This window comes from Reyranella sp. (assembly GCF_965249915.1).
GTDB lineage: Bacteria > Pseudomonadota > Alphaproteobacteria > Reyranellales > Reyranellaceae > Reyranella.
Genome location: NZ_OZ252257.1, coordinates 4011055 through 4120985, shown reverse-complemented (window position 1 = coordinate 4120985; position 109931 = coordinate 4011055). Strand labels below are relative to the sequence as shown.

At 67.4% G+C, this 109931-nt stretch carries 114 protein-coding genes, 1 tRNA gene and 2 riboswitches (1 of these 117 running past the window's edge); of the genes, 64 read left to right on the top strand and 51 right to left on the bottom strand.

All coding sequences use genetic code 11. The features are described 5' to 3' along the window. Positions 1–87, top strand: the 3' portion of a protein-coding gene (locus tag ACP15H_RS20480) for a hypothetical protein (RefSeq protein WP_425067991.1). 1188 nt of this gene lie to the left of the window's left edge; the window shows 87 of its 1275 coding nt (coding positions 1189–1275); its start codon lies off the left edge, out of view; the stop codon is at positions 85–87. Positions 88–309: 222 nt separating this feature from the next. Continuing rightward, positions 310–540: a hypothetical protein gene (locus ACP15H_RS20475; RefSeq protein ID WP_425067990.1), complete on the top strand. Its 231-nt coding sequence runs from the start codon at positions 310–312 to the stop codon at positions 538–540. Positions 541–543: 3 nt separating this feature from the next. On the opposite strand, the gene ACP15H_RS20470 is transcribed toward ACP15H_RS20475, so the two are convergent. Further along, positions 544–1386: an alpha/beta fold hydrolase gene (locus ACP15H_RS20470; RefSeq protein ID WP_425067989.1), complete on the bottom strand. Its 843-nt coding sequence runs from the start codon at positions 1384–1386 to the stop codon at positions 544–546. Positions 1387–1620: 234 nt separating this feature from the next. Here ACP15H_RS20470 and epsC point away from each other — a divergent pair, with 234 nt between their 5' ends. Then, positions 1621–2583: a serine O-acetyltransferase EpsC gene (gene epsC, locus ACP15H_RS20465; RefSeq protein ID WP_425067988.1), complete on the top strand. Its 963-nt coding sequence runs from the start codon at positions 1621–1623 to the stop codon at positions 2581–2583. Between the two features lie 2 nt (positions 2584–2585). Here epsC and ACP15H_RS20460 read toward each other — a convergent pair whose 3' ends face one another. After that, positions 2586–3191, bottom strand: a complete 606-nt coding sequence (locus tag ACP15H_RS20460) for a TetR/AcrR family transcriptional regulator (RefSeq protein WP_425067987.1) — start codon at positions 3189–3191, stop codon at positions 2586–2588. Between the two features lie 93 nt (positions 3192–3284). On the opposite strand from ACP15H_RS20460, the gene ACP15H_RS20455 reads away from it, so the two are divergent. Beyond that, the gene (locus ACP15H_RS20455; protein WP_425067986.1) at positions 3285–4673 is read left to right on the top strand and encodes a hypothetical protein; all 1389 of its coding nucleotides are present in this window, start codon (positions 3285–3287) and stop codon (positions 4671–4673) included. A gap of 297 nt (positions 4674–4970) precedes the next feature. Here ACP15H_RS20455 and ACP15H_RS20450 read toward each other — a convergent pair. Beyond that, positions 4971–5060: transfer RNA gene (locus tag ACP15H_RS20450), tRNA-Ser, on the bottom strand. A 116-nt stretch (positions 5061–5176) separates the two neighbouring features. Between ACP15H_RS20450 and ACP15H_RS20445 the strand changes: the two genes are divergently transcribed. Beyond that, positions 5177–5530, top strand: a complete 354-nt coding sequence (locus ACP15H_RS20445; protein ID WP_425067985.1) for a hypothetical protein — start codon at positions 5177–5179, stop codon at positions 5528–5530. A 7-nt stretch (positions 5531–5537) separates the two neighbouring features. Here ACP15H_RS20445 and lepA read toward each other — a convergent pair whose 3' ends face one another. The 5 genes from lepA to rpmI all read right to left on the bottom strand — a co-directional run bounded on the left by lepA (position 5538) and on the right by rpmI (position 11617). Further along, entirely contained in the window at positions 5538–7340 is a 1803-nt protein-coding gene (gene lepA / locus ACP15H_RS20440; RefSeq protein WP_425067984.1) for a translation elongation factor 4, read from the bottom strand. A 124-nt stretch (positions 7341–7464) separates the two neighbouring features. Then, positions 7465–9861 carry a phenylalanine--tRNA ligase subunit beta gene (gene pheT / locus ACP15H_RS20435; RefSeq protein WP_425067983.1) on the bottom strand — a complete coding sequence of 799 codons (2397 nt, stop codon included), beginning with the start codon at positions 9859–9861 and terminating at the stop codon, positions 7465–7467. Continuing rightward, positions 9858–10958, bottom strand: a complete 1101-nt coding sequence (gene pheS, locus ACP15H_RS20430; RefSeq protein ID WP_425067982.1) for a phenylalanine--tRNA ligase subunit alpha — start codon at positions 10956–10958, stop codon at positions 9858–9860. The genes pheT and pheS overlap by 4 nt, the downstream gene beginning before the upstream one ends. Before the next feature lie 95 nt (positions 10959–11053). Then, the gene (gene rplT / locus ACP15H_RS20425) at positions 11054–11410 is read right to left on the bottom strand and encodes a 50S ribosomal protein L20 (RefSeq protein WP_425067981.1); all 357 of its coding nucleotides are present in this window, start codon (positions 11408–11410) and stop codon (positions 11054–11056) included. Between the two features lie 3 nt (positions 11411–11413). Continuing rightward, positions 11414–11617, bottom strand: coding sequence for a 50S ribosomal protein L35 (gene rpmI / locus ACP15H_RS20420; RefSeq protein ID WP_304856837.1), 204 nt, complete (start codon positions 11615–11617; stop codon positions 11414–11416). Positions 11618–11821: 204 nt separating this feature from the next. Here rpmI and ACP15H_RS20415 point away from each other — a divergent pair, with 204 nt between their 5' ends. Beyond that, on the top strand, positions 11822–12580 hold the full coding sequence (locus ACP15H_RS20415) for an SDR family NAD(P)-dependent oxidoreductase (protein WP_425067980.1): 759 nt from the start codon (positions 11822–11824) through the stop codon (positions 12578–12580). 147 nt (positions 12581–12727) lie between these two features. Here ACP15H_RS20415 and ACP15H_RS20410 read toward each other — a convergent pair whose 3' ends face one another. Beyond that, a complete protein-coding gene (locus tag ACP15H_RS20410) occupies positions 12728–13744 on the bottom strand; it encodes a hypothetical protein (protein WP_425067979.1) in 1017 nt (338 codons plus the stop codon). A gap of 50 nt (positions 13745–13794) precedes the next feature. Between ACP15H_RS20410 and ACP15H_RS20405 the strand changes: the two genes are divergently transcribed. Next, positions 13795–14667, top strand: coding sequence for a hypothetical protein (locus tag ACP15H_RS20405; RefSeq protein WP_425067978.1), 873 nt, complete (start codon positions 13795–13797; stop codon positions 14665–14667). A 31-nt stretch (positions 14668–14698) separates the two neighbouring features. On the opposite strand, the gene infC is transcribed toward ACP15H_RS20405, so the two are convergent. The 3 genes from infC to ACP15H_RS20390 all read right to left on the bottom strand — a co-directional run bounded on the left by infC (position 14699) and on the right by ACP15H_RS20390 (position 18570). Continuing rightward, positions 14699–15235, bottom strand: a complete 537-nt coding sequence (infC, locus tag ACP15H_RS20400) for a translation initiation factor IF-3 (RefSeq protein ID WP_425069936.1) — start codon at positions 15233–15235, stop codon at positions 14699–14701. A gap of 58 nt (positions 15236–15293) precedes the next feature. Beyond that, positions 15294–17237, bottom strand: coding sequence for a threonine--tRNA ligase (thrS, locus tag ACP15H_RS20395; RefSeq protein WP_425067977.1), 1944 nt, complete (start codon positions 17235–17237; stop codon positions 15294–15296). Positions 17238–17433: 196 nt separating this feature from the next. Beyond that, positions 17434–18570 (bottom strand): glycosyltransferase, encoded by a 1137-nt coding sequence (locus ACP15H_RS20390; protein WP_425067976.1) that lies wholly within the window; start codon positions 18568–18570, stop codon positions 17434–17436. 59 nt (positions 18571–18629) lie between these two features. On the opposite strand from ACP15H_RS20390, the gene ACP15H_RS20385 reads away from it, so the two are divergent. Further along, a complete protein-coding gene (locus tag ACP15H_RS20385; RefSeq protein ID WP_425067975.1) occupies positions 18630–19376 on the top strand; it encodes an alpha/beta fold hydrolase in 747 nt (248 codons plus the stop codon). Positions 19377–19466: 90 nt separating this feature from the next. Here the strand turns inward: ACP15H_RS20385 and ACP15H_RS20380 are convergent, their stop codons facing one another. Next, on the bottom strand, positions 19467–20342 hold the full coding sequence (locus ACP15H_RS20380) for an SDR family oxidoreductase (protein ID WP_425067974.1): 876 nt from the start codon (positions 20340–20342) through the stop codon (positions 19467–19469). 36 nt (positions 20343–20378) lie between these two features. Between ACP15H_RS20380 and ACP15H_RS20375 the strand changes: the two genes are divergently transcribed. Both ACP15H_RS20375 and ACP15H_RS20370 read left to right on the top strand, forming a co-directional pair. Then, positions 20379–21233 (top strand): tetratricopeptide repeat protein, encoded by an 855-nt coding sequence (locus tag ACP15H_RS20375; RefSeq protein ID WP_425067973.1) that lies wholly within the window; start codon positions 20379–20381, stop codon positions 21231–21233. Positions 21234–21267: 34 nt separating this feature from the next. Then, positions 21268–21915, top strand: a complete 648-nt coding sequence (locus ACP15H_RS20370; RefSeq protein ID WP_425067972.1) for a hypothetical protein — start codon at positions 21268–21270, stop codon at positions 21913–21915. A gap of 10 nt (positions 21916–21925) precedes the next feature. Here ACP15H_RS20370 and rnhA read toward each other — a convergent pair whose 3' ends face one another. The 3 genes from rnhA to ispH are packed head-to-tail and all read right to left on the bottom strand — an operon-like array spanning position 21926 to position 24271. Beyond that, the gene (gene rnhA, locus ACP15H_RS20365; protein ID WP_425067971.1) at positions 21926–22372 is read right to left on the bottom strand and encodes a ribonuclease HI; all 447 of its coding nucleotides are present in this window, start codon (positions 22370–22372) and stop codon (positions 21926–21928) included. After that, the gene (locus tag ACP15H_RS20360) at positions 22369–23319 is read right to left on the bottom strand and encodes a homoserine kinase (RefSeq protein WP_425067970.1); all 951 of its coding nucleotides are present in this window, start codon (positions 23317–23319) and stop codon (positions 22369–22371) included. The genes rnhA and ACP15H_RS20360 overlap by 4 nt, the downstream gene beginning before the upstream one ends. A gap of 1 nt (position 23320) precedes the next feature. Beyond that, positions 23321–24271, bottom strand: a complete 951-nt coding sequence (gene ispH / locus ACP15H_RS20355; RefSeq protein WP_425067969.1) for a 4-hydroxy-3-methylbut-2-enyl diphosphate reductase — start codon at positions 24269–24271, stop codon at positions 23321–23323. 121 nt (positions 24272–24392) lie between these two features. Between ispH and ACP15H_RS20350 the strand changes: the two genes are divergently transcribed. The 4 genes from ACP15H_RS20350 to ACP15H_RS20335 all read left to right on the top strand — a co-directional run bounded on the left by ACP15H_RS20350 (position 24393) and on the right by ACP15H_RS20335 (position 26972). Continuing rightward, positions 24393–24635 carry a CDGSH iron-sulfur domain-containing protein gene (locus ACP15H_RS20350; RefSeq protein WP_422010437.1) on the top strand — a complete coding sequence of 81 codons (243 nt, stop codon included), beginning with the start codon at positions 24393–24395 and terminating at the stop codon, positions 24633–24635. Next, positions 24632–25165, top strand: a complete 534-nt coding sequence (locus tag ACP15H_RS20345; protein ID WP_425067968.1) for a hypothetical protein — start codon at positions 24632–24634, stop codon at positions 25163–25165. The genes ACP15H_RS20350 and ACP15H_RS20345 overlap by 4 nt, the downstream gene beginning before the upstream one ends. After that, positions 25165–26511 (top strand): (Fe-S)-binding protein, encoded by a 1347-nt coding sequence (locus tag ACP15H_RS20340; RefSeq protein WP_425067967.1) that lies wholly within the window; start codon positions 25165–25167, stop codon positions 26509–26511. Before ACP15H_RS20345 ends, ACP15H_RS20340 begins: the two co-directional genes overlap by 1 nt. 122 nt (positions 26512–26633) lie before the next feature. Beyond that, entirely contained in the window at positions 26634–26972 is a 339-nt protein-coding gene (locus ACP15H_RS20335) for a gamma-glutamylcyclotransferase family protein (protein WP_425067966.1), read from the top strand. 73 nt (positions 26973–27045) lie between these two features. Here the strand turns inward: ACP15H_RS20335 and ACP15H_RS20330 are convergent, their stop codons facing one another. From ACP15H_RS20330 to ACP15H_RS20305, 6 genes are read right to left on the bottom strand one after another with little or no spacing between them, the layout of a single operon-like run. Then, positions 27046–27417 (bottom strand): HEPN domain-containing protein, encoded by a 372-nt coding sequence (locus ACP15H_RS20330; protein ID WP_425067965.1) that lies wholly within the window; start codon positions 27415–27417, stop codon positions 27046–27048. Continuing rightward, the gene (locus ACP15H_RS20325; RefSeq protein ID WP_425067964.1) at positions 27407–27730 is read right to left on the bottom strand and encodes a nucleotidyltransferase domain-containing protein; all 324 of its coding nucleotides are present in this window, start codon (positions 27728–27730) and stop codon (positions 27407–27409) included. Before ACP15H_RS20325 ends, ACP15H_RS20330 begins: the two co-directional genes overlap by 11 nt. Positions 27731–27761: 31 nt before the next feature. Next, positions 27762–28337 (bottom strand): TetR/AcrR family transcriptional regulator, encoded by a 576-nt coding sequence (locus ACP15H_RS20320; RefSeq protein ID WP_425067963.1) that lies wholly within the window; start codon positions 28335–28337, stop codon positions 27762–27764. A gap of 4 nt (positions 28338–28341) precedes the next feature. Further along, positions 28342–28878: a hypothetical protein gene (locus ACP15H_RS20315; protein ID WP_425067962.1), complete on the bottom strand. Its 537-nt coding sequence runs from the start codon at positions 28876–28878 to the stop codon at positions 28342–28344. A gap of 4 nt (positions 28879–28882) precedes the next feature. Next, positions 28883–29158 (bottom strand): YiaA/YiaB family inner membrane protein, encoded by a 276-nt coding sequence (locus tag ACP15H_RS20310; protein ID WP_425067961.1) that lies wholly within the window; start codon positions 29156–29158, stop codon positions 28883–28885. A 14-nt stretch (positions 29159–29172) separates the two neighbouring features. Continuing rightward, positions 29173–29868: a PspA/IM30 family protein gene (locus ACP15H_RS20305; RefSeq protein ID WP_425067960.1), complete on the bottom strand. Its 696-nt coding sequence runs from the start codon at positions 29866–29868 to the stop codon at positions 29173–29175. A 308-nt stretch (positions 29869–30176) separates the two neighbouring features. Next, positions 30177–30267: riboswitch (glycine riboswitch) on the top strand. A 3-nt stretch (positions 30268–30270) separates the two neighbouring features. Further along, positions 30271–30373: riboswitch (glycine riboswitch) on the top strand. 79 nt (positions 30374–30452) lie between these two features. Between ACP15H_RS20305 and gcvT the strand changes: the two genes are divergently transcribed. The 4 genes from gcvT (at position 30453) to gcvPB (ending at position 35015) form a co-directional block, all read left to right on the top strand. Further along, positions 30453–31574, top strand: coding sequence for a glycine cleavage system aminomethyltransferase GcvT (gene gcvT / locus ACP15H_RS20300; RefSeq protein WP_425067959.1), 1122 nt, complete (start codon positions 30453–30455; stop codon positions 31572–31574). Between the two features lie 9 nt (positions 31575–31583). Further along, positions 31584–31961, top strand: coding sequence for a glycine cleavage system protein GcvH (gene gcvH / locus ACP15H_RS20295; protein WP_425067958.1), 378 nt, complete (start codon positions 31584–31586; stop codon positions 31959–31961). A gap of 109 nt (positions 31962–32070) precedes the next feature. After that, positions 32071–33417, top strand: coding sequence for an aminomethyl-transferring glycine dehydrogenase subunit GcvPA (gcvPA, locus tag ACP15H_RS20290; protein ID WP_425067957.1), 1347 nt, complete (start codon positions 32071–32073; stop codon positions 33415–33417). Beyond that, a complete protein-coding gene (gene gcvPB, locus ACP15H_RS20285; RefSeq protein WP_425067956.1) occupies positions 33417–35015 on the top strand; it encodes an aminomethyl-transferring glycine dehydrogenase subunit GcvPB in 1599 nt (532 codons plus the stop codon). The genes gcvPA and gcvPB overlap by 1 nt, the downstream gene beginning before the upstream one ends. A gap of 273 nt (positions 35016–35288) precedes the next feature. On the opposite strand, the gene ACP15H_RS20280 is transcribed toward gcvPB, so the two are convergent. The 6 genes from ACP15H_RS20280 to ACP15H_RS20255 form a co-directional block, all read right to left on the bottom strand. After that, positions 35289–35819 (bottom strand): ATP F0F1 synthase subunit B, encoded by a 531-nt coding sequence (locus ACP15H_RS20280; protein WP_425067955.1) that lies wholly within the window; start codon positions 35817–35819, stop codon positions 35289–35291. Next, the gene (locus ACP15H_RS20275; protein ID WP_425067954.1) at positions 35816–36307 is read right to left on the bottom strand and encodes a hypothetical protein; all 492 of its coding nucleotides are present in this window, start codon (positions 36305–36307) and stop codon (positions 35816–35818) included. Before ACP15H_RS20275 ends, ACP15H_RS20280 begins: the two co-directional genes overlap by 4 nt. A gap of 86 nt (positions 36308–36393) precedes the next feature. Beyond that, entirely contained in the window at positions 36394–36618 is a 225-nt protein-coding gene (locus ACP15H_RS20270; RefSeq protein WP_020698011.1) for a F0F1 ATP synthase subunit C, read from the bottom strand. 60 nt (positions 36619–36678) lie between these two features. Then, positions 36679–37407 carry a F0F1 ATP synthase subunit A gene (locus tag ACP15H_RS20265; RefSeq protein WP_425067953.1) on the bottom strand — a complete coding sequence of 243 codons (729 nt, stop codon included), beginning with the start codon at positions 37405–37407 and terminating at the stop codon, positions 36679–36681. Between the two features lie 17 nt (positions 37408–37424). Continuing rightward, positions 37425–37769 carry an AtpZ/AtpI family protein gene (locus ACP15H_RS20260; RefSeq protein WP_425067952.1) on the bottom strand — a complete coding sequence of 115 codons (345 nt, stop codon included), beginning with the start codon at positions 37767–37769 and terminating at the stop codon, positions 37425–37427. Between the two features lie 152 nt (positions 37770–37921). Beyond that, complete coding sequence (locus ACP15H_RS20255) at positions 37922–40111, bottom strand: rhodanese-like domain-containing protein (protein WP_425067951.1); 2190 nt, start codon at positions 40109–40111, stop codon at positions 37922–37924. Positions 40112–40198: 87 nt separating this feature from the next. Between ACP15H_RS20255 and ACP15H_RS20250 the strand changes: the two genes are divergently transcribed. The 7 genes from ACP15H_RS20250 (at position 40199) to ACP15H_RS20220 (ending at position 48262) form a co-directional block, all read left to right on the top strand. Further along, the gene (locus tag ACP15H_RS20250; RefSeq protein WP_425067950.1) at positions 40199–42049 is read left to right on the top strand and encodes a transglycosylase SLT domain-containing protein; all 1851 of its coding nucleotides are present in this window, start codon (positions 40199–40201) and stop codon (positions 42047–42049) included. Positions 42050–42051: 2 nt separating this feature from the next. Next, positions 42052–43203 (top strand): CaiB/BaiF CoA transferase family protein, encoded by a 1152-nt coding sequence (locus tag ACP15H_RS20245; RefSeq protein ID WP_425067949.1) that lies wholly within the window; start codon positions 42052–42054, stop codon positions 43201–43203. Beyond that, positions 43200–43823, top strand: a complete 624-nt coding sequence (locus ACP15H_RS20240) for a cysteine dioxygenase (protein WP_425067948.1) — start codon at positions 43200–43202, stop codon at positions 43821–43823. The genes ACP15H_RS20245 and ACP15H_RS20240 overlap by 4 nt, the downstream gene beginning before the upstream one ends. Before the next feature lie 86 nt (positions 43824–43909). After that, a complete protein-coding gene (locus ACP15H_RS20235; RefSeq protein ID WP_425067947.1) occupies positions 43910–44875 on the top strand; it encodes a Bug family tripartite tricarboxylate transporter substrate binding protein in 966 nt (321 codons plus the stop codon). Continuing rightward, entirely contained in the window at positions 44872–45363 is a 492-nt protein-coding gene (locus tag ACP15H_RS20230) for a tripartite tricarboxylate transporter TctB family protein (protein ID WP_425067946.1), read from the top strand. Before ACP15H_RS20235 ends, ACP15H_RS20230 begins: the two co-directional genes overlap by 4 nt. A gap of 10 nt (positions 45364–45373) precedes the next feature. Further along, positions 45374–46858 (top strand): tripartite tricarboxylate transporter permease, encoded by a 1485-nt coding sequence (locus tag ACP15H_RS20225; RefSeq protein ID WP_425067945.1) that lies wholly within the window; start codon positions 45374–45376, stop codon positions 46856–46858. Between the two features lie 222 nt (positions 46859–47080). Continuing rightward, complete coding sequence (locus ACP15H_RS20220) at positions 47081–48262, top strand: RNA ligase (RefSeq protein WP_425067944.1); 1182 nt, start codon at positions 47081–47083, stop codon at positions 48260–48262. A 159-nt stretch (positions 48263–48421) separates the two neighbouring features. Here the strand turns inward: ACP15H_RS20220 and ACP15H_RS20215 are convergent, their stop codons facing one another. Then, on the bottom strand, positions 48422–48895 hold the full coding sequence (locus tag ACP15H_RS20215) for a cupin domain-containing protein (RefSeq protein WP_068198289.1): 474 nt from the start codon (positions 48893–48895) through the stop codon (positions 48422–48424). Positions 48896–49074: 179 nt separating this feature from the next. On the opposite strand from ACP15H_RS20215, the gene moaB reads away from it, so the two are divergent. Then, positions 49075–49623, top strand: a complete 549-nt coding sequence (gene moaB, locus ACP15H_RS20210; RefSeq protein ID WP_425067943.1) for a molybdenum cofactor biosynthesis protein B — start codon at positions 49075–49077, stop codon at positions 49621–49623. Further along, complete coding sequence (locus ACP15H_RS20205; RefSeq protein WP_425067942.1) at positions 49616–50602, top strand: aminoglycoside phosphotransferase family protein; 987 nt, start codon at positions 49616–49618, stop codon at positions 50600–50602. Before moaB ends, ACP15H_RS20205 begins: the two co-directional genes overlap by 8 nt. Here the strand turns inward: ACP15H_RS20205 and ACP15H_RS20200 are convergent. Both ACP15H_RS20200 and ACP15H_RS20195 read right to left on the bottom strand, forming a co-directional pair. Beyond that, on the bottom strand, positions 50597–51007 hold the full coding sequence (locus ACP15H_RS20200; RefSeq protein ID WP_425067941.1) for a hypothetical protein: 411 nt from the start codon (positions 51005–51007) through the stop codon (positions 50597–50599). The genes ACP15H_RS20205 and ACP15H_RS20200 overlap by 6 nt on opposite strands. 92 nt (positions 51008–51099) lie before the next feature. Next, positions 51100–51567, bottom strand: coding sequence for an N-acetyltransferase family protein (locus tag ACP15H_RS20195; RefSeq protein ID WP_425067940.1), 468 nt, complete (start codon positions 51565–51567; stop codon positions 51100–51102). 91 nt (positions 51568–51658) lie between these two features. On the opposite strand from ACP15H_RS20195, the gene ACP15H_RS20190 reads away from it, so the two are divergent. After that, positions 51659–52792 (top strand): PA0069 family radical SAM protein, encoded by a 1134-nt coding sequence (locus tag ACP15H_RS20190; RefSeq protein ID WP_425067939.1) that lies wholly within the window; start codon positions 51659–51661, stop codon positions 52790–52792. Positions 52793–52804: 12 nt separating this feature from the next. Beyond that, on the top strand, positions 52805–53434 hold the full coding sequence (locus ACP15H_RS20185) for a glutathione S-transferase family protein (RefSeq protein ID WP_425067938.1): 630 nt from the start codon (positions 52805–52807) through the stop codon (positions 53432–53434). Positions 53435–53600: 166 nt separating this feature from the next. Here ACP15H_RS20185 and ACP15H_RS20180 read toward each other — a convergent pair whose 3' ends face one another. Then, positions 53601–54515, bottom strand: a complete 915-nt coding sequence (locus tag ACP15H_RS20180; RefSeq protein ID WP_425067937.1) for an AEC family transporter — start codon at positions 54513–54515, stop codon at positions 53601–53603. Positions 54516–54527: 12 nt separating this feature from the next. Then, positions 54528–55070 (bottom strand): nucleotidyltransferase family protein, encoded by a 543-nt coding sequence (locus ACP15H_RS20175; protein ID WP_425067936.1) that lies wholly within the window; start codon positions 55068–55070, stop codon positions 54528–54530. Positions 55071–55100: 30 nt separating this feature from the next. Here ACP15H_RS20175 and ACP15H_RS20170 point away from each other — a divergent pair, with 30 nt between their 5' ends. The 5 genes from ACP15H_RS20170 (at position 55101) to ACP15H_RS20150 (ending at position 57559) form a co-directional block, all read left to right on the top strand. Beyond that, positions 55101–55709 (top strand): ribonuclease HII, encoded by a 609-nt coding sequence (locus tag ACP15H_RS20170; protein ID WP_425067935.1) that lies wholly within the window; start codon positions 55101–55103, stop codon positions 55707–55709. 3 nt (positions 55710–55712) lie between these two features. After that, entirely contained in the window at positions 55713–56108 is a 396-nt protein-coding gene (locus ACP15H_RS20165; protein WP_425067934.1) for a VOC family protein, read from the top strand. A gap of 16 nt (positions 56109–56124) precedes the next feature. Beyond that, positions 56125–56751: a glutathione S-transferase family protein gene (locus ACP15H_RS20160; protein WP_425067933.1), complete on the top strand. Its 627-nt coding sequence runs from the start codon at positions 56125–56127 to the stop codon at positions 56749–56751. 1 nt (position 56752) lies between these two features. Continuing rightward, entirely contained in the window at positions 56753–57115 is a 363-nt protein-coding gene (locus ACP15H_RS20155) for a hypothetical protein (RefSeq protein WP_425067932.1), read from the top strand. A 78-nt stretch (positions 57116–57193) separates the two neighbouring features. Continuing rightward, positions 57194–57559, top strand: coding sequence for a hypothetical protein (locus tag ACP15H_RS20150; protein ID WP_425067931.1), 366 nt, complete (start codon positions 57194–57196; stop codon positions 57557–57559). A 21-nt stretch (positions 57560–57580) separates the two neighbouring features. Here ACP15H_RS20150 and ACP15H_RS20145 read toward each other — a convergent pair whose 3' ends face one another. The 4 genes from ACP15H_RS20145 to ACP15H_RS20130 form a co-directional block, all read right to left on the bottom strand. Further along, positions 57581–59239 (bottom strand): GMC family oxidoreductase, encoded by a 1659-nt coding sequence (locus ACP15H_RS20145; protein ID WP_425067930.1) that lies wholly within the window; start codon positions 59237–59239, stop codon positions 57581–57583. After that, entirely contained in the window at positions 59236–59640 is a 405-nt protein-coding gene (locus tag ACP15H_RS20140; RefSeq protein WP_298308154.1) for a type II toxin-antitoxin system VapC family toxin, read from the bottom strand. Before ACP15H_RS20140 ends, ACP15H_RS20145 begins: the two co-directional genes overlap by 4 nt. Before the next feature lies 1 nt (position 59641). Next, positions 59642–59875 (bottom strand): AbrB/MazE/SpoVT family DNA-binding domain-containing protein, encoded by a 234-nt coding sequence (locus tag ACP15H_RS20135; RefSeq protein WP_425067929.1) that lies wholly within the window; start codon positions 59873–59875, stop codon positions 59642–59644. A 92-nt stretch (positions 59876–59967) separates the two neighbouring features. Beyond that, positions 59968–60864: a LysR family transcriptional regulator gene (locus ACP15H_RS20130; RefSeq protein ID WP_425067928.1), complete on the bottom strand. Its 897-nt coding sequence runs from the start codon at positions 60862–60864 to the stop codon at positions 59968–59970. 94 nt (positions 60865–60958) lie between these two features. On the opposite strand from ACP15H_RS20130, the gene ACP15H_RS20125 reads away from it, so the two are divergent. Together ACP15H_RS20125 and ACP15H_RS20120 are read left to right on the top strand one after the other, a co-directional pair. Beyond that, entirely contained in the window at positions 60959–61840 is an 882-nt protein-coding gene (locus ACP15H_RS20125; RefSeq protein WP_425067927.1) for an aldo/keto reductase family oxidoreductase, read from the top strand. Between the two features lie 131 nt (positions 61841–61971). Then, positions 61972–63060, top strand: coding sequence for a site-specific DNA-methyltransferase (locus ACP15H_RS20120; RefSeq protein WP_425067926.1), 1089 nt, complete (start codon positions 61972–61974; stop codon positions 63058–63060). Positions 63061–63387: 327 nt separating this feature from the next. Here the strand turns inward: ACP15H_RS20120 and mutY are convergent, their stop codons facing one another. Beyond that, on the bottom strand, positions 63388–64437 hold the full coding sequence (gene mutY / locus ACP15H_RS20115; RefSeq protein WP_425067925.1) for an A/G-specific adenine glycosylase: 1050 nt from the start codon (positions 64435–64437) through the stop codon (positions 63388–63390). A gap of 52 nt (positions 64438–64489) precedes the next feature. Here mutY and ACP15H_RS20110 point away from each other — a divergent pair, with 52 nt between their 5' ends. The 5 genes from ACP15H_RS20110 to ACP15H_RS20090 all read left to right on the top strand — a co-directional run bounded on the left by ACP15H_RS20110 (position 64490) and on the right by ACP15H_RS20090 (position 71887). Further along, positions 64490–65566 carry a DciA family protein gene (locus ACP15H_RS20110; RefSeq protein ID WP_425067924.1) on the top strand — a complete coding sequence of 359 codons (1077 nt, stop codon included), beginning with the start codon at positions 64490–64492 and terminating at the stop codon, positions 65564–65566. Positions 65567–65621: 55 nt separating this feature from the next. Then, positions 65622–66281, top strand: coding sequence for a DsbA family protein (locus tag ACP15H_RS20105; protein ID WP_425067923.1), 660 nt, complete (start codon positions 65622–65624; stop codon positions 66279–66281). A 36-nt stretch (positions 66282–66317) separates the two neighbouring features. Continuing rightward, positions 66318–69974 (top strand): chromosome segregation SMC family protein, encoded by a 3657-nt coding sequence (locus tag ACP15H_RS20100; protein WP_425067922.1) that lies wholly within the window; start codon positions 66318–66320, stop codon positions 69972–69974. A gap of 133 nt (positions 69975–70107) precedes the next feature. Then, positions 70108–71295, top strand: coding sequence for a succinyl-diaminopimelate desuccinylase (gene dapE / locus ACP15H_RS20095; protein ID WP_425067921.1), 1188 nt, complete (start codon positions 70108–70110; stop codon positions 71293–71295). Positions 71296–71302: 7 nt separating this feature from the next. Further along, positions 71303–71887 carry a hypothetical protein gene (locus ACP15H_RS20090; protein WP_425067920.1) on the top strand — a complete coding sequence of 195 codons (585 nt, stop codon included), beginning with the start codon at positions 71303–71305 and terminating at the stop codon, positions 71885–71887. Here ACP15H_RS20090 and truA read toward each other — a convergent pair. Together truA and fmt are read right to left on the bottom strand one after the other, a co-directional pair. Further along, complete coding sequence (gene truA, locus ACP15H_RS20085) at positions 71837–72625, bottom strand: tRNA pseudouridine(38-40) synthase TruA (protein WP_425067919.1); 789 nt, start codon at positions 72623–72625, stop codon at positions 71837–71839. The two genes, ACP15H_RS20090 and truA, sit on opposite strands and share 51 nt — an antisense overlap. Positions 72626–72629: 4 nt before the next feature. Beyond that, entirely contained in the window at positions 72630–73598 is a 969-nt protein-coding gene (fmt, locus tag ACP15H_RS20080; RefSeq protein ID WP_425067918.1) for a methionyl-tRNA formyltransferase, read from the bottom strand. Between the two features lie 51 nt (positions 73599–73649). On the opposite strand from fmt, the gene zapE reads away from it, so the two are divergent. The 10 genes from zapE (at position 73650) to ACP15H_RS20030 (ending at position 85945) form a co-directional block, all read left to right on the top strand. Continuing rightward, positions 73650–74810 (top strand): cell division protein ZapE, encoded by a 1161-nt coding sequence (gene zapE, locus ACP15H_RS20075; protein WP_425067917.1) that lies wholly within the window; start codon positions 73650–73652, stop codon positions 74808–74810. A gap of 73 nt (positions 74811–74883) precedes the next feature. Beyond that, positions 74884–75774 carry a dienelactone hydrolase family protein gene (locus ACP15H_RS20070; protein WP_425067916.1) on the top strand — a complete coding sequence of 297 codons (891 nt, stop codon included), beginning with the start codon at positions 74884–74886 and terminating at the stop codon, positions 75772–75774. 7 nt (positions 75775–75781) lie between these two features. Further along, on the top strand, positions 75782–76642 hold the full coding sequence (locus ACP15H_RS20065) for an alpha/beta fold hydrolase (RefSeq protein WP_425067915.1): 861 nt from the start codon (positions 75782–75784) through the stop codon (positions 76640–76642). A gap of 70 nt (positions 76643–76712) precedes the next feature. Then, positions 76713–77675, top strand: a complete 963-nt coding sequence (gene mdh / locus ACP15H_RS20060) for a malate dehydrogenase (protein ID WP_425067914.1) — start codon at positions 76713–76715, stop codon at positions 77673–77675. A gap of 160 nt (positions 77676–77835) precedes the next feature. After that, positions 77836–79032 carry an ADP-forming succinate--CoA ligase subunit beta gene (gene sucC, locus ACP15H_RS20055; protein WP_425067913.1) on the top strand — a complete coding sequence of 399 codons (1197 nt, stop codon included), beginning with the start codon at positions 77836–77838 and terminating at the stop codon, positions 79030–79032. Continuing rightward, a complete protein-coding gene (gene sucD / locus ACP15H_RS20050) occupies positions 79032–79907 on the top strand; it encodes a succinate--CoA ligase subunit alpha (protein ID WP_425067912.1) in 876 nt (291 codons plus the stop codon). The genes sucC and sucD overlap by 1 nt, the downstream gene beginning before the upstream one ends. 65 nt (positions 79908–79972) lie before the next feature. Then, complete coding sequence (locus tag ACP15H_RS20045) at positions 79973–82885, top strand: 2-oxoglutarate dehydrogenase E1 component (protein ID WP_425067911.1); 2913 nt, start codon at positions 79973–79975, stop codon at positions 82883–82885. Between the two features lie 26 nt (positions 82886–82911). After that, positions 82912–84144, top strand: a complete 1233-nt coding sequence (odhB, locus tag ACP15H_RS20040) for a 2-oxoglutarate dehydrogenase complex dihydrolipoyllysine-residue succinyltransferase (protein WP_425067910.1) — start codon at positions 82912–82914, stop codon at positions 84142–84144. A gap of 115 nt (positions 84145–84259) precedes the next feature. Then, entirely contained in the window at positions 84260–85672 is a 1413-nt protein-coding gene (lpdA, locus tag ACP15H_RS20035; RefSeq protein ID WP_425067909.1) for a dihydrolipoyl dehydrogenase, read from the top strand. Positions 85673–85678: 6 nt separating this feature from the next. Continuing rightward, positions 85679–85945: a hypothetical protein gene (locus ACP15H_RS20030; RefSeq protein WP_425067908.1), complete on the top strand. Its 267-nt coding sequence runs from the start codon at positions 85679–85681 to the stop codon at positions 85943–85945. A 60-nt stretch (positions 85946–86005) separates the two neighbouring features. On the opposite strand, the gene ACP15H_RS20025 is transcribed toward ACP15H_RS20030, so the two are convergent. From ACP15H_RS20025 to ACP15H_RS20015, 3 genes are read right to left on the bottom strand one after another with little or no spacing between them, the layout of a single operon-like run. After that, positions 86006–86791: an anti-sigma factor family protein gene (locus ACP15H_RS20025; protein ID WP_425067907.1), complete on the bottom strand. Its 786-nt coding sequence runs from the start codon at positions 86789–86791 to the stop codon at positions 86006–86008. Next, entirely contained in the window at positions 86788–87294 is a 507-nt protein-coding gene (locus ACP15H_RS20020; protein WP_425067906.1) for a sigma-70 family RNA polymerase sigma factor, read from the bottom strand. The genes ACP15H_RS20025 and ACP15H_RS20020 overlap by 4 nt, the downstream gene beginning before the upstream one ends. A 60-nt stretch (positions 87295–87354) precedes the next feature. Further along, a complete protein-coding gene (locus ACP15H_RS20015; protein WP_425067905.1) occupies positions 87355–87741 on the bottom strand; it encodes a hypothetical protein in 387 nt (128 codons plus the stop codon). Positions 87742–87933: 192 nt separating this feature from the next. Here ACP15H_RS20015 and ACP15H_RS20010 point away from each other — a divergent pair, with 192 nt between their 5' ends. Next, positions 87934–89691 carry a cation:proton antiporter gene (locus ACP15H_RS20010; protein WP_425067904.1) on the top strand — a complete coding sequence of 586 codons (1758 nt, stop codon included), beginning with the start codon at positions 87934–87936 and terminating at the stop codon, positions 89689–89691. Between the two features lie 10 nt (positions 89692–89701). Here the strand turns inward: ACP15H_RS20010 and ACP15H_RS20005 are convergent, their stop codons facing one another. After that, positions 89702–90382 carry a site-2 protease family protein gene (locus ACP15H_RS20005; protein ID WP_425067903.1) on the bottom strand — a complete coding sequence of 227 codons (681 nt, stop codon included), beginning with the start codon at positions 90380–90382 and terminating at the stop codon, positions 89702–89704. Between the two features lie 49 nt (positions 90383–90431). Between ACP15H_RS20005 and ACP15H_RS20000 the strand changes: the two genes are divergently transcribed. From ACP15H_RS20000 to ACP15H_RS19980, 5 genes are all read left to right on the top strand, one after another. Next, positions 90432–91268 carry a dienelactone hydrolase family protein gene (locus ACP15H_RS20000; RefSeq protein WP_425067902.1) on the top strand — a complete coding sequence of 279 codons (837 nt, stop codon included), beginning with the start codon at positions 90432–90434 and terminating at the stop codon, positions 91266–91268. A 21-nt stretch (positions 91269–91289) separates the two neighbouring features. Beyond that, positions 91290–92555 (top strand): carbohydrate porin, encoded by a 1266-nt coding sequence (locus ACP15H_RS19995; protein WP_425067901.1) that lies wholly within the window; start codon positions 91290–91292, stop codon positions 92553–92555. Positions 92556–92571: 16 nt separating this feature from the next. Continuing rightward, on the top strand, positions 92572–93099 hold the full coding sequence (locus ACP15H_RS19990) for a dihydrofolate reductase family protein (RefSeq protein WP_425067900.1): 528 nt from the start codon (positions 92572–92574) through the stop codon (positions 93097–93099). 193 nt (positions 93100–93292) lie between these two features. Continuing rightward, complete coding sequence (locus tag ACP15H_RS19985) at positions 93293–94876, top strand: B12-binding domain-containing radical SAM protein (RefSeq protein WP_425069935.1); 1584 nt, start codon at positions 93293–93295, stop codon at positions 94874–94876. Positions 94877–94907: 31 nt separating this feature from the next. After that, entirely contained in the window at positions 94908–95324 is a 417-nt protein-coding gene (locus ACP15H_RS19980; RefSeq protein ID WP_425067899.1) for a GNAT family N-acetyltransferase, read from the top strand. Here the strand turns inward: ACP15H_RS19980 and ACP15H_RS19975 are convergent. From ACP15H_RS19975 to fsa, 4 genes are read right to left on the bottom strand one after another with little or no spacing between them, the layout of a single operon-like run. Further along, complete coding sequence (locus tag ACP15H_RS19975; RefSeq protein WP_425067898.1) at positions 95302–96006, bottom strand: aspartate/glutamate racemase family protein; 705 nt, start codon at positions 96004–96006, stop codon at positions 95302–95304. The two genes, ACP15H_RS19980 and ACP15H_RS19975, sit on opposite strands and share 23 nt — an antisense overlap. A 2-nt stretch (positions 96007–96008) precedes the next feature. Continuing rightward, positions 96009–96941 carry a tyrosine recombinase XerC gene (locus tag ACP15H_RS19970; RefSeq protein ID WP_425067897.1) on the bottom strand — a complete coding sequence of 311 codons (933 nt, stop codon included), beginning with the start codon at positions 96939–96941 and terminating at the stop codon, positions 96009–96011. Between the two features lie 7 nt (positions 96942–96948). Further along, positions 96949–97680, bottom strand: a complete 732-nt coding sequence (locus ACP15H_RS19965) for a DUF484 family protein (RefSeq protein ID WP_425067896.1) — start codon at positions 97678–97680, stop codon at positions 96949–96951. Positions 97681–97695: 15 nt separating this feature from the next. After that, on the bottom strand, positions 97696–98352 hold the full coding sequence (gene fsa, locus ACP15H_RS19960; protein ID WP_425067895.1) for a fructose-6-phosphate aldolase: 657 nt from the start codon (positions 98350–98352) through the stop codon (positions 97696–97698). 109 nt (positions 98353–98461) lie between these two features. Here fsa and ACP15H_RS19955 point away from each other — a divergent pair, with 109 nt between their 5' ends. The 7 genes from ACP15H_RS19955 to ACP15H_RS19925 all read left to right on the top strand — a co-directional run bounded on the left by ACP15H_RS19955 (position 98462) and on the right by ACP15H_RS19925 (position 106613). Further along, complete coding sequence (locus tag ACP15H_RS19955) at positions 98462–100633, top strand: primosomal protein N' (RefSeq protein WP_425067894.1); 2172 nt, start codon at positions 98462–98464, stop codon at positions 100631–100633. Positions 100634–100820: 187 nt separating this feature from the next. Further along, positions 100821–101375, top strand: a complete 555-nt coding sequence (locus ACP15H_RS19950) for a F0F1 ATP synthase subunit delta (RefSeq protein ID WP_425067893.1) — start codon at positions 100821–100823, stop codon at positions 101373–101375. Further along, positions 101375–102901 carry a F0F1 ATP synthase subunit alpha gene (gene atpA / locus ACP15H_RS19945; protein ID WP_425067892.1) on the top strand — a complete coding sequence of 509 codons (1527 nt, stop codon included), beginning with the start codon at positions 101375–101377 and terminating at the stop codon, positions 102899–102901. Before ACP15H_RS19950 ends, atpA begins: the two co-directional genes overlap by 1 nt. Before the next feature lie 17 nt (positions 102902–102918). Then, complete coding sequence (locus ACP15H_RS19940) at positions 102919–103803, top strand: F0F1 ATP synthase subunit gamma (RefSeq protein WP_425067891.1); 885 nt, start codon at positions 102919–102921, stop codon at positions 103801–103803. Between the two features lie 36 nt (positions 103804–103839). Next, on the top strand, positions 103840–105264 hold the full coding sequence (gene atpD, locus ACP15H_RS19935; RefSeq protein WP_324504425.1) for a F0F1 ATP synthase subunit beta: 1425 nt from the start codon (positions 103840–103842) through the stop codon (positions 105262–105264). A gap of 4 nt (positions 105265–105268) precedes the next feature. Then, positions 105269–105682, top strand: a complete 414-nt coding sequence (gene atpC, locus ACP15H_RS19930) for an ATP synthase F1 subunit epsilon (protein WP_425067890.1) — start codon at positions 105269–105271, stop codon at positions 105680–105682. Between the two features lie 112 nt (positions 105683–105794). Beyond that, positions 105795–106613 carry a ferritin-like domain-containing protein gene (locus ACP15H_RS19925; RefSeq protein ID WP_425067889.1) on the top strand — a complete coding sequence of 273 codons (819 nt, stop codon included), beginning with the start codon at positions 105795–105797 and terminating at the stop codon, positions 106611–106613. Between the two features lie 148 nt (positions 106614–106761). Here ACP15H_RS19925 and ACP15H_RS19920 read toward each other — a convergent pair whose 3' ends face one another. The 3 genes from ACP15H_RS19920 to ACP15H_RS19910 are packed head-to-tail and all read right to left on the bottom strand — an operon-like array spanning position 106762 to position 109808. After that, positions 106762–107241 (bottom strand): RNA pyrophosphohydrolase, encoded by a 480-nt coding sequence (locus tag ACP15H_RS19920; protein WP_425067888.1) that lies wholly within the window; start codon positions 107239–107241, stop codon positions 106762–106764. Positions 107242–107252: 11 nt separating this feature from the next. Continuing rightward, the gene (locus ACP15H_RS19915) at positions 107253–108386 is read right to left on the bottom strand and encodes a divergent polysaccharide deacetylase family protein (protein WP_425069934.1); all 1134 of its coding nucleotides are present in this window, start codon (positions 108384–108386) and stop codon (positions 107253–107255) included. A gap of 27 nt (positions 108387–108413) precedes the next feature. Next, entirely contained in the window at positions 108414–109808 is a 1395-nt protein-coding gene (locus tag ACP15H_RS19910; protein ID WP_425067887.1) for a S41 family peptidase, read from the bottom strand. Between the last annotated feature and the right edge of the window lie 123 nt (positions 109809–109931).

Here is a 109931-nt window from a genome sequence, read left to right as displayed (position 1 = left end):
GCCTCGATGCCGACGGAGGTGGTCGCCCAGGTCCTGCACGGAACCTGGAGCGGCCAGGCTTCGCCGGCCAGCCATACGCTTCACTGATGGCCTCCAGGCAACGCCTCGCCATGGACGAGAGGGCCGCTCCATGAAATCGCAAGCGGGGAAGAAATGGCTCCAGCTGCGGCGATGTACCGGGTCGCATCATTGACCATCGACGCCACGACGGAGAGCCGCGCCGGGGGAAGGCAGAGAACGATCCCAAGCTGTGCGCCGTCGTACGAAGAGTCCGCAGAAGCGGTCGTGTGATCACCGCGGAGTCGTGCCATGAAAGGAAAATCGACCGTTGACGTCCTGGCCGTGCGTGTCTGCCATGCCGTGAAATCGGTGCGGGGAGACAGTCAGGCCTGGATCAGGCTTGATCTGCTGCAAAACGAGTTTGGCCAGGAGAGCCAGATGGCGATCGATGCCGCCGTTGCCTTCGCGGCCGCCAAGGGGTGGCTCGCCATCGGCGGCGCCCCCGCGCACAGCGTGTTGCTGACGCAGGGCGCGCCCTGAACGCTACGTCTGCTTCGGCGCCGCGCTCGCCTCGTCGAGCCGGTCGAGCCAGTCGTTCACCAGCGCGGCGAACAGAGGTTGCTGGTCGATCGGCAACCCGTGCTCGGCCCGATCGAGCACGACATGGGTGGAGCGCGTGAACCTTGCCGCGAGGCGCCAGGCGTCGCGAAAGCCAACACTCGAATCGTGCCGGCCGGTGACGACGAGGCTCGGACCGTCGAACGGTTGCGTCATGTCGTCCACGTCGAAGGAGAACGTGTACCGCGCCGCATCCTGACGAATCGGTTCAAGGAAGCGGTGGTCCGCCGCCGCCTGCGCGGGCAGGACGGTGTCGTGCATCTTCTCGCGCAGGGCTTGGACATAGGCAGGCGTCTGGATCAGCACGTCGCCCGGCGCCATGCCGTCGTCGGCCGAGACGGCGTCCACTGCCGCCGCGTCGACGATCAGCGAGGCGACGGGGTCGATATCCCGCAGGTCGTCCTGGGGAACGACCAGTGGCGCCCGCAGAAGGATGCCGTCGATCGAGCCGGGGATTTTCGCCAGAAGGCCGCGCGCCAGATAGCCGCCAGCCGACGTGCCCGCCAAGGTGAAGGGCCGGTTGCCGAAGCGGTCGGCGATGAAGCGGATGAGCGCCGCGAGCATGCCGTCCATGTCGACGATGCCTTCCTCGGCGGGACTTCGTCCCATGCCCGGCAGGTCGAGATAGTGGCGGTGCCAGGACGGCCGGCTTGCCGGCCGAGCCGCGAAGATCGGCTCATAGGTCCGCATCTCGTCGCGGTGGTCCATCGTCCAGCCATGGACGAAGACGATGTCACGGCCTTCGCCTTTGCTTGTGCTCCACATCATGCTCTCTGCAGATCGATTGTCGTGAAAGAACGGGTAAGGACCCTCGCTTCCGTCCGGGATAGCAAGTCTTGAGGGATCAGTGCGCGTGCGCCATAGGAAAAGCCCAAGTCATCTTGAGTGCAGCGATGGACCTTTGATCAGGGTTGCCAGCTCGATGCGCCTTGGAAACTTCTTCCGTTTTCGGTCCTCCAAGGAACCAGAACGTTCTCCGTTCGAAATGCGATGATCGCTCGCATGATGGACAATATCACCGCCGCCTCTGTGAACGCCGAACTGCAGGACGCCGAGATCGACACTGTCGTGCAGGGGCTTCGGCACTCGCGGGATGTGTTGCACAATGTTCGCTATCGCGGACCGGTGCGCCCGCCACCGTCGCGCGAGGAGATCGTCGCGACGGTGGGAGAGTTCGCGCAGGCTCTCTTTCCGGCCCACTATGGCCGGCCCGAGCTTCTCGATCGTGGCGAACTGACGCCCAGCGGCATCGACGAGTATGTCGGGCTCGTCCTGCAGCGCGCCCTGGCGTCGTTGAACGACCAGGTTCGGCGGACGCTGCCGTTCACCTCCGATACCGTGCTCCCCGACGAGGAGATTCATCGGCAGGCGCTCTCGATCGTGCGCGACTTTTCCGCCCGTCTGCCGGCGATCCGGGGGCTGCTGGTCAGCGATCTGCGCGCCGCCTATGCGGGCGATCCGGCGGCGACGGGCTATCCGGAGATCCTGCTGGTCTACCCGGGTATGATGGCGGTGATCCATTACCGTCTGGCGCATGCGCTCCATGGGCTCGGCGCGCGCTTCCTCGCCCGGCACATCTCGGAAATCGCCCATTCCCTGACGGGGATCGACATTCATCCGGGGGCGCAGATCGGTGGCAGCTTCTTCATCGATCATGGCACCGGCGTCGTGATCGGCGAGACCGCCGTGATCGGCGAGCGGGTTCGCCTCTACCAGGCGGTGACGCTGGGCGCGCGCAGCTTCCCGGCGGATGAGAAGGGAAGCCTGATCAAGGGCCGGCTGCGCCACCCGATCGTCGAGGACGACGTCGTCATCTATGCCGGCGCCACCATTCTCGGCCGCATCACGATCGGCCGCGGATCGACCATCGGCGGCAGCGTGTGGCTGACCCAAAGCGTGCCGCCGAACAGTCAGATCTCCCAGGCCCACATCCGCAGTGACGAGCGCTACGACCGCCAGGGCTGACGTCAGGCGGTTGAACGACCGGGTCGGAGACCCGCGACGACCTGGTCGGCGATGGTGCGCAGCTCGCGTGCGGTCGCCCCGTCCCGCGCCTGGATCGACATGCCCTGCATCACCGCTGTGAGATAGCGAGCCAGCGCCCGCGCCGAAGGGCGGTCGCGCCATCGTTCGAGGCGGCGCGCCAACTGGTCGCGGAAGCGCTTGCGCCGGTGAGCGAGTTCCGTTGCAAGCTCGGCATGCTCGCTGCCGCAGGCGATCATGCCGTCCGAGATCAGGCATCCGCGCTCGCGATCGGGGCTGGTGACGGCGGCAATGCTCGCGATGAGCATCTCGCCGACCGCCTGCTCGAGACTAGTCGCCCGATCGAAGGCGGAAACGTCGAGGGAGTGGGACGTCTCCTCATATCGCGTCAGCGCCGCGCGATAGAGATCCGCCTTGCTGCCGAAAGCGGCATAGAGGCTGGGCGCCGAGATGCCGAGACGCGCGGTGAGGTCGGCAACCGAGACACCTTCGTAACCCTGGCGCCAGAACATGCGCATGGCGATGTCGAGCGCTTGATCTCGATCGAAGCTGCGGGGGCGGCCCCCGGCGGATTTGTCGTGTGGGTTCATGCCGGACATGGATAGGCGCTTTGACGGCGCTGGCATAGTATTGTAGTGAGCGTTATAGAACATTCCCATCCCCGTCCCGCCGAGGAGGCGTCCATGCCTGACTACGTGCTGCATCTTGGGCAACGAGTTCTGCATCTCGGCCAGAGGGTCGATGCGACGGACTCTCCAGGTCGCGCGCCCGACGCGACGCCGGGGGACTGGGATCTGCCGCGGCGACCGCTGACCGCCTGGCAGATCGTCGAAGAGCTGGATACGCTCTTCGAAGCGGTGTGCCTGCGTCTCGGCGCCGGGGCCCGCGAGCGCACGGTTCTTCTGCAGTCGATGGCGGCAACGTTGAGGACGGCCGGGCGCGAGGCGTCGCTGCCCTTGCAGGCGCTGGCCTTCGCGGATCCGCTACGGCGGGAGTTCACCGGCCAGGCGGTGCGTATCGGGGAGACGCTCGCGGAGTGGGCTGTCGCCCTCAGCAAAGCCCGCACCGCCTTGAAGCGTCTCGGCCCCGACCGGACGCGGCAGATCGAGTTGCGCAGCCGCTGCGACGGTCATCTCTGGACAGAAGAGGCGACCGCCGTGTTGACGGGTGCCGCTGGCGGGCCCGCCGTCATGCAACTCTACAATGAGTGGCTGCATCAGCTTGTCCTGTTGCGCGATGCGCTGCTGCCCTTCGAGAACTGGACCGAGCTTCCGGTTCCGTTGCATCGCCGCGGCACGAGTCGCGGACTGCGGAGCCTGGAGGCGCCGCGCAGCGCCTTCCTGGGCGAATTCCTCACGCGGATACTGACGCACGGCACGATCGTTCGCTTTGCCCGCTCTCTGTTCGATGCGCCGGACGCGGACAAGGCGGGACGGAACGACGAAGGGTACGGCTTCCAGGCCGAGAACGGCCTGGTGCTGCCGTCGGTCATCGGCCGGGAGGATGTGGCAGCCGGCTCGAAGGGGCTGCTGACATGGCATGCGGCCAGGATTCCTGGCCTGCCCCCCGGGCGGACGGTGGGCTTTCGTTATGGTTTTTCTGACTATCTCGCCGCACCGCGCAGCCGGATCGGCTCGGGTGCGGACGACGCGCCGCCGACCGGCGATGCGACGATCATTGCGGAGCCGGTCGGTGAGGGGGATGCGATCCTCTGGCTCGACCTGTCGGCCGGAGCGCGCTCCTATCGGGTCGAGCTGGGACAGTGTCTGCGCGGTCAGCGCTTCGCCTACCGGCCAGAAGCGGGTAAGGCACGCACGTCTGCCGATGCGCAGATCCACCGAGTCGAGGAAATTCTCGTACAGCCCGGCCTCGTCACCGCGAGCGACGGTACGCATCTGGTGCCGACCGCCGGCAATGCGCTCGTCACGCTGGCCCTTCTAGGTAAGATTTTCCCAGAGAATACGGTACTGGCAGAGGCGGCACCTTTGAATGATGTGATGGCAGCGGGCAAGAAATATGGCGCCAAGTTTGTCCTTGGTCTTCCCGCTGGCGTGCCCAATCCTGCCGGTTAGGCAGTCGTCCCGCTCGCGCAGGAAATAGCGGCGGACCGGGGAGGAGTTTTCGGGACGACCCGGACATGCGATGCACGACGGCCATCCGGGCGCCCGATCGTGGGCGGGCGAAGCCAAGGGGCGGCACCGACGAGAAACCGATGCTGATGCAGCGAGAATCGGCAAACCCAGATTGCGAACATGGGCTGGGAGAAGATTCCGACGATTCACTTCGCGTCTGGAATGTGGAAACCGGTCGCGACTGCGAAATGGACCGTCCTCCAGACCGGGGGTCCTTGGAAAGGTTCGCAGCAGCGCTGGCGGACAGGGCGGGATTCGAACCCGCGGTGGCTGTTACACCACGCACGCTTTCCAAGCGTGTGCCTTAAACCGCTCGGCCACCTGTCCGGGAAGCGCGGTCGGCCGCTCTTATAGCGCGGTGGATGGTTTGGGCAACGGTCTTCCCCGCCTGCACCGGCTTGGCTAGGGTTTGGAGCGGTGATTGACCGATGCTTGGGGGCGTGATGGTCGTATTTCGTGGCCTGGGCTGGCTGTTCCTGGCCCTGGCTGTCGCAGTGATCGTGCACGACCTGCTCACCTGGTGGTCGGAGGGCGCCTATCCGTTTTCGACCCTGGGGAGCCTGTGGGCGCACCTCGACCCGACCTCGCTGGGCAACACCCAGACATCGGCGCGGCGCCACCTGTCGGGCGTCCTGTGGACCTGGATGATGCGGCCCCTGCTGACCGTGCCGGCGGTGCCGGCGTTCCTGGTGCTGGGCGCCGCCCTCGTCTGGATCGGCCGCCGCGAGGGCGGCCGCTCCGAACCCGGCTTTCTCGCGGGCTCGCGGCCGCGCCGGCGCCGCGGCGGCCTCTCCTGATTTCGGCCTAGCGGCTGTCCATCTTGAGGGCGGCGATGAAGGCCGACTGCGGGATCTCGACCTCGCCGATCTGCCGCATGCGTTTCTTGCCCTTCTTCTGCTTCTCCAGGAGCTTCTTCTTGCGGCTGATGTCGCCGCCGTAGCACTTGGCCAGCACGTCCTTGCGCATCGGGCTGATGGTCTCGCGCGCGACCACGCGGCCGCCGATCGCGGCCTGGATGGCGATCTTGAAGAGCTGGCGCGGGATCAGTTCCTTCAGCCGCTCGCAGAGCGCGCGGCCGCGGCTCTCGGCGGCATTCTTGTGGACGATCATCGACAGCGCATCGACCGGCTCGGCGTTCACCAGGATGGCGAGCTTCACCAGTTCGCTCTCCTCGTAGCCGTCCATCTCGTAGTCGAAGCTGGCATAGCCGCGCGTCATCGACTTCAGCCGGTCGTAGAAGTCGAACACGACCTCGTTCAGCGGCAGGCGGTAGATCGCCATGGCGCGCGTGCCGGCATAGGTGAGTTCGAGCTGCTGGCCGCGGCGATCCTGGCAGAGCGTCAGCACGGATCCGAGATGCTCGTCGGGCGTGATGATCGTGGCCTTGATCCACGGCTCCTGCATCGACTCGATCTTCATCGGGTCGGGATAGTCGGCGGGATTATGCAGCTCGATCGACGTGCCGTCGACCATCGCGACCTTGTAGACGACCGAGGGCGCCGTCGTGACGAGGTCGAGATTGAACTCGCGCTCCAGCCGCTCCTGCACGATCTCGAGATGCAGCAGGCCCAGGAACCCGCAGCGGAAACCGAAGCCAAGTGCCGCACTGGTCTCGGCCTCGAAGTGGAACGAGGAGTCGTTGAGGCGAAGCTTGGAGAGCGATTCGCGCAGGGTCTCGAACTCGGCGGCGTCGGCCGGGAAGAGGCCGCAGAACACCACCGGCACGCTGGGCTTGAAGCCCGCCAGCATCTCGGCCGCCGGCTTGCGGTCGTCGGTGATCGTATCGCCGACCTTGCAGTCGGCGATGGTCTTGATGCCGGCGATGATGAAGCCGATCTCGCCCGGGCCGAGCTCGGCCACGTCGGTGGCCTTGGGCGCGAACACGCCGACCTTGTCGAGGTCGTAGGCCGCGGCCGCCGCCATCATGCGGATCTTCATGCCCTTGCGCAGGACGCCGTCCTGCACGCGCACCAGGGTGACGACGCCGAGGTACGGATCGTACCAGCTGTCGACCAGCAGGGCCTTCAGGGGCGCGTCGCGGTCGCCCTTGGGGGGCGGCAGGCGCTTGACCATGGCTTCGAGCAGGTCGTCGATACCGAGACCGCTCTTGGCCGACACCAGGACGGCTTCGGAGGTATCGATGCCGACCACGTCCTCGATCTCGCGGCAGACCCGCTCGGGCTCGGCGGAGGGAAGATCGATCTTGTTGAGGACCGGGATGATCTCGTGATTGACCTCGATCGCGTGATACGCGTTCGCCAGCGTCTGCGCCTCGACGCCCTGGCTGGCGTCGACCACCAGCAGCGAGCCCTCGCAGGCGGCCAGCGACCGGCTGACCTCGTAGGCGAAGTCGACATGGCCGGGCGTGTCCATCAGGTTCAGGACGTAGGTCTTGCCGTCCCTGGCCTTGTAGTTGAGGCGCACGGTCTGCGCCTTGATGGTGATGCCGCGCTCGCGCTCGATGTCCATCGAATCGAGCATCTGGTCGTGGAACTCGCGCTCGCTCACGGCGCCGCAGGCCATCATCAGCCGATCGGCCAGCGTGCTCTTGCCGTGGTCGATATGGGCGATGATCGAGAAGTTTCGGATCAACGACAGGTCGGTCATTTCACTTCGAGCCCAATTCAACTTTCATTGTCATCTGAGCGCAGCGAAGGAGCTGGCGCTACTTCCAAAGGCGTTCTCTGGTGTAGGCGCGAGGTCCTTCGCTGCGCTCAGGACGACAAGAGTGTTACCCACGCAGCACGGCACCCGTCGCCTTGGCGACGGCTGCCACGATCTTTTCGGAAACCACCTCGATCTCCGCATCGGTCAAGGTACGCTCGACCGGCTGCAGCGTGACGGCGATGGCCAGCGACTTCTTGCCCTCCGGCACGCCCTTGCCGGCATAGAGGTCGAAGACGCGGGCGGCCGTGATCATCACCTTGTCGGCGTTGCGCGCGGCCCGCACCAGTTTTTCCGCCTCGACGCCGGTGTCGACCAGGAAGGCGAAATCGCGCTCGAGCGGCTGGAAGGCCGACAGGACGAGCTTCGGCCGCGCCTTGGTGGCCTTCGCCTTGGGCAACGGCGGCGCGTCGAGGAACACCTCGAAGGCGGCCACAGGCCCCTTGAGGTCGGCGGCGGCCACGATCTCGGGATGCAGCTCGCCGAAATAGGCCATCACGCGATCGCCGAGCTTGAGCGCGCCCGAGCGGCCGGGGTGATACCAGTTCGGCGCACCGGCCTGCGACGACAGCGTGTCCGGCGCGCCGACCGCGGCCAGCACCGCCAGCGCATCGGCCTTGGCGTCGAAGGCGTCGACGGTGCGCGCCGGCCCCGCCCAGTTGCGCGGCACCGCCATGTTGTGGCGGATGCCCGCGGCCACGGTGCGCTGGCCCTGGGGCGTGGCGTCCTTGTACTGCGGGCCGACCTCGAACAGCGCCGGATCGGACAGGCCGCGCGCCTCGTTGCGCGAGGCCGCGTCGATCAGGTTGGGCAGGATCGAGGGCCGCATCGTGTCGAGGGTCGCGTCGATCGAGTTGAGCAGCCGTACGTCTGCGCCGCCGCCGCCGAAACGCTCGGCCTTCTTCAGCGGCAGGAAGGACCAGGTCACGGCTTCGTTCATGCCGCGCGCGGCCAGCGCCCGGCGCGCCTGCGGCGTGCGGCGCTGCAGCGGGTCGCGCACTGGCCGCGACATGGTCGACGCCGGCGGCAGCGAGGTGGTCGGGATCTTGTCGAAGCCGAACACCCGCGTCACTTCCTCGACGAGGTCGGCCTCGCCCACGATGTCGGGACGCCACGACGGCACGGAAGCGGTCCAGGGGCCGCTGCCCTCGACGCCGAAGCCCAGCTTGCTGAGGATGCACACCGTGTCGGCAGAAGAGACCTCGATGCCGGTCAGCGTCTGCACGCGGTCGGTGCGAAGCGTGTAGCTGCGCTGCCAGGCGGGCATCACGCCGCTGCGGGTGATCTCGCTGCACTCACCGCCGCACAGGTCGAGGATCAGTCGCGTCGCGACATCGGCTCCCCATTCGACCGATTGCGGGTCGAGGCCACGCTCGAACCGGTACCGCGCGTCGGACAGGATGCCGAGCTTGCGGCCCGACGCGGCGATGCCGATCGGCTGGAAGTAGGCGACCTCGAGGAAAACCTCGGTCGTGCTCTCCTGCACGCCGGTCTCCTCGCCGCCCATGATGCCACCGATGCCGTGCACGCCCTTCGCGTCGGCGATCACCGAGACCGCCGGATCGAGCGTGTAGGTCTTGCCGTCGAGCGCCAGGATCTGTTCGCCGTCGCGCGCCTGGCGCATGACAAGGTCGCCGGAGAGCTTCGCCGCATCGAACACGTGCAGCGGCCGATTGAGATCGAAGGTCACGAGATTGGTGATGTCGACCAGCGTCGAGATCGGGCGCAGGCCGATCGCCTTCAGCCGGCGCTGCAGCCAGTCGGGCGAGGGACCGTTCTTCACGCCGCGGAAATGACGGCCGACCACGATCGGGCAGGGGCTGTCGGGCGCGGGCGCATAGTCGTGCGTCCACTTGATCGGGCTGGCATAGCTGCCGGCGATCCTGTCGGCCTTCACCGGCTTCAGCGTGCCGAGGCCGGCCGCGGCAAGGTCGCGGGCGATGCCGTGGACGCCCAGGCAATCGCCGCGGTTGGGCGTCACCTTGATCTCGATCACCGCATCGCCGAGGCCGAGCGCCTCGGCGGCGGACTGGCCGGTCACGGCTTCGGCCGGCAGGTCGATGATGCCGCTATGGTCGTCGCCGAGCTGCAGCTCGCGCGAGGAGCAGAGCATGCCGTTGCTCTCCTCGCCGCGGATCTTGCTGGCCTTCAGCGTGATGCCGGTGCCGGGGATGTAGCTGCCGGTCGGCGCGAAGATGCCCTTCATGCCGGTGCGCGCGTTGGGCGCGCCGCACACGACCTGGACGACAGTGCCGCCGGTGTCGACCTTGCAGACCCGCAACCGGTCGGCGTTGGGATGCTGCACCGCCTCGACCACGTAGCCCACGACGAAGCCCTTCAGGGCCTCGGCGGGATCGGTGAGGCCCTCGACCTCGAGGCCGAGCATGGTGAGCGTGTCGCGCACCTGGACCAGCGTGGCGTCGGTCTCGAGATGCTCCTTGAGCCAGGACAGGGTGAATTTCATCGTCCGAGCCCTCCGGTGAGCGAGGGTGTCTCCAGGGCCGAGAATCCGTAGTGGCGCAGCCAGCGCAGGTCGGCGTCGAAGAAGGCCCGCAGGTCGGGAATGCCGTATTTCAGCATGGCGATGCGATCGATGCCCATGCCGAAGGCGAAGCCCTGGTAGACGGCGGGATCGAGGCCGCAATTGGCGATGACGTTGGGATGGACCATGCCGGACCCCAGGATTTCCAGCCACGAATCGCCGGCGCCGATCCTGAGTTCGCCGTCCTTCCACGAGCAGCCGATATCGACCTCGGCCGACGGTTCGGTGAAGGGGAAGTAGGAGGGGCGGAAGCGCAGCGGCAGGTCGTCGACCTCGAAGAAGGCGCGGCAGAAATCGACCAGGCAGCCCTTGAGATGGCCCATATGCGTCGTGCGGTCGATCACCAGGCCTTCGACCTGGTGGAACATAGGCGTGTGCGTGGCGTCGCTGTCGATGCGGAAGGTGCGGCCCGGCACGATGATGCGCAGCGAGCCGCCGTCGGCCAGGCGCTTCTGCACGTCCTTGCTCAGCATGGTGCGCGCCTGGACCGGCGAGGTGTGCGTGCGCAGCACCATCGGCGTGCCGTCGGCGCGCGGCGGCAGATAGAACGTGTCCTGCATCTGGCGCGCCGGATGGTCGGGCGGGATGTTGAGGGCGGTGAAGTTGTGCCAGTCGTCCTCGATGTCGGGACCGTCGGCCCAGGTGAATCCCATCTCGCCGAAGATCGCACCGATCTCGTCCATCACCTGGCCGATCGGATGCAGCGTGCCCTGTCCCTCGGGCCGCGCCGGTAGGGTGACGTCGATCTTCTCGGCGACGAGTCTCGCTTCGAGGGCCGAGGCGCTGAGCGAGCCCTTGCGGGCCTCGAGCGCGGCTTCGATCTCGCCCTTGAGCTGGTTCACCCGCGCGCCGAATTCCTTGCGCTGCTCGGGCGCGAGCCCGCCCAGCGTCTTCATCAGGCCGGTGACGCTGCCCTTCTTGCCGAGCACCGCCACGCGGGCGGCTTCCAGCGCGCCGAGATCGGCGGCGGCCTGCACGGCGTCGAGCGCCTCGCTGCGAATCGTCGAAAGATCGTCCATCTTTCCCACTCTCGAAACCGAACACGAAAAAAGGGAGCCTGTGGTCCAGGCTCCCTCTTTGCGATTGCTATCTGCCGCGCGTGACGCGCGAAAGACTACTTGAGGGCGGCCTGGGCCTGTTCGACCAAAGCCTTGAACGCTGCCGGCTCACGGGTCGCGAGATCGGCCATGACCTTGCGGTCCATCTCGATCCCGGCCTTGATGATGCCGTTCATGAACTGCGAATAGGTCATGCCATGCTCGCGGGTCGCAGCGTTGATGCGCTGGATCCAGAGGCCACGGAACGCGCGCTTCTTGTTGCGGCGGTCGCGATAGGCATACTGAAGGCCCTTCTCGACCTTCTCGATGGCGACGCGGAACGCCGCATTGGAGCGGCCGCGATAGCCCTTGGCGAGCTTCAGGACCTTCTTGTGACGAGCGTGTGCAGCCACGCCCCGCTTTACGCGTGCCATGGTCTACCTCTCGTACGGGAAGAAGTTGCGCTTCAGGATGCGGGTGTCGGGATCGGACACGATGGCCATGCCGGTCGCCTGACGGAGGAAGCGGTTACCGCGCTTGCTCATGCCGTGGCGCTTGCCCACGACCCCATGCTTTGCTTTGCCCGAGGCCGTGAAGCGAAAACGCTTCTTGGCCGCGCTCTTGGTCTTCATCTTGGGCATTTTTGTTCCTTTTCAAAGGGTTAGCGCTTGCGCGCCGGTCCCGGCCCCCTGCGTGAACAGACGGCCGGAAAGTCCTTACAAAGCAGCCGAGGCAATGCCCTTATTGGCCAAGCCACTCGAAGGAACGCGGCTTATACAGAGGCGGCCCAATACGTGCAAGCACGCCGGGACCGGGCCAAATGGCCTTCTGACGGGGATTTTCGCATGAAACTGGCAGGCAAGGTGGCTTTGGTGACGGGGGCCCAGCAGGGCATCGGGGCGGCGATCGCGCGGGCGCTGGCGGGCGAGGGGGCCAACGTGGCCGTGAGCTGGCTCGACGACCGGCCGGGCGCCGAGGCGGTGGCGCGCGACATCGCCCAGGTCGGCCGGCAGGCCTACCTGCTGAGGACCGACGTCTCCAAGGTGTCCGAGATCGAGGCAATGGTCGCGGAAACGGTCAAGGTGCTGGGGCCGCCCGACATCCTGGTGAACAATGCCGGCGTCTATCCGCGCGTGCCCCTGCTCGAGATGCAGGAGAGCGACTGGGACTATCTCATGGACATCAACCTCAAGGCCGGCTGCTTCGCCACCATCGCGGTCGCCAAGGCCCTGATCGCCGCCGGACGGAAGGGCGGTTCGATCATCAACCTCTCCTCGCAGGCGATCCGGGGCGCCGTGCGCGGTGTCCACTACAGCGCCAGCAAGGGCGGCATTGTCTCGATGACGCGGGCGATGGCCCTCGAACTGGCGCCGCACGGCATCCGCGTCAACGCGATCGCCCCCGGCACCACCGACACCGCCCAGCCGCGCTATGGCAACACGGACGCCGAGCTGGTCGAGATGGCGCGCGCCAACATCCCGCTGGGCGGCAAGCTGCTGACCCCCGAGCAGATCGCGCGCACCGCCGTCTTCCTCGCCTCCGACGAGTCCGACGCCACGACCGGCCAGGTTCTGCACGTCAACGGTGGCGCGTACATGCCGTAAGTCAGGGATCGGTTCGGGCGAAAGCGAAGGGTCCCTCACTTCGTTCGGATGACAATTGTTGATGGGATTTGCGCGGTGCGCCCGTTCAAAAAGCACTGTCATCCCGAGCGAAGCGAGGGACCTTTGCTCATTCGGCAGCCTTCGCTCTCAGCAAGGAGGCTGCTTCTTCCCTGACTCGATGAAAGCCGCGAAGCAGGCGCCGAACTTGCGCGAGAAGGTGGAATCGGCGGCGCCATGGCCCTTGAAGCCTTCGGGCGCGTCGATGATCTCGGCCTCGACGCCGTTTCGGGCGAGGATCGATCGCGCGTCGTCCATGCGGCCGCCGACATCGTACTCATCGCCTGCGAAGTTCACCACGATCAGGCGCGGACCTCGCCGGATTCCCTCCAGCACGTGCTGCCATTCCGAGCGCGCCCGCGTCGGATCGCGCATCGTCTCGACCGTTCCGTGATGCGCGGCGGCGATCGAGATCACGCCGTCGGCCGCGGCACCGCGCTGCAGCGCCGCCAGCGACACCCAGGCGCCCGCCGACTGGCCGGCGAGAATGACGCGCCGGTAACCCATCGCCTTCGCTTTGGCGACGGCATCGGCCAGCGCCGTGGCGTCGCTCGCCCAGTCGGCGATCCACTCGCGATCGAAGCGGTAGAGATCGTACCCGAGGTGGGTGAACTGACCGACCCAGGTCTGTGGCGCACTTTCGGTCGAGTTCTTGCCGGCCATGTAGCCGTGGCTCCACACGATCAGTCCGTTGGCGAGCTGGGGCCCCCGCATCGACCAGTAGGGTTGCGGCCGCAGACGCCCGATATCGACCGCACCCGCCGAGCGCGCCGGGACGAGTTCGCGCCAGTCATGTCCGGTGACCGTGTAGTTGTTGACGATGTGGAGCTTGCAGTCCTGCTGGGTGCGCTCCCGACAGCGCTTCAGGGCCGCGCTGATGGCGGGAGCAGGATCAGGGCCGCTGACGCCCGCCCACCAGCTTGCCCGCCCGTCGGGCGACACGACGAAGGCGCGGTGCGGTCCGAAATTCTGGAAGTCGGCGAGGAGGCGGGCGGCGTCGCCTGCCGAGGGGGCCTGACCCGGAGCCTGGGAGGCCGTCTGCGCGTTTGCGGGAACGGCGAGCGCGTAGAATGCCGCAACGATGAGGGGGCTGATGCGTTGTCTCACGGGCGAAGGCTAGCATTCTCCGCCCCGACCTCCCTAGGGATCCCGGCACGATGAAAACCACAGCGTTCATTCTCCTGGGGCTGTTGGCTGCGCTGCCGGCGCAGGCCCAGTTGCCGGCGCCGCCCGTGTCCGCCCTTCGGCTGGATGCGCCGGCGGCCCCGCCCGCGAACGCGCAGGCCGCCGCGACGCCGCTGACGGCTCTCTCCAGTTCCGAAAAGGTGCGGGACACTCCGGGGGTGCAGTACCTGCTGATGAAGACGGTGGTCGCGCAATCGATCGGTGTTCTGAAGACGCGCGCGCTGCCGGTCGAGGCCGGTGGCTACAACCTGCTGAAATACTGCTGGACGCCCGCCAATGTACTGGGCGACTGGGGCGAGAGTTCGGGGCTCACGGGCGAAATGGTCGTGCGGTCGCTCGAAACACTGTCGTGGTCCCGCGATCTCGTGCGCGCCGGTTATCCGGAAGGACCGGTCGCCGAGGCCATCGGCCGGTACGAGGCGGCCCTGATTGCCGCCAGCTTTGCCGACGCCACGCGAACGCGCGCTTTCGAAGCCTTGCGGGCCGAACTCCAGAGTCTGCAGATGCGCACGCCGGGCACGTCGGACATCGTGGCAATCGCCCGCTGCAACCGACAGCCGACCTCGTTCGGCCTCAACGTCGCGACGGCGCCGGAGGGCGGTCGCGCCCGCTTCATTCCCTACGTGTTGCATCAGTTCTGCCTCGCCCAGCAGATCGACCCCGCCGACGCGGTGCGATGCAACTACTGGCAGTCGGCGAAGGCAGAAGGGCCCATGTCGTTCGCCGGCGAGACCGTCTACAGCGTGAGCTGGCCGGACGAGATCGCAACCACGGGACGGTTCGACCCCGACGAAGTGCGTGCCACCGGCACGGTGACACTGCGCCAGCGGCCCCCGAAGAAATAAGGGGCCGCCTGCCGGCGCTACCTGCCTGGCGTCACTTGGGCGCCAGGACCATGATCATCTGCCGGCCTTCCATGCGCGGCATCGACTCGATCTTGGTATGTTCGTCCATCTCGCCGCGCACGCGGTTCAGAACCTGCATGCCGAGATCGGCGTGGACCATCTCGCGTCCGCGGAAGCGCAGGGTGACCTTCACCTTGTCGCCTTCCTCGATGAAACGCTTCATGGCGCGCATCTTCACTTCGTAATCGTGATCATCGATGTTCGGGCGCATCTTGATCTCTTTGACCTCGATGACCTTCTGATGCTTGCGCGCCTCGTGGGCCTTCTTCTGGGCCTCGTACTTGTACTTGCCGTAGTCGGAAATCTTGGCGACGGGCGGTACGGCATTCGGCGAAATCTCGATCAGGTCGAGACTGGCCTCTTCGGCCATCTCGATGGCCTCGCGCGTGCTCAGCACGCCGACCATCTCGCCGTTCTCGTCGATGAGACGGACTTGCGCGGCTCGGATTTCGGCATTGACGCGCGGACCCTCGCGGGTGGGCGCAGTCTGTTGGGCAGGTCTTGCTATGGCTTCCTTCTCCTCTGTTGAAGCCCCGATTTAGGGGCGGGTCCGGGGACCGGCCGCCCTAGAAGGGCGGCCGAGCCTCGGTTGAAAGTGTAGTGACGGCGGCCCCGAGTTCAAGGACCTCCTGCTTTTCGGAGCCCAGGCGGCGGATCGCCACCGTCCTTGCTTCCATGTCGCGCCGGCCGACCGCGAGGATCAGCGGCACGTGGGCCAGCGAATGTTCGCGGACCTTGTAGTTGATCTTCTCGTTGCGCAGGTCGGTATCGACCCGCATGCCGGCGGCGCGCAGGGCAGAAGCGACCTCTTCGGCATAGCCATCGGCATCGTTGACGACCGTGACCACCACCGCTTGTGTCGGCGCCAGCCAGAGCGGGAAACGGCCGGCATAGTTCTCGATCAGGATTCCGATGATGCGCTCGAAGCTGCCGAAGATGGCGCGGTGCAGCATGACCGGCCGCTTGCGCGACCCGTCCTCGGCCACATAGGCCGCGTCGAGCCGCTCGGGCAGCACGAAATCGACCTGCAGCGTGCCGCACTGCCAGTCGCGGCCGATCGCGTCGCGCAGCACGAATTCCAGCTTGGGACCGTAGAAGGCGCCTTCGCCGGGATTGAGCACGAGGTCGAGCCCGGCCGCCTTGGACGCCGCCTTGAGGGCGCCCTCGGCCTGGTCCCACACCGCGTCCGAGCCGGCGCGCACCGGCGGACGGTCCGAGAACTTCACGAAATAGTCCGGGAAGCCCAGGTCCTTGTAGATCGAGCCCAGCAGCTCGCAGAAGCGGATCGTCTCGCTCTCGATCTGCTCCTCGGTGCAGAAAATGTGGGCATCGTCCTGCGTGAAGTTGCGCACGCGCATGATGCCGTGCAGCGCGCCCGACGGCTCGAAGCGATGGCACGAGCCGAACTCGGCCATGCGCAGTGGCAGCTCGCGATAGCTGCGAAGCCCCTGGTTGAAGATCTGCACGTGGCAGGGGCAGTTCATCGGCTTCAGCGCAAAGATGCGCTTGTCGTCGTCGGCCAGGAATTCGCGCAGGCCTTCCTCGTTCTCGCTGAGATACATGTTCTCGCGGAACTTCTCCCAGTGGCCCGAGGCCTCCCACAGCTTGCGATCGACCAGCTGCGGCGTCTTCACTTCCTGATAGCCGCCGGCATCCAGCTTGCGCCGTATGTAGCTTTCCAGCGTGCGCCAGAACGTCCAGCCCTTGGGGTGCCAGAACACCATGCCCGCGGCTTCTTCCTGCTGGTGGAAGAGGCCCATCTCGCGGCCGAGACGGCGATGGTCGCGCTTCTCGGCCTCCTCGATGCGGTGCAGGTAGGCCTTCAGGTCCTTGTCGGAGAAGAAGACCGTTCCGTAGACGCGCTGGAGCTGGGCGTTGTTCTTGTCGCCGCGCCAATAGGCGCCCGACACCTTCGTGAGCTTGAAGGCCTTGCCGAGCTTGCCCGTCGAGGGCAGGTGCGGCCCCAGGCACATGTCGAGCCAGTCGCCCTGCTTGTAGACCGAGATCTCCTCGTCCTTCGGCAGTTCGTCGGCCCACTCGGCTTTGAACTTCTCGCCGTGCTGGACGAAATAGTCCTTGATCTGCGCGCGGTCCCACACCGAGCGCTCGATGGGCAGGTCGCGGTCGACGATCTCGCCCATGCGCTGCTCGATCTTGGCGAAGTCGTCGGGCGAGAAGGGCTGGTCGCGGACGAAGTCGTAATAGAAGCCGTCCTCCGTCGACGGGCCGAACGTGATCTGCGTACCGGGAAAGAGCTCCTGGACCGCCTGCGCCAGCACATGCGCCGCATCGTGGCGCAGCAGCTCGAGCGCATCGGGGTCGCGCGACGTCACGATGCCGATTTTGGCGTCACGATCGACGACATGCGCGAGGTCGACCATCTTGCCGTCGACGCGGAGCGCGAGGGCCGCCTTGGCGAGGCCGGGACCGATCGAGGCCGCGATCTCGGCGCCGCTGACCGGCTTGTCGAAGGACCGGACCGAACCGTCCGGCAGGGAAATATTGATCATTTGAGTCACCAGCTAACGAAGTTCCGAACGCAATCCATCCGCCGACTCAACAGGGTCGGCAGCGGCAGGCCGGGAAGCCGCACGAGTGCGCGCGCCCGGCCGATTCAAGTTCGGACGGTGGTGATAACGGCAGGAGCGGTGAAAAACCGACGTTCCATAAGCCCGGAGATAGTTGCCGGGCCCCCGCGAGTCAAGGTCAGCGCACGGCCAGACGATGATAGAGGGCCAGAAGCTGCTGGTTCGACTGTGCCAGGCTGTAGGTGCCGCGCGCATGCTCCTGCGCGGTTCGCGCGAGTTCGGCGCGGCGCTCCACTGAAAGCGACAGGGCAGCCTGCAGGGCTTCGGCCATCGCGGCAGGATCGCCGGCCGGGGCCAGCCAGCCGGTCACGCCGTCGGGTCGAAGCGTCTCGGCCGCGCCGCCGCCATCCTCGGCGACGACCGGCCGTCCCATCGCCTGCGCTTCGACCAGGGCGCGGCTGAAGCCCTGCCGCGCACCGCCGGTCGAAACCACGACGTCGGCCAGCATGTAGGCGGCCGGCATGTCGTCGACATAGGGGCCGATCTGGACGCGGCCGTTGAGCTGCGCAGCCTCGATCGTGCGTTCGAGTTCCTTCTCGAACGGCGTCGTGGCGCCCGTCGAGCCCAGCAGCAGGCAGAATACGTCGTCGCGCTCCAGTCGCCGGATCGCCTCGACCAGGATCTTCTGGCCATTGTCCTCGCCGAAGCGGCCGGGGCAGAGAACGAGATGGCTGCCGTCGGGCACGCGCAACTCGCCCGCCAGGCGGATCAGGCGGTCGGCGCGCACGATCGCCGGATCGAAGCGGTCGAAGTTGATGCCGGGAGGAATGATCTCCAGACGATCCTGGAGGGCCGGGAACCTTTCCAGGGCATCTCGCGCGACGTGCTGCGAGACGGCGATCACCGCATCGGCGCGCGACTGGCGTCCCTCGACCAGACGGCCTGCGAGACCGGACGCGAGGAACGGCCGGTGAAGGGTCGCGATCCACTTGACCCCGAGCCGCCGCGCCAGCGCGCGCGCGACCCAGCCCGAAGCGGGCGAGCGCGCCTGGATGACGTCGACCTTCGCGTCGCGCAGGCTCGAGACGAGCTTGCCGGGCAGGGTCAAGCGTCCCCACAGCGCGTGAGACGGGGCGGGAAGGTCGATATGGCTCGCGCGCAGTCTCAGCAGGTCGGGAACGAGGCTGCCGCCGGGCGACGCCACGATCGCCGAGCCGCCGGCCGCGATGACGGCCTGCGCGGCCTCGAGCGTGGCGCGCGCCACGCCGCCGCCGGCCAGGGTCGGAACGATCTGAAGCAGGGTGGGCGCGGACACGGGCGTGGCTTTTGGCTACAGGATTGAAGGGCGGCAGCAGGTAACACGGGAGGCGCAACGTGGGTAGGGTCGAGCGACTGCAGCGCGACGACGGCAACACCATCGCTTATGCAACGACGGACGGAAGCGGGCCGACCGTCGTCTTCCTGGGCGGCTTTCGATCCGACATGACCGGTACCAAGGCGATGGCGCTCGAAGCCTGGGCCGAAAAGACCGGCCGCGCCTTCCTGCGGTTCGACTATCTCGGCCATGGCCAGTCGTCGGGCCGTTTCGAGGACGGCACGATCGGCCGCTGGCTCGACGATTCGCTCGCCGCCATCGACCGCCTGACCACGGGCCGGCTGGTGCTGGTCGGATCGAGCATGGGCGGCTGGCTGTCGCTGCTGGCGGCGCGTGCGCGGCCGGAGCGGCTGGCCGGCCTCGTGCTGATCGCGGCGGCGCCCGACTTCACCGAGTGCATGTTGCTGAAAGGTCTCTCACCCGAGGACCGCGCGACCCTGGAGCGTGACGGTCGGCTCGAGCGCCCGTCGCAATATTCGCCCGAGCCGTCGGTCTTCACCTGGAAGCTGATCGAGGAGGGACGCCATCACCTGCTGCTCGACAAGCCGCTGGCGCTGCCCTGTCCGGTGCGGCTGCTGCATGGCCAGAGCGACCCCGACGTGCCGTGGGAATACTCGCTGCAGATCGCCAGGCATCTCGAAGCGCCCGAGGTCGTCACCACCTTCATCAAGGGCGGCGACCATCGCCTCAGCACCCCCGCCGACATCGCCCGCCTGATCGCCACGGTTGAGGAGCTGGTGGGTTAAGACAAAGCTGCTTCATAGGAGCGCGCCACTCCCGTGGCGCTCGAGCTTCGTCGTTGAGCAAGGTTATGAGCGCAACGGAGTTGCGCGCTCCTATGAGCCGTGAGCGCCTTCCGCCGCCGCGATCGCCTTCAGCCCTTCGCGATAGGTCGGATGGCGCAGCGCGATGCCCAGCTCGCGCTTGAGCTTGTCGTTCTTCACGCGGCGGCTCTCCGAATAGAAGGAGCGGGCCATCGCCGACATCGCGGGTGCCGCTTCTTCCCACGGAATGGCCGGCGGCACCGGTCGTCCCAGCAGCGCGCAGGCATAGGCGATGACGTCGGCGTTCGAGGCCGGCAGGTCGTCGGCCACGTTCCAGATCTCCGTTCCGGCGGCGCGCTCCGTGGCCTTCAGCGCGCTGGCGGCGAGATCCTCGACATGGATGCGCGAGAAGACCTGGCCCGGCTTGTCGATGCGCCGGGCCGTGCCGTCTCGCACGCGGTCGAGGGTGCTGCGGCCGGGGCCGTAGATGCCGGGCAGCCGCAGGATGTGGAGGGACGCGCCGGTCGCGGAGGCGACTTCGCGCCAGCCCTGTTCGGCGGCGAGCCGCTGTCGGCTGCGCGGCTGCGTGGGAAGGGGGTCTGTCGTCTCGTCGACCCAGCCGCCCTCGTGATCGCCATAGACGCCGGTGGTCGAGAGATAGCCCAGCCAGCGCGCCCGCCCGAGCAGCGCGCGGCAGGTGCGCAGCGCCGGATCGCCCTCGACGCCCGGCGCGATCGTGCAGACGATATGGGTCGCCTCGCCGAAGGCCTCCGTCGGCAGCGCCGCGGTGCCGTCGAACCTGTGCGCCTCGATGCCCTCTTCGCGCAGCCTGCGTGCCTTGTCTTCGGTGGTGCAGGTCCCGGCCACCGCCCAGCCGTCCGCCCTCGCAAGCTTGGCAATTTCAAGGCCGCTGAAGCCCAGGCCGAAAATGAAAAGTCGTCTTGTCATCTTGTCAGGAACGCCGTGGCACGGTTCTTTTCAACCATGTTGTTTCGCCGCAAGCCACTGTGGCTGCTGCTCGGCCTCCTCGCCGCGTCGCCGTCTCTCGCCCAGCCCATTCCCGTCATCCCGGGCCCGCCCAAGTCCTTGCCCGGTCCGCCGGCGCTGGAAGTGCGCCCCGATCACGTTCAGCGCTACAACGACTGCATGCGGCTTGCCCGCATGGAGCCGCTGCGCGCACTGCCGGCGGCCGAGAAATGGATCGCCGAAGGCGGCGGCATGGGGGCCCGCCACTGCGTCGCCCTGGCCATGTTCCAGTCGGGCAAGTACGCCCAGTCCGCCGCGCAGTTCGAGGCCATTGCCCGCGACATGGGCCAGGACCGGCCGGGCCTGCGGGCCGAACTGTACGTTCAGGCCGGACAGGCCTGGATGGAGGCCGGCGCCGCCGACAAGGCCGCCGCGGCGCAGAGCCGGGCGCTCGAACTCAAGACCGACGATCCCGACCTCTGGGTCGATCGCGGCCTGTCCTACGCCGCGATGCAGTCCTGGCCGCGCGCCATCTCCGACTTCGACCGGGCCCTCCGCCTGCGCCAGGACGATGTCGAGGTGCTGGTGCTGCGCGCCGCGGCCTGGCGCAATGCCGGCGACCCCGGCCGCGCCCTGGTCGATCTCAACCGGGCCCTGTCGATCGCGCCGGACCATTCCGAGGCCCTGCTCGAGCGCGGCTTCGCCAATCTCGCCCGCGGGTCGCGCGATGCCGCCAACGCCGACTTCAACCGGGTGCTGCAGCGGGCGCCGGCCGGCTCGGCCGCCGCGCGCCGGGCCACCGCCGGTCTCGCCAATGCAGGTGCACCGTCGCCTGCCGCTCCCACGACCCCGCCGGCCGGCGGGAAGCGATAGCCTCGTGCAAGCCGCTCAGGTAAAACTCATGCAAATGAACAAAGCCCTCTCGTCGATCGCCCTCCTCGGTGCCCTGGTAGTTGCTGCGCCGGCCTTCGCCCAGCCGGCCGCCGCGCCGCAGCCGCCTTCCTCCTATTATCCGGCGCCGCCGCCGGAGCGCGCACCGGTCGTCGAACGGGGCGCCTCGCCGTCCAATCTCTCGTCGCCCCTGCCGGCGGCGCCGGCCAAGGTCGAACGGACCGTCGTGGATTCCGACGCCGAGGCGCAGCTCTTCGCGGAGGCGCGCAAGATCACCTGGGGCCGCTATGCCAAGATCAAGGGCGCCAAGCCCGGCGAGCTGACGGTGACCCGACAGGGCAACCTCTGGACCGTGAAGGGCCGCCTCGACAGCGTCGCGCCTGGCACCGAGGGCGACTGGGTGTCCATCGACGGCGTCGTCGAGCGCATCGCGGCCGGCGTGGTTCAGGTTCGCGGCGAAGTCGCCTTCCGCGTCGCCAAGGTCGAGAAGGGCACGCCCTGCAAGGTGGGAGGGCTGCTCACCTTCCGCCGCTCGGGCAAGTCGCAGGTCTGGCGTCTGGCCGAGGGCGACAATCCCTGCGACGGCACGCGCGAGGGCTTCGACCTCGTGATGGACAAGCAGGGCGAAAAGAAGCCCGTCCCGCCGCAGCCGAAGCGGAGCTGATCTCCGCGCTCTATGATCTGAGCGCCGAGATCGCCGCGCGGGCGAGCGCGTCGGCGCGTTCGTTCTCGGGATGGCCGCTATGGCCCTTCACCCAGTGCCATTCGACCTGATGGGCGGCACGGGCCGCGTCGAGGCGCTGCCAGAGCTCGACGTTCTTCACCGGCTTCTTGTCGGACGTCCGCCAGCCATTCTTCTTCCAGCCGTGGATCCACTTGGTGACGCCGTCCTTCACATAGGTGCTGTCGGTGAAGAGGCGGACATGGCAGGGCCGCTTCAGCGCCTCGAGCCCCTGGATCGCCGCCATCAGCTCCATGCGGTTGTTGGTCGTGGCGCGGTCGCCGCCGGACAGTTCGCGTTCCTTGTCGCCCATGCGCAGGATGGTGCCCCAGCCGCCCGGGCCGGGGTTTCCGCTGCAGGCGCCGTCGGTGAAGATTTCGACCTTCGCGGCTTCGTTCACAATCCGTAATCCGAAAGAGAGGTGACGCCGCGATGGAAGCGCAGCTTGGCGAGATATTCCTGCGGGTCCTTGCGCTTCACCAGCGCATTGGGCGGCGTGTGCACCCAGTCGTAGAGACGGGTCAGCAGGAAGCGCAGCGCCGCGCCGCGCGCCAGCAGCGGCAGCGCCTGCTTCTCGTCGGCGCTGAGTTTACGCACGCGCTCATAGCCCTGCAGCAGGTTGCGGGCCTTGGTGGCGTTGAACGAATTGTCGATCTCGAAGCACCAGGCGTTCAGGCAGATCGCGACGTCGTAGGCCAGCAGGTCGTTGCAGGCGAAATAGAAGTCGATCAGGCCCGAGAGCCTGTCCTGCAGGAAGAAGACATTGTCGTTGAACAGGTCGGCGTGGATCACGCCGGCCGGCAGGTCGCGCGGCCAGTTCGCTTCGAAGAACTCGATCTCGGCACCCAGCTCATGGTCGAGCGGCGCGTCGATCTCGCGACGGCAGCCTTCCCAGAGCGGCCGCCAGCCCGCCACCGACAGCGCATTGGGTCGCCTGAGCGCGAAGTCCTGGCCGGCGAGATGCAGGCTGGCCAGCGCCTCGCCGACCGGTGCGCAGTGGGCGACCGTCGTGCGCCTCGGCCACATGCCATGAAGGAAGCTGGTGATCGCCGCCGGCTTGCCGGCCAGCGAGCGCAGGGCGTTGCCGTCGCGCCCATGGATCGGCTGCGGGCAGGTGATGCCGCGGGCCGCCAGGTGATCCATCAGGCCGAGGAAGAAGGGGAGATCCCTGGGATCGACACGCTTCTCGTAGAGCGTGACGATGTACTGGCCCTTCGTCGTGGTCAGGAGAAAGTTGGAATTCTCGACGCCCTCGGCGATTCCCTTGAAGGATTCCGCCCGGCCGATGTCGTATTCGGCGAGAAAGGCTTCGAGCTCGGTGTCGCCGACTTCCGTGTAGACCGCCACGTCAGGCCACCAGCGCGCGCGGCAGCTTGAAGACGACGCTTTCCTCGGTCGTGCGCACTTCCTCGACGGTGACGTCGTAGCGCGCGCGGCAGGCCTCGATCAGCTCATCGACCAGCAGTTCGGGCGCCGAGGCGCCGGCCGTGATGCCGAGGCGGCCCGCATCGCCCAGCCAGTCCCAGTCCATGTCGGCGGCGCGCTGGACCAGGCGCGACTTGGCGCAGCCGTAGTTGGCCGCGACCTCGACCAGCCGCATCGAGTTCGACGAGTTGGGCGCGCCGATCACCACCAGCGCGTCGCAGCGGCCGGCGATCGCCTTGACCGCCGCCTGGCGGTTGGTGGTCGCGTAGCAGATGTCTTCCATCTTCGGTCCCTGGATCGCCGGAAAGCGCCGGCGCAGCACCGCGACGATCCCGGTCGTATCGTCGACCGACAGGGTCGTCTGTGTGGCGTAGGCCAGGTTCTCCGGGTCGGGCACCTCGACCGTCTCCGCCTGCGCGGCATCCTCGACCAGGATCACCGCGCCGTCGGGAAGCTGGCCCATCGTGCCGATCACCTCGGGATGACCGGCATGGCCGATCAGCACGACCGTGCGTCCCGACTCGCTGTGGCGTTCGGCTTCGCGATGGACCTTCGAGACCAAAGGACAGGTCGCGTCGACATAGAGCAGGTTGCGCCGCCCGGCCTCGGCCGGGACGGATTTCGGCACGCCGTGCGCGGAAAAGACGACGGGCCGATCGTCCGGCACCTCGTCGAGCTCGTCGACGAAGATCGCGCCCTGGGCCTCGAGGTTTTCGACCACGAAGCGATTGTGCACGATCTCGTGGCGGACATAGACCGGCCGGCCGTAGCGCTTCAGGGCGCGCTCGACGATCTGGATGGCACGGTCGACGCCGGCGCAAAAGCCGCGCGGACTGGCGAGCAGGATCGTGAGCGGCTTCTTCTGGGTGACCATGAAAATTCGTTCGACACTATGCCGGCCCGTTCGCTTGCGGGCCTGCGGACCATTGCCTAGAGTCCGCGCGGTACGGATTGGCGCGGCACCGTAACAAAGCCGCCGCAACGGGGAAAGCAACATGACCGAGCCGGTTGTCGCGGCCAGGGCGCCTTCGAAGGTCGCTCTCGAGGCGGGCAAGGACTACTGGTGGTGCGCCTGTGGCTTGAGCAAGGCCCAGCCGTTTTGCGACGGCAGCCACAAGGGCTCGGGCCTTGCCCCGATGAAGTACTCGGTCGAGAAAGCCGGCGACTACTGGCTCTGCGACTGCAAGCACTCCTCGAAGAAACCGCTTTGCGACGGCTCACACAAGACATTGGCATGACCCTCAGTATGTATCTCCGCGCCGCGCCGGTCGCGCTGGCGCTCTTCCTCTCCGCCTGCGGCGGCAAGTCCGAGGACTCCGCGACCGCCTATTGTCCGGCGCCGTTCACGGTCCAGGATGCGGGCCGGCTGACCCATTTCAAGGACGGGCCGGGGCGCGACCCGCGCGACGTCGAGTATGAGGCGGCGCTGGCCGGTGTCGGCACGAAGTGCTCGCTGCGGCGCAATCAGATGGATGTGACCCTGATCATGCGCGTCGCGGTCACGGCCGGACCCTCGCTCGTCGCCGGCCAGACGCGCGTGCCGTACTTCGTGCGGGTGATCGGCGCCTCGGGCCAGGTCGTCCAGGGCCAGGATTTCACGGCCGATTTCAAACTGTCGGCCGGCAACCCGCGCGGCCAGTCGCAGGAGGAGCTCAACCTCACCCTGCCGTTCAGCCAGATCCAGGAACTGGGCAGCTACCGCATCGCCGTCGGCCTCAGGCCGTCGCAGGACGAGCTCGAGTACAACCGGCGGCAAGGCCAGCGCTGATGAGTGCCTATGCCGACAGGCTGGAAGCATTGGCCGCCGAGGCGGCCGATCGCTGTACGGGCTGCGGCAAGTGCTTCGAGGCCTGTCCGACGGCACGCGAAAGTGGGCTCGACGCCGGCGGGGCGGTCCAGCGTGTCGGCGAACTCCTGTCGCTCACGCGCGAGGGTGGGGCCGCGGCGCCGCTGCTCGACCATTGGCTCGGGGCCTGTGACGGCAGCGCCCAGTGCACCGCCGCCTGTCCCGAGGGCATCAACGTCCGCCAGTGGGTGACCATCGCCAAGATGAAGTCGCTGCAGGCGGCGCGGCCGGTGCAGGAAGGCGCGGCCAATGCGGCGGGTCGCTTCCGCCACATGGCGCAGGCCGTGCGCCTGCTGGCCAGCATGCAGCTGCCTTCCGAGACGCTGAAGAAGATCCTGGCCCCGGCCGAGCGGCGCACCGCCGACGTGCTATTCTATACGGGCTGCAACGTGCTGCGCACGCCGCACATCGTGCTGAACGTCATGGATATCCTCGACGCGCTGGAGCTCGACTTCGACGTGGTCGGCGGCACCGCCCATTGCTGCGGCGTCTATCAGTTCCAGGAAGCCGACCTTCCCACGTACGAACGCATGGGCCATCGCACCTTCCAGCGCTTCGGCCAGTCCGGTGCCTCCAAGGTGCTGACCTGGTGCCCGACCTGCACCAAGAATTTCGACGAGCTGGAGAAGGACGTCGAGGAACCGTCGTTCGACATGGGACACGTGAGCGAGTTCCTTGCCGCCAACCTCGAGTCGCTGAAGGCGCGCTTCCAGGCGGACCAGCCGAAGCGTCGCGTCGTGATCCACGAGCATCAGGGCATCGGCGCCACGGTCGAGAGCATCCGCACCCTGTTGTGCGCCGTGCCCAACCTCGAACTGGTCGAGCTGCCGCAGGATTCGGGCTTCTCCTATGCCTGCGGCGGCCAGGCCGCGAAGTTCAAGGCGCGCGAGCAGGCGATCCATCGCGATCTGGTCATGGGCGCGGTCGATACCGGCGCCGACACGATCGTCACCATGTATCATTCCTGCCATCGCGCGCTCTCCGGCGCCGAGGCGATCTATCCCTCGCTCCGGGTCGTGAACTTCACCGACGTGCTCGCCGAGGCGCTGGGCCGTGGCGGCCATCCCGACTACTACCAGCTCTACAAGCGCGGCGGCGCGATGGACGAGGCCGTGACGGCCGCGCGCGGCTTCCTGGAAAACAACGGCGTGCGCATCGACGAGAACGCCGTGAAGTCCCTCACCGCCGACATCTTCAACGAGACCGGCCTCGGCGGCCCGCGCGAGGCCTTCGCCGAAGCCTTCGGCGCGCTGGCCCGCAAGGGCTGACGGAACTCAGGGCTGTCGTCCTGAGCGCATCGAAGGACCTAGCGGAGCGGCCAAAGGACTGCGTAGCCGGCGTGAGATCCTTCGCTTTGCTCAGGATGACCAGGATTGAGTAAGGAACCGAAGTGACCGACGTCTGGCTCTTCTCCTACGGCACGCTGCAGCAGGAAGACGTGCAGCTCGCGACCTTCGGTCGGCGGCTCGAAGGTCGTGCCGATGCTCTGCCGGGCTATGCCACGTCGCTGCTCGAGATCCGGGACGCAGAGGTCGTGAAGACCAGCGGCAAGTCGCATCACCTGATCGCGCTGCCTTCCGGCCGTGTCGAAGACGAAGTGCCGGGCGTGGTGCTGCGGATCACCGCGGCCGAGCTTGCCGCCGCCGACACCTACGAGGTGTCGGACTACAGGCGCGTCGCCGTGCGCCTGAAGTCCGGCCTCGAAGCCTTCGTCTACGTCGCCGCCTGATCTGCGTTTTCGGTGGATTTGGTCGAAAGCCTCAAGAACATCGCAGCCTGATCGGCACGCTGGAACTGGCCGACTACACCAGTCGGCGAATATCCTCGATTGTCCTCTTCCAGGTCTCGATCGTCACCGCCGATGGAAGCTCCCAACTGTCCTCCGCCGGATATCTGTAGGCCACGCCATACGGGGTGAGTTTGGCGAGAGTGGCGAGCTTGGCCTTCAATGGATGGTTCTCGGGCAGCAGCCCGGCCAGGGCGCCGATATCATGAGTCTTCGAGAAAGGGGTTCGGGTCTCGACGAGCACGGCCTTCACCGGTTTCTCAGCCGCCTGCTGGCAATGGTAGGCTGCGCCTGCCAGCGACGGCAGGGGCCCGTGGAGGTTGTTGACCACTTGGCGCAGATCGTCATCGACGACAGCCAACCATGCGGCGGCCGCCTCACTGGCCATATACGAGCTGCCCCTCGTGCGTTGCGAGATAGCTCAGCGTGCCGATATCGTTGCGCCGGCGCTCGAACACGCTCCTTCGGCAAGGGACGATATCCAGGGAGATGCCGGGATCGCGAGGAATTTCAGCGGTCGCGGACAGGGAGCGCTGTTCCACTGGTGCATTGTCCGAAACAATGACCAACAGATCGTAGTCGCTATCGGCGGTGGCGTCACCGCGAGCGCGACTGCCGAACAAATAGATGGCCTCGGGTGCCATCGCGTTTACGACGCGGGCGACCATGCGATCGAGGACATCAGGCTCTCTGCCGCTCATGGGAGCATTATACACCAACGGCGAGCCGGCCCTATGGCGACTTCACCGCCAGCACCGCCCAGGCCGCATCGGCAAAGAAGACCACGTGATCGGAGAGGGGGCCTTCGAAGCGGCCGTAGACCTTGTAGGTCGCGGGCTGCATCACGGTGCCGATGGCGGAGGCGGCCGCGAGGTCGGGGTCTCGCGTCGGAATCTCGCCGGCCGCCATGGCGCTCACGATGACCTCGCGCAGGACATCGACCGGGTTGGGCGTGCCGTCGGGAACCAGCGCCAGGAACAGATGCTGGGTGAGCAGGTGATAGGCGAAGAGCGACCAGTCCCGGTCGGCCCATTCGCAATAGCAGCGGACGATGGCCTCGATCTTGTCCCGCAGGCCCGTGACGGGCCGCTGTGCCTCGGCCAGCGCCTCGGCCAGCGCGCGGTGGTGGCCCAGGAAGATGTCGAGGGCGAGCTGCTCCTTGCTCGGGAAGTAGCGGTAGATCGTGCCCTCGGCGATCGACGCCGCCATGGCGATCTCGCGGGTCGTGGTTTCCGCGACGCCACGCGCCACGAACAGGGTCAGTGCGGCACGCTCGACCCGCGCCTTGGTTTCCTCGGCTTTTCCCATGGCCTCAGTGTAGGCGGCGCTCGGGACGCAGCAAAGTATCAAGCTTACCGGTCAGGCTCGCCAGCAGTGCGTCGATCGATTCGCTCCGGTCGGCTTGCTTGAGATCGACCGCGATCTTCGGGCCGCGGATCACCGATTGCAGGGATCGGTTGCGGTCGTAGACCCGGACCACGGCCTCCACGACCGCAGGATGGGCGTCGGACGTATCGCGCGTCGTGGTGATCTCGAGGACGGTCGCCGACGGCGTGGGCTTGGACTCCGCAGTCACGGCCTGCGGGAAGCGCTGGCGCAAATAAGCCGCCAACCCATCGAGACATTGTCGGCTGTCGACCGGGTTGAAGACCGACTGCGTCCCCAGCGTCACCGCAAGGGGGCCGGTGACGGCCACGCTGCGATCTGCGAGCGGGTCGGGCCGCGGCGGCGGGCGCCAGTCCGGCCCGTGGTGCGCACGTTCGACCTGCTGCAGGTATAGATAAAAGACGGGGCTGCATCCGCCCAAGATGAGCGGCAGGACAGTCATGAGAGCGATGACGCGTTCCATGGGCTCACGTCCCGAGCGGCGGCTTCAGCTCGTAGGTCTTGAGCAGCTGCTCGGTCTTGGCCTCCTCGATGCGCTGGTGCAGGCGCTGTGCCTCGTGGCGGTCGCGCAGCATCTTGGCGAGCGTGAAGGTCGAGCCGGTCAGCAGCATCGCCGACATGGCAAAGTAGGCACGGACCCAGGTCTCGCCGGGCATGATCGAGATGCCGATGGCCATCATCGCCGCCGCGACCACGAACGAGACGGAGCAATAGAGGCTCCAGGCGGGTGAATCGGAATGCATGATCGGGGTCTCCTCTAGGCCTGGTTCAGGCGGCCGCGCAGCCGGGCCAAGACGGCGTCGGCGCTGTGCGGGGCGGGCGGGACGATGCCGGCGTCGGACAACTTCGCGCGCAACGATGCACCCGTCTTCTCGTCGGCCAGCAGCGCCGCCGCGGCTTCGCGATCGGTGGCGTCGGTCTGCAGGGCGGTGATGCGGGCGAGAGTCTCCTCGGCCGCGGCCAGTGCACTGGTGTAGCCCCGTGCGCTGACGGCCAGCGCACCGGTGGCGCGCTGCAGGGCCCCGCGCGAGCGGGCGGCCAGCAACTCGCGGCGGATCTCGCCGATCCGCGCATCGGCGCGGGCGATGCCGCTGCGCAGGGAGGCGATGTGCCGCCGTGCCGCCGCCAGGTTGGCGGCATAACGCTCGCTCTCCTGCTCGGCGGCGGCAACGACTTCGGCGCACTGCCGGGCGATTTCCGCCTCGCCGGTCTCCAGCGCCTTGAGGGCATAGGGCTCGTATTCGCTCGCCCGTGACCGGGCGGCATCGTGTGCGCGCTGGTCGGCCATCTCGCGCGCCATCAGGCCGGTCAGTTCGCGCGTGGCGACGGCGACGGCGGCCGCCGCGTCCCTGAGTTCCTGTTCCAGGATTCGCAGCGCGTGGGCGTCGACGACCCGCTCGGTGGCCTCGGCCTCGCAGGCCCGAAACAGCGTGAACATCTTGCGGATGAACATGGATGGTCTCCCGTTCTCACGGCGCGTCTTCGACAGTTTCGAGCCACCGCCAGTCGAATGGCTCGGTGCGGGGCGGGGGCAGGGGCCGTTCCTCGGTCGGCGGCTCGGCCTCCGTGTGAAGGACGAGGAACTCCTGGAAAATCTTGCGTAGATACATCTGGCCCTCCAAAAGTGAGTGACTGCTCATATCAATAAGTGAGTAATCACTCAATTACAAGGGCGGATTCGTTTTTCCCGCAATTTCGCGGTGCTGCGCGCCTTTGTGCGTGGACGCCGAACAGGGCCCTGCCTATGGTCCGTCCACCCAGACGATCCCTGTGGGAGAGCCCATCCGCGAGGATGGCGCCGAAGGAGCAACCGGCCCCGGAAACTCTCAGGCAAACGGACCGCAGGAGGATGGGTCTCTGGAAAGCGGCGGGCGCCCCATTCGGCGCACGCCCACCGACGAAGTAAGCCGGCCCTCTCGGATAGGCTCCCGGCGAATCTTTCAGGTCTCCGGACAGAGGGGGTCGCGAACGGCGCAGTCCTTGCGTCGTGAAGGCGCGACTCCGGTCGCGTTCAACGCGACTTCGACGGAGACTCTTTTGACCGAACCCACCGCCGGCCCCCTGAAGCGCACGCCGCTTTACGATCTTCATCGCGAGCTGGGCGCGCGCCTGGTGCCCTTCGCCGGCTACGAGATGCCGGTCCAGTATCCGACCGGCATCCTGGTCGAGCACGCTCACACCCGCACCGCCTGCGGCCTGTTCGACGTCTCGCACATGGGTCAGGTGCGTCTCACCGCGAAGCCCGGTCAGAGTGCCGCGAAGGCGATGGAGACGCTGGTGCCGGGCGACATCGCCGGCCTGCAGCCGGGCCAGCAGCGCTACACCCAGTTCACCAACGATGCCGGCGGCATCCTCGACGATCTGATGGTGACCAGCACGGGCGACCACCTGCTGGTGGTCATCAATGCGGCCTGCAAGGACGCCGACCTGGCGCACATGCAGAAGCATCTTTCGGCGACCTGCGAGGTCGAGCCGATGTTCTCGCGCGGGCTCCTCGCCCTGCAGGGACCGCAGGCGTCGGCGGTGCTGTCGCGGCTGGTGCCGCAGGTCGCCACCATGAAGTTCATGACCGGCGCCTATGTCGTGATCGACGGCGCCCGCTGCTACGTCACGCGCTCGGGCTACACCGGCGGCGACGGCTATGAGATCTCGACGCCGGCCGAGCAGACCGACGCCATCGCGCGCAAGCTGCTCAGCCATCCCGAGGTCAAGCCGATCGGACTGGGCGCCCGCGATTCGCTGCGGCTCGAGGCCGGGCTCTGCCTCTACGGCCACGACATCGACACGACCACCACGCCGGTCGAGGCGGTGCTGCTGTGGAGCGTCGGCAAGGAACGGCGCGTGCAGGGCGGGTTCCCCGGCGCCGCCGTCGTCCAGAAGCAGATCGCCGAAGGCTCGACGCGCAAGCGGGTCGGCCTGCTGCCCGAAGGCAAGGCGATCGCGCGCGAGGGCGCGGAGATCGTGATCGACGGCAAGACCGTCGGCATCGTCACGTCGGGTGGCTTCTCGCCCACGCTGGGGCGCGCCGTCGCCATGGGCTACGTCGAGCGCAGCCAGTCAGCCAACGGAACCAAGGTCGATCTCATGGTGCGCGGCAAGCCCGTGCCGGCCGAGATCGTGCCGATGCCTTTCGTCAAACACGCCTACTACCGCGGATAGGAGATCAAGATGGCCGAGACCAAGTACACCGAAGAGCATGAGTGGATCCGCGTCGAGGGCGATGTCGGCACGATCGGCATCACGCAATACGCCCAGGAGCAGCTGGGCGACGTCGTGTTCGTCGACGTGCCCGCGGCCGGACGCAAGGTCGCCAAGGGCGAAGCCTGCGCCGTCGTCGAATCGGTGAAGGCCGCGTCCGACATCTACGCGCCGGCTTCCGGCGAAGTCGTCGAGAGCAATGCGGCGCTGGCCGACACGCCGGGCGACGTCAATGCCGAGCCGACGGGCAAGGGCTGGTTCTTCAAGCTGAAGCTCGCCGACAAGGGCGAGCTCGACGGCCTGATGGACGAGGCCGCCTACGAAGCCTTCGTGAAGAGCCTCGGCTAATCATGGCTGGGGGCGCGCGACTCCAGTCGCGCGTCTTGGTCGATGTTCAGGGAAGATCGCGGCACTGGAGTGCCGCGCCCCCAGCAAAGAGCATTTTCTAGGAGCCTCAATGCGTTATCTCCCTCTCACCGACGCCGACCGCCGCGAGATGCTGAGCGTGATCGGCGCCAAGTCGGTCGACGAGCTGTTCCGCGACGTGCCGGCATCGGCGCGGCTCGCGGCCAAGGTCGGCGGCCTGCCCGATCACCAGGGCGAACTCGAAGTCGAACGCGCCTTCCAGGGCTTTGCGGCGAAGAACCTGTCGCCCGCCGCGACGCCGTTCTTCATCGGCGCCGGGGCCTATCGCCATCACGTGCCGGCGACCGTCGACTACATGATCCAGCGCGGCGAGTTCCTGACCTCGTACACGCCGTATCAGCCCGAGATCACGCAGGGCACGCTTCAGTACCTGTTCGAGTTCCAGACCCAGGTGACCCTGCTCACCGGCATGGACGTCGCCAATGCCTCGATGTACGACGGCTCGACCGGCACGACCGAGGCGGTGCTGATGGCCAACCGGGTCACGCGCCGCCACAAGGCGCTGATCTCCGGCGGGCTGCACCCGCAGTATCGCAGCATCATCGAGACCACGGCCAAGTGGGAAGGCTTCACGGCGACCTTCTCGAAGACGGACGCCGAAGGCCTCGAGGATCTGATCGCCGCGGTCGATCGTGAGACGTCCTGCGTGGTCGTGCAGAATCCGAGCTTCTTCGGCCATGTGCGCGACTTCACGAAGCTGGCGGAAGCCTGCCACGCCGCCGGGGCGCTGCTGATCGTCGTGGTGACGGAAGTCGTCTCGCTGGGGCTGCTGACGCCGCCGGGCGAGATGGGCGCCGACATCGTGGTCTGCGAGGGCCAGTCGATCGGCAACGGGCTCGGTTTCGGCGGTCCCTATGTCGGACTGTTCGCGACCCGCGACAAGTACATGCGCCAGATGCCGGGCCGTCTGGTCGGCGAGACCGTCGATGCCGACGGCAAGCGCGGCTTCGTGCTCACCCTCTCGACGCGCGAGCAGCATATCCGGCGCGAGAAGGCGACCTCCAACATCTGCACCAATGCCGGCCTGTGCGCGCTGGCCTTCACGGTGCATCTCACCCTGCTGGGCGAGACGGGCTTTGCGCGTCTGGCCGAGCTCAACCATGCCAAGGCCTCGCAGCTTGCCGACAGGATCGCGGCGCTGCCTGGCGTCTCGGTGCTGAACGACAGCTTCTTCAACGAGTTCACCGTGAAGTTGCCGAAACCCGCGGCCGAGGTCGTCGAAGCCCTGGCGGCCAAGCGCATCCTGGGCGGCCTGCCGGTGTCGCGCCTGATCCCCAACGATCCCTCGGTCGCGAACCTGCTGCTGCTGGCGGCGACCGAAACGGCGACCGACGCGGGCATGGATCCGCTGATCGCCGGCCTGAAGGAGGTGCTGTGATGGTACAGTCGCTCGACCGCAGCCAGGGACGCGCTGGCAGTGTTTCCGCCGGTTCCGTCAACACGTACGGCACCTACACCGGCAACCGCGCGCTCCAGCTCGAGGAGCCGCTGATCTTCGAGATGGGCCAGGCCGGACGCTGCGGCGTCGACCTGCCCGAGCCTCCCAAGGTCAAGGACCGCCTGAACGGCCTGCGCCGCAAGGGCGAGATCGGCCTGCCCGGTCTTTCCGAGCCGCAGGTGGTGCAGCACTACACGCGCCTCAGCCAGAAGAACTACGCGATCGACATGGGCGTCTACCCGCTGGGCTCGTGCACGATGAAGCACAATCCCCGCATCAACGAGAAGGTCGCGCGCCTGCCGGGCATCGGCGATCTCCATCCGCTGCAGCCGGTCTCGACCGTGCAGGGCGCGCTGGAGCTGATCGACGGGCTGGCGCACTGGCTCAAGACCCTCACCGGCATGCCGGCCGTGGCGATGTCGCCGGCCGCCGGCGCGCATGGCGAGATGTGCGGCATGATGGCGATCGCCGCGGCCCTCGAGGCCAAGGGCGAGCGCGCCCAGCGCCGTACCGTGCTGGCGCCCGAATCGGCGCACGGCACCAATCCGGCCACCGCGGCCGCGCTCGGCTTCGTCGTGAAGCCGATCCCGGCCAACGATCGCGGCCGCGTCGACCTCGCCGCGCTGAAGGCGGCGCTGGGTCCCGACGTGGCGGCGATCATGCTGACCAACCCCAACACCTGCGGCCTGTTCGAGAGCGAGATCGTCGAGATCTCCAAGGCTGTGCACGAGGCGGGCGCCTACTTCTACTGCGACGGCGCCAACTTCAACGCCATCGTCGGCCGCGTGCGGCCGGGCGATCTCGGCGTCGACTGCATGCACATCAACCTGCACAAGACCTTCTCGACGCCGCATGGCGGCGGTGGTCCGGGCGCGGGCCCCGTTGTGCTGTCGGCGGCGCTGGCGCCGTACGCGCCCTATCCGTGGATCGTGAAGGATGGCGACACCTGGCGCATCGCCGAGGACGGCGCGAAAGTCGACGGCCTGCCGCTCGGCCGCCTGAAAGCCTTCCACGGCCAGATGGGCATGTTCACGCGTGCGCTCGCCTACATCATGAGCCACGGCGCCGACGGTCTCCGGCAGGTCGCCGAGGATGCGGTGCTCAACGCCAACTACGTGATGGCGGCGCTGAAGGACGTGATGAGCCCGGCCTTCGAGGGACCGTGCATGCACGAGGCGCTGTTCGACGACAGCTTCCTCAAGGACACGGGCGTCAGCACGCTCGATTTCGCCAAGGCGATGATCGACGAGGGCTACCACCCGATGACCATGTACTTCCCGCTGGTGGTGCATGGCGCGATGCTGATCGAGCCGACCGAGAGCGTGGCCAAGGAAGATCTCGACCAGTTCATCGGCGCGCTGCGCTCGCTCACCGCGAAGGCCAAGACCGGTACCGCCGCCGAGGACTTCAAGGCGGCACCGCTCTACGCGCCGCGCCGCCGTCTCGACGAGACGCTGGCCGCCCGCAAGCCGGTCCTGCGCTGGAAGCCGTCGAACAACCCGCCGGGCACCGATCCGCTGAAGCAGGCGGCGGAGTAGTCAGAACTTTCCTCCCCCGTCACACGGGGGAGGTGGCCCCGGCGCTGTTTACAGCGCCTTTGGCCGGAGCGGGAGAGCCACAGGCTTGATCTCTCTCCAACTCAAAATCATCGCGTTGCCTTCCCTCACCCGGCCTCCCCCGTAAGACGGGGGAGGTGAAGAGTTTTGCTTTTCGCGTGTGAGTGGGGCGCAAAGAAAAAGCCCCCGCCTTGCGGCGGGGGCACCAGGTTGCCCGCTTTTTGTTTTTTGCGGGCGATCCCTATTTTCTAAAAGTCAGTGCAGACGGCGGGGCAACTCGGCGATGGCCTCGTCGATCATCGGCTGCGTGCGGCCGCCACCGACCTGTTCCTTGAGCAGCGTGCGCGTGGCGGCGAGCGCCACGTCGACGGCCATGTTGCGCACTTCCCGGGAGGCCTGGGCCTCCGCCTGGGCGATGCGGTCCTTAGCCTGCTGCTCGCGGCGGGCGATCAGCGCTTCACGTTCCTCGGCGGCGTGCTGCGTGAGGCGCACGGCCTCTTGCTTGGCCTGCGCCACGATCTCCTGGGCCAGCTTGGCCGAGTCGGCGAGGTTCTTCTGAGCGTCGTCACGTGCCTTCTGCGCCTCGTTGCGGAGCTTCTCGGCTTCGCCGAGCGTGCGCGCGATGAGGGCGGTGCGGTCGTCGAGGAGCTTGGTCAGCCCCTTGACGATCTGCTTGCCGGCAAGCGCCAGGAAGATGACGAAGGAAACGGCAACCCAGAACGTCGGATCGGAGAACAAGCCTCCGCTGTGGCCGTGAGCATCGGCTGCCCATGCGGTACCGATCATGGCTTGCCTGCCTTTGCTGCTTCGTCGACGGCGCGGGCAACCTGCGCGGGATCGGCAGATCCCACCAGCTTGCCCAGCACCGCCGTGGCGATTTCCGTCGACATGCTGCCGAGGCCCGCGAGGGTCTGCGTGCGCTGCTCGTCGATCCGCTTTTCGGCGGCGACGATGTCGGCACCCAGCCGGTCGCTGACTTCATGCAGCTTGGCGGAGGTCTGGGCCGCAGCGGCCTCCGAGGCCTCGCGGATCAGGCCGGAAGCCTGGCCGCGCGCTTCGGCGAGCGCCTTGTCCTGCTCGACACCCGCGGCGCGCGCCGCATCGTTGGCCTTCTGGGCCGCGTCGAGGTCTGCCTGGATCTTGTGCTCGCGGCTTTCGATCGTCGCGCCGATCTTCGGCAGGACGGCCTTGGCCATGAGGAAATAAAGCACGGCAAAACAGACCACCAACCAGAAGATCTGGGTGGGGAATCTGGTTAGGTCGAACTGCGGCATGCCGGCCGCCTGCGCGGCAAACGGCAGCCCGATCAGGGCTGCCGCGGCGACCGAAGTCCGAAGTGCCTGAACGGGCACGATCGAACTCAGGCGAAGAGGGCGATCAGCGCGACGATCAGCGCGAACAGCGCGATGGCCTCGGTGACGGCGAAGCCGATCCAGATGTTGGCGCCGATTTCGGCCTTCGAGGCCGGGTTGCGCGACAGAGCCGTGATGTAGCTCGCCCAGACGTTGCCCACGCCGATGCCGGCGCCGATCATGCCGATGGCAGCGAGGCCCGCACCGATGAACTTGGCGGCTGAAGCGTCCATTTCTATCTCCTGTTTTCTCTTGGCTTTGACGTGATGGATCGATGGGTACGGGCGCGGCGACTAGTGCAGATGCAGCGCGTCGTTCAGGTAGATGCAGCAGAGGATCGTGAAGATGTAGGCCTGCAGCAGCGCCACCAGCAGCTCGAGCGCGGTGATCGCCACCAGCACGACGAGGGGGACGACACCGAAGATGCCGAGCGCCACGACGAAGCCGGCCAGCACCTTCAGCAGCACGTGGCCGACGGTCATGTTGGCGAACAGTCGGACCGACAGGCTGATCGGGCGGCTGAGATAGGAGACCAGCTCGATCGGGATCAGGATGGGCGCGGTGAACAGCGGCGCGCCATGCGGGAAGAACAGGGAGAAGAAGTGCAGGCCGTGCTTGAACAGGCCGATCAGCGTCACGCCGAGGAACACCACCATCGCCATGAAGAAGGTGACGGCGATCTGCGACGTGAAGGTATAGCCGTAGGGCAGCATCCCGAGGATGTTGCCGAACAGCGTGAAGATGAAGAGCGTGAAGATGAACGGGAAGAATTTCTTGCCGCCACTGCCGACATTGTCCCGGATCATGTTGGCGATGAACTCGTAGAAGAGTTCCGACATCGCCTGGATGCGGCCCGGGATCATCGCGCCCTTGCCGGCGCCCGCGAGCAGCAGACCCGAGGAGAGGACAACCGCGCCCATCATGAAGACGGCGGAGTTGGTAATGGCGATGTGATGGCCACCGATGGTGAACAACGGGGCGGTGTAGTCCTGGATAGCAAACTGCTCGAGCGGGCTGGCCACGTTACTCTATCCCCAATTCAGCTCTTCTTCTCATCCTGGGCTGCTTTGCTGCGCCGCTCTTCAGCCTGCGCAACCCGGTAGACGTTAACGAACGCCGCCCCGCACCCCAGCACGAACCCCACGATCAGCAGCCAGGGCTTGGTGCCCAACCACTGATCAGCCATCAGGCCCAGAAAGGCCCCCGCAACGACGCCCGCCACCAGTTCGACTGCGATCCGCATGCCGACGCCCAGCTTTTCGCCACCGGCGCCGCTCGCTGCGGGTCTCGACGACCGTCCCGTTCCTGCCTGGTAGGCCTGCCGGACGCCCTTAAGGCGCCGATCCAGCTCGTCAGGCGTCGATTTACGATCGTCTTCAGCCATAACCGGATGCTCCGCTCCGGGCTTTCCACCGCCACCCCATCAACACGATGCGGTCACAATGAAAAACGCGCCGGAACCTATGGGTACGCCCGCGGGGTGTCAAGCGTACGCGACGATGTGACAACGCCCTGAAACTCAAGCGTTCCGCCGTTCTACCGCTTCAGGACGGAGAACCGGGCGTCGCCGTCGCGCTCGACCTGCGGGACGAGGTCGACCTCCCAGTCCAGGTACTGGCGCATGGCGGCCTCCACGTCCTCCTTGAAGTCGTAGGGCCGGTACCAGACGTCGGTCGGCGGATCGGCCATCCGGACATGGCCGGTTTCGACCTCGAAGCCGGCCTCCCGCCAAGCTTTCATTCCGCCTGTCAAAACCGCGAGTGGCAGACCCCCTGTCAGATCGGCGATTTCGGCCGCCGCGAGGGCGCCGATCTCGGCATCGGGCGCCACCAGGACGACGCGGGCGGTGCCGGCCTGCTTGGCCAGCATCTCCGGCAGGGTGCGGCCGAGATTGGCGCGCACGGCGAACCAGGCGCCGGGTACGTGGCCGTCGCGATATTTCAGGCTGGTATCGAGATCGACGACCAGGGTCGTGGCCAGCGCCTTCTGCAGCTCGGCTGCGGTCACGGTCGCGACTTTCGGGACGGCGAAGCCCGCGGGGTAGCGCGGCTCGGCTTCCGTGGTGAGTTCGGCCGCGGCGGGCGTGTGGTCGAGGACGTAGGTCTCCTTCCAGCCCATCTGCAGCAGCCAGTGTGCCGTCATGGTGGCGCGCACGCCGTCATTGTCGTGCAGCACGATGGTGGCGTTGCGGGCCCCGACATACTGGTCGGTGGCCTGCACGAGCTGGCCGCCGGCGGCATGGCGGAAGCCCGGGAGATGACCCTTCGCGTATTCGGCGGGGTCGCGCACGTCGAGGCGATAGAGCGGGCCGCCCTTCTGCTCGAGCGCGGCGAGGCCGGCTCTGTCGATCCGGCGGATGCCCATTTTGCCCGCGATGTTCGCGGCGGCGGCCTGGGCGAACTTCGCGGCCTCCGGGCCTTGGGGCCCGAAGCTCCTGGTCTCGCCGCGCGCCACCTTCAGCCCGGCCAGGTGCCAGCCCATCGTGCCGTTCTTCAGCGCCATCACCTTGTTGGGCAGGCCGGCGTTGATCAGCGACTGCGCGCCGATGATCGAGCGCGTGCGGCCGGCGCAGTTCACCACGACCAGCGTCTCCGGCCGCGTCACGAAGTCCTTCACGCGATAGACCAGCTCGGCGCCGGGGCAGTCGATGCCGCCGGGGATCGACATGTTGGTGAATTCCGGCAGCGGCCGCGAATCCAGGATCACCATGTCGGCCTTGTCGTCGATCATCTTCTGCACGTCGGCGGCATCGATGCGCGGCGTATCGTTGCCGTGCTCGACCACCTCGCCGAACGCCTTGCTCGGCACGTTGACGCCGGTGAAGACCTCGAAACCCGCGTCGCGCCAGGCTTTCAGGCCGCCTGCCATGACCGCGAGGTTGGTGTAGCCCAGCCCTGAGAGCGTCGCGGCGGCGCGATTGGCGCGGCCCGCCTGGCCTTCCTCGCCGTCGTCCATCAGCACGATGCGCGTGTGCGGATCGGGCAGCAGGGCGAGCGCCCGCGGCTCGAGGCGGGAGAGGGGGAGCGGCGTCGCGAACAGCGGATGGCCCTGGGTCGAGAACTCGCCTTCCTCGCGCACGTCGAAGAACGCGAAGACCTCGCCGGACTTCAGCATCGCCTTGACCTGCTGCACGGTGAGCAGCGGCGTCAGGATCTTCGGCTTGGCCATGAAGCGCCTGGCGGTACCGGTCTTGAGGTCGACGGTCACCCGGCCCGGCAGATGCTCGAGGCTCAGCCCGTAGAAATGAAGATGCAGGGCCGTCCCGGAGTCGGCCGGCGTTTCGATATGGTGGAAGTCGTCGGGCAGGAAGGCGATCACGTCGCCGCGCTTCAGCGTCTTTTCCTTGGACGGCGCCTCGCGCAGCTGCACCACCCCTTCCTGTGCGCCGTTGTCGAGCCGTTCGTAGACCACGTTGCGCTCGGCGCCGTGGACGCCCGCGATGATCGCCCAGGTCGTGTGATTGTGCGGCGGCACCTTCTTGCCCGCGCCACCGGCCGAGGCATAGAGCGCGAAACGATGGTCGGGATCTTCGCTGAGACGATAGATGCCGCCCTCGGCGCCCAACGGGAATTCCTCCTGCGGGAAGAGGTCGGCGCGGCTGGCCAGCGACGAGAGAAGCCCGCCGATCTTCTCGAGATTGGCGTAGGTCACGCCGTCCTTCTCGATGGTGCGGGCCTCGTCGATCAGGCGCCGCACGGCCGCGGCACGCTCTTGATGCAGGTTCATTCGGTCCTCCGTTGCGGACAGTATAGCCGCACCCGCCCCGGTCGCCGCACCCTTGTCGTATGGGCCGGAGTCAAACTACGGTGGGCCATGCGAACGACCGTTTCCGTCCTTCTGATCGGGGCGGCTGCCCTGACGGCGGCCTCAGCCTCGGCCCAGACCGCCAAGAAGCCTGTCCAGACCCAGGCGACCAATCCTGCGACGACCAAGGCCGCCGCCTCCCGGCCGGCGGCCCGGCCATCGGCACGCCCGGCGCCGCGCGCCGCGGTCTATGTGCCGCCGCCGCCCGTCCTCGAACTCGACGAAGCCGCGGTCGTGGCCGACCTTCCGACCGTTCTGGATAATGAAACGCGCGATCGCTACCGCCGTATCTTCCAGGCCCAGCAGTCGGGTGCCTGGGCGCAGGCCGACGACGAGATCCGGCAGCTCTCGGACAAGACCCTCATGGGATATGTCGGCGCCCAGCGCCTGCTCAGCCCCAACTATCCCGCCCGCTACGAACAGCTCGCCGCCTGGCTTCAGGACTACAACGACAATCCAGACGCGCCGGCGATCTACCGGCTGGCGCTGGCGCGTCGCACCCCGGGCGGCGCGGAACTGACGCCCGCCACCTTCGTCGGCTTCACGCAGGGCTCGCCCAACTTCGCCGCCGCCCGCACCGTGAACGGCGCCGATGGCGGCCGCGCGGCCGAGCTGCGTTCGCGGTTGCAGAGCATGGCCGACGATGGCGGCTTCAACGCCGCGTTCGTCCTGCTCGATCGCAAGTCGTCGACCGAGATCCTCGGACCCCAGGAGGTCGAGCTTTGGCGCGGCCGCCTGCGCACCCGCCAGCTCGAAGCCGATCCGCAGCGCGGCGTGCAGATCCCCGTCGAGGCCAGCATGCCGCCCGACGCCAACTGGAATGCCGCCATGACGGCTTTCACACGCGGCGATATGGCGGAGGCGGCCCGCCGCTTCGAGCTGGTCGCCGATGCCTCGCCGGACCGGGCCTCGTCCTGGACACTGTCCGCCGGCTCGTTCTGGGCCGCCCGCGCCAACCTTCTGGCCGGCAATCCGCAAAAGTACGCGCCCTATCTCAAGCGGGCGGCGCTGCATGGCAGCACCTTCTATGGGCTGGTCGCCCAGAAGGCGCTGGGCATGCAGATCCAGCCCGACTTCGACGTGCCGCCGCTCGACCGGCGCCGCGCCGACCTGTTGCGCAACGACCGCGCGGCGCGCCGGGCGCTGGCGCTGCTGCAGCTCGGTGCCACGACGGCGGCGGAGCGCGAACTCTTCGCCGCGTCGATCGACAACGATCCGAAATATGTCGAAGCGGTGATGGCGCTGGCGCTGAAGGCGCAGCTGCCGGCCCTCGCGGTGAAGGTCGGCAATGCCAACTGGGACCAGCGGCACAACATCAAGGGTTATGACGGCGGCATGTATCCGATTCCGCCGTGGCAGCCGTCGAGCGGCGCGATCGTCGACCGCGCCCTGGTCTATGCCTTCATGCGCCAGGAATCGGCGTTCAATCCCAAGGCGCGCTCCGTCGTCGGCGCCATGGGCCTGATGCAGCTGATGCCGGCGACCGCGCGTGCCGTCTCGGCCCGCTATGCACCGGAAACGGCGGGCGCCAATCCGTGGGACCCCTCGGTCAACATGTCGCTGGGCCAAGCCTACATATCGATGTTGTTGAGCGAGACCGACGGCAATCTCGTGCGCACCACCGCCGGCTACAATGGCGGGCCGGGCAACGTGATGCGCTGGGACAATTCCCTGAACGCCTCGCAGGATCCGCTGCTCTACATCCAGTTGATCCCGCTCCACGAGACGCGCGACTTCGTGCAGCGTGTGCTGACCAACTACTGGATCTATCAGGCGCGGCTGGGGCAGCCGACCCCGTCGCTCGACCAGATCGCCTCACACGACTGGCCCCGTTACACCCCGCAGGATGGAACCCGCTGAGCATGTTGCCGCTTTCAGGCGTACGCGTCGTCGAATTCTGCCAGGTTCTGGCCGGTCCCTATTGTGGAATGCTGCTGGCCGACCTCGGCGCCGAGGTGATCAAGGTCGAGCCGCCGGAAGGCGACATGATGCGGCAGTGGCCGCCGATCAGCGAGGGCTACAGCGAGAACTTCGCCTCGATCAACCGCAACAAGCGTTCGGTCGTCCTCGATCTCAAGGACCCGGCGCAGAAGCAGGCGGCGCGCCAGCTCATCCTGTCGGCCGACGTCGTGCTGGAGAACAACCGGCCGGGCGTGATGGACCGGCTGGGTCTCGGCTACGAATCCTTCCGCGCCGAGAAGCCCGGCCTCGTCTACTGCTCGATCTCGGCCTTCGGCCAGTCCGGCCCGCGCTCGAGCGAGGGCGGCTTCGACGTCACCGTGCAGGCGATGAGCGGCATCATGAGCGTGACCGGCGAGCCCGACGGCGCGCCGGTGAAATGCGGCGTGCCGGTCTCCGACGTGGGCACCGGCCTCTATGCCGCGCTGACCGTCGTGTCGATCCTGCGACGGGTCGCGGGCGGCGGACCGGGCGCGCATATCGACGCCTCGATGCTGGGCTGCAGCCTCGGCATGGCCGCGCTCCAGACCAGCGAGTTCTTCGGCACCGGCAACGATCCGAAGAAGCTGGGCTCGGCCCATCCGCGCAACGCGCCCTACCAGGCCTTCAAGGCGGCGGACGGGCATTTCGTGATCGCCGCCGGCAACAACAAGCTGTGGGAAGCCGTCACCAAGGTGGTGGGTCGTCCCGACCTGCTCGCCGATCCGCGCTTCGCCACGACCCAGTCACGCGCCGCCAATCAGGTGGCGCTCAAGGACCTGCTCGAAGTCGAGTTCGCGAAGAGCGGCGTCGATCACTGGCTGGGCGCCTTCGAGAAGGCCGGCGTGCCGCAGGGGCGCATCAATACCTACAGCCAGATCCTCGCCGACCCGCAGGTCCAGCACATGGGCTGGGTCGAGGAGATGGAGCTTCCCTCTGGGGTGAAGACCAGGACCTTCGGCAGCCCGGTCCGGATCTCCGCCACCGACATCTCGAAGCGGCGCGATCCGCCGGCGCTCGGTGCCGACACCGAGACGATCTTCGGAACCACCTTCAAGGGAAAGGCCGCGCTATGACCATCGATCGCCTGCGTCGCTTCATCGGCGACATGACCTCGCTCACCGGCGGCGCCTGGCAGGACAAGGACGAGAATGCGATCGTCGAAGTCGGCGCGAAGCTTCTGGGCGAGCTGGTGAAGCACGACGACTGGCTGCCCGAGCAGGCGGCCCGGGTGCCGGCCCATGGCTATGCGCAGAACCTGCTGTGGTGCGATCCTTTCGAGCGCTTCTGCGTCGTGAGTTTCGTGTGGGCGCCGAAGGCCAACACCCCGGTGCACGATCACGAGATGTGGGGCCTGGTCGGCATGCTGCGCGGCTCGGAGACCTCGCTCTCCTTCACGCGCGATTCCGAGACCGGCGTGCTGGTGCCGGGCGAGCTCGCCAAGCTCGAACCGGGCGACGTCGAGGTGCTGGTGCCGGCGCCACGCAATCCCAAGGGCGACATCCACCAGGTCACCAACGCGCTCGACGATCGCGGCTCGATCAGCATCCATGTCTATGGCGGCAATATCGGCGCGGTGCGTCGGCACACGTTCGACGTGAAGACGGGACAGCCCAACCTCTTCGTGTCGGGCTACACCAATCGCGAGCAGCCCAACATCTGGGACCGTTCGGCCGAGGTGCGCGCGGCCTCCTGAGAATTCGCGTACCGGCACGGCTCGCTTGACCTGAAGCGGGCCCGGCAAGCACTGTCCTTCCTTACAAAAAAAGGGAGGCAAACAGGATGCATCGCAGAACCGTATTGAAGGGCGGTACCGCCCTCGCGGCCATGACCGTGGCCGCTCCGGCGATCGGCCAGTCGTCCAAGTGGCCGGCGCGCGAGATCTCGCTGATCAATCCCAATGCGCCGGGCGCCTCGACCGATCTCACCGCACGCATTATCGCGCAGGCGCTCGAGAAGCGGCTGAACGCGACCGTCATCGTGAAGAACGTGGTGGGCGGCGCCGGCGCGCTGGGCCCGACCACGCTCGCCCAGTCGACGCCCGACGGCCATACGATCGGCCTGGTGGCGATCTCGAGCCACGTCGCCGTGCCGAACATGATGAACGTCGCCTACGATCCGTGGAAGGCGTTCGACATCATCGGCCAGGTGGCGGCCCTGCGCTACGGCATCGGCGCGCGCGCCGACGGGCCGATCAAGTCGATCGAGGACCTCGTCAACCAGGGCAAGCAGAAGCAGCTCACCTACAGCTCCAACAACGTGACCAACGTGGTGGCGATGTTCCAGCTGGCCAAGCTGAGCGGCGCCAAGCTGCGCTGGGTCGTGTTCCCGGGCGGCGTCGAATCGGTGACGGCGGCGATCGGCGGCCATGTCGATGCCGTGATCCAGACCGTCTCGGAGATGCGGCCGCAGATCGAGGCCGGCAAGCTGCGCTTCCTCGCCTCGGCGGCCGAAGCGCGCTGGCCCGACTATCCCGACGTGAAGACGCTGCGCGAGCTGGGCTACGATGCGGTCAGCAACGGACCGTTCGGCTATGCCTTCCCCAAGGGCGTCGATCCGGCCATCCAGGAGCGCATGGACAAGGCGCTGGCCGACGTCATGAAGGACGAGTCCGTGACCAGCCAGATCGCCAAGCTCGGCATCCAGCCGATCTACCGCGACGGCAAGGAATACGGCGCTCTCCTGAAGAAGATCGAGACCGAGCTTGTCCCGATCCTCAAGGAAACCGGCATGGCCAAGAAGGCATGATCAGGTTGGGCGGCACGCGGATCGCCACGCTCGGCCTGCTGGCCGCGGCGCTGGTCGGCCTGTGGAAGGCGATCGAGCTGGAGAGCTGGGGCTTCGACGGCCCCGGTCCCGGCTTCTTCCCGCAGCTCATGGCCGGCATCTGCGTGGCGCTCGCCCTCGTCGTCCTGGCCTTTCCGGGCCAGGCCGGCGAGACCGAGGGCGGCGATACCGACGACGTCGAGGCGACGAGGGAATCGAACCGGACCTTCGCGATCTACATCGCCACCTTCGCGGTGTTCGCGCTGGGCGCGACCTATGCCGGCTTCGTCGTCACGACCGTCGCCGTGACCGTCGTCATCATGCGCTTCGCCGAACGCCGTCCGTGGTTGCCCTCGATCGGCTACGGCATCGCCTGCGCCGCGGTCGGCCTCGTCTGCTTCGGCTGGCTGCTGCGCGTCGATCTGCCGGAAGGCCCGATCGAGCGCACCTTCTACACCTACGTTCGCTGAGGCCCGCCGCATGGAAGCGCTGCTGGGTGGCTTCGCCACCACGCTGACCCTCGACAACCTGTTCTACTGTTTCGTCGGCGCGTTCCTGGGCACCGTCGTCGGCATCCTGCCGGGACTGGGGCCGCTCACCACCATCGCCATCCTGCTGCCGATCACCTTCAAGATGGACGTGACCTCGGCCATCATCATGCTCTCGGGCATCTATTACGGCGTGGCCTATGGCGGCACCGTGACCTCGGTGCTGATGCGCATCCCGGGCGAGGCCTCGTCGGTCGTGACCTGCCTCGACGGCTACGAGATGGCGCGCAAGGGCCGCGCCGGGGCGGCGCTGGGCATCGCCGGCATCGGCTCGTTCTTTGCCGGCACCGTGGGCGTCATCGGCATCACTTTCCTGTCGCCGCCGCTGGCCGAACTCGTCATCAAGTTCGGGCCGGCCGAATACGCCATGCTGATGCTCGCGGGCCTCACCATGGTCACCTACATGTCGAGCGGCTCGCTGCCGCGGGCGCTGCTGATGGCGGCCTTCGGCCTGCTGCTCGGCACCATCGGCAGCGATCCCCTCAACATGACGCCGCGGCTCACCTTCGGCATCCTGGCCCTGGGCGACGGCGTCAATCTCGTGCCGCTGGCGATCGGCCTGTTCGGCCTCTCCGAAGTGCTGTTCATGGCGCGCCAGAAGCCCGACGACATGAAGGTCCTGCCGCCGCCCTCGCATCTGCTGGGCTTCATGCCCTCGCGCGAGGAGGCGAGGCGCTCGGTCGGCCCGGTCGTGCGCGGCACCGTCATGGGCTTCCTGGTCGGCCTGCTGCCCGGCGGCGGCGCGGTGCTGGCCTCGTTCCTGTCCTACGGCATGGAGCGCAAGCTCTCGAAGAATCCCGAGGAGTTCGGCAAGGGCGCCGTCGAGGGACTGGCCGGGCCGGAATCGGCCAACAATGCCGGGACTGCCGGCGCCTTCGTGCCGCTGCTCTGCATGGGCATTCCCGCGAATGCGGTCACCGCGCTGCTGCTCGGCGCCTTCATCATCCACGGCGTCACGCCGGGCCCGACCATCCTGGAGCGCCAGCCCGAGATCTTCTGGGGCGTCGTGGCCAGCATGTATATCGGCAACATCATGCTGCTGATCCTGAACCTGCCGCTGATCGGCCTGTTCGTGCGCATCCTCGACATCCCGCGCGCCTATCTCACGCCGATGATCCTCGCGGTCTGCCTGATCGGCGTCTACTCGTCGAACGGCAATCCCGCCGACGTGGTGATCGCGGTGATCTTCGGCTTCGTGGGCTACGGCCTGCGCCGCCACGGCTTCGACCTCGGCATCGTCATCCTGGCCTATGTGCTGGGCCCGATCTTCGAGCGCTCGGTGCGCCAGTCCCTGGCGATCTCCGACGGCGACCCGATGATCTTCCTGCACAGCTATCTTTCGGCCGGCTTCGCCATCGTGGCGGTCGCGCTGCTGGTGGCGGGGTTGTGGCCGAAACGGAAGACGAAAACCGCCTGACTGCACGGCGCTTGCGCATCACCCTACAACCCAGGGTGATGCGCAGCTCTTGCCGGATGGCGCGGCCGGCGATATAGAGCGCCCATCATGTTCAATTTCTTCGCTCCCCGTTTTTCAGGATGCGGACGCCGATGCCGATTTTTCGGCTGTCGTTCTGCAATCCTTTTGAACTGACCTGCGCGGAGCCGTCACCGAGACGATCTCCGGCACGGGGAGATTGTCATGCGGTACAAGTTTCCGAGAATTGAGCACATAGACCAGGTCCGGTCCGCAATCGCAGGCGCCGAAGAATTCTTCGAAGCGCGGCGGGACGGCTATTCCATCTTCGATTATCGATTCGTGACGTCGTCGAGTTTCCCCGACGTGGACCCCGCTCTCGGACAGGCGGCGGCGCAGTCCGCTGCCCTGCGGCGGGAAGCGCGCGGCCTGATTTTCGATACTGCGACGGGCAGGGTGCTGGGCCGGCGGTTCCACAAGTTCTTCAATCTCGGAGAGCGCGACGAAACACGTCCCGAGAGGCTCGAGTTCGCCGTGGCTCCCCTCGTGCTGGAGAAGCTCGATGGCTCCATGGTCTCGCCGATCCTGCTCGGTGAGCGGCTGGCGTGGACGACGATGCTGGGCGAGACCGAGGTTGCAGCCGGCGCGGCTCGTTTCTTGGCTGAGCGGCCGCAATTCGATCGGTTCGCGCGCGAGTTGCTCGCTGCAGGCGCCAATCCGATCTTCGAATGGTGCTCGCTCCAGAACCGGGTCGTCGTCGAACATCGCGAGCCCCGGCTCGTGCTCCTGGCGATCCGTGGTCTTGTGGACGGCGCCTATTGGTCGTTTGCAGAGACGCAACGGGCAGCGGCAACGGCGGCAATTCCCATGGTCACGCCCTGGGAAGAATTGCATTCGGATCCGAGGGGCTTGCCCGAGCGGCTGAGCGAACTGAAAGGGCACGAAGGGGTCGTCCTGCGCTTCGACGACGGTCACATGCTGAAGCTCAAGACGCCCTGGTATGTCAGGATACATGGCGTGCTGGAGCGGCTGTCGCGCGAGGCCGATGTCGTGGAGATCGTGCTGCGGGGCGAGCATGACGATCTGATGCCGTTCCTGACGCCATCGGACTTCGAGGAACTGACACGGTTCGCCGAAGCCTTGCAGGCCGGGCTGATCGCGAGCGCGAACCGGCTGATAGCCAAGGTCACCGATCTTCAGGCGCGGTTTCCGAGCCGGCGCGACATCGCCCTGGCGCTTCGTGACGACCCTGATGCGCCTTTCATCTTTCGGATGCTGGACGGAGGTGATCCACACACGCTGGTGCGTGGCCACGTTCTGCGGGAGTGCGCCTCCGGCCCTCGCCTCGACGCCGCCCGTCGGCTGTTCGAGGCGCGCTGGGCCCGTCGTGCGTGGACCGACGGCTGACGGGCGGCGTGGGCGGCGCGGTTCTGCTGCTGGCGGTACTGTGGGCGAAAAAGAAGAAGGCGGCCGGTTAGGGCCGCCTTCGGGAAGAGTTCTTATCCATTCTGCACGGAGCGGGCTCTCGCGCATTTGAATGCGCTGCCGCCCGCCCATCCTCACAAGCTAATGCTTGTGAGGATGGGGATGCGTCGGGTCGACCCAGTAGACTTCCTCGACCTTCTCGGCCGGGGTGATGTCGATGTTGATCGCGACCGCCTCGTTGTCGGAACGGACCAGCACGCATTCCAGCGGCTCGGTGTCCGAGGCGTTGATCTCCTGGTGCGGCACGTAGGGCGGCACGTAGATGAAGTCGCCGGGGCCGGCTTCGGCGACGAACTGGAGCTGCTCGCCCCAGCGCATCCGGGCGCGGCCCTTCACGACGTAGATCACGCTCTCCAGGTGCCCGTGATGATGGGCGCCGGTCTTGGCGTGGGCATGGATGGTCACCGTGCCGGCCCACAGCTTCTGGGCGCCGACGCGGGCGAAATTGATGGCCGCGGCGCGGTTCATGCCCGGGGTCTGGGCGGTGTTGGTGTCGAGCGATCCGGCGGGGATGACCCGCACGCCGTCATGCTTCCAGTCGGTGGGGTCGGTCATGATGTCTCCGAGCGGTTCGAGTCTTCTTGGGCGGCAATCACTAAAACGCCGCTGTGGAGAGTCAATGGAAAGTCCTGATGCCTTTCCTGTCCCGAAAGGAAAAATCCTTCCGAAGCCTCGCCGGCAGCGCCTCCCGGGCGAAACAATGATGTTTCCGACTCCTGGAGTATAGTGAACGCATGAACCGCATCGACGAAACCAAGTCCTTCAAGCCGGTGAACATCGCCGTTCTCACGGTTTCCGACACGCGCACGCTCGAGACCGACAAGTCGGGCGACACGCTGGTCGAGCGCATCGCGCGCGACGGCCATGTCCTGGCAGACCGCGCCATTGTCACCGACGACGTCGGGCTGATCCGCGCGCAGGTGCAGAAGTGGATCGACGATCCGCAGATCGAGGTGGTGATCACGACCGGCGGCACCGGCGTCACCGGCCGCGACGTGACTCCCGAGGCGCTGGAGGCGCTGTTCGAGAAGAAGATCGAGGGGTTCGGTGAGACCTTCCGCTGGATCAGCTTCCAGAAGATCGGCACCTCAACCATGCAGAGCCGCGCCACGGCGGGTGTCGCCAACGCGACCTACATCTTCGCCCTGCCCGGTTCGACCGGCGCCTGCAAGGACGGCTGGGACGACATCCTGCGCCAGCAGCTCGACATCCGCTTTCGCCCCTGCAACTTCGCCGAGCTGATGCCTCGCCTCAACGAAGGCAAGATGCCGCGCAGTGGCTGACATCCTCGCCGCGATCCGCGAGGGCGAGGAACTGCCGGCGACGGGAACGGCGCACGGTCATGTCCGGCTGAAGGACGGGCGGCTCGCGCGGATCGCTTACGCCTACGAGGACGATCCGACGGCGGCCGCGCGATTGCATTTGCAGGCCGAAGCGTTTCGTCATCTCGCGCCGGCGGGGCGCACGCCGAAACTCTACGAAGTGATCGAGCCGCGGCCCGGGCTGCCCGGCGGGGCGTTGATCGTCGATTTCATCGACGGTCGCGCGCCACGTTTGCCGGGTGAACTCGATGCGATGGCCGGCACGCTGGCGCGGATTCATTCGTTGCCTTTGCCCGTGCCGGGTTCTCCTATCCCGCGCCAGGACAATCCGTTCCGTGCGACGCTCGATGTCGTGGAGCAGGGGGCGCAGCGCTTTCTCGACAAGGCGATCACTGAGCCCGGCGCGCGCGCCGAGATCGTCGAAGAACTCGGCCTGATGCGCGCCATGGCCGCGACGCTGGCACATCGCCCGCAACCGCTGTCGATCGCTTTGGCCGATACGCATCCCGGCAACTTCATCGTCGATCGCACCGGCATCGCCTGGTTCGTCGATCTCGAAAAGGTGCATGTCGGCTCCCCGGCGATCGACCTCGCGCACGCGACGCTTCCGACATCGACCGTCTGGCATCCAGATGTCGGCAAGGTCCTGACGCTCGATGAGGTGAAGGGCTTCTACGAGTCCTATCTCAAGAGGATCGGCAAGACACGCGCCGCTGAGCTGCATCCGTGGCTGCAGCCGATGCGACGGCTCACCTGGCTGCGCACGATCATGTTCATGGCGCGCTGGAAGGTTCAGACGGAAGCGCCGCGCGATCCGTCCGATCCGTCGCAATGGAGCGACGCCGGCTTGGCGCCTGAGATGCGGGCGCATCTGCGCTCGCGGATCACCTTTGCCTTCGACTGTGAGACGATCCGCTCGATCCGCGCCGGGTGGCTATGACCGCCTCGGAGGGGTGATGGTTCCGGCTTCGATCACAGCGCCACTTTCGTCCTCGGTTAGTACTTCGATTATCGCCATCCGATGGCGGTGCTTTTTCAGCCAGACGCTGGCCTCGGCGAGGAGACTGCTCCGGGCGTCGCGCTCCGCCTGATAGGCCGAGGCGACTCGAACAACATAGCGGCGAGGCTCTTCTTCTGAGTCGTCTCCCTCCGGGAATAAATGGATGTAGCCCCAGCGTCGTCCATCGCCGTCCACGGCGATGAAGATCGCCGAATCATCGGCTGTCGAGGCCCCTTCAACGGTGAGACGGGCTTGCGAAGAGAGTTCCTCATCGCCCGGCGGCGAGAGCTTGGCGATGAAATCGATGTCATCGGGACTCGCAGTCCTGACCTTAATATCTACCATCTGCTGTCTCTCGAAAAAGATAGGCGTCAGAACTCATGATAGATTGTGTTTTATAATATTGGTACAACCCATGGTATAAATATGCGGAGTGGCTAGAGCGGCTTCACCATGCGCAGCGTTTCGGTCTGGAAGCCGCGGCGCTCGTAGAATTCCACAGCATGGCGATTGTCGGCGAACACGTCGAGGCAGAGGAAGCGATAGCCCTGCGCCCGGGCCCAGCTCTCGGCCGCCTGCATCATCAGGTGCGCGATGCCCTTTCCCTCGGCCTCCTCGGTGAGCGCCAGCAACGAGACGTAGCCGCAGGGCTCGTCCGTCACCCCGTCCTTGAACGGGCGCATGTGGATGTAGCCCAGGCGTTTGCCGTCGGCCGACCAGGCGATGAGCGTCTGTGCCGCCGGGTCGACGGTGGCGAAGGTCGCTTCCATGTAGCGGTCCTGGAACCCGTCCATCGCCGCGCGATCGTGCCAGGCGGGCCCCGGCACGCCGGACAGGCGCGGCGACAGGCTGTGCAGGAAGTCTCGATCCTCGGGACGGGCGGGGCGTAACTCGATGGCGCTCATGATCCCTCTCTAGGGGTGGTCCTATCCGGAGACAATGAACCCCCAGAGACAGTGGCTTGACTCGTTCTCTTTTTGTTCTAAGACTCGCCGCATGAAAGAGCCCGTCCCGCCGCTCTATCCCGACGACCAGATCGCCGAGCCGCAGCACAACGGGCGCGGCGCGCTCAGCAACGCGACCAGCCGCTACGACGACGAGAAGCGCATCCGCACCAACGACGGCTGGGACATCGAGGACGAACTGCCGCCGCTGCGCACGACGCTGACGAAGGATGCCACGCGCACCATCATCGCGCGCAACAGCTCGCCCGACATTCCGTTCGACCGCTCGATCAATCCCTATCGCGGCTGCGAGCATGGCTGCATCTACTGCTTCGCGCGGCCGACCCATGCCTATCTCGGCCTGTCGCCCGGCCTCGATTTCGAGACCAGGATCCTGTTCAAGCCCGAGGCGGCGGCGCTGCTGACCGCCGAACTCGCCTCGCCGAAATATCGCTGCGACGTGGTGGCGATGGGCACCAACACCGATCCCTACCAGCCGGTCGAGCGCGACCTCAAGATCACGCGCCAGATCCTGCGCGTGCTCAGCGACTTCAACAATCCCGTCGGCATCGTCACCAAGAACCACCTGATCACCCGCGACATCGACATCCTGGGCGACATGGCCAAGCGCAACCTGGCCGAAGTGTTCCTGTCGGTGACCACGCTCGACCGCGACCTCGCGCGCACCATGGAGCCACGCGCCTCGGCGCCGCATCGACGGCTCGATGCGATCCGCGAACTCGCGGCGGCCGGCATTCCGGTGGGCGTGATGACGGCGCCGATGATCCCCGGCCTCAACGATCACGAGATGGAATCGATCCTCGATGCGTCGGCGGCGGCCGGCGCCACGCGCGCGGGCTATACGGCGCTGCGCCTGCCGCTCGAGATCAAGGAGCTGTTCGAGGAATGGCTGCGCGCCAACCGGCCCGACCGCGCCGATCGCGTGCTGTCGCTGATCCGCCAGATCCGCGGCGGCGAACTCTACAAGGCCGAGTTCGGCACGCGCATGAAGGGCGAGGGCCCGATCGCGCAGCTCCTGAGCAAGCGTTTCGCCGCCGCGGTGAAGCGTCTCGATCTCAATCGTGTGCGCTACCGCCTCGACACGATGCGCTTCGCCGTCCCCGCCGCCGCCCGCACGGCCTTGGTCGACGCCAAACGCGACGCCCGGCAGATGAGATTGTTTTAGAGGAGTGACGTCATGGCCGACGAGCTGATCCTGTTTACCCATCCGCAGTCGCGCGGCGCGATGATCCACTGGATGCTGGAGGAGATTGGCTGTCCCTACCGGCTCGAGGTGAAGCAGTTCGGGCCCGAGATGAAGTCGCCCGAGTATCTCGCCATCAATCCGATGGGCAAGGTGCCGGCGCTCCGTCACGGCACCACGGTCGTCACGGAGAGCGCCGCCATCCTCTGCTACCTCGCCGACCTCTTTCCCGAGGCGAAGCTCGCGCCGCCGCCGGCCGAGCGCGGCGCCTACTATCGCTGGCTGTTCTTCACTGCCGGCTGCGGTGAGCCGGCGCTCGCGAACGAGGCCGCCGGCTGGAGTCCCGATCCCAAGCTGCAGCTGATGTTCGGCTATGGCTCCTATGAACGCACCCTGGAGACCATTGCGCAGGCGGTTGCGGAGCGGACCACCATCGCCGCCGACCATTTCACCGCGGCCGACCTCTACCTGGCGTCGTTCCTGCACTGGGGCATGATGTTCGGCGGCATCGAGAAGCGGCCGGTGTTCGAGGACTATGCCGAGCGCCATGTCGGGCGGCCGGCAGCCCTGCGCGCGCAGGAACAGGGGGCGAAGCTCATGGCCTCCCTGGCCCCGTCGAGCTGACGGGGCGGCGCGACTCACGGCAGATAAAGGCTTTTCCACGCGAGAAGTGTTCAGGCCGCGTTAGCAAGCGGCCTCAACGGAGCGCGCAACTCCAGTTGCGCTCATGTCCTGCCTGTCGACGGAGCTTGAGCGCAACTGGAATTGCGCGCTCCAATGATTCAGGTCGTCACGACAGGAGCAGCGTCCGCACCAGAGGCAGGGTCACGAAGGCGAGGACGGTGTCGACCATGATGACGAACGCCAGCGTCTCCTCGTCGAGCTTGAACTTGCCGGCGATGATGAAGGACAGGAGCTGGCTCGGCATCGCCGCTTCCAGGATGGCGGCGTTGGCGTAGACGCCGGATAGACCGAGCGGGCCCACGGCGCTGAAGACGACCAGCGGCGCGAAGGCCAGCTTGATGGCCGCAACCGGAAGCGCCAGCGCCATCAGCTTCGTGGCCGAGAAGCGCAGCGCCATGCCGAGCGACAGCATCATGATGCCGCTGACCGCCACGGCGAGGATCGATGCCGCATCCATGACGACGGCCGGGCAGGGAACGCCCGAGACCTTCCACAGGATGGCAACGACCAGCGCCCAGATCGGCGGCAGCTTCAGCGCCTCCAGCGCGGTCCGTCTGAAGGTGATCGGTTCCTGACTGCCATAGGCGATGGCGATCATGGCGCCGATCGTGAGATTGAGCGACGACTTGGTGACCTCGAACAGGACCGAGACTTCGGAAACCTGGTCGGCCTGGCCGGGAAAGATGCCGAGCAGCACCGGCAGGCCGAGATAGGTGACGTTGCCGAACGCCGCGCCCAGCATCATCGCGCCCTTGGTCGGGCCGGGGATCGGCAGGAAGTGGAACACCAGGAAGCCCACCGCCAGGCACGACAGCGTGCCGATGGCGGCCAGGGCGGGGATTTCGAGGAACAGGCGGCTGATCGTGCCGTCCATGACCGTGCGGAACACCAGCGCCGGCAGGAAGACGTAGAGGACCAGCTTGTTCATCGACTGGCGGGTCTGCTCCATGCCGGGAATGAAGTGGCGGAGCAGGGCACCCACGAGGGCGATGGCGGCGAGAGGCAGGAAGGCAGCGATCATCGGGAGCGGAGTCTAGTCGAGGAACTCGACCTTCGGCCACAGCTCGCGCCAGCGCTTGGCCTCGACCCGGGCATCGTACTCGTGGCGTCGGGTTCGGCCGTACGGGGTCGGGCGGCAGCGCAGGTTCAGGAGATCGTCGGTTCCGAGCGGGGCGATGACGGTGAGCGTGTCGTCGGCCTCCAGGCGCACGCCGATACCGGTTACCGTCTCCAGCCAGCAGGTCATCGCGTCGGCGGTGTCGCGATGCGGCGGCAGCTCCTTCCAGACATGCATGCGCGCCTGGTTGCGCACCTGCCAGGGCAGGCCGGGCATCAGCATGTCGAGCCGGCGCTCGAAAGCCGCCTCGCTCTCGCGCGAAACGTCGCCGGCATCGAAATAGAGGACGTCGATATCCACAGGCAGCCGCGCCGGGACGATGCCGTGCAGATGGTCCCAGACGCGATTGCGCACGAATCCCGCGGCAATGCACCAGTCCGGCAAATCGAGTGTGCGCACCGCACGTAGCTGTTCCATCGCGATGGTGTCTTCTGCGATGATACGGGCGATGAGGGACATGGCTCAGTCTAGCCGGCCTCGGTGGGGATAATGCCAAGCTTTCGATTCGAACTGCGTTGCGAAGGGCGTGTTGCCGGCATCGACGAGGCCGGGCGCGGCCCCTTGGCCGGGCCGGTCTATGCGGCAGCGGCGGTCATCGACCGCACGCGGGCGGCGCGCAAACTGCTGCGCATGATCGACGATTCCAAGAAGCTGACGCTCGAACAGCGCGAGGAGGCCTACGAGGCCATGATCGCCTCGGGCGTCGTGCAGTTCGCTGTGGCCGAGGCGAGCGTCGAGGAGATCGACCGCATCAACATCCTGCAGGCGACCTACCTCGCCATGCGCCGCGCCGTGCAGGCGCTCGCCGAGCAGCCGGAAGTCGTGCTGATCGACGGCAATCGCGCGCCGCCGCAACTGGGCTGCCGCGCCGAGACCATCGTCGGCGGCGACGCACATTCCTATTCGATCGCCGCCGCCTCGATCTTCGCCAAGGTGACGCGCGACCGCTACATGCATGCGCTCGCGGTGACCTATCCCGGCTACGGCTGGGAGACCAATCGCGGTTACGGCAGCCAGCAGCATCTCGAGGCGCTGTCGCTGCTGGGGCCGACGCCCCACCACCGGCGCAGCTTCGCACCGGTCACGCGACTGGTGTGAGCCGTGGGCCTCGGCTCGATCCGCAACCTCGACTATGTGGTCCTGCTCTGCGAGGACCTGGCCCGCGCGCGGCAGTTCTATCTCGAGGTGATGAAGTTCCGCCTCGAGCGCGAGACGCCGCGCTGGGTGAGCTTCCATGTCGGGTCGGGCCTGCTCTGCCTGCGGCCGCGCACGCTCGAAGGCATGTTCCAGGACGGGCCGGGCGCCCCTGCGGGCTCGGCCTCGGTGCAGCTCGCCTTCCGCGTCGCACCGCCCGAGATCGACGAGATCCAGGCCGAGCTGGCAGCCGGCGGTGTCGACCTCATGGGCCCGCCGCGCGACATTCCCGCCTGGGGCCATCGCGCGATCTTCTTCCGCGACCCTGAAGGCAACGTCATCGAGATCTACGCCGAAGTCTGACGGCAGGAGAATCAACGTGCTCAAGCTCTACTACACCGCCAGTACCTGCTCGCTCGCCACCCACATCGTGCTGGAGGAGGTCGGTGCCGACTATTCGACGGTGCGCATCGACTTCGCGACGAGGCAGCAGACGTCGGCCGAGTATCTCAAGGTAAATCCCAAGGGCCGCGTGCCGGCGCTGGTGACCGACAAGGGGATCCTCACCGAGACGCCGGCGATGCTGGTCTATGTCGCGCAGCTCTTCCCGCAGGCGCGGCTCGCGCCGATGGACGATCCGTTCTTCTTCGCGCAGATTCAGTCGTTTAATTCCTATCTCTGCTCGAGCGTGCACGTGGCGCATGCCCACCGCATGCGTGGTCATCGCTGGGTTGATGCCGACGACGCGCATTCGATCGCCGCCATGCAGCGCAAGGTGCCGGAATCGGTCGGCGCCGGCTTCGAGCTGATCGAGCGCGAGATGCTGAAGGGCCCTTGGGTGATGGGCGACCACTACACGGTCTGCGACCCCTACCTGTTCACGCTGGCCCAGTGGCTGGAGAAGGACGGCGTCGACCCGGCTCGCATCCCGCAGGTCGTGGATCACCGCCGCCGCATGTCGGAGCGTCCGAGCGTGAAGAAGGCGATCGCCGAGGAGACCGCCTGAGGTGGTCCCGCAGGATCGGCCGGAAACCGGCTCGTTCCTGACAGTGATCAAGGCCACGCATACGATCGTGTGGCTGTTCTTCGTGGCGTGCATCGCGGCGATCTGGTTTTTCGCCGCTCGCGCCGACTACCCAAACGCCGCGCTGTCTATCGGCCTCGTCACGGGCGAGGTCGTCGTGCTCGCCTTCAACGGATGGACGTGTCCGCTCACCGCCGTGGCCGCGCGACATACGGAAGATCGTCGCGCGAACTTCGACATCTATCTTCCCGAGTGGCTGGCACGGCACAACAAGTCGATCTTCGGCACATTCTACCTGGCCGGCATTGCTTTCACCCTCGCGCGCTGGACCCGTCTGCTGCCGTAGAAAAGTTGCCCGTAGTGGGCTCTTGCGGGATTTCTTGAGGCCTGCGTTTATGCTGGGACCAATCCGATGAGGCCGTGCATGTCCAGACTTCTCCCGTCCCTGATCCTCGTTCTCGGCCTGATGGCGGCGGGGGCAGGTTCAGTCGTTGCCCAGCCAGCACCGGTCCAGACGCCGCCGTCCGCGCGAGAAGCAATCGAGCGGGGCAAGGAGTCCGCCGCGGAGCGGGCCCGCGCGATCGGGCCGGAACTGAAGGCTCTGCGGGACGAGATGGCCGCGCAGGTCGGCGAAGTGCGGAAGCTGATCGACAAGAGGGTCGATGAAGCCGAGGCCAAGGCGCGCAGCTACGCGCTGATGGCGGCGGGTGGCTTGTTCGTGCTCATGGTTCTGGCCTCGGTGCTGGGAGGCGTCATCGTCGCGCTGCTGTTCCGGCGCAATCGCGCCTGAGGCGGCGGGCGACAACCGTCGCTATCCCGCCAGCACGAGGTCGCTCGCTCTTTCGGCAACCGCGGTCACGGCGGCGTTGATCATTGCCGCGGGCGGGCTGGGCAGGACCGAGGCGTCGATGACGCGCAATCTGGCGATACCCTTCACACGCAAGGCCTCGTCGACGACGTCGCCGAGGCGGCAGGTGCCGGTGGGATGGTGGAACGAATCGGTCGCCCGGCGGATGAAGTCGTGGCGGCCCGCTTCGCTCGCCCAGTCCGGTCCGGGATAGACCTCACTCGCCCGCCAGTCGTCGAAGGCCTTGGCCGCGCCGATCTCGCGCGCGATCTCGACGCCCTTCGCCAGCACCGCGAGATCGTCGGGTTCGCCGAGATAGTTCGGATCGATGATCGCCGCGGCCCGGGGATCGCTGGAGGCGAGCCTTATGCTGCCGCGGCTGCGCGGCCGCAGGTGGCAGGGCACCAGGACATAGGCCGGCGCGGAAAGAGGCCCGACGGTCGGCCGCACGAACGGTACCGACAGGCACATGACGAGAATCTCGGGGCTCTCGCCGGCGGTCGCGTGCGGCACGTAGAGCAGCGAGTCGCAGTGATTGTAGTGCGAGGCCGGCACCGGGCGACGCGCCTGGTAGGCCACGCCGGCCAGCAGCAGATGGTCCTCGAGATGGCGGCCGACATCGGGCAGGTCGGCGGCGCTGGCGATTCCCAGCGCGCGCAACTCGTCGGCCGGGCCGATGCCCGACAGCATCAGCAGGCGCGGCGAATCGATCGCCCCGGCGCAGAGCAGCACGTCGCCCTCGGGTCGCACGATCCGTCCGGCCAGACGCACGCCCAGGCAGCGGCCGCGCTCGATCTCGAGGCCGAGCACCTCGGTGCCGGCGAGCAGATCGACCGGCGCCTCGCCGGGACCGCTCTCCAGACTGTCGAGATAGGCGGTCGCCGCATCGTCGCGCCGGTGGCCCTCGATGCTGAGCTGGTTCCAGCCCACGCCGGTCGTGACTTCACCGCCCAGGTCGGGCGTCAGCGGGAAGCCCGCTTGCTGGGCCGCCGCCATGAAGGCCGCGGCGACCTGCGTGCGATCCGTGACGTCGGCCAGCGACAGGACATGCAGCGGCCCGCTGCCGCCGCGCCAGGCATTGGCGCCGCCCGAGAAGGTCTCGGCGCGCTTGAAGTAGGGCAGCAGGTCGGCATGACGCCAGCCCGCCGGCCAGCGGTCGTAGGCCGCCGCATGGCCGCGCTGGTAGGCCAGCGCATTGATGATGCTCGATCCGCCGACCGCCTTGCCGCGCGGACAGGTGATCGCGCGGCCGCCCAGCCCGGGCTGCGGTGTCGTCATGTAACGCCAGTCCAGCGCGCTCTCCTGCAGCGTCGGCCAGGCCGGCGGGGTCGTGACCGCCGGCAGGTCCGTGCGCAGGCCGGCCTCGATCAGGAGCACGCGCCGCCCGGCCCGTCCCAGCCGATGGGCGAGAACGCAGCCTGCCGATCCCGCACCCACGATCACGTGGTCGTAGCTGGCGCGCAGTTGTTCGGGTGACGTCAGGGTACAAACGCCGCCGGCGGCCTTTGCGGGCGATGAAAGACCGGCAAGCGCGACGCCGCCGGCCATCGCCGCGCCGATCGCATCGCGGCGCTTCAGTCCGCCCCTGCTGTCACTGTCGTCAAGCGAGCGCGTCCGGATCATGCTGGCGGCTCGATCAGCGTGATCTTCGGAAAGTAGCTGCGATAGCGGGCTGCGTCGCGCGTGAGCAGCGGCAAATCCTCGACAGCCGCATGCGCGCCGATGAAGAAGTCAGGTAGAACGCCAGTTCGTGTGCCGCCTGCTGCGCGATATCGCTGAAAGGCCTTTCCGGCGAGGAACAAGGCAGATCGCGGCGTTGGCGCGATCTCGATCATCGCCTGGGCGAGCATCAAGTCGAGATCTTCTATCCGGGCGTAGCGGATGGATGTCTCGGCATAGACGATATCGTTGATGAGGATCGGGCCCGCCAAGGCGGCCTCTTCGAGGCGAGCCAATGACCAATCCGACCAAACGGGATCGTCGGTCACGAGATCGAGCAGGACGTTCGTGTCGACCAGAGTCACGTCAGTATTCGCCGCGTGTCATCGCCATGATCTCAGCCGTGCTCAGGCCTTTCCCGGCGTGCCCGCGCAGGCGCGCGAAGCGGTTCAGATGACCTTTCTTCTCGATCTTGACCAGAACGATGCGGCCATCCTGCGCGCGCTCGAAATCGATCACACTCCCGGGGCCGATGCCCAGCAGATCGCGAACCCGCTTCGGAATGGTGACCTGGCCTTTACTGGTAACGGTCGCGCTCATGGAAACCTCAGGTAAGGCGACATTCTTGATTGGTATTACCTAGCATGCGTCCGGCCAATTTTCGAGAGGGCGCCTGGAATTGCGGCTCGACTTCAGGACTTGATGAAATCGACGAAGGCGCGAAGCGGCGCCGGCAGATGGCGGCGGCCGGGATAGTAGAGGAAGGGTCCCGGGAAGCTCTGCCACCAGGGCATGAGCACCGGCTCCAGGGCGCCGTTGTCGAGATGCGGGCGCAGCCATTCCTCGAAGATGTGGACGATGCCGAGGCCTGCGACGGCGGCGCTGACCGCGAGGTCGGCCGCGGCGGCGAGGCGCACGACAAGCGGCCCGGTCGGATCGATCCGAACCACCTCGCCGTCGCGCTCGAACTCCCAGGGCGGCATCGCGCCGCTCGCGAACTGCCCGCGCAGGCAGGCATGTCCCAGCAGATCGCGCGGATGCACGGGCCGGCCGCGCGCCTCCAGATACTCGGGCGAGGCGGCCGTGGCGAAGCGCTGGACGCGCGGACCGATGGGGACCGCGATCATGTCCTGCTCGAGCCGTTCGTCGTAGCGGATCCCGGCATCGCAGCCCGCGGCCAGGACATCGACGAAGCTGTCCTCGACGATGATCTCCAGCCGGATGTCGGGATAGGTTTTCAGGAACGGCGCCACGATCGAGGGCAGCACCAGATGCGCGGCCACGCCGGGCACGTTGAGGCGCAGCGTGCCGATCGGCCGGTCGCGGAAGGCGTTCACGACGTCGAGCGCCGCCTCGACTTCGCCCAGCGCCGGCGTCAGCCGTTCGAGGAGGCGGGCGCCCGCTTCGGTCGGGGCGACGCTGCGCGTCGTGCGATTGAGAAGGCGCACCCCCAGCCCGGCCTCCAGCCGCCGCACGGCTTCGCTCAGGCTCGACGCCGACACGCCGCCCAGCCGCGCGGCCTCCCGGAAGCCGCCGGCCCGCGCCACCGCCGCGAAGGCAGAGAGATCGTTCAGGTCGTTTATCGCCATTGTTCAGTATTTCGCACAGGCTGTCGCGATTGCGCAGGATTATCGCTCACGGAGCCAAGGTCCATATATCGGCGGCCACCACAGGAGACTTTTCATGACCCGCGCCACCCCCTTCGACACCTTCCGTCTCGGCGACCGACCCGTGAAGCGCCTGGGCTATGGCGCGATGCAGCTCGCGGGGCCGGGCGTCTTCGGTCCGCCGCGGGATCGCGAGGGCGCGCTCGCCGTGCTGCGCGAGGCGGTGGCGCGCGGCGTCGATCACATCGACACCAGCGATTTCTACGGTCCCCACATCACCAACCAGCTCATCCGCGAGGCGCTCCATCCCTATCCCGACGGGCTGGTGATCGTGACCAAGGTCGGCGCCATACGCGGCGACGATGCCTCGTGGAACCCGGCGTTCACCCAGGCCGACCTCACGCGCGCGGTCCACGACAACCTGCGGAACCTCGGCGTCCCGGCGCTCGACGTCGTCAACCTGCGGGTCATCATGGGAAGCGACCACGGGCCGGCCGAAGGGTCGATCGAGGCGCCCTTCACGGCGCTGGCCGAATTGCAGAGCCAGGGGCTGATCCGCCATCTCGGCGTCAGCAACGCCACCCCGGCGCAGGTCGCCGAGGCGCGCGGCATCGCCCAGATCGTCTGCGTGCAGAACCACTACAACATCGCCCATCGCGCCGACGATGCCCTGATCGACGAGCTCGCGAGGCTGGGTATCGCCTACGTGCCCTTCTTCCCGCTGGGCGGCTTCACCCCGCTGCAGTCCTCGATCCTCTCCGAGGTCGCGGGCGAGCTGGGGGCGACGCCGATGCAGGTGGCGCTTGCCTGGCTGCTGCGGCGCGCGCCCAACATCCTGCTGATCCCGGGCACCTCCTCGGTTGCCCACCTGCATGAGAACCTGCGCGCGGCAGAACTCGAGCTCACGGACGAAGCGTTCGGGCGCCTGGACGCGATCGGCATGACGAAAGCGGGCTGAGGGATCGGCGGCTCGTCGCGGGTGCCCTAGTTGTTGTGGGTCGGGATGAGAATCCCGACTCGATATGGTGTCTAAGCACTTGATTCAATTGACTTCTTGACCGCGGGCGCCTGTGGACTCATCTTCCACGAATGCCTGTGGATAAAATTGATCGCGTGCTCGTCGGCGACTGCATCGAGCTGATGCAGAGCCTGCCCGAAGCGTCCGTCGACATGGTCTTCGCCGACCCGCCCTACAATCTCCAGCTGGGCGGCGAGCTGCTGCGGCCCGACCACAGCAAGGTCGACGCGGTCGACGACGACTGGGACAAGTTCGCCGATTTCGCCCGCTACGATCAGTTCACCAACGCCTGGCTGAAGGCGGCGCGGCGGGCCCTGAAGCCCGGCGGCACGCTGTGGGTGATCGGCAGCTATCACAACATCTTCCGCATCGGCACGGCGCTGCAGGATCAGGGCTTCTGGCTGCTGAACGACATCGTCTGGCGCAAGTCGAACCCGATGCCGAACTTCCGCGGCAAGCGCTTCACCAACGCGCACGAGACGCTGATCTGGGCGGCGCGCGACCGCGCCAACAAGAAGTACACCTTCAACTACGATTCGATGAAGGAGCTGAACGAGGGCACCCAGATGCGCTCCGACTGGCTGCTGCCGCTCTGCACCGGCGGCGAACGTCTGAAGGGCGACGACGGCAAGAAGGCCCATCCGACGCAGAAGCCGGAGGCGCTGCTGTTCCGCTGCATCATGTCGGCGTCCAATCCGGGCGACGTCATCCTCGATCCGTTCTTCGGCACCGGCACGACCGGCGCCGTCGCACGCCGCCTCGGCCGCCGCTTCATCGGCCTCGAGCGCGATCCCGACTATGCCGCCATCGCGCGCAAGCGCATCGCCGAGATCACGCCGCTGGCGCCTGAGGACGTGACGCCCAAGCCCAGCAAGCGGGCCGAGCCGCGCATCCCGTTCGGCGTGCTGATCGAGTCGGGCCTGCTGCAGCCCGGCGCCGTGCTGAGCGATCCCAGCGGCCAGTTGCACGCCCGCGTGCGCGCCGACGGCTCGCTGTCGGCCTCCAATGCGCGCGGCGATCATCGCGGCTCGATCCATCAGGTGGGAGCGGCGGTGCAGGGCGCCCCGGCCTGCAACGGCTGGACCTTCTGGCACGTCGACGTCGCCGGCGCCCGCCTGCCGATCGACCATCTCCGCCAGCAGGTCAGGGCCGGGCTCTAGGGGCTTCCCGTCTCAACTTGACCCATTTCCCTCATCCCGAGGAGCCGCGCCCCTCGAATACCTCGGGGTAAACTCCGCGCGGCGTCTCGAAGGAGGGGCAACAGACGCGGTGCTCGTTCCCACCCTTCGAGACGCTCACTGCGTTCGCCTCTCAGGGTGAAAGTCGGTGTTGGCAGGGGCGACTGATTCAATCCCGCCCGCAAGAGCCCCCACAGGCCGCCGAAAAAGTCGGAAGCCTCGCCAATAAACGAAACAAACGAAATAAACGAATCATTCGAAACGAGAGTCGCACCCCCGAATTCGGTATCATGGTACCGCTGACGGCCGCTAGCCCTTAACCGCGTGCTCGATGACCTTGCGCATGACCGTGGGCAAAGCGCGCTCGTCCAGCCGGTCGAGCGCCGACCAGCTCGTGCCCGGCGCCAGGGCGGCCAGCCGGCCGGTCGTGGCCATGGCGCGGCTGACGGTGAGTTCCAGATGGAAGTGCGTGAAGGTGTGCCGGACAAGACCGTCCATCACCACCCAGCGCGCCGGAACCGGGGCTTCGGCGAGCGCCGTCGCCGCGACGAACGGGCCCTCGCGCCAGGCGCTCGACGGGACTTCGTCCATGCCGCCCAGCAGTCCCTTCGTGGGCCGCTTGCGCAGCAGCACGGCGCCATCCTTGCGCAGCAGCACGAAGGCGAGGCCGCGGCGCGTCGGCTTCTCGGCCTTGGCCGCGCGGCGCGGCAGCTCCTCGGCGATGCCCTGCCGGCGGCCCTTGCAGCCCTGCATCAGCGGGCAGATGACGCAGCGCGGGTTGCGCGGGATGCAGACGGTGGCGCCGAGATCCATCATCGCCTGGGCGTAGTCGCCGGCGCGCTGCTGCGGCACCAGCCGGGCGGCGCGGACCTGGATGTCGGGTTTGGCGTCGGGCAGCGGCGTGTCGATGGCGTAGAGGCGGGCGATCACCCGCTCGACATTGCCGTCGACCGCCGAGGCGGGACGGTCGAAGGCGATGGCCTGGATGGCCGCCGCCGTGTACCGGCCGATGCCGGGCAGGGCGAGCAGGCCCGCTTCGTCCTCGGGAAAGCGGCCGCCATGGTCGTTGGCGACGGCCTGGGCACAGGCATGGAGGTTGCGCGCGCGGGCGTAGTAGCCGAGCCCCGCCCACGCCGAGAGCACCTCGTCGAGCGGTGCGGCGGCCAGGGCCTCGACGGTGGGCCAGCGTTCGACGAAGCGGCGGAAGTACTCGCCCACCGTGGCGACGGTGGTCTGCTGCAGCATGATCTCCGACAGCCAGACACGGTAAGGCGCCGTGCGTTCCCCCGGGGCTGCGCGCCAGGGGAGGGTGCGACGATGTCGATCATACCAGGCGAGCAGTCGGTCGGCGTGTGTCATGGTCAGTCGGTGGAGCGTGGCCTACCATACGGAGCGGAGTTTGAAAGGGTCCATGCGCGAAAACGGCTTCCGTGCGATCGGCGGTCTGGCCCAGAAGCTCACCTCGGGCATCGCCCGCGATGGAGCGAAGGGCGGCCGCAGCAATGCCCTGGTGCGGCTGAAGGCCGACTGGCCGGCGGTCGTGGGGCCGGATCTCGCGCGCACGACGCGGCCCGATGCGCTGCTGGCCGGGCGCGGGGCGCGGGCCGGCAAGGCCTTGCGGCTGAAGGTTTCCGGCGCCGCCGCCCTCGAGGTCCAGCACAGGAGCGGCCAGATCGTGGAACGGGTGAATGCCTATTTCGGGCACAGGGTGATCGACGACGTGCGGATCGTGCAGGGCGTCATCGCCGCGCCGCGACCCACCCCCCGGACGCCGCGGCCCGATCCGGTGATCGAGCAGGAGGTCGCCAGCCGGACCGCGTCGGTCCAGGATCCCGAGTTGCGCGCGGTGCTGACCCGGCTGGGGGCCCGCATCATTGCCGGGCGGCGGGGCTTTCTGCTGGGCGGCCTCGGCGCGCTGTGTCTCGGCGAGGAGAGGCGGGCGCAGGCCCAGTCGCCGGCCCGGTTCCTCGATGTGCAGCCCGGCGATCACGTTCTGGGCAATCCCGACGCCCCCAACGTGCTGATCGACTACGCCTCCTTCACCTGTCCGCACTGCGCCACCTTCAATGCCGCGGTCATGCCCGCCCTGAAGCGCGACTGGATCGAGACCGGCAAGCTGAAGCTGGTGCACCGCCACTATCCGTCGGATGCCCTCGCCACGCGCGCCAGCCTGCTGGCGGAGTGCGCCGGGCCCGAGAAGTTCTTTGCCGCGGTCGACACGCTGTTCCGGACGCAGGTCCAGTGGCTCACTGCTTCCGATCCGGCCGCGGAACTGATGACCGTGCTGGTCGGGCAGGGGGTGAGCGAGGCCGAGGCGGCGGCCTGCGTCGCCAACGACCGGCTTTTGGACAAAGTCATCGCCGACGTGCAGTCCGGTCAGGCGCTGGGCGTCAATTCCACCCCGACCCTGTTCATCAATGAGCAGGGATACGGCAATCCGGGTGGAATCGACGCCATCGTAGCGATTTTACGCCAGGTGGGCCGTTAACGTTTGACTCCCCACAGGCGGAATTCCCAAGATGTAGTGGAGAGGGCAGAGTAAAATGCGGAATATCTTGATCGTCGCCGGCGGAGTCGTGGCGGTGGCAGCGATTGCTGGCGCCGTCTATTTCGGCACCCGCGCGCCCGCGTCCGGGCCGCCGCCCGTCGCGGCGGCGTCGGCCCCCAGCAAGGCCGGTCTGGAGACCGTGCAGCCGGGCGATCACGTGCTGGGCGACCCCAATGCGCCGATCACGGTGATCGAGTATGCCTCGCTGACCTGCTCGCACTGTGCGCATTTCCACACGCAGGTCCTGCCCGAGATCAAGAAGAAGTGGATCGAAACCGGCAAGGTGAAGCTGGTCTATCGCGACTTCCCGCTCGACCAGATCGCGGCCAAGGCCGCCCAGATCGCCGAATGCGCCGGCAACGACAAGTATTTCGGCGTGCTCGACATCATCTTCCGCGGCCAGCCGCAATGGGCGACGGCGGCCGATCCGCTGGCCGAGCTCGCCAAGCCGCTGCGCATCGCCGGCATGGGCGAGAACGAGATCAAGGCCTGCCTCGCCAACGAGGCGATGAGCAACGCCGTGATCAAGGACTATCAGGGCGGCGAGGCGATGGGCGTCAACTCGACGCCGACCCTGTTCATCAACGGCCAGCTCTATCGTGGGGCGCGCTCGGTCGAGGAACTCGACGGCGTGTTCGGCAAGCTCGCCAAGTAGGCACTCCAAGCACGTAACAAGACAGGCGTGGTGTAAATGGTCCAGTTCGACAAGCTCCGGCTCTCCGGGTTCAAGTCCTTCGTCGATCCGACGGAGCTTACGATCGAGCCCGGCATGACCGGGATCGTCGGGCCCAATGGCTGCGGCAAGTCGAACCTGGTCGAGGCGCTGAAGTGGGTGATGGGCGAGACCTCCGCCAAGCAGATGCGCGGGTCTGAGATGGAGGACGTCATCTTCGCCGGCTCCGGCCAGCGGCCGGCGCGCAACATCGCCGAGGTGATGCTGTCGCTGGACAACAAGACCCGCACCGCGCCGGCGATGGTGAACGATACCGACCAGCTCGACGTCGTGCGCCGCATCGAGCGCGGCCACGGCTCGGCCTATTCGGTGAACGGCCGCGAGATCCGGGCGCGCGACGTGCAGACGCTGTTTGCCGACGCCGCCACCGGCTCGCGCTCGACCGCGCTGGTCAGTCAGGGCCGTATCGGCACGCTGATCAACGCCAAGCCGGTCGATCGCCGCGGCGTCATCGACGAGGCGGCCGGCATCACCGGCCTCTATGCCCGTCGCCACGAGGCCGAACTGCGCCTGCGCGCCGCCGAACAGAACCTCGCGCGCGTGCAGGACGTGCTGGTCGCCCTGGAAGAGCAGCACAAGGGGTTGAAGCGTCAGGCCCGCCAGGCCAGCCGTTACCGCAACCTGTCGGATCATATCCGCCGTGCCGAGGCTTCCGTGCTGGCGCTCAAGCTGGCCAATGCCGAGCGTGACCTTGCGAATTCGAGCGAGCGGCTGAAGGAAGCGGAGGCCCAGGTCTCCGACCTCACGCGGCTGGTCGGCCTCGCCACCACGGCGCAGGCTGAAGCCGCAACCTCGCTGCCGCCGCTGCGCAACGAGGAGGCCGCCGCGGCCGCCGCGCTCCAGCGCCTGCGCGTGGCGCACGATGCGCTGACCGCCGAGGCCGGGCGAGTCGCGGCCGCCCAGCTCGAGGCCGAGCGGCGTCTTCAGCAGACGGAGCAGGATCTCGCGCGCGAGCGCGGACGCAAGGGCGACGCCGAGACCGCGATCGGCGATCTCGACAGCCAGCGCCTCCGCCTCGAGGAAGAGCGCGTGGGCGAGGACGAGCGCGCCGAAGCCGCTCAGGAGGCCCGCGACGCCGCGCGTACCGAAACCAACTCGGCCGAGGCCGCGCTCGATCGCCTGACCCGTCAGATCGCCGACGACGAGGCCCTGCGCCAGAGCGTCTCGCGCGAGATCGCCGAGCTGCAGGACCGGCTGCGCCGCCTGTCGTCGCGCCGTGACGAAGTCACCGCCCAGCAGCGTCAGCTCGAGACCGAACTGTCGAACCTGCCGGCGCTGCCGGAGGTCGAGGCCGAACTCGAAGCCGCCCGCACCGCGCTCGAGGAAGCGCGCCTCGGTGGTCAGGAGTCGATCGAGGCGGCGCGCGAGGCCGAGCGCTACGAATCCGACGCCGCGCGTCTGGCCGTTGCCAAGGCGGAGGCCGAGCGCCTCGACATGGAGCGTGCCCGCGCGGCCGAGCGGCAGGCGGCAGAAGCCAGCCACGCCGTCGCGATCGAGACCCTGCAGAAGACCAATGCCCGCCTGACCAAGCTGCGGGCCGAGGAAGCGGGCGTCGCCGCCGCGCTGAAGTCGGCCGCCAATTCGCTGTGGCCGCCGCTGCTCGACGCCCTCTCCGTCGAGCCCGGCTACGAGAAGGCGCTGGGCGCGGCCTTCGGCGACGAACTCGAAGCCTCGTCGGATCGCGGCGCGCCGGTGCACTGGCTGCCGCTCGAGGCGATGACCGAAACGCCGGCCCTTCCCGAAGGGGCGACGCCGCTCGGGGCGCATGTCGGCGCGCTTCCCGAGCTGGCCCGCCGTCTGGCCTTCATCGGCGTCGTGGCCAACGACGAGACCGGCGCTGCGCTGCAGGCTGCCCTGAAGCCCGGCCAGCAGCTCGTCACCCGCGAGGGCGCGGTCTGGCGCTGGGACGGCTACACGATGCGGGCCGGCGCGCCGTCGAGCGCGGCGGTGCGGCTGAGCCAGCGCAACCGGCTGGCCGATATCCGTCATCAGATCGATGGCGTCGTGGCAGAGCAGGAGATCGAGCAGGCGCGTGTCGATGCCGAGAAGACCTGGCTCGCCGCGGCGCGCGAAGCCGAGAAGATTTGCGTCGAACTGGCCCGCACCCACGAGCGCAGCGTCGCCGACGCCGCGCGCCGCAAGGCGCAGGATGCCGGTGAGGCGACCCGTGCCGCCGAGCGTGCCGCCCAGGCCGCCATCGGCACCGCCGAGCGCCTGGCCACCCAGGCGCGCGACCGCCACGTCGAGGTCGCCCGTCGCACCGACCAGCTCCGCACCCGCCTCGCCGGCATCGAGACGACCGTCGCCGAAGTGCTGGGCGACATCGCAGACATCGAGATGCGCCGCACCTTCCGCGAGGCGCGCCTGTCGTCGATTTCCGACACCCAGGCCGACCGGGCGGAAGCCGGCGCGCTGCGCGTGCGCATCGCCGAATTGCGGGCCGCGCTGGTCGAGGCCGAGAGCCAGTGCGACCGCCTCGCGCGCGAATCGAAGATGCGGGTCGAGCGCCTGGCGCAGATCGCGCAGGAGCATCACGGCTGGAGCAAGCGCCTGAGCGAGGCCGACGGCCAGATCCTCGAACTCGACGCACGGCGCGAGCAGACCGCCGAGGCAATCGCCGAACTGGCGGCCAAGCCGTTCGAGATCGAGGAGAAGCGCTTCGTCCTCGCAGAGGAGATCGAGAAGGCCGAGTTCAACCGCCAGGAAGCCGCCGACCGGCTGGCGATCGGCGAGACGCGTCAGTCGGAGTCCGACAAGGCGCTGAGGCAGGCCGAGACCGAGATGGCCCAGGCGCGCGAGACCTGGGTCCGCCGCGAAGGCCAGGTCGAGCAGGCGACGAAGGATCGCGAGACCGTGGTCGAGCGCATTCTCGAGCGGCTGCGCTGCGAGCCCGACGGCGTTCTCGCCCTGGCCGAGGTCCAGTCGATCGAGGAGCTGCCGGAACTCGACAAGGCCGAGCACAAGCTCGAGCGTCTGGTGCACGAGCGCGAGACGATGGGCGCCGTGAACCTGCGGGCCGAGGAAGAGGCCAACGAACTCGAGCAGCAGCTCACCGCCATGACGGCCGAGCGCGACGACCTGGTCGCTGCCATCGGCCGCCTGCGCCAGGGCATCCAGAGCCTCAACCGCGAAGGCCGCGAACGCTTCCTCGCCGCCTTCGAGCAGGTCAGCGGCCACTTCCAGCAGCTCTTCACCAAGCTGTTCGGCGGCGGCAAGGCCGAGCTGCGGCTCACCGAGTCGGAGGACCCGCTGGAGGCCGGCCTGGAAATTCATGCCAGCCCGCCGGGCAAGAAGCTCCAGGTCATGTCGCTGCTCTCGGGCGGCGAGCAGGCCCTGACGGCGCTGTCGCTGCTGTTCGCGGTGTTCATGACCAACCCGGCGCCGATCTGCGTGCTGGACGAGGTGGACGCGCCGCTGGACGACCTCAACGTGGAACGCTTCTGCGGCCTGGTGAACGACATCGCCGGCCGCACCGACACGCGCTTCCTGATCATCACCCACCATCGCGTCACCATGGCGCGCATGGATCGGCTCTACGGCGTGACCATGGCCGAGCGGGGCGTTTCCCAGCTCGTCTCGGTCAACCTGCAGGAGGCCGACCGCATGGTGGCCTAGGCCCTAACGACGGCGTCAGCCTAAACAAGCAAGACTATCTTCCTCTCAAATAAACTGGGCGCCGGCTGGCCTGACGGCGCCCTTTTCTTTGCCGCCCTTCTCACGGCGGGGGTGGACCTGTAGTGTCCCGGCCATGCCCGATTCGCTCAGCTCCAACGTTACCGATGTCATCGAACTGACGCGCACGCTCGTGCGCTGCGAAAGCGTCACGCCGCGCGAGGCCGGCGCCCTGCAGCTGCTGGAACAGACGCTGGCGCCGATGGGCTTCACATGCGAGCGCATGGATTTCACCGAGGCCGGCACCGACGACGTCGCCAACCTCTATGCCCGCATCGGCACCGGCGGGAAGCATTTCTGCTTCGCCGGCCATTCCGACGTGGTGCCGGTGGGCGATCTCTCCTCATGGACGATCGGTCCGTTCGCGGCCGAACTGTCCGGCGGCTACCTGTTCGGCCGCGGCGCCGCCGACATGAAGGGCGCGATCGCCGCCTTCACCGACGCCGCGTCGCGATTCCTCAGCCGTCGCGGCCGTGATTTCGGCGGCTCGATCAGCCTGCTGATCACCGGCGACGAAGAGGGGCCGGCGGTCAACGGGACGGTCAAGATGCTGCAGCGTCTGGCCGCGCGCGGCGAGACGATCGATGCCTGCGTCGTCGGCGAACCGACGAGTTCGAAGCGCTTCGGCGACATGATGAAGATCGGCCGGCGCGGCAGCATGACCGTCGACCTGGTCGTGCGCGGCGTGCAGGGCCACGTGGCCTACCCCGAGCGGCTCGACAATGCGGTCCATCGCCTGTCGGCGATCATCGAGGCGCTGGTGCGGGAGCCGATCGACAAGGGCAGCACGCATTTCGGGCCGACCTCGCTGCAGTTCACGACCGTCGATGTCGGCAATCCGGCGACCAACATCGCGCCGGGCGTCGCCAAGGCGCGCTTCAACACGCGGTTCAACGATCTGTGGACCTCGCAGACACTGCTGGCCCACCTCAAGGAGCGCATCGAGCGCGCCAACGAGGCGCTGGGCGGCAATGGGACCGTCGACTACAGCGTCCAGGTCTCGGGCGAGTCGTTCTACACGCCGCCCGGGCCGCTCAGCGACCTCGTCGCCGGCGCGGTCCGCGACGTGGCGGGCGTCGAGACCGAACTGTCGACCACGGGCGGCACGTCCGACGCGCGCTTCATCCGCAGCTACTGCCCGGTCCTCGAATTCGGACTGGTCGGCGAGAGCATGCACAAGGTCGACGAGAAGAGTGCGGTCGCCGACCTGAAGCTGCTGGCCCGCGTCTACGAAACGGTACTCGACCGTTACTTCGCGCCCTGAGACGCGCGTGATCAGCACTGGTGAAATCGCCCGCGGCATGCAGGGCGCGCTCGCACTCCTGAAGCGCGACCCGGCGGCGCCGTCCTACTTCGACAATACGCTGGAAGCCTGCATCCGTTCGTTCCAGGTGATGATCCTGGTCGCGCCGCTGCACGTCACGCTCATGCTGCTCCGGTACGCGAGCGTCACGTCGACCGCCGACGATCTCGAGATCGTGCTGGTCGAGGCGCTGCGCTACGTCGTCGACTGGTTGCTGTTCCCGGTGCTGTTCTACGAGATCGCGCGGCGGCGCAACTGGCTGGGCAACTACCCACGCTACGTTTCCGCGCTGAACTGGGTCAACCTGCCGGCAATGATCGTGGCGGTGATCGGCGTGGTGCTGGCCAGCCTGATGCCGCCGCTGCCGGCCGAACTCATCCGGATCGGTCTGCAGGCTCTCTTCTTCTACTGGTTCCTGGTGACGACGCGGATGATGCTCGGCGTGGGCTGGCCGGTGGCGTCGCTCCTGCTGATCGTCAACTGGATCCCCTCGCTCTTCATCTCACTGATCGTCGACCGCTTCCTCGGCATCGCTGTCGCGGTCGGCGCCTAGCTCGTAGCGCACTTCCATCAGGCAGAGGCCGTGCGGCGGCGCCGTCGGGCCGGCACGGGCGCGATCGCGGGCGGCGAGGGCTGCTTCGACGTCGCCGCGGCTCCACTGGCCGCGTCCGACGAGATGCAGCGTGCCCACCAGGATGCGCACCTGGTTGTGCAGGAAGGAGCGCGAGCCCACATCGACATGGATCTCCTCGCCGTGGCGCGTGACCTCGAGCAGGTCGAGCGTCTTCAGCGCCGAGGGCGACTGGCAGGAGGTCGAGCGGAAGCTGTTGAAGTCGTGTCGTCCGACCAGCACCGTGGCCGCATCCGCCATCCGCGCGACGTCGAGCGCGCCCGGCACGTGCCAGAGCTGGCCGCGATCGAGCGCCGGCGGCGCGCGGCGGTTGATGATGCGATAGCGGTAGCGCCGCCACGTCGCGGAGAAGCGGGCATGGAAGCCGGACGGGGCGAGTTCCGCGACCAGGACGGAAACCGGCTGCGGCTTCAGGTGAAAGTTGATCGCCGAGCGGATGGTTTCGACCGGCCGCTCGCTCGACAGATCGAGATGCACGACCTGGCCGCGCGCATGCACGCCGGTGTCGGTGCGGCCGGCCGCCTGGACCGGCGGGCGCTCGCCGGTGAAGGCGAACACCGCCTCTTCGAGCGCGGCCTGGACGGACGGTCCGTTCGGCTGGCGCTGCCATCCGACGAACGGCGCGCCGTCATATTCGATCGTGAGCTTGTAGCGCGGCACGGCGTCAGGTCGGCTGCGGTATCGTCAAGACAGCAGGAGGGCTCAGCACCGTGCCGGCGTCGAGTGCGAAGCCACGCAGGAAGGCATCGGCCGACTGCGCCGACTTGCCGGGCCGCTGCAGCTTCAGGAGCTTCAATCCGCCGACGCCGCAGGTCACGACCGGAAAGCCGTCGCGGGCGATGGTCACGCTGCCGGGCGCTCCACCGGCCAGGGTGAGCGCGGCCGCCAGAACCTTGATGCGCTCGACCCCGCCCGCCTTGGGCGCCTCGAACCACGTGCCGGGCCAGGGATGGAAGGCACGCACCTTGCGCTCGAGCTCGGCGGCCGGCCGGCGCCAGTCGAGCACGCCTTCCTCCTTGCCGAGCTTGTGGGCGTAGGTGACGCCCTCCACCGGTTGGGCGACCGGCTCGATGCTCCGCCGCAGCAGCCCGTCGAGGGTCGACACGATCAGGCGGCCGCCGAGATCGGCCAGCCGGTCATGCACGCTCTCGGCGGTATCGGCCGCTGAGATGGGCGTGCCTTCGGCCAGCAGCATCGGCCCGGTATCGAGGCCTTCGTCCATGCGCATGATGGTGACCCCGGTCTCGGCATCGCCGGCCAGGATGGCGCGATGGATGGGCGCGGCGCCGCGCCAGCGCGGCAGCAGGGAGCCATGGATGTTGATGCAACCCAGCACCGGCGCGTCGAGGAAGCTCTTGGGCAGGATATGGCCATAGGACACGACCACGGCGGCATCGAGATCGAGCGCCTTGAAGGCCTGGGCCTCCTCCTCGCTCTTCAGGGTGCGCGGCGTGCGGACCGGCAGGCCGAGTTTGTCGGCGAGCTCGTGCACGGGCGTCTTGCGCTCCTGCTGGCCGCGACCTGCGGGCTTGGGGGCTCTCGTATAGACGCAGGCGACGTCGTGACCGGCTTCGACCAGCGCGGCCAGCGCCGGCACGGCGAAGGCGGAAGTGCCCAGGAACGCAATCTTCATCGCCGCACCTTATAGGCAGCCGCGCGACGGTGAGCTAGGTATGCCGCCGCAATGGAGTCCAGTACCCCCTCGACCGGCAAGGGTCCGCTCGCCAACCTCGCCGCCCGCCGCGCTGCGGGCGAGATCCACGCCGATCCCGTGCAGGAAAAGATCGTTCTGCGATTGCAGGCGATCCACGACCAGCTGGGCGCGCTGGCGGCGGCACAGCCGGTCAAGACAGGCTTCCTCGCCCGCCTAGGCTTCGGTCATGCGCCGAAACCGCCGGAAGGACCGCACGGACTCTATATCTGGGGCTCGGTCGGTCGCGGCAAGTCCATGCTGATGGACCTGTTCTTTGCCGATGCCCCCGTGGCGAAGAAGCGGCGCGTGCACTTCCACGAATTCATGCTGGAAGTGCAGGCCCGGCTGCATCGCCGGCGCGAGGAGCTGGCGGCCAAGGGCGCGCCGCCCGAATCCGACACGATCGTGCCGATCGCGCGGGAGATCGCGGCCGAGACGCGACTTCTCTGCTTCGACGAGTTCCAGGTGACCAACATCGCCGACGCGATGATCCTCGGCCGCCTGTTCGAGACGCTGTTCGAGGAGGGGATCACGGTGATCGCCACTTCCAACCGCGCGCCCGACGATCTCTACAAGAACGGCCTGCAGCGCGACCGCTTCCTGCCCTTCATCGAACTGGTCAAGCAGCGTCTCGAGGTTCTCGAACTGGGCGGTGCCCAGGACTACCGGATGGGCCGGCTGCGCGAACTCGACCTCTACCTGACCCCGCTCGGGAGCTGGGCGACCAAGAAGCTCGACGAGGCGTTTCGCGCGCTGAGCAACGGTGCCGACGGCGAGCCGCGCGTGCTGCGCACGCAGGGACGCGATGTCGAGGTGCCGCGCGCGGCGCCCGGCGTCGCGATGGCGCATTTCATGGACTGGTGCGCCAAGCCAATGGGCGCGGCCGACTTCCTGTGCATCGCCGACAGTTTCCACACCGTCATCGTGGCGGAGATTCCCAAGATGGGGCCGGACAGCCAGGACAAGGCCGTTCGCTTCGTGACGATGATCGACACCTTCTACGAGAAGAAGGTGAAGTTCATCTGTTCGGCGGCGGCAAATCCGGGGAGCCTCTACCCTGAAGGCGACGGTTCGTTCGAGTTCCAGCGCACCGTGTCGAGGCTCATGGAAATGCAGAGCCCCGAGTATCTGAACCTGGAGCACATCGCCTAATCGTGATTGTGGGCCGGCCCGGCCGCAGCATAGGCTCTGCGGCGTTTTTTAGAGACTTACCGGGAGGCAGGACATGGACGGCGATCGCATGATTACCCTGAACGAAGGCGGCGTGTCGCGGCGCGGAGCCATCAAGGCCACGGCGACCGGCGCGGCGCTCGGCGCCACCTTCGCGCTGTCGGTTCAGCCGATCCAGGCACAGACCATGATCACCACGCCGGCCGACGGGCTGACCGCGGGCGTCGTCAAGGTGAAGACCAAGGACGGCAAGGAGATGGAGGCCTACCGCGCCATGCCGGCGTCGGGCCAGGGCTTCGGCACCATTCTGGTCGTGCAGGAGATCTTCGGCGTGCACGCGCACATCGCCGATCTCTGCCGCCGCTTCGCCAAGGCCGGCTACTACGCCATCGCGCCCGAACTCTATTTCCGCCAGGGCGACGCCAAGGCCGTCAGCGACATGCAGGCGCTGCTGCGCGAGATCGTCTCGAAGGTGCCGGACGAGCAGGTCATGGGCGACCTCGACGCGACCGTCGCCTTCGCCAAGGGCGAGGGCAAGGCCGACACCGCCAAGCTCGGCATCACCGGCTTCTGCTGGGGCGGCCGCATCGTCTGGCTGTATGCGGCCCAGAACGCGGCGCTCAAGGCGGGCGTGGCGTGGTATGGCCGCGTCGTCGGCGACGCGACGCCGCTGACGCCCAAGCATCCGATCGACATCGCCAAGGATCTCAAGGCGCCGGTGCTGGGCCTCTACGGCGGCGCCGACACCGGCATTCCCAATGACAGCGTCGACAAGATGCGCGCGGCCCTGAAGGCCGGCAGCCCCGCCGCCCAGAAGTCGCAGATCGACACCTATCCGGACACGCCGCACGGCTTCAACGCCGACTACCGCCCGTCCTTCCGCAAGGAGCAGGCGGAGGATGCGTGGAAGAAGGCGCTTGCCTGGTTCAAAGCCAACGGTGTCTGATCGGCTCATGGCCGAGACGATAAATCTCGAGACCCGGTCGGGCCTCGCATTCACCACGGATGCGGAGGGCCCGGTCGGCGGACCGCTGGTGCTGATGCTGCACGGGTTTCCCGAATCGCGGCATAGCTGGCGGGCCGCCCTTCCGGTGCTGGCGGCGCACGGCTATCGCGCCGTCGCGCCGGACCAGCGCGGCTACTCGGCCGGTGCGCGGCCCGATCCGGCGGATCTTTCGAACTATGCCTTCGAGCGGCTGATCCAAGATGCGATCGAGATCGCGGCGGCCGCCGGCTACGAGGGCAGGCGCTTCCATCTGGTCGGTCACGATTGGGGCGGGCAGGTCTCATGGGGCGTCGCCGGCGCCCATCCCGATCGCCTCGCGTCGCTCACGATCCTGTCGCGGCCCCACCCGCAGTCGTTCCGGCAGGCGCTCTTGAACGAAAGCGGCGACCAGAAGCATCGCTCGCGCCACCATCGCGCCTTCCTCGAACCGGAGACCGGCAAGCTCCTGCTGGCCGACGATGCCAAGCGCCTGCGCGACGGGCTGTTCGGCCAGGGCGTGCCGTCCGAGGCGCTCGAAGATCATCTCTCCGTGCTGGGCACGCCCGAGGCGCTCGAGGCGGCGCTCGCCTGGTATCGCTCCAACAAGGGGCTGGCCGCTGATATCGGGACCATCGCCGTGCCGACGCTTTATGTCTGGGGCGATGCCGATGCGACGGTCGGACCCGACGCGGCCTACGGCACGGCAGAGTTCGTGAAGCCCTCCTTCGCGATGGAGGTGCTGCCCGGCGTCGGCCATTTCGTGATGGACCAGGCGCCGGCCAAAACGACCGACGTCCTGCTGGCGCACCTGGCGAAACACCCCGTCTGAACCCGTCTGTCTTGCTGCCCCGGGCGAATCGCGCTACCACGCGGCGCCTTTAAGAACGGGAGTTTTTCGCATGGCTCGCAAGAAGATCGCGCTGATCGGCGCCGGACAGATTGGCGGCACGCTCGCGCTGCTCGCCGGCCAAAAGGAACTGGGCGACATCGTCCTGTTCGACATTCCCGCCGCCGAGGGCACTGCCAAGGGCAAGGCCCTCGACATCGCCCAGCTCAGCCCGGTCGAGGGCTTCGACGCCAAGTACAGCGGCTCCTCGGATTACAAGGACATCGAGGGCGCGGACGTCGTGATCGTCACCGCCGGCGTGCCGCGCAAGCCCGGCATGACCCGCGACGACCTGGTCGGCATCAACGCCAAGGTCATCGATTCGGTCGGCAAGGGCATCAAGCAGCATGCGCCGAACGCCTTCGTCATCGTCATCACCAACCCGCTCGACGCCATGGTCGGCCTGATGCAGGAAGTCACCGGCTTCGCGCCGGAGAAGGTCGTCGGCATGGCCGGCGTGCTCGACAGCGCCCGCTTCCGCCTGTTCCTCGCCGAGGAGTTCAACGTCTCGGTCGAAGACGTCACGGCCTTCGTGCTGGGCGGCCACGGCGACACGATGGTGCCGCTGCTGCGCTATTCGACGGTCGGCGGCATTTCGCTGCACGATCTGGTCGACATGGGCTGGACCACCAAGGAGCGCCTCGAGCAGATCGTCCAGCGCACCCGTGACGGCGGCGCCGAGATCGTGGCCCACCTCAAGACCGGCTCGGCCTTCTACGCCCCGGCCGCTTCGGCCATCGCGATGGCCGAGTCCTACCTCCGCGACAAGAAGCGCGTGATTCCCTGCGCCGCCAAGCTGAATGGCGAGTACGGCGTGAAGGGCCTCTACATCGGCGTTCCCGTCGTGATCGGCTCCAAGGGTGTCGAGCGCATCGTCGAAGTCGAGTTCAACGCCGAGGAAAAGGCGATGTTCGACAAGTCGGTGGCTGCCGTGCAGTCGCTGATCGACGCCACCAACAAGATCGTTGGCCGTTAAGAAAGTAGGGTTTTTCGACTTTAGTCGACCGACCCCAAACGTTCATCAGTCCATCGTTGCCAAGGGCCTGCGGCGCTCATAAAGTGCCGCATCCCTTGGTCAGTTGCGTATGAAAACTGAGAGTCGGCGTCTCGTACGCGCTCCCAAACGATAGGACACCATGAATATCCACGAGTATCAGGCCAAGGCGCTTCTGGCCAAATTCGCGATCCCTCTTCTGAAGGGTGGTGTTGCCTACACCAAAGACGAGGCGATGGATGTCGCGCGCAAGCTGGGCAGCCCCGTCACGGTCGTGAAGGCCCAGATCCATGCCGGCGGACGCGGCAAGGGTCACTTCAAGAACGATCCGAGCGGCAAGGGCGGTGTCCGCATCTCGAAGTCGGTCGACGACGTCGGTGCGCAGGCGGCCGCGATGCTGGGCCAGGATCTCGTGACCAAGCAGACCGGCCCGACCGGCCGGACCGTGCAGCGGCTCTATATCGAGGACGGCTGCGACATCAAACGCGAGCTGTACCTTTCGATGCTGGTGGACCGGGCCGTCGGCCGCATCTCCGTCGTCGCCTCGACCGAAGGCGGCATGGACATCGAGACCGTGGCGCACGAGACGCCTGAGAAGATCATCGCGCAGGCGATCGACCCGGCCGCCGGCTATCAGCCCTATCAGGGCCGCAAGATCGCGTTCGCGCTGGGCCTCACCGGCAAGCAGGTCGGCGCCTTCACGACCCTGCTCGGCAATCTCTATCGCGCCTATGTCGACCTCGACGCCTCGCTGATCGAGATCAACCCGCTGGTCGTCACCGGCGCCGGCGACATCGTGGCCCTCGATGCCAAGATGAACTTCGACGACAACGCCCTCTACCGCCACAAGGACATCGAGGAGCTGCGCGACGTCGACGAGGAGGACCCGGCCGAGACCGAGGCCGCCAAGTACGCGCTGAACTACGTGAAGCTCGACGGCCAGATCGGCTGCATGGTGAACGGCGCGGGCCTCGCGATGGCCACCATGGACATCATCAAGCTCTACGGATCGGAGCCCGCCAACTTCCTCGACGTCGGCGGCGGCGCCACCAAGGAGCGCGTGACGGCGGCGTTCAAGATCATCCTCAAGGATCCCAACGTCGAGGGCATCCTGGTCAACATCTTCGGCGGCATCATGCGCTGCGACGTGATCGCCGAAGGCGTCGTCGCCGCGGCGCGCGAGGTCAACCTGCACGTGCCGCTGGTCGTCCGGCTGGAAGGCACGAACGTCGACCTCGGCAAGAAGATCCTCAAGGAATCGGGCCTCAAGATCACTTCGGCGGAGAACCTCGCGGACGCCGCGGAGAAGATCGTCAAGGCCGTCAAGGAGAACAACTGATGGCCGTCCTGGTCGACAAGAATACCAAGGTCATCTGCCAGGGCATCACCGGCTCGCAGGGCACCTTCCACTCCGAGCAGGCGATCGCCTACGGCACCAAGATGGTCGGCGGCGTGACGCCCGGTAAGGGCGGCACCAAGCATCTCGACCTGCCGGTGTTCGACACCGTCGCGGAGGCGGTCGCCAAGACCGGCTGCAACGCCACGGTGATCTATGTTCCGCCGCCGTTCGCCGCCGACTCGATCCTCGAGGCGATCGACGCCGAGATCCCGCTGGTCGTCTGCATCACCGAAGGCATCCCGGTGAACGACATGGTCAAGGTGAAGCGCGCGCTCACGGCGTCCAAGTCGAGGCTGATCGGCCCGAACTGCCCGGGCGTCATCACGCCGGGCGAGTGCAAGATCGGCATCATGCCGGGTCACATCCACAAGCGCGGCAAGATCGGCATCGTCTCGCGGTCGGGCACGCTGACCTACGAGGCGGTGGCGCAGACCACGGCGGTTGGCCTCGGCCAGACGACCTGCATCGGCATCGGCGGCGATCCGGTGAACGGCACCAATTTCATCGAGTGCCTCGACATGTTCCTGCGCGATCCCGAAACCGAGGGCATCGTGATGATCGGCGAGATCGGCGGCGACGCCGAGGTCAAGGGTGCGGAATTCCTCAAGGCGTCGGGAACGAAGAAGCCGGTCGTCGGTTTCATCGCCGGTCGCACCGCGCCTCCGGGCCGCCGCATGGGCCATGCCGGCGCGGTGATCTCGGGCGGCAACGACACCGCCGAGTTCAAGGTCGACGCCATGCGCGCGGCTGGCATCAGGGTCGCGGATTCGCCCGCGGCGCTGGGCCAGGAAATGCTTAAGGCCATGCAGGGCTGACCAGCCGGATCGCCGCCCAGCCTCTGCCAGGCGGCCAGCAAATACAGGCCAAGGAGTATCGGGCCATGAGAGCAGAACAGACATCGTTCCTGTTCGGCGCAAACGCGCCATTCATCGAGGAGCTGTACGCGCGCTACCTCGCGGATCCTGCGTCGGTCGACGGCGAGTGGCAGACCTTCTTCGGCGCCCTGGCCGAGCAGGCGGGCGACGTGCTCGCGGAGGTGCGTGGTGCCTCCTGGGCGCCCAATGGCGCGCGGGTGATCGGTGCGGTCGATCCCGATGCCGTCCCGGCGCCGGCCAATCGCAACGTGAAGGGCGGCAAGGCCGCCAACGGCGCGACGGCTGCCGCTCCCGCGATCGCCGGCAAGACCGAGGAAGAGATCCGCAGCGCCGCGCAGGACACGGCGCGCGCGCTGATGCTGATCCGTGCCTACCGCATCCGCGGCCATCTCGCGGCCGATCTCGATCCGCTGGGCCTGGTCCGCCAGGCGCCGCACCGCGAACTCGATCCCGCGAGCTACGGCTTCACCGAGGCCGACTGGGACCGTCCGATCCTGATCTTCGGCTCGCTGGCGCTGGGCGAAGCCGCGACGCTGCGCCAGATCATGGAACGCCTGCGCAAGACCTATTGCGGCAAGATCGGCGTCGAGTTCATGCACATCTCCGATCCCGACCAGAAGGCGTGGATCCAGGAGCGCATCGAGCATATCGAGAACCACACCGAGTTCACGGTCACCGGCCGCAAGATGATCCTCGAGCGGGTCGGCGAGGCCGAGGGTCTCGAGCGTTACCTGCACGTGAAGTTCGTCGGCACCAAGCGCTTCGGCCTCGATGGCGGCGAATCGCTGATCCCCGGCATCGAGCAGATCCTGAAGCGCGGCGGCCAGCTCGGCGTGAAGGAAGTGATGCTGGGCATGCCGCATCGCGGCCGCCTCAACACCCTCGTGCACGTCATGCACAAGAGCTACACGGCGCTGTTCTCCGAATTCCAGGGCCGCTCCTCGCAGCCCGAGGAAATGCGCGGCTCGGGCGACGTGAAGTATCACCTCGGCGCCTCGGCCGATCGCGAGTTCGACGGCAACGTGATCCATCTCTCGCTGTCGCCCAACCCCTCGCATCTCGAGGCGGTGAACCCGGTCGTGCTGGGCAAGGCGCGCGCCAAGGAAGACCAGCGCGGCGACACCGAGCGCAGCCAGGTCATGTGCATCCTGATGCACGGCGACGCGGCCTTCGCGGGCCAGGGGCTGGTGGCGGAAGGTCTCGACCTCTCCGATCTCGCGGGCTACCGCATCGGCGGCACCATCCATTTCATCGTGAACAACCAGATCGGCTTCACGACCCTGCCGACCGAATCGCGCTCCGGCCCCTATTGCACGGAAGTCGCCAAGATCGTGCAGGCGCCGATCCTGCACGTGAACGGCGACGATCCCGAGGCCGTGGTCCACGTCGCGCGCATCGCGACGGAGTTCCGCCAGCACTTCAAGCGCGACATCGTCATCGACATGTTCTGCTACCGCCGGCACGGTCACAACGAGGGTGACGAGCCGATGTTCACCCAGCCGCTGATGTACCAGAAGATCGGCGCGCACCGTTCGGTGAAGGAAGTCTACGCCGCGGCCCTCGAGGCCGAGGGCGTGGTGACGGCCGAGGAAGTCGCCGCCATGGATGCGGCGCTGCGCGAGAAGCTCGACAAGGCGCTCGAGGCGGCGACCAACTACAAGCCGAACAAGGCCGACTGGCTCGAGGGCAAGTGGGCGGGCTTCACGGTCGCGCCGGGCGAGGAGGACCGCAAGGGCGTCACCGCCGTCGAAATCGACCGGCTGAAGTCGGTCGGGCAGGCAATCTCCGAGGCGCCGAAGAACTTCGAGCTCAACCGCAAGATCGTGCGCCAGCTCCAGGAGAAGCGGAAGACGATCGACACCGGCGAGAACATCGACTGGGCGACCGGCGAGGCTCTGGCCTTCGGCACGCTCCTGGCGGAAGGCACGCCGGTCCGTCTCAGCGGCCAGGATTCCGGCCGCGGCACCTTCTCCCAGCGCCACTCGGTGCTGGTCGACCAGGCGAGCGAGGCCAAGTACATCCCGCTCAACCACGTGGCCGAGGGCCAGGCCCGTTTCGAAGTGATCGACAGCCCGCTGAACGAGGCGGGCGTGCTGGGCTTCGAATACGGCTATTCGCTGGCCGAGCCGAACGCCCTGGTGCTGTGGGAAGCGCAGTTCGGCGACTTCGCCAACGGCGCGCAGGTCATCATCGACCAGTTCATCTGCTCGGGCGAGAGCAAGTGGCTGCGCATGTCGGGCCTCGTCATGCTGCTGCCGCACGGCTACGAGGGCCAGGGACCGGAGCACAGTTCCGCGCGCCTCGAACGCTACCTGCAGCTCTCCGCCGAGGACAACTGGCAGGTCATCAATCCGACGACCCCGGCCAACTACTTCCACGCGCTGCGCCGGCAGATGCGCCGCACCTTCCGCAAGCCGCTGGTGGTGATGACGCCGAAGTCGCTGCTGCGTCACAAGGATTGCGTCTCGACCCTGGCCGAGTTCGGACCGGGCAGCTCGTTCCGCCGCATCCTTGCCGAAACCGACCAGCTCGTGGACGGCGCCAAGGTGCGCCGCGTCGTGCTGTGCTCGGGCAAGGTCTACTTCGATCTCGTGGCCGAGCGCCGCAAGCGCAAGATCGACGACATCGCCATTCTGCGAATCGAACAGCTCTATCCCTTCCCGTTCACGCGGCTGGGCGTACGGCTTTCGCAGTATCCGAATGCCGACGTCGTCTGGTGCCAGGAGGAGCCCGAGAACATGGGCGCCTGGCACTTCGTCGACCGCCGCATCGAGCGCGCGCTGGCCGGCATCGAGACGAAGGCGAAGCGGCCGCTCTACATCGGCCGCCCCGAAGCGGCGTCGCCCGCCACGGGCTCCGCACGCACCCATGTCAAGGAACAGGCCGATCTGGTCGACCGCGCTCTCACCGTCGGTTGAGCGCGGCTAGAGGAGGGATTTTAGTCATGGCCGTCGAGATCAAGGTTCCGGCTCTGGGCGAATCGGTCACCGAAGCGACCGTCGCCAAGTGGCTGGTGAAGGCAGGCGACAAGGTTGCCGTCGACCAGCCGCTTTGCGAGCTCGAGACCGACAAGGTTACCGTCGAGGTGAATGCGAGCGTTGCCGGCACCATTGCCGACCTTGCCGTGGAAGAAGGCGCTTCCGTCCAGGTGGGCGGCGTGCTCTGCCACATCGAGGCCAGCGCAGGGGCTGCCAGTGCGCCCGCGCCGAAGCCGGCTGCCGCGCCCGCCCCGGCCGCGCCGAAGCCCGCCGCGGCTCCCGCGCCGGCAGCCGCACCGGCGGGCGCCAACCTCGCCGCCTCCGGTCCGGCGGCGCGCAAGCTCGCCGAGGAGAAGGGCGTTTCGGCCGCCGCCATCCAACCCACGGGCAAGGACGGCCGCGCCACCAAGGAAGACGTGCTCGCCGCACTCTCGTCGATCCCGAGCGCTGCCGCGCCGGCCGCCAAGCCCGCCGCGCCGGCTGGCCCGCGCCTGAAGGCCGACCGCGAGGAGCGGGTGAAGATGACGCGGCTCCGCCGCACCATCGCCAACCGCCTCAAGGAGGCGCAGAACACCGCCGCCATGCTCACCACCTTCAACGAGGTGGACATGACTGCGGTGATGGGGCTGCGCGAGCGGCTGAAGGACGATTTCGAAAAGAAGCACGGCGCACGGCTGGGCTTCATGTCCTTCTTCGTGAAGGCCTGCATCGCGGGGCTCAAGGAGCTGCCGGCGGTCAATGCCGAGATCGAAGGCGAGGAGATCGTCTACAAGAACTACTACGACATCGGTGTCGCCGTCGGCTCGCCGCAGGGCCTGGTCGTGCCGGTGCTGCGCGACGCCGACACGCTGGACTTCGCGGGTATCGAGAAGGGCATCGGCGATCTCGGCCGCAAGGCGCGCGACGGCAAGCTGTCGATCGCCGACCTGACGGGCGGCACCTTCACGATCTCCAACGGTGGCGTCTACGGCTCGCTGATGTCGACGCCGATCCTGAACCCGCCGCAGTCGGCCATCCTCGGCATGCACAAGATCCAGCAGCGGCCCATGGTGGTGGGCGGCGAGATCAAGGCGCGCCCGATGATGTATCTCGCCTTGTCCTACGACCATCGCATCATCGACGGCCGCGAGGCCGTGCTGTTCCTGGTCAAGGTCAAGGAAGGCATCGAGGATCCGGAGCGCCTGCTGCTCGGCGTGTGATGTGTAGAGTCCTGCTGGGGGCGCGCGACTCCAGTCGCGCGTCGTGATCGCGCCACTTCAGGGTGGGTATGACCCCACCCGCAGTGGCGCGCCCCCCGCGATGAGGGTTGATGACATGGCAAACGAATCCTTCGATCTGGTCGTGATCGGTGCGGGCCCGGGCGGTTACGTGGCGGCGATCCGCGCCTCGCAGCTCGGCCTCAAGGTCGCGGTGGTCGAGAAGCGCGCGACGCTGGGCGGCACCTGCCTCAACGTCGGGTGCATTCCGTCCAAGGCGCTGCTGCAATCCTCGCACCTGTTCGAGGAAGCGGGCCACGATCTCGCCGTGCATGGCGTCGTCGTGGCGGCCCCGAAGCTCGATTTCGCCCAGCTCATGAAGCGCAAGGGCGAGGTCGTCGAGGCCACCACCAAGGGCGTCGCCTTCCTGTTCAAGAAGAACAAGATCGCCTCCTACACTGGCGCGGGCCGCATCGAAGCGCCGGGTTCGGTGGCGGTGCTGGGCGACGACGGCGCGGTCAAGGAAACGCTGTCGGCCAGGAACATCCTGATCGCCAGCGGTTCCGAAGTGACGCCGCTGCCGGGGGTCACGATCGACGAGAAGAAGATCGTCTCCTCGACCGGCGCGCTGGAACTCTCCGAGGTGCCCAAGCGCCTGGTCGTGGTCGGCGCCGGCATCATCGGGCTCGAGCTCGGCTCGGTGTGGCGTCGCCTCGGGGCCGAGGTGACGGTGGTCGAGTTCCTCGACCGCATCACGCCGGGCGTCGATGACGAGGTCACTAAGTTCCTCCAGCGCACGCTCGCCAAGCAGGGCCTCAAGTTCAAGCTGGGCGCCAAGGTCACCAAGGCCGAGACGACGGATGCCGGCGTGACTCTGACCATCGAACCGGCGAAGGGCGGCGACGCCGAGACGCTCGAGGCCGACGTGGTGCTGGTCTCGATCGGCCGCCGGCCTTATGTCGCGGGCCTCGGCCTCGACAAGGTCGGCGTGAAGATGACCGAGCGCGGCCGTATCGCCGTCGACGGTCATTTCCAGACTTCGGTGCCCGGCATCTATGCGATCGGCGATGTGATCGACGGGCCGATGCTTGCGCACAAGGCGAGCGAGGACGGCGTGGCCTGCGTCGAGACGCTGGCCGGCCAGAAGGGCCACGTGAACTGGGATCTGGTGCCCTCGATCATCTACACCCAGCCCGAGGTGGCCTGGGTCGGCAAGACCGAGGAACAACTCAAGTCGGCCGGCGTTGCCTACAAGGTCGGCAAGTATCCGTTCACCGCCGACCCGCGCAGCCGTGCGAACGGCGCCACGGAGGGTTTCGTGAAGGTTCTGGCCGACAAGGCGAGCGACAAGGTGCTGGGCGTCCACATCTTCGGCGCCGAAGCCGGGACCATGATCGCCGAAGCTGCGATGGCCATGGAGTTCTCCGCTTCGGCCGAGGATATCGGCCGCGTCTGCCACGCCCATCCCACGGTCAACGAGGCGCTCAAGGAAGCCGCGCTCGCCGCCTGGGACAAGCCGATCCATCTGTAGGACCGCATGCGCAAGCCCCTGATGGCGCTTGCGATCGTCGCCTGCCTGATCATGTCGGTGGTCGGCGGATTCATCCCGCTGCTGCAGGGCTGGATCTTCTTCGTGCTCGCCCTCTACCTGCTGGCGACCGAATTCGAGACCGGTCGCCGCTGGGTGACGTCGGCGCGCCGCCGTTGGCCCAAGCTCGACGAGTGGATCGTGAAGGCCCGCGACCATAAATGGGCTCCGAGCCACCTCAAGAAGTTCGAGGATCACACCGACCCGACCAAGTAGGGGGAGCGCGCCACTCCAGTGGCGCAATCATGAGCGCCACTGGAGTGGCGCGCTCCAAGGCTAACTCTTTCCTTCCAACCCGCGATAGACCGCTTCGGCGATTGGCAGCAGTTCTTCGCGGCTGGCCGTTGCGGTCACGGCGAAGCCGAAACCCTGGTCGATCCAGGCGAAGGTCGCGGCCTCGCCTTCCTTCTGGAACCGGAAGGCCGTCTCCGTGCCCTCGGCCGCCCGCACATAGATGGTGAGCCGCCTGCCGCTCGCATCGTCGTACATGAGCTGGGCCGCCGCACCGTTGCCGCCCGGCAGCAGGCGACCGCCCATCAGCCTGTAGCCGAAGGGCGAGAGATCGGGGGCGGTGAGCTTGCGGCCGAGCCGCTTGGAGAGCCACTGCAGCAGATGCGTCTCCTGCTGCACGCCGACTTCCACCGGATGGGCGACCTCGACCACGAAGGTGCGATAGGCGGCCTGCGCGCCTTGCGCCACGCTGGCGGTCGCGGCGACCGGCAGCGGTGCCGGCGCGATCCCGTTGGCGAACCAGCCGGCCGTCGCGCCGGACACGAACAGGACGATCGCGGCGGCGGCGCTGGCCCAGCTGCGCGCCCAGAAGGTACGCCGCGCGGCGCGCAGCTGGGCGATCCGCAGGCGGGCCGGAATGGGCTCGGCGAACTTGGCATCGAGACGGCCGCGCAACATCGCGCGCTGTCGGCGCTCCTGCGCGACGCGCTCGGCGAGTTCGGGATGGAGAGCCAGATGCGCCTCGACGGCGGCGCGGCGCCCGCCGTCCAGCCGCTCGTCGACGAAGGCCTGCAACTCGTCCTCGCCGATCGAAAACTCCCTGTCCGTCATTTCACTCTCCGCAGGAGCGTCGTCCGCCCCGTCTCCAGCAGCGCGCGCAGGCGCTGGCGGCCGCGCGACAGACGCGACATCACCGTGCCCGTGGGCACGCCCATGATTTTCGCCGCGTCGTCGTAGGAAAAATCCTCGACCCCGACCAGCAGGAGCAGCGACTTCTGCTCCTCCGGCAGCTGGTCGAGCGTCGCCAGGATATCCTGGACCTCGATGCCGCTTTCCTGCTGCGCGGCGCTCGATGGCGTCGTCGCCTCGTCGAGTTCGACCTGCACGCCGCGCCGCTGGCCTTGCCGCAGCGCCGAGACGTGAAGGTTGCGCTGGATGGTGAACAGCCAGGCCCTGAGGTCGCCGTCGCTCCGCCGCAGCGCCCAGCGCGACAGCGCCCGCTCCAAAGTGTCCTGCACCAGGTCGTCGGCCGCATCGTGGTCGCGCACCAGCGCATAGGCGTAGCGCCGCAACGCCGGGATCAGCGGTTCGAGCAGGGCTTCCGCGTCGGCCATCGAATCACTCTACAGCAGGACGGCACCGGCCGGACCGGGACCGGCGCCATGCCACCGTGGTTACTTGGCGATGTGCCAGGCGCCGTTCAGGAAGCCGTCGCCGGTCTTGTCGCCGGCCTTGGTGTCCTTGGCGAAGGCATAGAGCGGCTTGCCCTTGTAGGCCCACTGCTTCAGCCCGTCGTCGCGGGTGATGATCGTCCAGTCGCCCGAGGCCTTGGCGCCGTCGGCCACGAGGGCCGGGGGCCAGTTGGTGGCGCACGGCCCGTTGCACACCGACTTGCCCGGCGTGGCGTCCTTGTCGAACGTGTAGAGCGTCATGCCGCTCGCCGTGACGAACATGCCGTCCTTCATGGCGGGCGGCTTGGCCGAGGCAGGATCGGCGGCGAAAGCGGTGCCGGCGGCGAGAAGCGCCAGGGCGGCGGTGGCGGCGAAGATCGACTTCAGCATTTCGTGACTCCCATGCAGCTGTTGGTCTGCAGGGGAGAGACGCCGGGGACGGGACGATTATTCCCGGTGGTGTCCGAATATTTCCGCCCGCCCGCCGGACGGTTCCGAGGAAGCCGGATGCACAAAGAGTGCAATTCTCGGCGCAGCTCCCTAAAATGAGCGTCCTCCCGCAACAGCCGACGGACCTCGAACGTGCATCACGAAGCAACGTTGATTGCCACCATCGCCATCGCCTTCGTGCTCGCGTTCGGCTTCGGCTACGTCGCGGACCGGCTGCGCCTGCCGCCGCTGGTCGGCTATCTCGTGGCGGGTGTCCTGATCGGTCCCTACACGCCGGGCTTCGTGGCCGATGCCGGGCTCTCCTCGCAGCTCGCCGAAGTGGGCGTCATCCTGCTGATGTTCGGCGTCGGCCTGCATTTCTCCGCGTCCGATCTCCTGGCCGTGCGAGGCATCGCCATTCCGGGCGCCATCGGGCAGATCGTGCTGGCGACCCTGCTCGGCATCGGCCTGTGCTCGCTGTGGGGCTGGAGCTTCGGCACCGGCCTGGTGGTCGGCTTGAGCCTGTCGGTTGCCAGCACGGTCGTGCTGCTGAAGGCGCTGGAGGAGCGCAACATGGTCGACAGCCCCAATGGCCGCGTCGCGGTGGGCTGGCTGATCGTCGAGGATCTCGCGATGGTGCTGGCGCTGGTGCTGCTGCCGGCCTTCGCCGAGGTGCTGGGCGGCAGGCCGATCCAGGGTCACGCCCCGTCGGACATGCCGATCGCGCTGGAACTTGCCGTCACCCTGTCCAAGGTCGCGGCCTTCGCCGTCATCGCGATCCTGATCGGGCCCAAGGTCGTGCCGTGGATGCTGGGGCGCGTCGCCCGCACCGGCTCGCGCGAACTGTTCACCCTCTCGGTCCTCGCCGTGGCACTCGGTATCGCCTACGGCTCGGCCCACATCTTCGGCGTCTCGTTTGCACTGGGCGCCTTCTTCGCGGGCGTGGTGCTGAGCGAATCCTCGTTCAGCCACAAGGCGGCCGCCGATTCCCTGCCGCTGCAGGATGCCTTCTCGGTGCTGTTCTTCGTCTCGGTCGGCATGCTGTTCGATCCGACGATCCTCTACCGCTCGCCCGGCGCCGTTCTTTCCGTGCTGGCGCTGATCATCTTCGGCAAGTCGCTGATCGCCTTCGCCATCATCATGCTGCTGCGCTATCCGATCGGCACCGGCCTCGTCGTGTCGGCCAGCCTGGCGCAGATCGGCGAGTTCTCCTTCATCCTGATCGCGCTCGGCATCTCGGCCGGGCTGGTGCCCAGCGAGGGCCGCGACCTGGTGGTGGGCGGCGCGCTGTTCTCGATCATGCTGAATCCGCTGGTCTTCTACGCCGTCGGTCTGCTGCAGAAGCGCGTCGCCCAGCCGGCCGGCACCGCCTTCTACGGCCAGCGGCATTACGAGGCGCTGGGCCGCCAGCTCGCCATCATCAAGGCCCGCCAGGAAGAGCGGTCGAAGGCCCATGACCTGAAGCTGAACAGTCTGCTCGAACTGTTTCCGATGCTGCAGCTCGTCGAGCGGCAGGACCAGGAATCGCTGCTGCTGATGTTCCGCCCGAAATCGGCTTCGCCGGGCGACCGCGTGATCCGCGCTGGCGACCGCGCCGACGGCATGTACTTCATCTCTTCGGGCGCGGTCGAAGTGCACGTCGCCCACCGGGTCATCCGCCTCGAAGCCGGCGCCTATTTCGGCGAGATGGCGCTGCTGACCGGCGAGCGGCGCACCGCCGACGTGATCGCCGTCGACTTCTGCCAATTCCTGATGCTCGACCGGCGCGACTTCAACCAGTTCATGGCGCGCCATCCCGGCGTCCGCGCCGCCGTCGCCAGCATCGCCGAGGAACGCCAGGCGATGAACCTCGCGCCGCCCCAGGCCGGCGGACAGGATGTTCCCGACGGGGCGGCCGACGTGCGGACCTGAGACCGCGCGCTCAGCCGTTGCCGGTGACGCGGATCACGAAGTCGACCAGCCAGCCGACCGGCTCGCTCAGCACCCAGCCGATGACGTTGAGGTCGGTGCCGAGCTGATTGCCGATCAGCGGCAGCAGGAAGATCAGCCCGAGCAGGATCGGCATGCCGAAGGGCTCGAGCCGTGCGAGCGGCCGGGAGAGACTGTCGGGCAGCAGACCGACGGCGACCCGTCCGCCGTCCAGCGGCGGCAGCGGCACCATGTTGAACACAGCGAGCAGCACGTTGATCAGGATCGCATTCTCGATGTTGCGGATCGCCCAGGCCGCGGCAGCCGGCGGCAGCAGGATGGCGAGGTGCGCCAGCAGGCCCGCCGCCAGTGCCATCAGGAGGTTCGTGGCGGGGCCCGCGGCGGCGACCCACACCATGTCGCGCTTGGGATTGTTCAGCGCCCGGAAGTTCACCGGCACCGGCTTGGCGTAGCCGAACAGGAAGGGCGCGCGCAGGAAGATCAGCAGGCCCGGCAGCAGGATCGTGCCGACCGGGTCGATGTGCTTGAACGGGTTGAGGGTGACGCGGCCGAGCTGCCAGGCGGTCTTGTCGCCGAAGCGCAGGGCGACGAAGCCGTGCGCCGCCTCGTGCAGCGTGATGGCGAGGAGGGCCGGGATCACCCAGGTGGAGATGGTGTAGATCGTCTCGTTCACGGGCAATCCACCTGTTGTGTCCGATCTTGCTTGGTTTACGGTCCGGTCGATGATCGCAAGGCTGATGGTCCTGCTTGCCTTACTCTGCGCGACGCCCGCATGGGCCCAGCAGAACGTCCGGGTTCCCGTAGAGCAGGGCGGGCGCACGGTCCAGCTTGCCGCGCAGCTGTTCCGCCCGGCCAAGGCTGCGGCGGCGCTGCCCGCGGTCGCGCTGTTCCATGGCTGCGGCGGGCCGGGGCAGAACACGGCGCGCATGGCGGGGCTGCTTGCCTCGTGGGGCTATGCCGCGCTGGTGGTCGACAGTTTCTCGGCCCGCGGCCTCAAGGATGTCTGCGGCCGCAACTGGCCGACGCCGGCCGCGGCCGAGGCGCGGGCCGGCGACATCGATGCGGCGCTCGCCTGGCTCGCGAAGCAGCCGGGCATCGATCCGCATCGGCTTGGCTACATGGGCTATTCCTACGGCGGCGGCGTGGCGATGCTGCGCGCGCTGTCGGGCCGGCCGGAAGACCGTACGCCGCCGGTGGCGCGCGCCGTCGTACTGCTCTATCCCGACTGCGCGCTGGCCGATGCGCTGGGGCCGCGGCTTGCCGTGCGCCAGCCCACCTTGTTCGCGATGGGCGCGCTCGACGACTGGACGCCGGTCTCGCAGTGCCGGGCGGTGCTGGAGCGTGTCGTGCGCGGCCGCGAGCTGGTTGACACGAAAGTTTACGAAAACGCTCATCACAGCTTCGATGCGCTCGGCCTGCCGGTGCGCTATCTCGACGGGGTTGGCAACCGCAGCAAGCCCGGCGGATGCTGCGGTGCGCATTACGGCGCCCACGAACCTGCGTGGAAGCAGTTCGTGGTCGACGTCAAGGCGTTCCTCGACAAGGCGCTGAAGCCTTAGGCGCGGGCCGGCGGGAGCGGCATGCGTTCGACGGTATGGGTTGGCGGACTGGTGGCCCTGTTTCTGCCGTTTGCGGCGGCAGAGGCCCAGGAGACGGCCGACGTCCAGGAGGCGGCCGACCGGGACGGCGTGCGCCATGTCGGCAAGGTGCACAACAGGTTGCGCGCGGCCGAGGCGCGGCAGCAGTACTTCCTGGAACAGCCCTTCGACGACGCCTCGCGGCGCTATGCGCGGGCCAAGCAGCAGATCCAGGACACGACCGGCATCTTCTATACGATGACCTCGTCGGTGCTCAGCCAATGGGGCGCGCCCGGCAGCGACTATGGCGCGGTGCAGGCCCAGTTCTCGCCGGCGATGAACTGGAAAATCTTCGACGATCCCAAGATCGGCGCCGGCTCCTTCCAGTTCGCCTACCTCGCCACGCAATACTGGTCGGGTAACACGGGCGCCAGCCTGCAGAACCGGCTCGACCTCAACAGTCCGGTCAACGACTATTCGGTCAACCAGCTCACCTTCGCGCAGGTCAGCTACACGCACGACTTTCCCGGGCACTTCGTATCGATCACCCTCGGGCAGTTTCCCTTCTCGAACTTCGACAGCAACGCCTACTCCAACAACGAGCAGGTCAACTTCATCGGCTATTCGCTGGCGCAGAACGGCAGCCAGAACTATTCGCAGGGCAGTCTCGGCGCCTATGTCCAGCTCAGCCCGACCCAGGAGCTGACCTTCGCCGCGGGCTTCCAGGACGCCAACAACGTCGCGGCCAGCAACTACATCCAGTTCAACACGGCGCGTCAGGGCCAGTATTCCTGGTTCCTCTACGGCGCCTGGTCGCCCGCGTCCGGGAAACTCCGCAATGGCAGCTATTCGCTGCTCTACTACAACCTGCCCAGCGTCGAGATGCAGCCGCAGGCCAGCTCCGGCCTCTCGTTCAACGCCTCCCAGCCGTTCGGCGACAAATGGGGTCTGTTCCTGCGCGCCAACACCGCCTGGAATTCCAGCCAGTACGTCCAGTCGTCGATCGCGGGCGGTGCGGTCTACAACAACCCTTTGGGCCGCGCGCCGCTCGACCAGATCGGTCTCGGGTTCGCATGGAACAGGACCAACCAGGCGCTCTATGCCGACACCTACGCTCGGCCCAGCGAGACGATGGTCGAGCTCTACTGGTCGTGGTCGATCCGGCACCTCTTGATCACGCCGGACGTTCAGCTCTATTTCCAGCCGGCGCTGACGCCGACACAGCAGGTGGCGGCGGTCTTCTCGCTGCGCGCGACGGTCTTGTTCTAGCTTTCGTGAGAGGCGGATGGGGAAGACGATCTGGCACTGTCACATCGCGATGTCGCTCGACGGCAAGATTGCGCGCGCCGACGGCTCGTTCGACTGGCTGGAGAGTTACCCGCCGCAGGAATTCGGCTTCGACGCGCTGATGGCGGGTATCGATGCGATCCTGATGGGCCGCGACACCTACGAGGTCATGCGTAGCTTCGGCGAGTGGCCGTATGGCGAGAAGCCGACGATCGTCATGACCCATCGTCCGCTGGTCGATGCGCCGGGCGCCGTCGAGGCGCGGTCGGGCGATCTCGCGACCGTCGCCCGCGAACTCGAAGCGCGCGGCTATTCCCGGGTGTGGGTCGAAGGCGGTGCGCAGGTGATCCACGGCATGATCGCGGCCGGGAAGCTGGACGTGCTGGAGATGGCCATCGTGCCGATCGTGCTGGGCGACGGGATTGCGCTCATCGCACCGGGCACGCCGGAGCTTAAGCTGACATTGAAGTCCTGCGAGCCGCGCAGCGGCGGTGCTCTGCACGTCGTCTACGAGGCAAGCCGATAAAACCATCCGGTGATTGTGCGGATGGAGCGAACCCCGGCGATTGTGCCGGTGGCGTTCGTGTGTTCAACTTTGCCGAAGAGTTCGCCGCCTCCACTGTGTAACCAAGCGGACAGACCGCCATTCGATCGACGATTGCTGATGCTTTTTCCCGATACCAGGCGAAGGAGCGGCCGTGACGACACCGAATGTTCTCATGATCTTCCCGCGCTTCAATCCGAACTCCTTCTGGAGCCTGCAGGCGGCTTGCGACATCCACGGCGTGCGGTGCCCGGCACCGCCGCTTGGCCTCATCACGCTCGCCGCGTTGCTGCCGCGCGACTGGAACATCAGGCTCGTGAACCGCAACGCCGAGGCGCTCGACCCGGCCGACATCGCCTGGGCCGACATGGTGATGACCGGCGGGATGCTGCCGCAGCGCGTCGACTCGCTCGAGGTCATCGCGATGGCGCAGGCGCAGGGCAAGCCGGTGGTCGTCGGAGGACCGGACGCCATGTCCAGTCCCGACCTCTTCGAACACGCGGACTTCCTGGTCATCGGCGAAGCCGAGGGCGTGATCGGACAATTCGTCGAGGCATGGGAGTCGGGCGCGCGGCGTGGACGCTTCGAGGGCGAAAAATTCAAAGCGGACATCACGACGAGCCCGGTCCCGCGCTTCGACCTGATCGATTTCAGCCATTATCTTTTCGTTGGCGTACAGTTCTCGCGCGGCTGTCCGTTCAACTGCGAATTCTGCGACATCATCGAGCTGTTCGGCCGTATGCCGCGCTCCAAGACCGTGCCGCAGATGCTGGCCGAGCTGCAGGCGCTGCACGATGCCGGCTATCGCGGCCATGTCGACTTCGTCGACGACAATCTCATCGGCAACAAGAAGGCGCTGAAGCAGTTCCTGCCCGCGCTCGAGGCCTGGCAGAAGAGCACCGGCTATCCCTTCATGTTCTCGACCGAGGCTTCCATCAACCTGGCCGACGACGCCGAGCTGCTCGACATGATGCGGCGCGCCAATTTCTTCGCCATCTTCGTCGGCATCGAGAGTCCGGACACCGCAACCCTCGTCTCGACACGCAAGAAGCAGAACACGCGCCGCAGCCTGGCCGACAGCGTCCACCGGATCCATGCCGCGGGGATGATGGTGATCGCCGGCTTCATCGTGGGCTTCGACACCGAGGAGCTTGGCGTGGCCGACACGATGATCGAGTGCATCGAGGCCACCGACATTGCGGTCTGCATGGTCGGCCTGCTGACCGCCCTGCCGACGACGCAGCTCACCCGCCGCCTCGAGAAGGAGGGCCGATTGCTGCCCTTCAACGACATGGGGCGGGGCGATCAATGCACGGCCGGACTGAATTTCGTGACCCGGCGGCCGCGCGCCGACATTCTGAGGGACTACAGGGCGATCCTCGAAGCGACTTACCGTCCGGCGGCCTATTTCGACCGCGTCCGACGGTCGGGCCTCACCCTGCGGCGGCCCAGCCATCCCGTGACGGCGCGGCCGGTCGTGTCGGCGCGCGACCGAAACACGTTGCTGCGCCTGATGTGGAGGATGACCGTCACCCACCCGTTCCTGGCCCGCCATTTCTGGCGGACCTTCGTCGACATCGCGCGGCACAACCCTGCCGCCCTCGAAGTCGTGGTCATCCAGATCACGCTCTACCTGCATCTGGGGCCGTTCGCGAAGTCTGTCGTCGCGGAGATCGATCGGCAGATCGCGATACTCGACCGCGAATCGCCCTTGCAACCGCCGGTACGAGGGGCTGGCGTTCTGCAACGGGCCGTGTAGGGTCGCGCCCCTCATCGACACCTGGGCCTTCATGATCCGCAAAGCGACGACTGCCGACCGTCCCCGCATTTCGGAAGTGCGTCTCGCCGTTCGCGAGAACCAGCTCAGCGCCGCCTCCGCGGGCAAGGTCGAGACGACCGCCAACTGGATCTTCGAGAATGCGACCTTCTGGGTGTGGGAGGAGGCGGGCGCCGTGCAGGGCTTTTCCGTCGCCGATCCGCGCGACGGCACGATCTTCGGCCTGTTCGTCCATCCGGACTATGAGGGCCGTGGCCTCGGTCGCGCGCTGCTGCCGCTGGCCTGCGAGGATCTGCGGGCCGCAGGGTTTGCCGTGGCGACGTTGACCACCGGACCCGGCACGCGGGCCGAGCGCTTCTACCGGGAAAACGGCTGGGAGGAGACCGGCCGCCAGGACGACGGCGAGATCATCTTCCGGAAGCCTCTGTAACGGCACGCTTCAGGGCCGCGCGGGCGAGCAGCCGCGTCGAATCGAGCGTCGGCAGCGGCGAGTTGCCGTCGTTCATGATCAGCGGGATCTCGGTGCAGCCCAGCACGACGGCATCGCAGCCCTGTTCCTTCATATGGCCCATCACCCGCTGGAAGGTGGCGATGCCTTGCGGCGTAAAGCGGCTCTGCACCAGCTCGTCCATGATGATGCGGCTGGTTTCGTCTCGCTCGGTCTCGGTCGGCCTCAGCCACGCAAGTCCTTCGGCCTCGATCTTCTCCGGATAGACCTCGCTGTCGACCAGCCAGCGCGTGCCGGTGATGCCGAGCTTGCGGTAGCCCCGCGTCCTCGCTTCGGCGGCGACGACTTCGGCAATGTGCAGCCAGGGCAAGGGCGAGTGCGGCAGCACCTGCTCCATCGCCTGATGGATCGTGTTGTCGGGGCAGATCAGGAAGTCCGCACCGCCTCGTGCGAGCTTGTTGGCGGATGACAGCATCAGCTTGGCCACGCCGGCGCGGTCGCCGCGGTCGAGGCACTCGACATAGTCGGCCAGCGAGTGCGTGTGCAGCGAGACTTCGGGGTGGGCGTGCGGACCCATGAGGCCCGCGCCCGCGACGCAGATGGTCTTGTAGCAGAGCGCTGCGCCCTCGGCGGAGCAGGCGACGATGCCGATATGCTGGGTCATGGTCATCCCTTGGCGCGCGGATGGGCGGCGCGATAGACGGCGGCGAGACGTGCCGCGTCGACGTCGGTATAGCGCTGGGTCGTCGACAGCGAGGCGTGCCCCAGCAGTTCCTGGATGGTGCGCAGGTCGCCGCCGGCGCCCAGCAGATGGGTGGCGAAGGAGTGGCGCAGCGCGTGCGGCGTCACGCTTTCGGCGAGGCCGAGGTCGCGACGGATCTCGCGCACCCGCTTCTGCACGATGGCGGGATCGAGCGCGCCGCCGCGCGCCCCCATGAAGACGCGGTCGGAGGCTTTCGCCGCGGCCAGCCACGGGCAGGCATCGCGGTACTTCCGAAGCGCCTGCAGCGCCTGCGGCAGCAGCGGCACCAGCCGCGTCTTGTTGCCCTTGCCGGTCACGGCGAGCGTGTCGCGGCCGCTCTTCAGCAGCTCGTCGACCTCTGCCTTCGTGAGCGCCAGCGCTTCGCCGATGCGCAGGCCCGCGCCGTAGAGCAGGATCAGCACCGCGGCATCGCGCAGGTCGATCCACGGCGCGCGCTCGCGGTCGGGCTCGGCCGCGAGCAGATCCTCCATGTCGCGCTCGCTCAGCGCCTTCGGCACGGAGCGCGGCAGCTTGGGCGTCTGGATGGTGGCGATGCTCGCATTGTGGGCGAGCTTGTTCTTGTCGAGGAAGCGGAAGAAGGAGCGCACCGAGGAGAAGGCGCGCGCCGTCGAGGAGCGCGCCATGCCCTGGCGCGAACGCTCGGCCAGCCAGGCGCGGAACTCGGCGGGTTTCAGCCGGGCGAGCGCCTCGAGCGTCGGCGCCTCGCCGAGATAGGTCGCCATGAAGCCGAGGAAAGTCGCGACGTCGTGTTCGTAGGCGATGAGCGTGTGGTCGGCGAGCCGGCGCTCGCTCTTCAGCCAGTCGCGCCACGCTTCCAGTGCGTCGGCGACCCTCACCTCGCTGTCACTCCGGCAGGTCGAGCCAGGCGCGGATCGTGTTCTCCAGCACCTTCGACAGGAAGAACAGGAGCTCGGTCGCCATCTCCGGCCCGAAGGCTTCCGGATCGCGCGCGCCGAAGCACATGACGCCGTCGGGCGAGCCCGACGAGACCTGCAGGCGCATCAGCACGTCGGACTTCACGAAGCGCGCCACGTCGCCGAAGAACGCTTCCTCGCCCACGATGCTGGACCGCAGGCGGGCATGCTTGTCCGGTCCGATGGCGGCATCGATGGCGCCCGGCGCCAGCACGTAGACGCCGCGCACCGGCACGCGCTTGGGGGCGTCGGCATTGGCCTCGATGGCGAGCGTGATGAAGTCGACGTCGAGCAGCTCGGGCAGCTCGTGCGTCACGACATGGATCATCTTCTCGAAGGTCGTCGCCTGGATGATGCTGATGACCGCCGCCTGGATGCGGTTCTGGACGATCTGGTTCTGCTTGGAGTTGGCGATGATCTCGGTGCGCTCGACCTTGAGCTTCTCGATCTCGCCGCGCAGGCGCTTCAGGATCGCCTGCTGCATGTCGATGACGCCCGGCCCCTGGACCCTCGGCGTGACGCCCATTTCGGCGGCCAGCTCGCCATGCTTGTCGAAGAAATCGAGATGGGCCTTGAGATAGGCCACGACGTCGTCGGCGGTGATCAGCTTCACCTGCCGGCCGGAGCCGTCGGGCGCCGGAATCGTACCGTCATTGGCCATGCGCCCGTCTCCGGGTCAGAGGATCGACTGGCCGGTCTTGGCCCAGTCGTCGAGGAAGGCCTTGAGACCGTTGTCCGTCAGGGTGTGCTTGAAGAGCTGGCGCAGCACGTTGGGCGGCAGGGTGCCGACATGGGCGCCGAGCTTGGCAGCCGCGATCACGTGCTGGGTATGGCGGATCGAGGCGACGAGAACCTCGGTCTTGAAGTGCGGATACTGGCGGTAGATCGTCATGATCTCGGCGATGAGATGCATGCCGTCCTGGCCGATATCGTCGAGCCGGCCGACGAACGGCGAGACGAAGGTGGCGCCGGCCTTGGCGGCCAGCAGCGCCTGCGCCGCCGAGAAGCACAGGGTGACGTTCACCATGGTGCCTTCGGAGGTCAGCACCTTGCAGGTCTTGAGCCCGTCCGGCGTCAGCGGCACCTTCACCGTGACGTTCTTCGCGAGCTTGGCGAGCTTGCGGCCTTCCTCGAGCATCGTCTTGTGGTCGGTCGCGACGGTTTCGGCACTGACCGGGCCCGGGACGATGGCGCAGATCTCCTTGATGACGTCGAGCATCTGGCGGCCCGACTTGGCGATCAGCGAGGGGTTGGTCGTCACGCCGTCGAGCAGGCCGGAGGCCGCGAGATCCTTGATATCGGCGACATCGGCGGTATCGACGAAGAACTTCATATAAACTACCCCAATGGCCGATGGTTCGGACTCGCCTGTTACCACAATTTCTAGCGATTCCCCTTCGGAGCCACAAGCCAAGGGGACCGCGTCGTCGCGTCTCGAACCGGTGGAAAACACCATCAAGGTCCTGCTGCCGCTGCCGCTCGGCGATGCCTACGACTATCGAGTTCCGGACGGGATGGCGGTGGTGCCGGGGCATTTCGTCGTCGTGCCGCTGGGCAAGCGCGAATGCGTCGGCGTCGTCTGGGGCGCGGGCACGGGCAATGTCGCGCCGGAGAAGTTGCGCGATGTGATCGCCGTCCTTCCCGCCTTGCCCATGGCCGATGGGATGCGCCGCTTCGTCGACTGGGTGTCGGCCTACACGCTGATGCCTGCAGGGGCCGTGCTGCGCATGGCGATGAGCGTGCCCTCGGCACTCGAGGCGCCCAAGACCGAACTCATCTATCGCCCGGCCCCGGCGACCGGCGACACGGCGCTGAAGCTCACCGCGGCGCGCCGTCGCGTGCTGGAGCAGTTGAAGGACGGGCCGGCGATGGCGGCCGCGGAACTGGCGCATCTCGCGGGCGTCGGCACGTCGGTCGTCAAGAGCATGGCGCAGCTCGGACTGCTGGAGACCGAGGAACGCATCGTGCGTCGATCCTTTCCCCGGCCGGACGGTTTGCATGTGGGGCCGACCCTGTCGCCGGCCCAGAAGATCGCCGCCGACGGGCTGGTCGGGAAGGTGAAGGCCCATGCGTTCTCGGCGACCCTGCTCGACGGCGTGCCGGGCGCCGGCAAGACGGAAGTCTATTTCGAGGCGATCGCCGCCTGTCTGGCCGCCGGCCGTCAGGTGCTGGTGCTGCTGCCGGAGATTGCGCTGACGGCGCAGTGGCTGAAGCGCTTCGAGGACCGGTTCGGCGCGCAGCCCTCGCCCTGGCATTCCGGCCTCACCAGTCTGGAACGCCGCGAAACCTGGCGGGCCATCGCAGAGGGGCGGGTGGGCGTGGTGGTCGGCGCACGGTCCGCGCTGTTCCTGCCCTTCGCCGATCTGGGCCTCATCGTGGTCGACGAGGAGCACGACAGTTCGTTCAAGCAGGACGAGGGCGTCGTCTACAATGCGCGCGACATGGCCGTGGTGCGCGCGCGCCTCGCGTCCGCCCCGATCGTGCTGGCATCGGCGACGCCGTCGCTCGAAAGCGTCGTCAACGTGAAGACCGGCCGCTATGGCGAGGTCCATCTTCCCGGCCGTCACGGCGGGCATCGGCTCGCGGCCCTGTCGGCGATCGACCTGCGGCGCGATGCGCCGTCGCGCGGCCGCTGGCTGTCGCCGCCGGTGGTCGAGGCGATGAAGGAGACACTGGCGGCCGGGGAGCAGACGCTGCTGTTCCTCAATCGCCGCGGCTATGCGCCGATCACGCTCTGCCGGGCCTGCGGCTCGGGGCTCGAATGTCCGCAATGCTCGGCCTGGCTGGTCGAGCATCGGTTCCGCCGCACCCTGGTCTGCCATCATTGCGGCTATTCCGAGCCGCCGGCCCAGACCTGCCGGCACTGCGGCGCGGTCGACCAGTTCGTGGCCTGCGGTCCCGGTGTCGAGCGGCTGGCCGAGGAAGCGCTGGAGCTCTTTCCCGAGGCGCGCCTGGAGCTCTTCACCTCGGACAGTCTGATGAGCCGCGACGAGGCGTCGGCGGCGGTCGATCGCATGGAGAAGGGCGAGATCGACATCCTGATCGGCACGCAGATGGCGGCGAAGGGGCATCATTTCCCGAACCTGACCCTGGTGGCCGTGATCGATGCCGATCTCGGCCTGAACGGCGGCGATCTGCGCGCGGCCGAGCGGACCTTCCAGCTCCTCTATCAGGTCGCGGGCCGTGCCGGCCGCGACGGGCGGCCGGGCCGGGCGCTGATCCAGACCCACAATCCGGAGCATCCGGTGATGCAGGCGCTGGTGTCGGGCGATCGCGACCGCTTCGTCGACGTCGAGCTCCAGGACCGCGCTTTGGCCGGCATGCCGCCTTATGGGCGGCTGGCCTCCCTGATCATTTCGGGACCGGACCCCGTGGCGGTCGACAATGTCTGCGCCGCGCTCGCCCGACGGGCGCCGCAGCAGGAGGGCGTCACCATCCTGGGGCCGTCGGTCGCACCGATGGCCTTGCTGCGCGGACGGCACCGGCGGCGCTTCCTCCTCAAGGCCGGTCGCGACACCGCCGTACAGCCCTTGCTGCACGCCTGGCTTGAGCGGATCGGCCTTCCGGGTTCGGTCCGGCTGCAGGTCGATGTCGACCCCTATTCCTTCCTCTGAGACCCCCGCGCCGAAAAACCGCTGTAGAACAGTGCTTTGCCGACGTTGCGCCGGGAAATGCAGCATGGTAGCAACGCGCGCTTTTCCGGGGTGGGGCGGCAAGCGACGCGGGGCGTTCTGCTGAAGAAAAGCGTGTAATTTCAATGGCTTGCCGGCCGCGTTCCGCGGCAGGGGAGAGGCTCTCGACGTGACCACCGCAACCACCGGCGTTGCCGGACGCTACGCCAGCGCCCTTTTTGACCTAGCGGACGGCTCGAAGTCCCTGGATCAGGTCGCGCAGGACCTCGCCACGTTCCGCAAGCTCGTCGCCGAGAGCGCGGACCTCGCCCGGCTGATCGCCAGCCCGGTCATTCCGCGCGCCCTGCAGGGCAAGGCGCTGCTCGCCGTCCTCGATGCCGCCGGCATTTCCGGTCTGACGCGCAATTTCGTCGGTACTGTGGCCGCCAACGGTCGCGCCCGCGATCTGCCGGCGATGGCCACGGCCTTCCTGGCCGAGCTGGCCTCTCGCCGCGGCGAGACCACCGCGACGGTCACCTCGGCCGTTCCGCTTTCCCCCGCCCAGTTGCAGCAGCTCAGCGATTCGCTGCGTGCCGTGCTGGGCAGTAACAAGGTTTCCATCGACGCACGCGTCGAACCCGACATTCTCGGCGGTCTCGTCGTGAAGGTCGGTTCGCGCCTGTTCGATTCATCCGTCCGAAGCAAGCTGCAGCGCTTGCAGCTTGCCATGAAGGGAGTTGCCTAATGGATATCCGTGCCGCCGAAATCTCGGCCATTCTGAAGCAGCAGATCGCCAACTTCGGCACCGAGGCCGAAGTGGCCGAGGTCGGCCAGGTTCTGTCCGTCGGTGACGGCATCGCGCGCGTCTACGGCCTCGACAGCGTCAAGGCCGGTGAGATGGTCGAGTTCCCCGGCGGCATCAAGGGCATGGCGCTGAACCTCGAGAGCGACAATGTCGGCGTCGTTATCTTCGGTGAGGATCGCACGATCCGCGAAGGCGACACCGTCAAGCGTACCGGCACCATCGTCGACGTTCCGGTCGGCAAGGGCCTGCTCGGCCGCGTGGTCGACGGTCTCGGCAACCCGATCGACGGCAAGGGCCCGATCGTGGCGGCCGAGCGCAAGCTCGTCGAAGTGAAGGCGCCGGGCATCATCCCGCGCAAGTCGGTGAACGAGCCGATGCAGACCGGCCTCAAGGCCGTCGACTCGCTGGTCCCCGTCGGCCGTGGCCAGCGTGAGCTGATCATCGGCGATCGCCAGACCGGCAAGACCGCCGTCGCGATCGACACCTTCCTCAACCAGAAGGGCATCAACAAGGGCACCGACGAGAGCCGCAAGCTCTACTGCGTCTACGTCGCCATCGGCCAGAAGCGCTCGACCGTCGCCCAGATCGTGAAGACGCTCGAGGACAACGGCGCGCTGGAATACTCCATCGTCGTCGCCGCCACCGCGTCCGACCCGGCCCCCATGCAGTTCCTGGCGCCCTACACCGGCTGCGCCATGGGCGAGTACTTCCGCGACAACGGCATGCACGCCGTGATCGTGTATGACGATCTTTCCAAGCAGGCCGTCGCCTACCGCCAGATGTCGCTGCTGCTGCGCCGCCCGCCGGGCCGCGAAGCCTATCCCGGCGACGTGTTCTATCTCCATTCGCGCCTGCTCGAGCGCGCTGCCAAGCTGAACGAGAAGAACGGTTCGGGCTCGCTGACGGCGCTGCCGATCATCGAGACGCAGGCCGGCGACGTCTCGGCCTACATCCCGACCAACGTGATCTCGATCACCGACGGCCAGATCTTCCTCGAGACCGAGCTGTTCTATCAGGGCATCCGTCCGGCCATTAACGTCGGTCTGTCGGTCAGCCGCGTCGGCTCGGCCGCGCAGATCAAGGCGATGAAGCAGGTCGCCGGCACCATCAAGCTGGAGCTGGCGCAGTATCGCGAAATGGCCGCCTTCGCCCAGTTCGCCTCGGACCTCGACGCCTCGACCCAGCGCCTCCTGGCGCGCGGTCAGCGCCTCACCGAGCTGCTGAAGCAGGGACAGTTCGCGCCGATGCCGGTCGAAGAGCAGGTCGTGTCGCTCTATGCCGGCACCCGCGGCTTCCTCGACACGCTGCCGGTGAACAAGGTCAACGACTTCGAGCACCAGCTGCTCGACGCCATCCGCGCCGAAGGCTCGATCCTCGCGTCGATCCGCGAGAAGCGCGAGATCGTCAAGGAGACCGACGACAAGCTGAAGGCGTTCCTCGGCGATTTCGTCAAGAAGTTCGCCTAAGGCGCTCGCAGGTTTAGATGCCCAGTCTCAAGACCTACCGGCTGCGGATCCGAAGCGTCCAGTCGACGCAGAAGATCACCAAGGCCATGAAGATGGTTGCCGCCGCCAAGCTGCGGCGCGCGCAGGAGCAGGCCGCCGCGGCCCGCCCCTATGCGGAGTCCATGGACAAGATCCTGGCGTCGCTCGGCGCGAGCTTCCAGGGCGCTTCCGGCGGTCCGCGACTGCTGGTGGGCACGGGGTCCGACCAGGTGCATCTCGTCATCGTCGCCACCGGCGACCGTGGCCTGTGCGGCGGCTTCAACAGCACGATCGTGCGCGAGGCGCGCCGCCAGATCCGCGCGCTGCTGGCCGAGGGCAAGACGGTCAAGATCTTCTGCGTCGGCCGCAAGGGCCGCGAGCAGCTGCGTCGTGACTTCGGTTCCATGATCGTCGAGACGATGACCGATCTCGGCCGCCCGCGCCTGTCTTTCGCGGACGCCCAGAAGATCGCCGCGCGCGTCATGGAGATGTACGACGCGGGCGAATTCGACGTCGCCAAGGTGATCTTCAATCACTTCAAGTCGGCGATGACCCAGATCGTCACCGTGCAGCAGCTCATCCCGCCGCCGATGCCGGAAGCGTCGGCCGCACCGGCGGCCGCCGGCGGCGCGATCTACGAGTTCGAGCCGGACGAGGGCGAGATCCTCGCCGACCTGCTGCCGCGCAATCTCACCGTCCAGATCTTCCGCATCCTGCTGGAGAACTCGGCGAGCTTCTACGGCTCGCAGATGACGGCCATGGACAACGCCTCGCGCAACGCAGGCGACGTGATCAAGAAACTGACGCTGCAGATGAACCGCTCGCGCCAGGCCTCGATCACCAAGGAACTCATCGAGATCATCTCGGGCGCCGAGGCCGTCTAGGCCGGCTGCCAAGCAATCGAAGGAAAGGGATCCGCTATGGCTACCAACAACATCGGCACGATCACCCAGATCACGGGCGCGGTCGTGGACGTGCGTTTCGACGCCGATCTGCCGAACATCCTGAACGCGCTGCACGTGAATGCCGACGGACGCCTGATCGTGCTGGAAGTCGCCCAGCATCTCGGTGAATCCGAAGTTCGCACCATCGCGATGGATACGACCGACGGTCTGGTCCGCGGCGAGAAGGCCGTCGATACCGGCGCGCCGATCCAGATGCGGGTCGGGCCGGAGACGCTCGGCCGCATCCTGAACGTCATCGGCGAGCCGATCGACGAGCGCGGTCCGGTCGGCAACAAGACCACCCTGCCGATCCATCGCAGCGCGCCCGAGTTCGTCGAGCAGTCGACGGAAGCGCAGATCCTGGTCACGGGCATCAAGGTCATCGACCTGCTCGCGCCCTACGCCAAAGGCGGCAAGATCGGCCTGTTCGGCGGCGCCGGCGTCGGCAAGACCGTGACGATCATGGAGCTGATCAACAACGTCGCGAAGGCGCATGGCGGTGTGTCGGTGTTCGCCGGCGTCGGCGAGCGTACCCGCGAAGGCAACGACCTCTATCACGAGATGATCGAGGGCGGCGTCATCAAGCTCGACGGTCCGGGCTCGAAGGTGGCGCTGGTGTACGGCCAGATGAACGAGCCGCCGGGCGCCCGCGCCCGTGTCGCGCTGTCGGGCCTCACCGTCGCCGAATACTTCCGCGACGCCGAAGGCCAGGACGTGCTGTTCTTCGTCGACAACATCTTCCGCTTCACCCAGGCCGGCTCGGAAGTGTCGGCGCTGCTGGGCCGCATCCCGTCGGCGGTGGGTTATCAGCCGACCCTGGCCACCGACATGGGCGGCCTGCAGGAGCGCATCACCTCGACCAAGAAGGGCTCGATCACCTCGGTGCAGGCCATCTACGTGCCCGCCGACGACTTGACCGACCCGGCGCCTGCCGCCTCGTTCGCCCACTTGGACGCGACGACGGTGCTCAGCCGCTCGATCGCCGAGCAGGCGATCTTCCCGGCCGTCGACCCGCTCGACTCGACCTCGCGCATGCTCGACCCGCGCGTCGTCGGCCAGGAGCACTACGACATCGCCCGTTCGGTCCAGCGCGTGCTGCAGCAGTACAAGTCGCTGCAGGACATCATCGCCATTCTGGGCATGGACGAGCTCTCGGAAGAGGACAAGCTGGTCGTGAGCCGCGCCCGCAAGATGCAGCGCTTCCTCAGCCAGCCGTTCCACGTGGCCGAAGTGTTCACCGGCACGCCGGGCGTGTTCGTGAAGCTCGAGGACACGATCAAGGCGTTCAAGGGCATCCTCGCCGGCGAGTACGACGAGCTGCCGGAACCGGCCTTCTACATGGTCGGCACGATCGAGGAAGCGGTCGCCAAGGCCAAGAAGCTCGCGGCCGAGGCGGCCTAAGCAGATGGCCAAGGTCTCCTTCCGTCTGGTGATGCCCGAGCGCGAGCTGATCGCGACCGAGGCCGACATGGTGGTCGTTCCGGGCAGCGAAGGCGACTTCGGTGTCCTGCCGGGCCACGCTCCGCTGATCTCGACGGTTCGCCCCGGCGTCCTCGAGGTCTACCAGGGCGGCAAGGTCCAGCAGCGTTTCCTGGTGGCCGGCGGCTTCGCCGAGGTCACGCCGGAGCGCTGCACGGTGCTGGCCGACGAGGCGGTGCCCTTCGAACAGATGACGGTCGCGCAGCTCGACGAGCGTGAGCGCGCGGCCCGTAGCGACATTGCCGACGCCGATACGCCCGCCGAGAAGGCTACCGCCGAGAAGAACCTGGCGATTACCCAGGATCTGAAGCGCGCACAGGCTTTCTACGCCAGCCGCTGATTTCAGCGCTACTGCACAAATTCAGTCGAAAAGTGCTCCGGTCTGCCATTGAAAGGCGGGCCGGAGCTGGCTTTATTACGCTGGTAAGACATCACCCCGAGGGTGCTCGTTCATGGGTAACTGGACACTCGAGTCGATCGCATGGGATCGCTTCGACGCGTCGAAGGTGGATCCGGAGATCCTCCGCAACATCAAGGCCGCGGCCCTGGTGGAGCGGAACGGTGGCGACTACGGCATCTATCTCGGCCGGGTCTTCGCCGGCGATGCCGTGTTCATGGACGCCGTGCAGAACTGGGTGGTCGAGGAGGTGCAGCACGGCATGGCGCTGGGCCGCTGGGCCAAGCTTGCCGACCCCTCGTGGGATTTCGACGCCGCCTTCGAGCGTTTTCGCACCGGCTACAAGCTGCCCCTTCACGTCAGTGAATCGGTGCGTGGCAGCCAGGCCGGCGAGATGATCGCCCGCTGCATCGTCGAGACCGGTACCAGCTCCTATTACAGCGCCCTCAAGGACGCGACCGAGGAGCCGGTGCTCAAGCAGGTCTGCCAGAAGATCGCGGCCGACGAATTCCGCCACTACAAGCTATTCTACGAACATCTCAATCGCTGTCTGAAGCGCGACCGCCTGAACCGCTGGTCGCGCCTGCGCATCGGCTGGGGACGTCTCGCCGAGAGCGAGGACGACGAGCTGGCCTATGCCTACTTCGCCGCCAACGCGCCGGCGGACGCGGTCTACGACCGCAAGCGCAACATGCAGGCCTATGCAAGGCGTGCCTATCCGCTCTACCGGCAGACCCATGTGCAGCGCGCCATCGCGATGGTGCTGAAGGCGGTCGGGCTCGAACCGCAGGGCCGGCTCAACAACCTGATGACCCGCGCGGGGCTGTGGTTCCTCCGCCGCAACGCCGCCAAGCTGGCCGCGCAGGGGGCTTAGGGCGGCTGGCTAAGATTTGTCGTCCTGAGCGAAGCGAAGGACCCGACGGATCGACCGAAGCACGCGGTAGCGGATGCGAGATCCTTCGCTGCGCTCCAGGGCGGGGGGTTACCCCGCCCGCGATGACAAGCCTGAGGCTCTCGGGGACTCAGGAAATCAGATCGGCGAATTCCGCGAACACCGCGTCGTAGACGGCCCGCTTGAAGGGCACGATCAGCGATGCGAGTTCGCCGGGGGCGATCCAGCGCCAGGCCACGAACTCCTGGTCGTGGGCATGGATGTCGATGTCGGCATCCGTGCCGGTGAAGGCCAGGGCGAACCACTTCTGCGCCTGACCCCGCCAGCGGCCCTTCCAGTAGGCCGGCCGGCGATCCTCGGGCACGTCGTAGGAGATCCAGCCGGCGCTCTCGCGCAGCAGCAGCGCGCGGGTCGTGCCGACCTCCTCGTGAAGTTCGCGACAGGCGGCCTCGACCGGCGTCTCGCCCTTGTCGATACCGCCCTGGGGCATCTGCCAGGCGTCAGGCTGGTTGGCGCGGCAGCCGACGAAGACGCGGCGGTCCGGGCCGATCAGCATCATCCCGACGTTGCGGCGATATTCTTCGGGGCGGCCGGTCATGGTGGAGGTCATCGGGGGCGTCTTCACGGGCGGAGTTGGGCGGGGTTGGCCCGCAAGCGAGCCATGCAGGCGGCGCGGCATTCGAAATGTCCGATGATGGGCACGAAGGAAAGCGCGGTCTTGCCTTGCCGGCCCTTGAACCAGGCGGCGATGGCGGTGATCGCTTCTTCGTCGGGCTGCATCACGCCGAAAGCGTGTCGGGGCGGCCGGTTGGGCGCGGTTTCGGCCAACCAGACGCTCAGCCGGTCGATGTTGCCGGCCACGCCATCGCCCGCGAGCTTGTAGTCGAGCACGTCGCTGCTGCGGGCGTAGCCCACGCCCAGCTCTTCCGTCAGGCGCTGAATCGGCGTCGCTGCCTGGGCCGGATTGATCTCGACCAGCGCAAGGCCGCGCTCGGCGAGCTCGGCGATCAGTGGCCGCATCACGGCCTCCGACTGGGCCACGCGGTCGGTTGCGGAGATCACCAGGCCGACATAGCCCTCGCCGCGCGCCAGGGTGGCGCGCAGGCGGCGCAGGTTCTCCGCTGCGTCGACGCCCGCGTCGATCGAGCGGACGCCGCGCTCGGCGACCACGGGATCGTCGGTCGGCAGCATCAGGTAGCTTTCGTGGCCGAAGGTGCGGGCCCTGGTGAGCCAGCGCGGCAGGTCGGGCGTGCCCGGCAGGAAGGCTAGGCTGACCTCGGGCGGCAGGCCTTCGATCGCGCGGCGCATCGCGGCTTCGTCGACCCCGACATTGATGACCAGCAGGCCGAGCCGGGCCGGGGCGCCGGCCGGATCGAAGCGTCGCGAATTGATGATCCAGGGCATCCAGCCGGCCGGTGAGATGCGCGGCAGGCGCAGGCCGTCGGCGGTGATTTCGACCATGCCGGCCCGTTCTTCGTCCGGCAGCTTGCGGAATCCCGACGACGCGGCCGGGCGGATGGGCAGCGGCAGCGCCTGAATTTCCGGCGGTGCCGGTGCGGGTGTCGGTGCCGATGCCGAGGCGGCGACGGCGCTGTCGACGATCTGAGGCGTGGCTCCCAGGAAGTCGCCGAAGGCGATGCCGGCGGTGCCCGCGATCAGGCCGAAGACCAGCAGGTAGGCGGCGACGAGGCCACGCCGGTCCGGCCGCGGCTTCGCGACCAGAGCGACGCGCCGGCTGGACTGTTCGCCGGGCATGGCCACGCCGTCATCCTCGCAGGCCGGTCAGTTGGCCTTGCTGCTGTAGAGCGAGATGCCGCGGATCAGGTCGGCCGCGCGCAGCAGCTGGTAGTCGGCCGCCTGCTCCTTCGGCGGCTCGTCCGGATCGACCGGCGCGACCGGAGCGGTCTGGCCGGCGGCCTTGTCGTCGGTCTTGTCGCCCGGCTTGGCGGCTTCCGGCTTGCCGTCGGCGGGCTTCGCCGGCGGCGGCGGAGCCACCGGCTTGTCGTTCGGGTTGGTGATCGAACGGCGCAGGTTTTCCTCGCGGAAGCTCGAACGCTGCTGGATGTTCTCGATCTTCGCGGGCTCGACCTCGATGTCCGGCTTGATGCCTTCCTTCTGGATCGAGCGGCCCGACGGCGTGAAGTAGAGCGCCGTGGTCAGGCGGATCGCGCCGCCGCCGGTCACCTGCATGATGGTCTGGACCGACCCCTTGCCGAAGGAGCGCGTGCCGAGAATGATCGCCCGGCGATGATCCTGCAGCGCGCCGGCCACGATTTCCGAGGCCGAGGCCGAGCCGCCGTTCATCAGCACGACGATCGGCAGGCCGCCCGCGACGTCGCCCGGCTTGGCGTTCCAGCGCTGAACGTCGTCGTTCTTGCGCGCCTTGACCGAGACGATCTCGCCCTTGTCGAGGAAGGCGTCCGACATCGCGATGGCCTGGTCGAGCAGGCCGCCCGGGTTGTTGCGCAGGTCGATGATGTAGCCCTTGAGCTTGTTGCCGGCTTCCTTCTTGAGCTTCTCGACGGCGTCGAGGACGCCCGGCGTGGTCTGCTCGGTGAAGGAGGTGACGCGGATGTAGCCGATGTCGCCGCCTTCGAGGCGGAACTTGACCGGCTTCACCTTGATGGTCTCGCGGGTCAGGGTGACGTCGAACGGGTCCTTGGTGCCGCGGCGGATCGAGACCTTGATCGGCGCACCGACCTTGCCGCGCATCTTCTCGACGGCTTCCTGCAGGGTGAGGCCCTGCACCGGCTCGCCGTCCAGCGCGAAGATCAGGTCGCCCGGCTGGATGCCGGCCTTGGAAGCCGGCGTGTCGTCGATCGGAGACACGACCTTGATGACGCCGTTGTCCATCGTGACCTCGATGCCGAGGCCGCCGAACTCACCCTTCGTCTGGACCTGCATGTCCTTGTACGACTTGGGGTTCATGTAGCTGGAATGCGGGTCGAGCGCGCTCAGCATGCCGTTGATGGCATTCTCGATGAGCTGCTTCTCCTCGACCGGCTCGACATAGTCGCGGCGGATCCGCTCCAGCACGTCGCCGAACAGGTTGAGCTGCTGATAGAGCTCGCTCTTGTCGCCGCCGGCGGCCTTCGGGTCGGCCTTGTCCTGCGCGAGCGCAGGAGCAGCCAGGAAAGCCACGGCCGTGGCGAGTGAGGCGAAGCGCAGAAAGGTCATTTGGGTGCCTTCAGGAGGGAGTCGCCAGGGGCTTTGAGGCCCGGCGATCCGGAGTTTCAGCGTGGGAGGGAGGATACAGGGGCGTCTTTGGCAGGATCAAGGCGTCGGGGTCCGGCGCCGCTT

What these genes read in the sequence shown, in the direction of transcription:
- mdh (WP_425067914.1), top strand. Translation starts at nt 76,713, where the DNA reads ATGGCTCGCAAGAAGATCGCGCTGATCGGCGCCGGACAGATTGGCGGC.
- ACP15H_RS20380 (WP_425067974.1), bottom strand. Translation starts at nt 20,342, where the DNA reads ATGACAAGACGACTTTTCATTTTCGGCCTGGGCTTCAGCGGCCTTGAA.
- ACP15H_RS20120 (WP_425067926.1), top strand. Translation starts at nt 61,972, where the DNA reads ATGCCTGTGGATAAAATTGATCGCGTGCTCGTCGGCGACTGCATCGAG.
- ACP15H_RS20145 (WP_425067930.1), bottom strand. Translation starts at nt 59,239, where the DNA reads ATGATCCGGACGCGCTCGCTTGACGACAGTGACAGCAGGGGCGGACTG.
- ACP15H_RS20455 (WP_425067986.1), top strand. Translation starts at nt 3,285, where the DNA reads ATGCCTGACTACGTGCTGCATCTTGGGCAACGAGTTCTGCATCTCGGC.
- ACP15H_RS20045 (WP_425067911.1), top strand. Translation starts at nt 79,973, where the DNA reads ATGAGAGCAGAACAGACATCGTTCCTGTTCGGCGCAAACGCGCCATTC.
- ispH (WP_425067969.1), bottom strand. Translation starts at nt 24,271, where the DNA reads ATGGTCACCCAGAAGAAGCCGCTCACGATCCTGCTCGCCAGTCCGCGC.
- ACP15H_RS20190 (WP_425067939.1), top strand. Translation starts at nt 51,659, where the DNA reads ATGAAAGAGCCCGTCCCGCCGCTCTATCCCGACGACCAGATCGCCGAG.
- ACP15H_RS19980 (WP_425067899.1), top strand. Translation starts at nt 94,908, where the DNA reads ATGATCCGCAAAGCGACGACTGCCGACCGTCCCCGCATTTCGGAAGTG.
- ACP15H_RS19915 (WP_425069934.1), bottom strand. Translation starts at nt 108,386, where the DNA reads ATGCCCGGCGAACAGTCCAGCCGGCGCGTCGCTCTGGTCGCGAAGCCG.
- moaB (WP_425067943.1), top strand. Translation starts at nt 49,075, where the DNA reads ATGAACCGCATCGACGAAACCAAGTCCTTCAAGCCGGTGAACATCGCC.
- ACP15H_RS20175 (WP_425067936.1), bottom strand. Translation starts at nt 55,070, where the DNA reads ATGTCCCTCATCGCCCGTATCATCGCAGAAGACACCATCGCGATGGAA.
- lepA (WP_425067984.1), bottom strand. Translation starts at nt 7,340, where the DNA reads ATGACCGACCTGTCGTTGATCCGAAACTTCTCGATCATCGCCCATATC.
- ACP15H_RS20215 (WP_068198289.1), bottom strand. Translation starts at nt 48,895, where the DNA reads ATGACCGACCCCACCGACTGGAAGCATGACGGCGTGCGGGTCATCCCC.
- atpC (WP_425067890.1), top strand. Translation starts at nt 105,269, where the DNA reads ATGGCCAAGGTCTCCTTCCGTCTGGTGATGCCCGAGCGCGAGCTGATC.
- rplT (WP_425067981.1), bottom strand. Translation starts at nt 11,410, where the DNA reads ATGGCACGCGTAAAGCGGGGCGTGGCTGCACACGCTCGTCACAAGAAG.
- odhB (WP_425067910.1), top strand. Translation starts at nt 82,912, where the DNA reads ATGGCCGTCGAGATCAAGGTTCCGGCTCTGGGCGAATCGGTCACCGAA.
- ACP15H_RS20135 (WP_425067929.1), bottom strand. Translation starts at nt 59,875, where the DNA reads ATGAGCGCGACCGTTACCAGTAAAGGCCAGGTCACCATTCCGAAGCGG.
- ACP15H_RS20000 (WP_425067902.1), top strand. Translation starts at nt 90,432, where the DNA reads ATGATCGCAAGGCTGATGGTCCTGCTTGCCTTACTCTGCGCGACGCCC.
- ACP15H_RS20070 (WP_425067916.1), top strand. Translation starts at nt 74,884, where the DNA reads ATGGACGGCGATCGCATGATTACCCTGAACGAAGGCGGCGTGTCGCGG.
- ACP15H_RS20125 (WP_425067927.1), top strand. Translation starts at nt 60,959, where the DNA reads ATGACCCGCGCCACCCCCTTCGACACCTTCCGTCTCGGCGACCGACCC.
- gcvH (WP_425067958.1), top strand. Translation starts at nt 31,584, where the DNA reads ATGGCCGAGACCAAGTACACCGAAGAGCATGAGTGGATCCGCGTCGAG.
- ACP15H_RS20445 (WP_425067985.1), top strand. Translation starts at nt 5,177, where the DNA reads ATGGTCGTATTTCGTGGCCTGGGCTGGCTGTTCCTGGCCCTGGCTGTC.
- ACP15H_RS20270 (WP_020698011.1), bottom strand. Translation starts at nt 36,618, where the DNA reads ATGGACGCTTCAGCCGCCAAGTTCATCGGTGCGGGCCTCGCTGCCATC.
- rpmI (WP_304856837.1), bottom strand. Translation starts at nt 11,617, where the DNA reads ATGCCCAAGATGAAGACCAAGAGCGCGGCCAAGAAGCGTTTTCGCTTC.
- pheS (WP_425067982.1), bottom strand. Translation starts at nt 10,958, where the DNA reads ATGGACGATCTTTCGACGATTCGCAGCGAGGCGCTCGACGCCGTGCAG.
- ACP15H_RS20170 (WP_425067935.1), top strand. Translation starts at nt 55,101, where the DNA reads ATGCCAAGCTTTCGATTCGAACTGCGTTGCGAAGGGCGTGTTGCCGGC.
- ACP15H_RS20200 (WP_425067941.1), bottom strand. Translation starts at nt 51,007, where the DNA reads ATGGTAGATATTAAGGTCAGGACTGCGAGTCCCGATGACATCGATTTC.
- ACP15H_RS20305 (WP_425067960.1), bottom strand. Translation starts at nt 29,868, where the DNA reads ATGTTCATCCGCAAGATGTTCACGCTGTTTCGGGCCTGCGAGGCCGAG.
- dapE (WP_425067921.1), top strand. Translation starts at nt 70,108, where the DNA reads ATGCCCGATTCGCTCAGCTCCAACGTTACCGATGTCATCGAACTGACG.
- ACP15H_RS20110 (WP_425067924.1), top strand. Translation starts at nt 64,490, where the DNA reads ATGCGCGAAAACGGCTTCCGTGCGATCGGCGGTCTGGCCCAGAAGCTC.
- ACP15H_RS20275 (WP_425067954.1), bottom strand. Translation starts at nt 36,307, where the DNA reads ATGCCGCAGTTCGACCTAACCAGATTCCCCACCCAGATCTTCTGGTTG.
- atpA (WP_425067892.1), top strand. Translation starts at nt 101,375, where the DNA reads ATGGATATCCGTGCCGCCGAAATCTCGGCCATTCTGAAGCAGCAGATC.
- ACP15H_RS20345 (WP_425067968.1), top strand. Translation starts at nt 24,632, where the DNA reads ATGACCCTCAGTATGTATCTCCGCGCCGCGCCGGTCGCGCTGGCGCTC.
- ACP15H_RS20320 (WP_425067963.1), bottom strand. Translation starts at nt 28,337, where the DNA reads ATGGGAAAAGCCGAGGAAACCAAGGCGCGGGTCGAGCGTGCCGCACTG.
- ACP15H_RS20325 (WP_425067964.1), bottom strand. Translation starts at nt 27,730, where the DNA reads ATGAGCGGCAGAGAGCCTGATGTCCTCGATCGCATGGTCGCCCGCGTC.
- atpD (WP_324504425.1), top strand. Translation starts at nt 103,840, where the DNA reads ATGGCTACCAACAACATCGGCACGATCACCCAGATCACGGGCGCGGTC.
- ACP15H_RS20150 (WP_425067931.1), top strand. Translation starts at nt 57,194, where the DNA reads ATGTCCAGACTTCTCCCGTCCCTGATCCTCGTTCTCGGCCTGATGGCG.
- ACP15H_RS19995 (WP_425067901.1), top strand. Translation starts at nt 91,290, where the DNA reads ATGCGTTCGACGGTATGGGTTGGCGGACTGGTGGCCCTGTTTCTGCCG.
- ACP15H_RS19920 (WP_425067888.1), bottom strand. Translation starts at nt 107,241, where the DNA reads ATGACCTCCACCATGACCGGCCGCCCCGAAGAATATCGCCGCAACGTC.
- ACP15H_RS20195 (WP_425067940.1), bottom strand. Translation starts at nt 51,567, where the DNA reads ATGAGCGCCATCGAGTTACGCCCCGCCCGTCCCGAGGATCGAGACTTC.
- gcvPB (WP_425067956.1), top strand. Translation starts at nt 33,417, where the DNA reads ATGGTACAGTCGCTCGACCGCAGCCAGGGACGCGCTGGCAGTGTTTCC.
- ACP15H_RS20220 (WP_425067944.1), top strand. Translation starts at nt 47,081, where the DNA reads ATGCGGTACAAGTTTCCGAGAATTGAGCACATAGACCAGGTCCGGTCC.
- ACP15H_RS20240 (WP_425067948.1), top strand. Translation starts at nt 43,200, where the DNA reads ATGACCATCGATCGCCTGCGTCGCTTCATCGGCGACATGACCTCGCTC.
- ACP15H_RS19990 (WP_425067900.1), top strand. Translation starts at nt 92,572, where the DNA reads ATGGGGAAGACGATCTGGCACTGTCACATCGCGATGTCGCTCGACGGC.
- ACP15H_RS19985 (WP_425069935.1), top strand. Translation starts at nt 93,293, where the DNA reads ATGATCTTCCCGCGCTTCAATCCGAACTCCTTCTGGAGCCTGCAGGCG.
- gcvPA (WP_425067957.1), top strand. Translation starts at nt 32,071, where the DNA reads ATGCGTTATCTCCCTCTCACCGACGCCGACCGCCGCGAGATGCTGAGC.
- ACP15H_RS20065 (WP_425067915.1), top strand. Translation starts at nt 75,782, where the DNA reads ATGGCCGAGACGATAAATCTCGAGACCCGGTCGGGCCTCGCATTCACC.
- ACP15H_RS19975 (WP_425067898.1), bottom strand. Translation starts at nt 96,006, where the DNA reads ATGACCCAGCATATCGGCATCGTCGCCTGCTCCGCCGAGGGCGCAGCG.
- ACP15H_RS20255 (WP_425067951.1), bottom strand. Translation starts at nt 40,111, where the DNA reads ATGAACCTGCATCAAGAGCGTGCCGCGGCCGTGCGGCGCCTGATCGAC.
- ACP15H_RS20310 (WP_425067961.1), bottom strand. Translation starts at nt 29,158, where the DNA reads ATGCATTCCGATTCACCCGCCTGGAGCCTCTATTGCTCCGTCTCGTTC.
- fmt (WP_425067918.1), bottom strand. Translation starts at nt 73,598, where the DNA reads ATGAAGATTGCGTTCCTGGGCACTTCCGCCTTCGCCGTGCCGGCGCTG.
- ACP15H_RS20370 (WP_425067972.1), top strand. Translation starts at nt 21,268, where the DNA reads ATGAACAAAGCCCTCTCGTCGATCGCCCTCCTCGGTGCCCTGGTAGTT.
- ACP15H_RS20340 (WP_425067967.1), top strand. Translation starts at nt 25,165, where the DNA reads ATGAGTGCCTATGCCGACAGGCTGGAAGCATTGGCCGCCGAGGCGGCC.
- zapE (WP_425067917.1), top strand. Translation starts at nt 73,650, where the DNA reads ATGGAGTCCAGTACCCCCTCGACCGGCAAGGGTCCGCTCGCCAACCTC.
- ACP15H_RS19910 (WP_425067887.1), bottom strand. Translation starts at nt 109,808, where the DNA reads ATGACCTTTCTGCGCTTCGCCTCACTCGCCACGGCCGTGGCTTTCCTG.
- ACP15H_RS20025 (WP_425067907.1), bottom strand. Translation starts at nt 86,791, where the DNA reads ATGACGGACAGGGAGTTTTCGATCGGCGAGGACGAGTTGCAGGCCTTC.
- ACP15H_RS20015 (WP_425067905.1), bottom strand. Translation starts at nt 87,741, where the DNA reads ATGCTGAAGTCGATCTTCGCCGCCACCGCCGCCCTGGCGCTTCTCGCC.
- ACP15H_RS20235 (WP_425067947.1), top strand. Translation starts at nt 43,910, where the DNA reads ATGCATCGCAGAACCGTATTGAAGGGCGGTACCGCCCTCGCGGCCATG.
- ACP15H_RS20280 (WP_425067955.1), bottom strand. Translation starts at nt 35,819, where the DNA reads ATGATCGGTACCGCATGGGCAGCCGATGCTCACGGCCACAGCGGAGGC.
- ACP15H_RS20470 (WP_425067989.1), bottom strand. Translation starts at nt 1,386, where the DNA reads ATGATGTGGAGCACAAGCAAAGGCGAAGGCCGTGACATCGTCTTCGTC.
- ACP15H_RS19965 (WP_425067896.1), bottom strand. Translation starts at nt 97,680, where the DNA reads ATGGCCAATGACGGTACGATTCCGGCGCCCGACGGCTCCGGCCGGCAG.
- ACP15H_RS19925 (WP_425067889.1), top strand. Translation starts at nt 105,795, where the DNA reads ATGGGTAACTGGACACTCGAGTCGATCGCATGGGATCGCTTCGACGCG.
- ACP15H_RS20405 (WP_425067978.1), top strand. Translation starts at nt 13,795, where the DNA reads ATGAAAACCACAGCGTTCATTCTCCTGGGGCTGTTGGCTGCGCTGCCG.
- ACP15H_RS20330 (WP_425067965.1), bottom strand. Translation starts at nt 27,417, where the DNA reads ATGGCCAGTGAGGCGGCCGCCGCATGGTTGGCTGTCGTCGATGACGAT.
- epsC (WP_425067988.1), top strand. Translation starts at nt 1,621, where the DNA reads ATGATGGACAATATCACCGCCGCCTCTGTGAACGCCGAACTGCAGGAC.
- ACP15H_RS20460 (WP_425067987.1), bottom strand. Translation starts at nt 3,191, where the DNA reads ATGAACCCACACGACAAATCCGCCGGGGGCCGCCCCCGCAGCTTCGAT.
- ACP15H_RS20185 (WP_425067938.1), top strand. Translation starts at nt 52,805, where the DNA reads ATGGCCGACGAGCTGATCCTGTTTACCCATCCGCAGTCGCGCGGCGCG.
- pheT (WP_425067983.1), bottom strand. Translation starts at nt 9,861, where the DNA reads ATGAAATTCACCCTGTCCTGGCTCAAGGAGCATCTCGAGACCGACGCC.
- ACP15H_RS20130 (WP_425067928.1), bottom strand. Translation starts at nt 60,864, where the DNA reads ATGGCGATAAACGACCTGAACGATCTCTCTGCCTTCGCGGCGGTGGCG.
- ACP15H_RS20230 (WP_425067946.1), top strand. Translation starts at nt 44,872, where the DNA reads ATGATCAGGTTGGGCGGCACGCGGATCGCCACGCTCGGCCTGCTGGCC.
- ACP15H_RS20350 (WP_422010437.1), top strand. Translation starts at nt 24,393, where the DNA reads ATGACCGAGCCGGTTGTCGCGGCCAGGGCGCCTTCGAAGGTCGCTCTC.
- sucD (WP_425067912.1), top strand. Translation starts at nt 79,032, where the DNA reads ATGGCCGTCCTGGTCGACAAGAATACCAAGGTCATCTGCCAGGGCATC.
- ACP15H_RS20030 (WP_425067908.1), top strand. Translation starts at nt 85,679, where the DNA reads ATGCGCAAGCCCCTGATGGCGCTTGCGATCGTCGCCTGCCTGATCATG.
- ACP15H_RS20020 (WP_425067906.1), bottom strand. Translation starts at nt 87,294, where the DNA reads ATGGCCGACGCGGAAGCCCTGCTCGAACCGCTGATCCCGGCGTTGCGG.
- ACP15H_RS20260 (WP_425067952.1), bottom strand. Translation starts at nt 37,769, where the DNA reads ATGGCTGAAGACGATCGTAAATCGACGCCTGACGAGCTGGATCGGCGC.
- ACP15H_RS20250 (WP_425067950.1), top strand. Translation starts at nt 40,199, where the DNA reads ATGCGAACGACCGTTTCCGTCCTTCTGATCGGGGCGGCTGCCCTGACG.
- ACP15H_RS20225 (WP_425067945.1), top strand. Translation starts at nt 45,374, where the DNA reads ATGGAAGCGCTGCTGGGTGGCTTCGCCACCACGCTGACCCTCGACAAC.
- sucC (WP_425067913.1), top strand. Translation starts at nt 77,836, where the DNA reads ATGAATATCCACGAGTATCAGGCCAAGGCGCTTCTGGCCAAATTCGCG.
- ACP15H_RS20105 (WP_425067923.1), top strand. Translation starts at nt 65,622, where the DNA reads ATGCGGAATATCTTGATCGTCGCCGGCGGAGTCGTGGCGGTGGCAGCG.
- ACP15H_RS20245 (WP_425067949.1), top strand. Translation starts at nt 42,052, where the DNA reads ATGTTGCCGCTTTCAGGCGTACGCGTCGTCGAATTCTGCCAGGTTCTG.
- mutY (WP_425067925.1), bottom strand. Translation starts at nt 64,437, where the DNA reads ATGACACACGCCGACCGACTGCTCGCCTGGTATGATCGACATCGTCGC.
- ACP15H_RS20180 (WP_425067937.1), bottom strand. Translation starts at nt 54,515, where the DNA reads ATGATCGCTGCCTTCCTGCCTCTCGCCGCCATCGCCCTCGTGGGTGCC.
- ACP15H_RS19940 (WP_425067891.1), top strand. Translation starts at nt 102,919, where the DNA reads ATGCCCAGTCTCAAGACCTACCGGCTGCGGATCCGAAGCGTCCAGTCG.
- ACP15H_RS20375 (WP_425067973.1), top strand. Translation starts at nt 20,379, where the DNA reads ATGTTGTTTCGCCGCAAGCCACTGTGGCTGCTGCTCGGCCTCCTCGCC.
- ACP15H_RS20315 (WP_425067962.1), bottom strand. Translation starts at nt 28,878, where the DNA reads ATGGAACGCGTCATCGCTCTCATGACTGTCCTGCCGCTCATCTTGGGC.
- ACP15H_RS20100 (WP_425067922.1), top strand. Translation starts at nt 66,318, where the DNA reads ATGGTCCAGTTCGACAAGCTCCGGCTCTCCGGGTTCAAGTCCTTCGTC.
- ACP15H_RS20415 (WP_425067980.1), top strand. Translation starts at nt 11,822, where the DNA reads ATGAAACTGGCAGGCAAGGTGGCTTTGGTGACGGGGGCCCAGCAGGGC.
- lpdA (WP_425067909.1), top strand. Translation starts at nt 84,260, where the DNA reads ATGGCAAACGAATCCTTCGATCTGGTCGTGATCGGTGCGGGCCCGGGC.
- thrS (WP_425067977.1), bottom strand. Translation starts at nt 17,237, where the DNA reads ATGATCAATATTTCCCTGCCGGACGGTTCGGTCCGGTCCTTCGACAAG.
- ACP15H_RS20475 (WP_425067990.1), top strand. Translation starts at nt 310, where the DNA reads ATGAAAGGAAAATCGACCGTTGACGTCCTGGCCGTGCGTGTCTGCCAT.
- fsa (WP_425067895.1), bottom strand. Translation starts at nt 98,352, where the DNA reads ATGAAGTTCTTCGTCGATACCGCCGATGTCGCCGATATCAAGGATCTC.